General features: G+C 70.4%; 109 protein-coding genes, 4 tRNA genes and 1 pseudogene (1 of these 114 running past the window's edge). 42 read left to right on the top strand and 72 right to left on the bottom strand.

The window, feature by feature from the left end:
- The 11 genes from rpoB to ACNNMR_RS26560 all read right to left on the bottom strand — a co-directional run.
- Positions 1-3227 carry the 5' portion of a DNA-directed RNA polymerase subunit beta gene (rpoB, locus tag ACNNMR_RS26610; protein WP_419997200.1) on the bottom strand. 259 nt of this gene lie to the left of the window's left edge, so 3227 of the gene's 3486 nt are visible here — the first part of the coding sequence; it begins with the start codon at positions 3225-3227; its stop codon lies off the left edge, out of view.
- Between the two features lie 575 nt (positions 3228-3802).
- Positions 3803-4189: a 50S ribosomal protein L7/L12 gene (gene rplL, locus ACNNMR_RS26605; protein WP_419997199.1), complete on the bottom strand. Its 387-nt coding sequence runs from the start codon at positions 4187-4189 to the stop codon at positions 3803-3805.
- 97 nt (positions 4190-4286) lie between these two features.
- Positions 4287-4817 carry a 50S ribosomal protein L10 gene (rplJ, locus tag ACNNMR_RS26600; protein WP_419997198.1) on the bottom strand — a complete coding sequence of 177 codons (531 nt, stop codon included), beginning with the start codon at positions 4815-4817 and terminating at the stop codon, positions 4287-4289.
- A 266-nt stretch (positions 4818-5083) separates the two neighbouring features.
- A complete protein-coding gene (locus ACNNMR_RS26595) occupies positions 5084-5998 on the bottom strand; it encodes a hypothetical protein (RefSeq protein ID WP_419997197.1) in 915 nt (304 codons plus the stop codon).
- A gap of 40 nt (positions 5999-6038) precedes the next feature.
- Positions 6039-6926, bottom strand: a complete 888-nt coding sequence (locus ACNNMR_RS26590; protein WP_419997196.1) for a DUF1396 domain-containing protein — start codon at positions 6924-6926, stop codon at positions 6039-6041.
- Positions 6927-7018: 92 nt separating this feature from the next.
- Positions 7019-7942 (bottom strand): hypothetical protein, encoded by a 924-nt coding sequence (locus tag ACNNMR_RS26585; protein WP_419997195.1) that lies wholly within the window; start codon positions 7940-7942, stop codon positions 7019-7021.
- 132 nt (positions 7943-8074) lie between these two features.
- Positions 8075-8791: a 50S ribosomal protein L1 gene (rplA, locus tag ACNNMR_RS26580; protein WP_419997194.1), complete on the bottom strand. Its 717-nt coding sequence runs from the start codon at positions 8789-8791 to the stop codon at positions 8075-8077.
- A 75-nt stretch (positions 8792-8866) separates the two neighbouring features.
- The gene (gene rplK / locus ACNNMR_RS26575; protein WP_419997193.1) at positions 8867-9301 is read right to left on the bottom strand and encodes a 50S ribosomal protein L11; all 435 of its coding nucleotides are present in this window, start codon (positions 9299-9301) and stop codon (positions 8867-8869) included.
- 161 nt (positions 9302-9462) lie between these two features.
- A complete protein-coding gene (gene nusG / locus ACNNMR_RS26570) occupies positions 9463-10332 on the bottom strand; it encodes a transcription termination/antitermination protein NusG (protein ID WP_419997192.1) in 870 nt (289 codons plus the stop codon).
- A 70-nt stretch (positions 10333-10402) separates the two neighbouring features.
- On the bottom strand, positions 10403-10675 hold the full coding sequence (gene secE, locus ACNNMR_RS26565; RefSeq protein ID WP_419997191.1) for a preprotein translocase subunit SecE: 273 nt from the start codon (positions 10673-10675) through the stop codon (positions 10403-10405).
- Between the two features lie 92 nt (positions 10676-10767).
- Positions 10768-10840: transfer RNA gene (locus tag ACNNMR_RS26560), tRNA-Trp, on the bottom strand.
- A 169-nt stretch (positions 10841-11009) separates the two neighbouring features.
- Here ACNNMR_RS26560 and ACNNMR_RS26555 point away from each other — a divergent pair.
- Positions 11010-12248 carry a pyridoxal phosphate-dependent aminotransferase gene (locus tag ACNNMR_RS26555; protein ID WP_419997190.1) on the top strand — a complete coding sequence of 413 codons (1239 nt, stop codon included), beginning with the start codon at positions 11010-11012 and terminating at the stop codon, positions 12246-12248.
- Positions 12249-12359: 111 nt separating this feature from the next.
- Positions 12360-13379 (top strand): adenosine deaminase, encoded by a 1020-nt coding sequence (locus ACNNMR_RS26550; protein ID WP_419997189.1) that lies wholly within the window; start codon positions 12360-12362, stop codon positions 13377-13379.
- A gap of 37 nt (positions 13380-13416) precedes the next feature.
- Here the strand turns inward: ACNNMR_RS26550 and ACNNMR_RS26545 are convergent, their stop codons facing one another.
- The gene (locus tag ACNNMR_RS26545; protein WP_419997188.1) at positions 13417-14061 is read right to left on the bottom strand and encodes an NAD(P)-dependent oxidoreductase; all 645 of its coding nucleotides are present in this window, start codon (positions 14059-14061) and stop codon (positions 13417-13419) included.
- 131 nt (positions 14062-14192) lie between these two features.
- Between ACNNMR_RS26545 and ACNNMR_RS26540 the strand changes: the two genes are divergently transcribed.
- A complete protein-coding gene (locus tag ACNNMR_RS26540; RefSeq protein WP_419997187.1) occupies positions 14193-14792 on the top strand; it encodes a TetR/AcrR family transcriptional regulator in 600 nt (199 codons plus the stop codon).
- A gap of 15 nt (positions 14793-14807) precedes the next feature.
- On the opposite strand, the gene ACNNMR_RS26535 is transcribed toward ACNNMR_RS26540, so the two are convergent.
- The 8 genes from ACNNMR_RS26535 to ACNNMR_RS26500 form a co-directional block, all read right to left on the bottom strand.
- Positions 14808-15863: a UDP-N-acetylmuramate dehydrogenase gene (locus ACNNMR_RS26535; protein ID WP_419997186.1), complete on the bottom strand. Its 1056-nt coding sequence runs from the start codon at positions 15861-15863 to the stop codon at positions 14808-14810.
- Positions 15864-15942: 79 nt separating this feature from the next.
- Positions 15943-17388, bottom strand: a complete 1446-nt coding sequence (locus ACNNMR_RS26530) for an MFS transporter (protein WP_419997185.1) — start codon at positions 17386-17388, stop codon at positions 15943-15945.
- An 87-nt stretch (positions 17389-17475) separates the two neighbouring features.
- Positions 17476-18030 (bottom strand): TetR/AcrR family transcriptional regulator, encoded by a 555-nt coding sequence (locus tag ACNNMR_RS26525; RefSeq protein WP_419997184.1) that lies wholly within the window; start codon positions 18028-18030, stop codon positions 17476-17478.
- A 79-nt stretch (positions 18031-18109) separates the two neighbouring features.
- Positions 18110-18541 (bottom strand): MaoC family dehydratase, encoded by a 432-nt coding sequence (locus tag ACNNMR_RS26520; RefSeq protein ID WP_419997183.1) that lies wholly within the window; start codon positions 18539-18541, stop codon positions 18110-18112.
- 7 nt (positions 18542-18548) lie between these two features.
- Entirely contained in the window at positions 18549-19001 is a 453-nt protein-coding gene (locus tag ACNNMR_RS26515; RefSeq protein WP_419997182.1) for an FAS1-like dehydratase domain-containing protein, read from the bottom strand.
- A gap of 120 nt (positions 19002-19121) precedes the next feature.
- Positions 19122-19286: a 50S ribosomal protein L33 gene (rpmG, locus tag ACNNMR_RS26510; RefSeq protein WP_165243354.1), complete on the bottom strand. Its 165-nt coding sequence runs from the start codon at positions 19284-19286 to the stop codon at positions 19122-19124.
- Between the two features lie 89 nt (positions 19287-19375).
- A tRNA-Met gene (locus ACNNMR_RS26505) sits at positions 19376-19448 on the bottom strand.
- 47 nt (positions 19449-19495) lie between these two features.
- Positions 19496-19568 (bottom strand) — tRNA-Thr (locus tag ACNNMR_RS26500).
- A 256-nt stretch (positions 19569-19824) separates the two neighbouring features.
- Between ACNNMR_RS26500 and ACNNMR_RS26495 the strand changes: the two genes are divergently transcribed.
- Positions 19825-21150, top strand: coding sequence for a hydrolase (locus ACNNMR_RS26495; RefSeq protein WP_419997181.1), 1326 nt, complete (start codon positions 19825-19827; stop codon positions 21148-21150).
- A 64-nt stretch (positions 21151-21214) separates the two neighbouring features.
- The gene (locus ACNNMR_RS26490) at positions 21215-21877 is read left to right on the top strand and encodes an NAD(P)H-binding protein (RefSeq protein WP_419997180.1); all 663 of its coding nucleotides are present in this window, start codon (positions 21215-21217) and stop codon (positions 21875-21877) included.
- A 34-nt stretch (positions 21878-21911) separates the two neighbouring features.
- Here the strand turns inward: ACNNMR_RS26490 and ACNNMR_RS26485 are convergent, their stop codons facing one another.
- Complete coding sequence (locus ACNNMR_RS26485; RefSeq protein WP_419997179.1) at positions 21912-22352, bottom strand: hemerythrin domain-containing protein; 441 nt, start codon at positions 22350-22352, stop codon at positions 21912-21914.
- A 145-nt stretch (positions 22353-22497) separates the two neighbouring features.
- Here ACNNMR_RS26485 and ACNNMR_RS26480 point away from each other — a divergent pair, with 145 nt between their 5' ends.
- Together ACNNMR_RS26480 and ACNNMR_RS26475 are read left to right on the top strand one after the other, a co-directional pair.
- The gene (locus ACNNMR_RS26480) at positions 22498-22899 is read left to right on the top strand and encodes a MarR family winged helix-turn-helix transcriptional regulator (protein WP_420000480.1); all 402 of its coding nucleotides are present in this window, start codon (positions 22498-22500) and stop codon (positions 22897-22899) included.
- A 124-nt stretch (positions 22900-23023) separates the two neighbouring features.
- Complete coding sequence (locus tag ACNNMR_RS26475) at positions 23024-23509, top strand: hypothetical protein (protein WP_419997178.1); 486 nt, start codon at positions 23024-23026, stop codon at positions 23507-23509.
- Between the two features lie 186 nt (positions 23510-23695).
- Here the strand turns inward: ACNNMR_RS26475 and ACNNMR_RS26470 are convergent, their stop codons facing one another.
- Positions 23696-24388: a TetR/AcrR family transcriptional regulator gene (locus ACNNMR_RS26470; protein ID WP_419997177.1), complete on the bottom strand. Its 693-nt coding sequence runs from the start codon at positions 24386-24388 to the stop codon at positions 23696-23698.
- A 141-nt stretch (positions 24389-24529) separates the two neighbouring features.
- On the opposite strand from ACNNMR_RS26470, the gene ACNNMR_RS26465 reads away from it, so the two are divergent.
- The gene (locus ACNNMR_RS26465; RefSeq protein ID WP_419997176.1) at positions 24530-25516 is read left to right on the top strand and encodes an esterase/lipase family protein; all 987 of its coding nucleotides are present in this window, start codon (positions 24530-24532) and stop codon (positions 25514-25516) included.
- A 66-nt stretch (positions 25517-25582) separates the two neighbouring features.
- Here ACNNMR_RS26465 and ACNNMR_RS26460 read toward each other — a convergent pair whose 3' ends face one another.
- On the bottom strand, positions 25583-26086 hold the full coding sequence (locus ACNNMR_RS26460) for a nucleoside deaminase (protein WP_419997175.1): 504 nt from the start codon (positions 26084-26086) through the stop codon (positions 25583-25585).
- Between the two features lie 227 nt (positions 26087-26313).
- Between ACNNMR_RS26460 and ACNNMR_RS26455 the strand changes: the two genes are divergently transcribed.
- The 5 genes from ACNNMR_RS26455 to ACNNMR_RS26435 all read left to right on the top strand — a co-directional run bounded on the left by ACNNMR_RS26455 (position 26314) and on the right by ACNNMR_RS26435 (position 30448).
- Positions 26314-26910, top strand: coding sequence for a chemotaxis protein CheB (locus ACNNMR_RS26455; RefSeq protein WP_419997174.1), 597 nt, complete (start codon positions 26314-26316; stop codon positions 26908-26910).
- Positions 26910-27836 carry a CheR family methyltransferase gene (locus ACNNMR_RS26450; RefSeq protein ID WP_419997173.1) on the top strand — a complete coding sequence of 309 codons (927 nt, stop codon included), beginning with the start codon at positions 26910-26912 and terminating at the stop codon, positions 27834-27836. The genes ACNNMR_RS26455 and ACNNMR_RS26450 overlap by 1 nt, the downstream gene beginning before the upstream one ends.
- Complete coding sequence (locus ACNNMR_RS26445) at positions 27785-28792, top strand: PAS domain-containing protein (protein ID WP_419997172.1); 1008 nt, start codon at positions 27785-27787, stop codon at positions 28790-28792. Before ACNNMR_RS26450 ends, ACNNMR_RS26445 begins: the two co-directional genes overlap by 52 nt.
- Positions 28793-28802: 10 nt before the next feature.
- On the top strand, positions 28803-29642 hold the full coding sequence (locus ACNNMR_RS26440; protein ID WP_419997171.1) for a GAF and ANTAR domain-containing protein: 840 nt from the start codon (positions 28803-28805) through the stop codon (positions 29640-29642).
- 314 nt (positions 29643-29956) lie between these two features.
- Positions 29957-30448 carry an ANTAR domain-containing protein gene (locus ACNNMR_RS26435; protein ID WP_419997170.1) on the top strand — a complete coding sequence of 164 codons (492 nt, stop codon included), beginning with the start codon at positions 29957-29959 and terminating at the stop codon, positions 30446-30448.
- 54 nt (positions 30449-30502) lie between these two features.
- Here ACNNMR_RS26435 and ACNNMR_RS26430 read toward each other — a convergent pair whose 3' ends face one another.
- Together ACNNMR_RS26430 and ACNNMR_RS26425 are read right to left on the bottom strand one after the other, a co-directional pair.
- Positions 30503-30955 carry a hypothetical protein gene (locus ACNNMR_RS26430; protein ID WP_419997169.1) on the bottom strand — a complete coding sequence of 151 codons (453 nt, stop codon included), beginning with the start codon at positions 30953-30955 and terminating at the stop codon, positions 30503-30505.
- A 236-nt stretch (positions 30956-31191) separates the two neighbouring features.
- The gene (locus ACNNMR_RS26425) at positions 31192-31683 is read right to left on the bottom strand and encodes a YajQ family cyclic di-GMP-binding protein (RefSeq protein WP_419997168.1); all 492 of its coding nucleotides are present in this window, start codon (positions 31681-31683) and stop codon (positions 31192-31194) included.
- 165 nt (positions 31684-31848) lie between these two features.
- Between ACNNMR_RS26425 and ACNNMR_RS26420 the strand changes: the two genes are divergently transcribed.
- The 5 genes from ACNNMR_RS26420 to ACNNMR_RS26400 all read left to right on the top strand — a co-directional run bounded on the left by ACNNMR_RS26420 (position 31849) and on the right by ACNNMR_RS26400 (position 35584).
- Positions 31849-31930: transfer RNA gene (locus ACNNMR_RS26420), tRNA-Tyr, on the top strand.
- A 323-nt stretch (positions 31931-32253) separates the two neighbouring features.
- Entirely contained in the window at positions 32254-32766 is a 513-nt protein-coding gene (locus ACNNMR_RS26415) for a toxin-antitoxin system HicB family antitoxin (protein WP_419997167.1), read from the top strand.
- 106 nt (positions 32767-32872) lie between these two features.
- The gene (locus ACNNMR_RS26410) at positions 32873-33721 is read left to right on the top strand and encodes a DUF4097 family beta strand repeat-containing protein (RefSeq protein ID WP_419997166.1); all 849 of its coding nucleotides are present in this window, start codon (positions 32873-32875) and stop codon (positions 33719-33721) included.
- 73 nt (positions 33722-33794) lie between these two features.
- The gene (locus ACNNMR_RS26405; protein ID WP_419997165.1) at positions 33795-34799 is read left to right on the top strand and encodes an ATP-binding cassette domain-containing protein; all 1005 of its coding nucleotides are present in this window, start codon (positions 33795-33797) and stop codon (positions 34797-34799) included.
- Entirely contained in the window at positions 34796-35584 is a 789-nt protein-coding gene (locus ACNNMR_RS26400) for an ABC transporter permease (RefSeq protein WP_419997164.1), read from the top strand. The genes ACNNMR_RS26405 and ACNNMR_RS26400 overlap by 4 nt, the downstream gene beginning before the upstream one ends.
- Positions 35585-35619: 35 nt before the next feature.
- On the opposite strand, the gene ACNNMR_RS26395 is transcribed toward ACNNMR_RS26400, so the two are convergent.
- Positions 35620-36282: a M23 family metallopeptidase gene (locus ACNNMR_RS26395; RefSeq protein WP_419997163.1), complete on the bottom strand. Its 663-nt coding sequence runs from the start codon at positions 36280-36282 to the stop codon at positions 35620-35622.
- A gap of 173 nt (positions 36283-36455) precedes the next feature.
- Here ACNNMR_RS26395 and ACNNMR_RS26390 point away from each other — a divergent pair, with 173 nt between their 5' ends.
- Entirely contained in the window at positions 36456-37322 is an 867-nt protein-coding gene (locus ACNNMR_RS26390; RefSeq protein ID WP_419997162.1) for an AraC family transcriptional regulator, read from the top strand.
- Positions 37323-37343: 21 nt separating this feature from the next.
- Positions 37344-37563: pseudogene (locus tag ACNNMR_RS26385) on the top strand (aldehyde dehydrogenase family protein); the annotation flags it as partial.
- An 88-nt stretch (positions 37564-37651) separates the two neighbouring features.
- On the opposite strand, the gene ACNNMR_RS26380 reads toward ACNNMR_RS26385, so the two are convergent.
- The 11 genes from ACNNMR_RS26380 to ACNNMR_RS26330 all read right to left on the bottom strand — a co-directional run bounded on the left by ACNNMR_RS26380 (position 37652) and on the right by ACNNMR_RS26330 (position 50324).
- Positions 37652-38866 carry a TolB family protein gene (locus ACNNMR_RS26380; protein ID WP_419997161.1) on the bottom strand — a complete coding sequence of 405 codons (1215 nt, stop codon included), beginning with the start codon at positions 38864-38866 and terminating at the stop codon, positions 37652-37654.
- A 121-nt stretch (positions 38867-38987) separates the two neighbouring features.
- A complete protein-coding gene (locus ACNNMR_RS26375) occupies positions 38988-40388 on the bottom strand; it encodes an endo-1,4-beta-xylanase (RefSeq protein WP_419997160.1) in 1401 nt (466 codons plus the stop codon).
- Positions 40389-40627: 239 nt separating this feature from the next.
- Positions 40628-41359 (bottom strand): aspartate/glutamate racemase family protein, encoded by a 732-nt coding sequence (locus ACNNMR_RS26370; protein ID WP_419997159.1) that lies wholly within the window; start codon positions 41357-41359, stop codon positions 40628-40630.
- Between the two features lie 32 nt (positions 41360-41391).
- Positions 41392-42900, bottom strand: a complete 1509-nt coding sequence (locus tag ACNNMR_RS26365; RefSeq protein ID WP_419997158.1) for an NCS1 family nucleobase:cation symporter-1 — start codon at positions 42898-42900, stop codon at positions 41392-41394.
- 181 nt (positions 42901-43081) lie between these two features.
- Positions 43082-44563, bottom strand: a complete 1482-nt coding sequence (locus tag ACNNMR_RS26360) for a purine-cytosine permease family protein (RefSeq protein WP_419997157.1) — start codon at positions 44561-44563, stop codon at positions 43082-43084.
- 66 nt (positions 44564-44629) lie between these two features.
- Entirely contained in the window at positions 44630-45670 is a 1041-nt protein-coding gene (locus ACNNMR_RS26355; protein WP_419997156.1) for a 2-hydroxyacid dehydrogenase, read from the bottom strand.
- A 41-nt stretch (positions 45671-45711) separates the two neighbouring features.
- Positions 45712-46359: a histidine phosphatase family protein gene (locus tag ACNNMR_RS26350; protein ID WP_419997155.1), complete on the bottom strand. Its 648-nt coding sequence runs from the start codon at positions 46357-46359 to the stop codon at positions 45712-45714.
- The gene (locus ACNNMR_RS26345; protein ID WP_419997154.1) at positions 46356-47837 is read right to left on the bottom strand and encodes an FGGY-family carbohydrate kinase; all 1482 of its coding nucleotides are present in this window, start codon (positions 47835-47837) and stop codon (positions 46356-46358) included. Before ACNNMR_RS26345 ends, ACNNMR_RS26350 begins: the two co-directional genes overlap by 4 nt.
- Positions 47834-49342 carry an FGGY family carbohydrate kinase gene (locus tag ACNNMR_RS26340; RefSeq protein ID WP_419997153.1) on the bottom strand — a complete coding sequence of 503 codons (1509 nt, stop codon included), beginning with the start codon at positions 49340-49342 and terminating at the stop codon, positions 47834-47836. Before ACNNMR_RS26340 ends, ACNNMR_RS26345 begins: the two co-directional genes overlap by 4 nt.
- A gap of 191 nt (positions 49343-49533) precedes the next feature.
- On the bottom strand, positions 49534-49983 hold the full coding sequence (locus ACNNMR_RS26335) for an SRPBCC family protein (RefSeq protein ID WP_419997152.1): 450 nt from the start codon (positions 49981-49983) through the stop codon (positions 49534-49536).
- On the bottom strand, positions 49980-50324 hold the full coding sequence (locus tag ACNNMR_RS26330; RefSeq protein WP_419997151.1) for an ArsR/SmtB family transcription factor: 345 nt from the start codon (positions 50322-50324) through the stop codon (positions 49980-49982). Before ACNNMR_RS26330 ends, ACNNMR_RS26335 begins: the two co-directional genes overlap by 4 nt.
- 123 nt (positions 50325-50447) lie before the next feature.
- Between ACNNMR_RS26330 and ACNNMR_RS26325 the strand changes: the two genes are divergently transcribed.
- From ACNNMR_RS26325 to ACNNMR_RS26310, 4 genes are all read left to right on the top strand, one after another.
- Entirely contained in the window at positions 50448-52010 is a 1563-nt protein-coding gene (locus tag ACNNMR_RS26325; RefSeq protein WP_419997150.1) for an MFS transporter, read from the top strand.
- A 101-nt stretch (positions 52011-52111) separates the two neighbouring features.
- Positions 52112-52900, top strand: coding sequence for a class I SAM-dependent methyltransferase (locus tag ACNNMR_RS26320; RefSeq protein WP_419997149.1), 789 nt, complete (start codon positions 52112-52114; stop codon positions 52898-52900).
- A gap of 22 nt (positions 52901-52922) precedes the next feature.
- Entirely contained in the window at positions 52923-53750 is an 828-nt protein-coding gene (locus ACNNMR_RS26315) for a class I SAM-dependent methyltransferase (protein ID WP_419997148.1), read from the top strand.
- Positions 53710-54516: a DeoR/GlpR family DNA-binding transcription regulator gene (locus ACNNMR_RS26310; RefSeq protein ID WP_419997147.1), complete on the top strand. Its 807-nt coding sequence runs from the start codon at positions 53710-53712 to the stop codon at positions 54514-54516. The genes ACNNMR_RS26315 and ACNNMR_RS26310 overlap by 41 nt, the downstream gene beginning before the upstream one ends.
- Before the next feature lie 93 nt (positions 54517-54609).
- Here ACNNMR_RS26310 and ACNNMR_RS26305 read toward each other — a convergent pair whose 3' ends face one another.
- A complete protein-coding gene (locus tag ACNNMR_RS26305; protein WP_419997146.1) occupies positions 54610-55449 on the bottom strand; it encodes a S1 family peptidase in 840 nt (279 codons plus the stop codon).
- 279 nt (positions 55450-55728) lie between these two features.
- Here ACNNMR_RS26305 and ACNNMR_RS26300 point away from each other — a divergent pair, with 279 nt between their 5' ends.
- On the top strand, positions 55729-56433 hold the full coding sequence (locus ACNNMR_RS26300) for a hypothetical protein (RefSeq protein WP_419997145.1): 705 nt from the start codon (positions 55729-55731) through the stop codon (positions 56431-56433).
- Here the strand turns inward: ACNNMR_RS26300 and ACNNMR_RS26295 are convergent.
- Positions 56372-57469 carry an AI-2E family transporter gene (locus tag ACNNMR_RS26295; RefSeq protein WP_419997144.1) on the bottom strand — a complete coding sequence of 366 codons (1098 nt, stop codon included), beginning with the start codon at positions 57467-57469 and terminating at the stop codon, positions 56372-56374. The two genes, ACNNMR_RS26300 and ACNNMR_RS26295, sit on opposite strands and share 62 nt — an antisense overlap.
- A 172-nt stretch (positions 57470-57641) precedes the next feature.
- On the opposite strand from ACNNMR_RS26295, the gene ACNNMR_RS26290 reads away from it, so the two are divergent.
- Positions 57642-58043, top strand: a complete 402-nt coding sequence (locus ACNNMR_RS26290; protein WP_419997143.1) for a hypothetical protein — start codon at positions 57642-57644, stop codon at positions 58041-58043.
- Positions 58040-59851, top strand: coding sequence for an alkyl/aryl-sulfatase (locus ACNNMR_RS26285; RefSeq protein ID WP_419997142.1), 1812 nt, complete (start codon positions 58040-58042; stop codon positions 59849-59851). Before ACNNMR_RS26290 ends, ACNNMR_RS26285 begins: the two co-directional genes overlap by 4 nt.
- Positions 59852-59855: 4 nt before the next feature.
- Here the strand turns inward: ACNNMR_RS26285 and ACNNMR_RS26280 are convergent, their stop codons facing one another.
- Positions 59856-60794, bottom strand: a complete 939-nt coding sequence (locus tag ACNNMR_RS26280; RefSeq protein WP_419997141.1) for an AraC family transcriptional regulator — start codon at positions 60792-60794, stop codon at positions 59856-59858.
- 89 nt (positions 60795-60883) lie between these two features.
- Here ACNNMR_RS26280 and ACNNMR_RS26275 point away from each other — a divergent pair, with 89 nt between their 5' ends.
- A complete protein-coding gene (locus tag ACNNMR_RS26275) occupies positions 60884-61723 on the top strand; it encodes an NAD(P)H-binding protein (RefSeq protein ID WP_419997140.1) in 840 nt (279 codons plus the stop codon).
- Positions 61723-62238, top strand: coding sequence for a DUF1772 domain-containing protein (locus ACNNMR_RS26270; RefSeq protein ID WP_419997139.1), 516 nt, complete (start codon positions 61723-61725; stop codon positions 62236-62238). The genes ACNNMR_RS26275 and ACNNMR_RS26270 overlap by 1 nt, the downstream gene beginning before the upstream one ends.
- Before the next feature lie 9 nt (positions 62239-62247).
- Here ACNNMR_RS26270 and ACNNMR_RS26265 read toward each other — a convergent pair whose 3' ends face one another.
- From ACNNMR_RS26265 to ACNNMR_RS26250, 4 genes are all read right to left on the bottom strand, one after another.
- Entirely contained in the window at positions 62248-62649 is a 402-nt protein-coding gene (locus tag ACNNMR_RS26265) for a YccF domain-containing protein (protein ID WP_419997138.1), read from the bottom strand.
- 15 nt (positions 62650-62664) lie between these two features.
- Positions 62665-63549: a zinc metalloprotease HtpX gene (htpX, locus tag ACNNMR_RS26260; protein ID WP_419997137.1), complete on the bottom strand. Its 885-nt coding sequence runs from the start codon at positions 63547-63549 to the stop codon at positions 62665-62667.
- A gap of 142 nt (positions 63550-63691) precedes the next feature.
- A complete protein-coding gene (locus ACNNMR_RS26255; RefSeq protein WP_419997136.1) occupies positions 63692-64849 on the bottom strand; it encodes an alpha/beta hydrolase in 1158 nt (385 codons plus the stop codon).
- 49 nt (positions 64850-64898) lie between these two features.
- The gene (locus tag ACNNMR_RS26250; RefSeq protein ID WP_419997135.1) at positions 64899-65735 is read right to left on the bottom strand and encodes a helix-turn-helix transcriptional regulator; all 837 of its coding nucleotides are present in this window, start codon (positions 65733-65735) and stop codon (positions 64899-64901) included.
- A 104-nt stretch (positions 65736-65839) separates the two neighbouring features.
- On the opposite strand from ACNNMR_RS26250, the gene ACNNMR_RS26245 reads away from it, so the two are divergent.
- Positions 65840-67273, top strand: a complete 1434-nt coding sequence (locus tag ACNNMR_RS26245; protein WP_419997134.1) for an MFS transporter — start codon at positions 65840-65842, stop codon at positions 67271-67273.
- On the opposite strand, the gene ACNNMR_RS26240 is transcribed toward ACNNMR_RS26245, so the two are convergent.
- The 10 genes from ACNNMR_RS26240 to ACNNMR_RS26195 are packed head-to-tail and all read right to left on the bottom strand — an operon-like array spanning position 67270 to position 77248.
- Positions 67270-68748 (bottom strand): NADH-quinone oxidoreductase subunit N, encoded by a 1479-nt coding sequence (locus tag ACNNMR_RS26240; protein WP_419997133.1) that lies wholly within the window; start codon positions 68746-68748, stop codon positions 67270-67272. The genes ACNNMR_RS26245 and ACNNMR_RS26240 overlap by 4 nt on opposite strands.
- The gene (locus ACNNMR_RS26235) at positions 68745-70340 is read right to left on the bottom strand and encodes an NADH-quinone oxidoreductase subunit M (RefSeq protein WP_419997132.1); all 1596 of its coding nucleotides are present in this window, start codon (positions 70338-70340) and stop codon (positions 68745-68747) included. The genes ACNNMR_RS26240 and ACNNMR_RS26235 overlap by 4 nt, the downstream gene beginning before the upstream one ends.
- A 7-nt stretch (positions 70341-70347) precedes the next feature.
- Positions 70348-72450, bottom strand: coding sequence for an NADH-quinone oxidoreductase subunit L (locus ACNNMR_RS26230; RefSeq protein WP_419997131.1), 2103 nt, complete (start codon positions 72448-72450; stop codon positions 70348-70350).
- On the bottom strand, positions 72447-72824 hold the full coding sequence (gene nuoK / locus ACNNMR_RS26225; RefSeq protein WP_419997130.1) for an NADH-quinone oxidoreductase subunit NuoK: 378 nt from the start codon (positions 72822-72824) through the stop codon (positions 72447-72449). The genes ACNNMR_RS26230 and nuoK (ACNNMR_RS26225) overlap by 4 nt, the downstream gene beginning before the upstream one ends.
- Positions 72824-73393, bottom strand: a complete 570-nt coding sequence (locus tag ACNNMR_RS26220) for an NADH-quinone oxidoreductase subunit J (protein WP_419997129.1) — start codon at positions 73391-73393, stop codon at positions 72824-72826. The genes nuoK (ACNNMR_RS26225) and ACNNMR_RS26220 overlap by 1 nt, the downstream gene beginning before the upstream one ends.
- A complete protein-coding gene (locus ACNNMR_RS26215) occupies positions 73390-73953 on the bottom strand; it encodes a NuoI/complex I 23 kDa subunit family protein (RefSeq protein ID WP_420000479.1) in 564 nt (187 codons plus the stop codon). The genes ACNNMR_RS26220 and ACNNMR_RS26215 overlap by 4 nt, the downstream gene beginning before the upstream one ends.
- 5 nt (positions 73954-73958) lie before the next feature.
- On the bottom strand, positions 73959-74921 hold the full coding sequence (locus tag ACNNMR_RS26210) for a complex I subunit 1/NuoH family protein (RefSeq protein WP_419997128.1): 963 nt from the start codon (positions 74919-74921) through the stop codon (positions 73959-73961).
- Entirely contained in the window at positions 74914-76275 is a 1362-nt protein-coding gene (locus ACNNMR_RS26205) for an NADH-quinone oxidoreductase subunit C (RefSeq protein WP_419997127.1), read from the bottom strand. Before ACNNMR_RS26205 ends, ACNNMR_RS26210 begins: the two co-directional genes overlap by 8 nt.
- A complete protein-coding gene (locus ACNNMR_RS26200; protein ID WP_419997126.1) occupies positions 76272-76877 on the bottom strand; it encodes an NADH-quinone oxidoreductase subunit B in 606 nt (201 codons plus the stop codon). The genes ACNNMR_RS26205 and ACNNMR_RS26200 overlap by 4 nt, the downstream gene beginning before the upstream one ends.
- On the bottom strand, positions 76868-77248 hold the full coding sequence (locus ACNNMR_RS26195; protein WP_419997125.1) for an NADH-quinone oxidoreductase subunit A: 381 nt from the start codon (positions 77246-77248) through the stop codon (positions 76868-76870). Before ACNNMR_RS26195 ends, ACNNMR_RS26200 begins: the two co-directional genes overlap by 10 nt.
- 213 nt (positions 77249-77461) lie before the next feature.
- Between ACNNMR_RS26195 and ACNNMR_RS26190 the strand changes: the two genes are divergently transcribed.
- The 5 genes from ACNNMR_RS26190 (at position 77462) to ACNNMR_RS26170 (ending at position 84005) form a co-directional block, all read left to right on the top strand.
- Positions 77462-78670, top strand: coding sequence for a sensor histidine kinase (locus ACNNMR_RS26190; protein WP_419997124.1), 1209 nt, complete (start codon positions 77462-77464; stop codon positions 78668-78670).
- A gap of 131 nt (positions 78671-78801) precedes the next feature.
- Entirely contained in the window at positions 78802-80121 is a 1320-nt protein-coding gene (locus ACNNMR_RS26185) for a sensor histidine kinase (protein ID WP_420000478.1), read from the top strand.
- Positions 80122-80200: 79 nt separating this feature from the next.
- Positions 80201-80875, top strand: a complete 675-nt coding sequence (locus ACNNMR_RS26180) for a response regulator (RefSeq protein ID WP_419997123.1) — start codon at positions 80201-80203, stop codon at positions 80873-80875.
- A 165-nt stretch (positions 80876-81040) separates the two neighbouring features.
- Positions 81041-82936 (top strand): 2-oxoacid:acceptor oxidoreductase subunit alpha, encoded by a 1896-nt coding sequence (locus tag ACNNMR_RS26175; protein ID WP_419997122.1) that lies wholly within the window; start codon positions 81041-81043, stop codon positions 82934-82936.
- Positions 82929-84005, top strand: a complete 1077-nt coding sequence (locus ACNNMR_RS26170; RefSeq protein WP_419997121.1) for a 2-oxoacid:ferredoxin oxidoreductase subunit beta — start codon at positions 82929-82931, stop codon at positions 84003-84005. The genes ACNNMR_RS26175 and ACNNMR_RS26170 overlap by 8 nt, the downstream gene beginning before the upstream one ends.
- Positions 84006-84014: 9 nt before the next feature.
- On the opposite strand, the gene ACNNMR_RS26165 is transcribed toward ACNNMR_RS26170, so the two are convergent.
- Positions 84015-84416: a winged helix-turn-helix transcriptional regulator gene (locus tag ACNNMR_RS26165; RefSeq protein ID WP_419997120.1), complete on the bottom strand. Its 402-nt coding sequence runs from the start codon at positions 84414-84416 to the stop codon at positions 84015-84017.
- A 62-nt stretch (positions 84417-84478) separates the two neighbouring features.
- Here ACNNMR_RS26165 and ACNNMR_RS26160 point away from each other — a divergent pair, with 62 nt between their 5' ends.
- From ACNNMR_RS26160 to ACNNMR_RS26150, 3 genes are all read left to right on the top strand, one after another.
- On the top strand, positions 84479-85330 hold the full coding sequence (locus tag ACNNMR_RS26160; protein ID WP_419997119.1) for an SDR family oxidoreductase: 852 nt from the start codon (positions 84479-84481) through the stop codon (positions 85328-85330).
- Between the two features lie 96 nt (positions 85331-85426).
- Positions 85427-86401 (top strand): EamA family transporter RarD, encoded by a 975-nt coding sequence (rarD, locus tag ACNNMR_RS26155; protein WP_419997118.1) that lies wholly within the window; start codon positions 85427-85429, stop codon positions 86399-86401.
- An 81-nt stretch (positions 86402-86482) separates the two neighbouring features.
- Positions 86483-87055 (top strand): flavodoxin family protein, encoded by a 573-nt coding sequence (locus ACNNMR_RS26150; protein ID WP_419997117.1) that lies wholly within the window; start codon positions 86483-86485, stop codon positions 87053-87055.
- Positions 87056-87118: 63 nt separating this feature from the next.
- On the opposite strand, the gene ACNNMR_RS26145 is transcribed toward ACNNMR_RS26150, so the two are convergent.
- Both ACNNMR_RS26145 and ACNNMR_RS26140 read right to left on the bottom strand, forming a co-directional pair.
- A complete protein-coding gene (locus ACNNMR_RS26145; protein WP_419997116.1) occupies positions 87119-88252 on the bottom strand; it encodes a LolA family protein in 1134 nt (377 codons plus the stop codon).
- Between the two features lie 220 nt (positions 88253-88472).
- Entirely contained in the window at positions 88473-89483 is a 1011-nt protein-coding gene (locus ACNNMR_RS26140; RefSeq protein ID WP_419997115.1) for a polyprenyl synthetase family protein, read from the bottom strand.
- A gap of 202 nt (positions 89484-89685) precedes the next feature.
- Between ACNNMR_RS26140 and fahA the strand changes: the two genes are divergently transcribed.
- The 3 genes from fahA to ACNNMR_RS26125 are packed head-to-tail and all read left to right on the top strand — an operon-like array spanning position 89686 to position 92112.
- The gene (gene fahA / locus ACNNMR_RS26135) at positions 89686-90894 is read left to right on the top strand and encodes a fumarylacetoacetase (RefSeq protein ID WP_419997114.1); all 1209 of its coding nucleotides are present in this window, start codon (positions 89686-89688) and stop codon (positions 90892-90894) included.
- Positions 90891-91577: a GPP34 family phosphoprotein gene (locus ACNNMR_RS26130; protein WP_419997113.1), complete on the top strand. Its 687-nt coding sequence runs from the start codon at positions 90891-90893 to the stop codon at positions 91575-91577. The genes fahA and ACNNMR_RS26130 overlap by 4 nt, the downstream gene beginning before the upstream one ends.
- 46 nt (positions 91578-91623) lie before the next feature.
- Complete coding sequence (locus ACNNMR_RS26125; protein WP_419997112.1) at positions 91624-92112, top strand: hypothetical protein; 489 nt, start codon at positions 91624-91626, stop codon at positions 92110-92112.
- Positions 92113-92122: 10 nt separating this feature from the next.
- On the opposite strand, the gene ACNNMR_RS26120 is transcribed toward ACNNMR_RS26125, so the two are convergent.
- Positions 92123-93082, bottom strand: a complete 960-nt coding sequence (locus tag ACNNMR_RS26120; RefSeq protein WP_419997111.1) for a LysR family transcriptional regulator — start codon at positions 93080-93082, stop codon at positions 92123-92125.
- A gap of 145 nt (positions 93083-93227) precedes the next feature.
- On the opposite strand from ACNNMR_RS26120, the gene ACNNMR_RS26115 reads away from it, so the two are divergent.
- Positions 93228-95423 (top strand): M4 family metallopeptidase, encoded by a 2196-nt coding sequence (locus ACNNMR_RS26115; protein ID WP_419997110.1) that lies wholly within the window; start codon positions 93228-93230, stop codon positions 95421-95423.
- 55 nt (positions 95424-95478) lie between these two features.
- Here the strand turns inward: ACNNMR_RS26115 and nuoN are convergent, their stop codons facing one another.
- The 14 genes from nuoN to ACNNMR_RS26045 form a co-directional block, all read right to left on the bottom strand.
- Positions 95479-97131: an NADH-quinone oxidoreductase subunit NuoN gene (nuoN, locus tag ACNNMR_RS26110; RefSeq protein ID WP_419997109.1), complete on the bottom strand. Its 1653-nt coding sequence runs from the start codon at positions 97129-97131 to the stop codon at positions 95479-95481.
- Positions 97128-98729: an NADH-quinone oxidoreductase subunit M gene (locus ACNNMR_RS26105; protein WP_419997108.1), complete on the bottom strand. Its 1602-nt coding sequence runs from the start codon at positions 98727-98729 to the stop codon at positions 97128-97130. The genes nuoN and ACNNMR_RS26105 overlap by 4 nt, the downstream gene beginning before the upstream one ends.
- 1 nt (position 98730) lies before the next feature.
- The gene (gene nuoL / locus ACNNMR_RS26100; protein ID WP_419997107.1) at positions 98731-100635 is read right to left on the bottom strand and encodes an NADH-quinone oxidoreductase subunit L; all 1905 of its coding nucleotides are present in this window, start codon (positions 100633-100635) and stop codon (positions 98731-98733) included.
- 12 nt (positions 100636-100647) lie between these two features.
- Complete coding sequence (nuoK, locus tag ACNNMR_RS26095) at positions 100648-100947, bottom strand: NADH-quinone oxidoreductase subunit NuoK (protein ID WP_165238802.1); 300 nt, start codon at positions 100945-100947, stop codon at positions 100648-100650.
- Positions 100948-101841 (bottom strand): NADH-quinone oxidoreductase subunit J, encoded by an 894-nt coding sequence (locus ACNNMR_RS26090; protein WP_419997106.1) that lies wholly within the window; start codon positions 101839-101841, stop codon positions 100948-100950.
- Positions 101838-102452 (bottom strand): NADH-quinone oxidoreductase subunit NuoI, encoded by a 615-nt coding sequence (gene nuoI / locus ACNNMR_RS26085; protein WP_419997105.1) that lies wholly within the window; start codon positions 102450-102452, stop codon positions 101838-101840. Before nuoI ends, ACNNMR_RS26090 begins: the two co-directional genes overlap by 4 nt.
- Entirely contained in the window at positions 102427-103806 is a 1380-nt protein-coding gene (gene nuoH, locus ACNNMR_RS26080; RefSeq protein ID WP_419997104.1) for an NADH-quinone oxidoreductase subunit NuoH, read from the bottom strand. Before nuoH ends, nuoI begins: the two co-directional genes overlap by 26 nt.
- Positions 103803-106310 carry an NADH-quinone oxidoreductase subunit G gene (locus ACNNMR_RS26075; protein ID WP_419997103.1) on the bottom strand — a complete coding sequence of 836 codons (2508 nt, stop codon included), beginning with the start codon at positions 106308-106310 and terminating at the stop codon, positions 103803-103805. Before ACNNMR_RS26075 ends, nuoH begins: the two co-directional genes overlap by 4 nt.
- 64 nt (positions 106311-106374) lie before the next feature.
- Positions 106375-107730, bottom strand: coding sequence for an NADH-quinone oxidoreductase subunit NuoF (nuoF, locus tag ACNNMR_RS26070; protein WP_419997102.1), 1356 nt, complete (start codon positions 107728-107730; stop codon positions 106375-106377).
- Positions 107730-108437 carry an NADH-quinone oxidoreductase subunit NuoE gene (gene nuoE, locus ACNNMR_RS26065; RefSeq protein ID WP_420000477.1) on the bottom strand — a complete coding sequence of 236 codons (708 nt, stop codon included), beginning with the start codon at positions 108435-108437 and terminating at the stop codon, positions 107730-107732. Before nuoE ends, nuoF begins: the two co-directional genes overlap by 1 nt.
- 20 nt (positions 108438-108457) lie before the next feature.
- Entirely contained in the window at positions 108458-109795 is a 1338-nt protein-coding gene (locus ACNNMR_RS26060; RefSeq protein ID WP_419997101.1) for an NADH-quinone oxidoreductase subunit D, read from the bottom strand.
- Positions 109795-110532, bottom strand: coding sequence for an NADH-quinone oxidoreductase subunit C (locus ACNNMR_RS26055; protein WP_419997100.1), 738 nt, complete (start codon positions 110530-110532; stop codon positions 109795-109797). Before ACNNMR_RS26055 ends, ACNNMR_RS26060 begins: the two co-directional genes overlap by 1 nt.
- Positions 110529-111083, bottom strand: a complete 555-nt coding sequence (locus ACNNMR_RS26050) for a NuoB/complex I 20 kDa subunit family protein (protein WP_419997099.1) — start codon at positions 111081-111083, stop codon at positions 110529-110531. The genes ACNNMR_RS26055 and ACNNMR_RS26050 overlap by 4 nt, the downstream gene beginning before the upstream one ends.
- 9 nt (positions 111084-111092) lie before the next feature.
- Entirely contained in the window at positions 111093-111452 is a 360-nt protein-coding gene (locus ACNNMR_RS26045) for an NADH-quinone oxidoreductase subunit A (RefSeq protein ID WP_165238819.1), read from the bottom strand.
- Between the last annotated feature and the right edge of the window lie 336 nt (positions 111453-111788).

The raw sequence follows: 111788 nt of genomic DNA, 5'->3' as shown, positions 1-111788 counted from the left end.
ATCGTCAGCAGCTCCTGGAGGGCGTACGCGGCGCCGTATGCCTCCAGCGCCCACACCTCCATCTCGCCGAACCGCTGGCCACCGAACTGAGCCTTACCACCCAGCGGCTGCTGGGTGATCATGGAGTACGGACCCGTGGAACGGGCGTGCAGCTTGTCGTCCACCAGGTGGTGCAGCTTGAGGATGTACATGTAGCCGATCGAGATCGGCTCCGGGAACGGCTCGCCGGAGCGGCCGTCGAACAGGCTCGCCTTGCCGGTCTCCTTGACCATCCGCTCGCCGTCCCGGTTCGGGATCGTCGACTCGAAGAGTCCGGAGATCTCGTCCTCGCGGGCGCCGTCGAAGACCGGGGTCGCGACATTGGTGCCCGCGGCGACCTCGTCGGCGCCGATGGCCTGCAGCCGGCGCATCCAGTCCTCGCTGCCCTCGACCTTCCAGCCCTGGGAGGCCAGCCAGCCGAGGTGGATCTCCAGCACCTGTCCCGGGTTCATTCGGGAAGGCACACCCAGCGGGTTCAGGATGATGTCGACCGGGGTGCCGTCCTCCAGGAACGGCATGTCCTCGACCGGCAGGATCTTGGAGATGACGCCCTTGTTGCCGTGGCGGCCTGCGAGCTTGTCACCGTCGGTGATCTTGCGCTTCTGGGCCACGTAGACGCGGACCAGCTGGTTCACGCCCGGCGGCAGCTCGTCGCCCTCTTCGCGGTCGAAGACGCGGACGCCGATGACCTTGCCGGTCTCGCCGTGCGGCACCTTCAGGGAGGTGTCGCGGACCTCGCGGGCCTTCTCACCGAAGATCGCGCGGAGCAGGCGCTCCTCCGGGGTCAGCTCGGTCTCACCCTTGGGCGTGACCTTGCCGACGAGGATGTCGCCGGCCTCGACCTCGGCACCGATCCGGATGATGCCGCGCTCGTCGAGGTCCGAGAGGACCTCCTCGGAGACGTTCGGGATGTCCCGGGTGATCTCCTCCGGGCCGAGCTTGGTGTCACGGGCGTCGACCTCGTGCTCCTCGATGTGGATCGAGGAGAGGACGTCGTCCTGTACGAGGCGCTGCGACAGGATGATCGCGTCCTCGTAGTTGTGACCCTCCCACGGCATGAACGCCACGAGCAGGTTCTTGCCCAGCGCCATCTCGCCCTCTTCGGTCGAGGGGCCGTCGGCGAGGACCTGGTCCTTGATGACGCGCGCACCCTCGTCCACGAGCACCTTCTGGTTGAAGGAGGTGCCCTGGTTGGAGCGGGAGAACTTGGCTACCCGGTAGGTGGTGTAGGTGCCGTCGTCGTTGGCCACCGTGACGTAGTCGGCGGAGACCTCCTGGACGACACCGTCCTTCTCGGCCTTGATGACGTCGCCGGCGTCGACCGCGCAGCGGTACTCCATGCCGGTGCCGACCAGCGGCGACTCGCTCTTAATGAGCGGCACGGCCTGCCGCATCATGTTGGAGCCCATCAGCGCGCGGTTGGCGTCGTCGTGCTCCAGGAACGGGATCATGGCGGTCGCGACCGACACCATCTGGCGCGGCGAGACGTCCATGTAGTCGACCTCGGTGCCGGGCACGTAGTCGACCTCGCCGCCGCGGCGGCGGACGAGGACGCGGGCCTCGGCGAAGTGCTGGTCCTCGGTGAGAGGGGCGTTCGCCTGCGCGATGACGAAGCGGTCCTCCTCGTCAGCGGTGAGGTAGTCCACGTCGTCGCTGACGACACCGTCGGAGTCGACCTTGCGGTACGGCGTCTCGATGAAGCCGAAGGCGTTGACCCGGCCGTACGAGGCGAGCGAACCGATCAGACCAATGTTCGGGCCTTCGGGCGTCTCAATCGGGCACATGCGGCCGTAGTGCGACGGGTGCACGTCTCGCACCTCGAAGCCCGCCCGCTCACGGCTCAGACCACCCGGGCCGAGGGCGTTCAGACGACGCTTGTGCGTCAGCCCCGACAGCGGGTTCGTCTGGTCCATGAACTGGGACAGCTGGGACGTACCGAAGAACTCCTTGATCGACGCCACCACGGGGCGGATGTTGATCAGGGTCTGCGGCGTGATCGCCTCGACGTCCTGGGTGGTCATGCGCTCACGCACGACGCGCTCCATACGGGCGAGACCCGTACGGACCTGGTTCTGGATCAGCTCGCCGACATTGCGGATACGGCGGTTGCCGAAGTGGTCGATGTCGTCGGTCTCGACGACCACGGACTGGCCGTTCTCACCGACGGTCTCGGTCTCACCGGCGTGCAGCTTCACCAGGTACTTGATCGAGGCGATGATGTCCTCGACCGTCAGCACCCCGGCGTCCAGGCCGGCGGTGGAACCCAGCTTCTTGTTGACCTTGTAGCGGCCGACCTTCGCGAGGTCGTAGCGCTTGGGGTTGAAGTAAAGGTTCTCGAGCAGCGTCTGCGCGGCCTCACGGGTCGGCGGCTCGCCCGGACGCAGCTTGCGGTAGATGTCGAGCAGCGCATCGTCCTGGCCCTGGGTGTGGTCCTTCTCCAGGGTGGCGCGCATGGACTCGTACTCGCCGAACTCCTCGAGGATCTGCTCGGTGGTCCAGCCGAGCGCCTTGAGCAGGACGGTGACGGACTGCTTGCGCTTGCGGTCGATGCGGACACCGACCATGTCGCGCTTGTCGATCTCCATCTCCAGCCAGGCACCCCGGGACGGGATGACCTTGACCGAGAAGATGTCCTTGTCGGACGTCTTGTCGATGGAGGAGTCGAAGTAAACACCCGGCGAGCGGACCAGCTGCGAGACCACGACACGCTCGGTGCCGTTGATCACGAAGGTGCCCTTGTTGGTCATGAGCGGGAAGTCGCCCATGAAGACCGTCTGGGACTTGATCTCGCCGGTCTCGTTGTTGGTGAACTCGGCCGTGACGAAGAGCGGAGCCGCGTACGTGAAGTCGCGCTCCTTGCACTCGTCGATGGAGTTCTTCGGGGGCTCGAAACGGTGATCGCGGAAGGTCAGCGACATCGACCCGGAGAAGTCCTCGATCGGGGAGATCTCCTCAAAGATCTCCTCCAGACCGGACTTCCTGGGGACGTCCTGTCCACTGTCCAGGGCCGCCTCGACGCGAGCCTTCCAGTCCTCGTTACCGAGGAGCCAGTCAAAGCTCTCGGTCTGCAGGGCAAGGAGGTTCGGAACCTCGAGGGGCTCCTTGATCTTCGCAAAAGAGATACGCAGCGGGGCGGTGCTGGCGCCGTTGTTCGTGTTTCCAGTCGAGGCGGTGCGCGAGGCGGCCAAGAGGGGGTCCTTCCGAGGGCTCGGACTCACTACGCGCGTACCGGTCCCCCGGGCCGTGCACACCGGACATCAGCCCTGGTCAGGGCGGACGCGACGGCAATGCATGACCTTGGGTATGCCCCTGGTGACGGGCAGGAGGCAGCTAACAGGCAGCGCAAAGGGTCAGTGTAGCCACTCGCCACACTGATGTCCAGAGCGGATTCTCGAGATCGGCTTCAGCAGAGCCAACCTCTCCCCTCTTCTGCTCTTACGGGCCCCTCTGCGGCCACTGCTCGTCGCCGCCGGGGCGGCCTGTTGGTACAAGGCCTTCCCACTCATCCACCGATCCATGCCTCGGATCCGGACCGATGTGACGACCTGAGAATTGCGCGCTGCGTGCGGTTCGTCAAGGCCCCCCACTCCGACCAGGGTCTCCCGGAACGGCGAAGATCACCATACCTGTCAGGCCACACGGGGCAAGGAGCCCTGCTCGGCCGCGTTGCAGGAACGCCGAAGGGCGACCACCCGGCTGGGTGATCGCCCTGTGACGCTGTGCCCTCATAAGAGGGCTCAGAAAGTGCTCAGGAGAGCTGAGGTCACTTGACCTCGACGGAGGCGCCGGCGCCCTCGAGGGACTCCTTGGCCTTCTCCGCGGCGTCCTTGGCAACCTTCTCGAGGACCGGCTTCGGGGTGCCGTCGACGAGGTCCTTGGCCTCCTTCAGACCCAGGGAGGTCAGCTCACGCACGACCTTAATGACCTGGATCTTCTTGTCGCCGGCGCCGGTGAGGATGACGTCGAACTCGTCCTGCTCCTCGGCGGCCTCGGCGGGGGCGCCACCGGCCGGGCCGGCAACGGCGACGGCGGCCGGGGCGGCGGCCTCGACGTCGAACTTGTCCTCGAAGGCCTTCACGAACTCGGAGAGCTCGATGAGGGTCATCTCCTCGAACTGCGCGAGCAGGTCTTCCTGGCTGAGCTTCGCCATGATGGGCGTCCTTCCATTAAGTCGGCTGGGGTGCCGGATGTGTGGTTCGGCGGGCATGGCTTACAGGCCCGCTGGGTTGAGCGCGGAGTAGAGGGGATTACTCCCCGGCACCGCCCTGCTCGACCTTGCTGCGAAGCGCGTCCGCGGTGCGGACCATCTTCGTGAGCGGGGCCTGGAAGGTCGCCGCGGCCTTGGCCATGGACGCCTTCATGCCACCTGCCAGCTTGGCCAGCAGCACCTCGCGGGACTCGAGGTCCGCAAGCTTCTTGATCTCGTCGGCGGACAGCGCCTTGCCGTCAAGGACACCGCCCTTGATGACGAGCGCGGGGTTGTCCTTGGCGAAGTCACGAAGACCCTTGGCCGCCGTGACCGGGTCACCGGTCACAAAGGCGACAGCCGTCGAGCCCACGAGGTGCTCTTCCAGCTCGTTGACCCCGGCCTCCTTGGCCGCGATCTTGGTCAGCGTGTTCTTCACCACACGGTACTGAGCGTTCTCACCGAGCGAACGGCGCAGATCCTTGAGCTGCGCAACGGTGAGCCCGGTGTAAGCGGTCACAACAGCCGCGTTGGAGTTACGGAACTTCTCCGTCATCTCCTCGACTGCGTCGACCTTGTCGGGCGTCGCCATGAGCCTCGGCCTCCTTCCGGTGATGAGGACCGCTCGGAAGGGGCCGGACAAACGAAACGCCCCGGGCGCAGGCGCACGGGGCTGAGCCGACATAAATGCCGGAAGTCTCTTCCACAGTCACCTGCGCGGGCCGTCCGCAATCAAGCGGATCCTTCGGCTGCCTCACCCGGGAGGGCAGGGGCAGCAACCAGCGGTCTTTGGCTTCTGTGGAAGAGTACGTGACGTCCTGGCGTACGGGCAAATCCGTCACTTACGGCTGCCGCGAGCTACTGCTGCTGCAGCTCCGTGAAGTCCACGGTCTGCCCGGCCGGCGGCTCCTCGGCCGACACCTTGGTGCCGTAATCCGAGTAGTACGCCTCCATCCGGTACGGGCCGTTCTTGGTGTCGCCGGACTCCAGGCGCTTGATCATCAGATCCTTGCCGTCCACCCAGATGTCGACCTTCTGCGTGGTCACGCCTGCGGTCTTCAGCTGCTGCTCGATGGCCTTCAGCTGCTCCTCGGTGAGCTCCTTGGAGGACTTGCGGGTCATGTCGGCGACGTCGACGGTGCCCGCGTAATGCGTCGTCTTCACGCCCCTGACCGTCTCGGTGCCGACCTTCTTGACGTCCTTGGACGTCAGCAGCAGCTTCACCGCCTGGCCGGGGGTGGAGTTCTGCATCTGGTCCTTCATGTAGTCCCCGGAGGGGCCCATGAACTTCGACAGGTCGTCGTATCCGTAGCGGATCCACTTCTTGCCGGGGAACTGGGTCTGGAAGGGGCCCTGGACGTTCGCGTAATAGGCGTCCGGGAGATAGCGGGCCGGCAGCACGCCGTCCGTGTCGATCATCTTGGTCGCCTGCGCCATGCTGCCGCCGGTGTACGTCACCGTGGCAGTGCCCGTGGTGCCGTCCGACCAGTCCAGGGCGCCGGCGTTCTTGGTCGAGAGGGCGCTGCCCATGGTCATCGTTGACGTGAACCTGGAGGAGTTCGCGCCCGCGGTCTTCTCGTCCACCGTCTTCAGCGCGGCGATCGGGCTGAGCTTCTGGGTGCTCTCGCCGATGCCCTTGCCGCTGCCGCCGCCGCTGCCCCGGTCCTTCTTGCCCGCGCCGCCGCCGTCGTCGCTGCAGGCCGCCGCCCCGGTGAGCACCGCGGCCACGGCCAGCGCGACACCTGCACGTCTTACGGTCCGCCCCACTGTCATCCCCGTCCCCTTCCCCGTTGTCTTCCCTGTCCGCACCGGCTCAGCCCTCGTTGCCCATCTCCTGGCTGAGGTCCATGACCTCGGAGGCGGGCGGGGCCGTCACGGTCACCGGCTTGTTGAGCTCGCCCATGGTGACCGTGACGTCCATCGGGCCCTTGTCGGTCTTGCTGGTGGTGCGGAACTGCTTGGTGTGGTCGTTCTCGTCGATCCACATGTCCATGGTGAGCTTGTCGACGCCGAGCTCGCGGTACTCCTTGAGCTTCTCCTCGCGCCGCTCCCGCGTCTGCGCGTCCGCGTCCTTCATGCCGGCCTTGAGGCGGGCGAGGTCGATGGTGCCGGAGTAGTGCGTGGTGGGCACCCCGTCGATCTTTTCCTCACCGACCTTCTTCAGGCCCTCGGCCTCGAGCATGTCCTCGACGTCCTCGGTCGGGTTCGCGCCGGCGGGCGAGCCGGACATGAGCGAGCCGCCCTTCCCGCCCGCCTTCGACATGTCGACCTTCAGCCAGCTCTTGCCGTCCATGCCCTCGGCGGCCTCCTCGCCGCCGTTCATGTACATGGCGCGGCCGACCAGCCGCATCTCGAAGGTGCCGGACTGCGGCCCGCCGGTGAGCTGCATCTTCATCCGCATGGCCTCGGGCTTGCGGGTCATCGCGGCGGTGCCGGTGAACTTGCCCTCGCCGGGCGCGGTGCCGCGCATGGTGAAGGTGAGCGAGTCGATCTTCTGCTGCTTCTGGACCGCCTTCTTGATGGCGACGGCCGGCGTCACCTCGGCGGGCTTGCCGCCGCCTCCGCCTCCGCCTTTGGACTCGGAGCCGGCGGCGCCGTCCTTCTTGCCGTCGTCGTCGGAGCCGCAGGCGACGGCGCCTCCGCCGAGCAGCGCGGCGGAGAGCAGCACCGCGGATGTACGGGCGCGCATGGTGTGACGCATGATCCCCCCAGGGAACGCGTGAGCGAATGAGCGAGACAGTATCCCACGCCGCCGCACACGCCCCTGGGCCTCACGTCACGTAAGGAGGCGGCTCAGCCCTGCTGCTGGGCCTTCTTCAGCATCTCCATCAGGTCGACGGTGTCGCTCGCGGCCGGGGCCTGGGCGTCCACCTTCGCGCCCCAGTCGGAGAAGCGCATCTGGATCGCGGTCGGGCCCTGGTTGGTCTTGTACGACTGCTTGAGCTGGACCGGGTAGTTGTCGCCGTCCACCCAGACGTCGACGTTGTACTTGTCGACGCCCTGCTTCGCCATCGCCTCGACGAGCTGCTTGCGCTCGGCCTTGCTGAGGTATTCGGCGCTGCCGTTCTTCGCCGTGGCCTCCTTCACCGACACCGTGCCGGTGTAGTGGGTGGCCTCGACGCCGGCGACCTTGCCGGTGCCGACCTTCTTGATGTTGGGCGAGTCCAGGAACATGGCCATCTGCTTGGCCGGGTCCTGGTTCTTGCCCTGCTCGTCGAGGCCGCCGGTGATCGCGTCGGAGATCGACTTGTCGCCGGACTGCTCGGCGACCGCCTTCGGGTCGATCTTGATCCAGTGCTTGCCGTCCATCTGCTTGGCCGCGGCGGCGCCACCGTTGACGTACATGACGTCGTCGGCCATCACCATCCGGACCTGCTTGGGAGCGTCCGGGCCCCCGCCCATGGCGGAGCCGTCGAGCGTCATGTCCATCTCGAGCGGATCCCAGCTCATCGCGCCGGAGGACTTCACCGCGCCGCCGCCCGTACCGGCGCCGGCGGGCATCTTCATGGTCATCTCGAACTTGGCCGACTTCGCCTCGCTCGTCTTCTCCGTGGCGGCCTTGATCGCGGCAGCGGGGGCCATCTTGGGCGCCTCCGCCTTGTCGCCCGCGGCCTTGCCCTCGTCGCTCTTGTCGTCGCCACCGCAACCGGCGACGGCGGCCAGGGTGAGCGCTGCCGCGCCGAGCGCCGCACCGCCGCGTATGAGCTTCTTCTGCATGATGTCCCTTTCCCCCGCTCGGTTACGGAACGGAACGGCCCACCGTAGTGCACGCGGCCGGTACGACGAACGGCCGGGCCCGGCAGCCTCCGTAGCGGAGGTTGCCGGGCCCGGCCGTTCGAAAGCTGGTCGTCAGACCGCCGCGTCCTCGGTGAGGAGGTTGCGGGTGCGGTTGGCGTCCACCGGAATGCCGGGGCCCATCGTGGTGGTGATGGTGGCCTTCTTGATGTACCGGCCCTTCGCCGCGGACGGCTTCAGACGGTTGATCTCCTCCAGCGCTGCCGCGTAGTTCTCCACCAGCTTGGTCTCGTCGAAGGAGACCTTGCCGATGATGAAGTGCAGGTTGGAGTGCTTGTCGGTGCGGAACTCGATCTTGCCGCCCTTGATCTCGGTCACGGCCTTGGCCACGTCCGGGGTCACGGTGCCGGTCTTCGGGTTCGGCATCAGACCACGCGGACCGAGCACGCGGCCGAGGCGGCCGACCTTGCCCATGAGGTCCGGCGTGGCGACGACGGCGTCGAAGTCCAGGCGGCCCTTTCCAACCTCGTCGATGAGCTCGTCGGCGCCGACGATGTCGGCGCCCGCGGCCTCCGCGGCCGCTGCACGGTCGCCGGTCGCGAAGACCAGGACCCGGGCGGTCTTGCCGGTGCCGTGCGGGAGGTTCACGGTGCCGCGGACCATCTGGTCGGCCTTGCGCGGGTCGATGCCCAGGCGGAAGGCGACCTCGACGGTGCCGTCGAACTTCGAGGTGGAGGTTTCCTTGGCGAGGCGGATGGCCTCGAGGGGGCCGTACTGCCGCTCCCGGTCGATCTTTGCGTCGCCGGCGCGGAGGCTCTTGCTGCGCTTCACTGCAGTCTCCTGTGTCGTATGGAGTCGTGGTTGCGGGCCAGCGCGTGGCCCTCCCACGGGGGTGTGGCTAGGGGGTCAGCTCTCGACCGTGATGCCCATGGAGCGGGCGGTGCCAGCGATGATCTTCGACGCGGCGTCGATGTCGTTGGCGTTCAGGTCGGGCATCTTGGTCTCGGCGATCTCCTTGACCTGGGCAGCCGTGATCTTGGCGACCTTGGTCTTGTGCGGCTCGCCGGAGCCCTTGTCCACACCAGCGGCCTTGAGGATCATCTTCGAGGCCGGCGGAGTCTTGGTGATGAAGGTGAAGGAACGGTCCTCGTAGACCGTGATCTCCACCGGGATCACCCAGCCACGCTGCGACTCGGTCGCGGCGTTGTAGGCCTTGCAGAACTCCATGATGTTGACGCCGTGCTGACCCAGCGCGGGGCCGACCGGCGGCGCCGGGTTGGCCGCACCGGCCTGGATCTGGAGCTTGATAAGCCCCGTGACCTTCTTCTTCTTGGGAGGCATGCTCTCTCCGGGTCCTTGAATAGAGAGGGTTTCGGCCTCGATCCGTCATCCGGATGGAGGCATACCGCACCACGATAGCTGTTCATGGCGCGAGTCCTGAAACCGCGCAGGTCAGGAGGGCTTCAGCAGCCCGCCTGACCTGGTCGGAAGTACGTATTCGATCAGTTCTTCTGGATCTGGTCGAAGCTCAGCTCGACCGGAGTCTCGCGGCCGAAGATCTCGACGAGGCCCTTGACCTTCTTCGAGTCGGCGTTGATCTCGTTGATCGTGGCCTGCAGGGTGGCGAACGGGCCGTCCGTGACCGTGACCGAGTCGCCGACCTCGAAGTCCAGCACCTGGACCTCGACCTTGCGGGCGGGCGCCGGCTTGCCCTCGGCCTCGGCCTGCTCGCGGGCGGCCTTCTCCTCGGCCTCCGGCGCGAGCATCTTGACGATCTCGTCCAGGGTCAGCGGGTACGGGTCGTAGGCATTGCCGACGAAGCCGGTGACGCCCGGGGTGTTACGGACGACGCCCCACGACTCGTTGGTGAGGTCCATGCGGACGAGGACGTAACCCGGGAGCTTGTTCTGCCGGACGTTCTTGCGCTCGCCGTTCTTGATGACGGCGATCTCTTCCTCGGGGACCTCGGCCTGGTAGATGAAGTCCTCGACGTTGAGCGAGACGGCCCGCTGCTCGAGGTTGGCCTTCACGCGCTTCTCGTAGCCCGCGTAGGTGTGGATCACGTACCAGTCGCCGGGCAGGCCGCGCAGCTCGTCGCGGAGCGCCGCGATCGGGTCGACCTGCTCCTGGACGGCCTCCTCGGCCTCGATCTCGGCCTCGACCGCCTCGTCCTCGGCATCGTCGACGTCATTGCCGCCGTCGGCCTCGACCTCGAGCGCGGCCTCCTCGGCAGGCTCGCCGGCCTCGAGGTCGGCAGCCTCGGCCTGGTCCGGCTCCTCGGCGTCCGCCGCCTCGACGATGTCGAGCTCGTCCTCGGGGGACTCGACCGCTTCGGCCGGCTCGATCGCCTCGTTCAGGTTCGCGTCAGACACGGTGGCTGCTTCTTCCTGCGCTTCTCAAATATGGGGTTCGTACGTACGGGGCAAACCGGTCGGAACCGGCTCAGCCGAAGACGTACTTCATGACTTCGGTGAAACCCCAGTCAATCACGGTCACGATGCCGATGACGATGACAACGAAGATGATCACCACGGTGGTGTAGGTGCTCAGCTGGTGCCTGGTCGGCCAGACGACCTTCCGCAGCTCCGCGATGATCTGGCGGTAGAAGAGCCCGAGGCGGCCGAGCGGGCCCTTCTTGCCGCGCTTGCCACGGCGGGCCTGCTTGTCGCCGTCAGGGCGCTCAGGCGTTGCGGTGGAGCCGATGGCTTCCGTCACTCGTCCTCACCTGAAATCCCGGGTCGTGGCCGTGCCGCGCCCGGTACGAGCCGCACGGCGCATCGCTTCATCATCTGCATCTACGTGTGTAGCAGGGCCGGAGGGACTTGAACCCCCAACCGCTGGTTTTGGAGACCAGTGCTCTACCAATTGAGCTACGACCCTTTGAGCTCCCCAACCTACCGCATCCCGCCGTACGTGCAGTTGAGCACGCAAGCGAGCCCTGGCGATGAGGGCACGAGGGAAGAGTGTACGTGTTGCACGGGCCCGCGTCGAACGGGATCCCCGGTAACTGGTGTGCCACTCCATACGGGGGTCTGAAACGATGGACCCCATGACCGCTGCAACTCCACCCGCACAGTCCCCGACCGAGCGCAGGGTGTCGGCCCGCGTCGGTTCCATCTCCGAGTCCGCGACGCTGGCCGTCGACGCCAAGGCGAAGGCGCTCAAGGCGGCCGGCCGCCCGGTGATCGGCTTCGGCGCCGGCGAGCCCGACTTCCCGACGCCCGACTACATCGTCGACGCCGCGATCGAGGCCTGCCGCAACCCGAAGTTCCACCGCTACACGCCCGCCGGCGGCCTGCCCGAGCTCAAGGCCGCGCTCGTGGCGAAGACGAAGCGCGACTCCGGGTATGAGGTCGAGGCCGCGAACGTCCTCGTCACCAACGGCGGCAAGCAGGCGATCTACCAGGCCTTCGCCGCGATCCTCGACCCGGGCGACGAGGTCATCGTCCCGACGCCGTACTGGACCACCTACCCGGAGTCGATCCGGCTGGCGGGCGGCGTGCCGGTCGATGTCGTCGCGGACGAGACCACCGGCTACCGGGTCACGGTCGAGCAGCTCGAGGCGGCCCGTACGCCCAACACGAAGGTCCTGCTCTTCGTCTCCCCCTCGAACCCGACCGGCGCCGTCTACTCCCGCGCCCAGGTCGAGGAGATCGGCCGCTGGGCGGCCGAGCACGGGCTGTGGGTGCTGACGGACGAGATCTATGAGCACCTCGTGTACGGGGACGCCGAGTTCGCGTCGCTGCCGGTGGTCGTGCCCGAGCTGCGCGACAAGTGCATCGTGGTGAACGGCGTGGCCAAGACGTACGCGATGACCGGCTGGCGGGTCGGCTGGGTGATCGGGCCGAAGGACGTCATCAAGGCGGCCACGAACCTGCAGTCGCACGCCACCTCGAACGTCTCCAACGTGGCGCAGGCCGCGGCGATCGCCGCCGTGTCCGGCGACCTGTCGGCGGTGGCGGAGATGCGGGCGGCCTTCGACCGGCGGCGCAAGACGATCGTGCGGATGCTGAACGAGATCGACGGCTTTGTGTGCCCGGTGCCGGAGGGCGCGTTCTACGCGTACCCGTCGGTCAAGGGCGTGCTCGGCAAGGAGATCCGCGGCCGGCGTCCGGCCAGCTCCGTGGAGCTCGCCGAGATCATCCTTGAGGAGGCCGAGGTCGCGGTCGTCCCGGGCGAGGCCTTCGGCACGCCTGGCTACCTGCGGCTTTCGTACGCGCTGGGCGACGAGGACCTGGTCGAGGGCGTCAGCCGGATCCAGAAGCTGCTGGCGGAGGCGAAGGACTGACCTCGCACTGCCGCCACCTGTGACGGGGGCTTGCTCCGGATCTTCATTCGGGCAAGCCCCCGTTCAGGTAACCGCTACCACCGTGCGCGGCTGTTGCGGCAGGATCAGTAGATGGCTCGCGATGTCCATCTGCTCCCGAAAGCCCATCTCCACCTCCACTTCACCGGCTCCATGCGGCCCAGCACCCTGCTGGAGCTCGCCGACAGATACGGCGTCCACCTCCCCGAGGCCCTCAAGGGCGGCGAGCCGCCCAGGCTGCGGGCCACCGACGAGCGCGGCTGGTTCCGCTTCCAGCGGCTGTACGACATCGCCCGCTCCTGCCTCCGCTCCCCCGAGGACATCCACCGGCTGCTGCTGGAGACCGCGCAGGAGGACGCCGCCGACGGCTCCGGCTGGCTGGAGATCCAGGTCGACCCGACCTCGTACGCGCCCCGGCTCGGCGGCCTCATCCCGGCCCTGGAGACGATCCTCGACTCCGCCGACGACGCCGCCCGCGCCACCGGCGTCGGCATCCGCGTCCTGGTCGCCGCCAACCGCACCAAGCACCCGCTGGACGCCCGCACCCTGGCGCGGCTCGCGGTGCGCTATGCCGAGCGCGGCGTGGTGGGCTTCGGCCTCTCCAATGACGAGCGCCGCGGCTTCGCCCGCGACTTCGACCGGGCCTTTCACATCGCCCGCGAGGGCGGCCTGATCTCGGCTCCGCACGGCGGCGAGCTCACCGGCCCGGCGAGCGTGCGCGACTGCCTGGACGACCTGGACGCGGCCCGTATCGGCCACGGCATCCGCTCCGCGGAGTCCCCCGCGCTGCTGCGCCGGCTCGCGGACGAGGGGGTGACCTGCGAGGTCTGCCCGGCGTCGAATGTGGCCCTGGGCGTGTACGACAAGCCGGAGGACGTCCCGCTGCGCACCCTGTGGGACGCGGGCGTCCCCATGGCCCTGAGCGCCGACGACCCGCTGCTCTTCGGCGCCCGCCTGGCCGCCCAGTACGACATCGCCCGCGAGCACCACGCCTTCACCGACGCGGAGCTGGCGGAGCTGGCGCGGCAGTCGGTGCGGGGGTCGGTGGCGCCGGAGGACGTACGGGGACGGCTGCTGGCGGGGATCGAGGAGTGGCTGGCGGCGGACGCCTGACCAGCCTCAGCCCGTACCGGCCGCCGCCCGTACCGGCTCAGCGCGCGGCGCCCAGCCCCACCACCTGCTTCACCGTCGCCGGGTCGTCGATGAACGCCAGCATCGCGCAGGCCAGATCGGCCCGCCCGAGGGTGCCCGCGTTCGGCACGTTGGCGGCCACGAGGTGCCGGTAGCGGCCGGTGAAGGGCTGGTTCCCGAGATTGCCGGGCCGGACCGCCGTCCAGTCCAGTGCGCTGGCCGCCATCACCTGCTCCATGGCGCCTACATCCGCGTACACCTTGGCGAACAGCCGCCGGATCAGCGGATAGGCGATGCGGCGCCCCACGAAGGACTCGCCCTCCGGGGTGGGGCCCACCGGGAGGGCGCTGATGGTGATCAGGCGGCGTACGTCGGTGAGCTCCATGGCCCGCACGATGGCGCGGGTGCCGGACTCGGCGATGCCGGTGTTGCGGGGCGAGGTCGGGCCCAGCCCGGAGAGCACGGCGGTGGCGCCCTGAATCAGCGGGACCAGGGCCTCGGTGTCGGCCAGATCCGGGACGACGGCCACCGTCAGGCCGCTGCCGTGGGCGGTGAGCTTGTCCGGGTTGCGGACCACGGCGGTGACCTGGTGGCCGACGTCCAGCGCCTGCTGGACGACGAGTCCGCCCGTGCGGCCGGTGGCACCGAAGACGGTCAGCTTCATGGGTCTCTCCTGCCATACGGTGGGATGGATACGGGGGTGGGTGAGTGCTCACTCACCACAGTACCGGCTAGGGTGAGTAAGTACTCACCCACGAGTAGGATCCGCAGCTACACCCCGAGGAGTAACCGTCCGTGAAGCCGCGCCCCGCCTCCGAGCGCCTGCTCGACGCCGCCGAGAAGCTCATGCGCACCACCGGTCTGGGCAGCGCGACGACCAAGGCGATCGCGCGGGAGGCGGGCTGCTCGGAGGCCGCGCTCTACAAGCACTTCGCCAATAAGGAAGAGCTGTTCGTACGGGTGCTGACCGAGCGGCTGCCCACCAAGGTCGGGCCGCTGCTGAACGAGCTCGCCGAGGACCCGGGCGACCGGACGGTCCTCGAGTGCCTGACCGAGCTCGCCGACCAGGCGGCGCGCTTCTACGCGGACGCGATGCCGATGGCCGGCTCCCTCTTCGCCGAGCCGGCGCTGCTCGCCCGCCACCGCGCGGGGCTGCGCGAGCTGGGCATCGGCCCGCACATGGTCCTGGAGGTGCTCGCCCGCTACTTCGAGAACGAGCGCGCCCGCGGCCGGGTCCGGCCCGACGCGGACGCCCGCGCGGCCGCGGCGCTGCTGCTGGGGGCGTGCTTCCAGCGGGCGTTCTTCCTGCACTTCTCCGGGGAGGAGACGGTGCAGCCGGTCGATGACTTCGCGGCGGCGGTGGCGGCGACGACGTGGGAGGCGGTCAGGCCCTGAAGCGGGCCCGCGGCCTCACAGGCTCACGCCCACCGTCACCGGCTCGTTCACCAGCGTCACCCCGAAGGCCTCCCGCACCCCGTCCCGCACCTCGCGGGCGAGGGCGAGGAGGTCTTCCGTCGTGGCGGAGCCGCGGTTGGTGAGGGCCAGGGTGTGCTTCGTGGAGATGCGGGCCGGGCCCGTTCCGTAGCCCTTGGTGAAGCCGGCCTTGTCGATCAGCCAGGCCGCGGAGGTCTTCACGCGGCCGTCGGGGGCGGGGAAGGCGGGCGGCGCCACCTCCGGGCCGAGGCGGTCGTGGACGCGGGCGAGGAAGGCCTCGTACTGCGCCTGCTCCAGGATCGGGTTGGTGAAGAAGGAGCCCGCCGACCAGGTGTCATGGTCGTCCGGGTCCAGGACCATGCCCTTCCCCGCGCGCAGCCCGAGCACCGTCCTACGGGCCTCGGCGAGGCCCGCCCGCTCGCCCTGCTGGACGCCGAGCGTCCTGGCGGTCTCGGCGTACGCGATGGGCGCCGAGCGGCCGCCCGCGTCCTCCAGGCGGAAGCGGACGCGCAGGACGACATAGCGGCCGGGGTCGGCCTTGAAGCGGCTGTGGCGGTACGAGAAGCCGCAGTCGGCGTTCGGGACGGCGACCCGCTCGCCGGTCTCGCGGTCGTACGCGATCACCTCGGTGATGGTCGAGGAGACCTCCTGGCCGTACGCGCCGACGTTCTGGATCGGCGTCGCGCCCGCGGAGCCGGGGATCCCGGCGAGGCACTCGATGCCCGCGAGGCCCGCGTCCACGGTACGGGCGACGGCGTCGGACCAGTTCTCGCCGGCGGCGAGCTCCAGGTCGGTGCCGTCGAGCTCGAAGCCGCTGGTGGCGATGCGCAGGGCGGTGCCCTCGAAGCCCTTGTCGGAGATGACGAGGTTGGAGCCGCCGCCGATGATCAGCAGCGGCTCGCCGTCGGCGTCGGCCTTGCGGACGATGTCGATGACCTCGTCATCGGTCGTCGCCGTGACCAGCCGGGCGGCGGGGCCGCCGAGCCGGAAGGTGGTGAGGGGGGCCAGGGGGGCATCGTTCTGTACCTGCACCCTGACACCCTACGGGGCCGCACAACGGCGGGGCGGGTGTGGCCGCAGCCACACCCGCCCCGCCGTGTCGTACCGGCGCTCACACCAGCTCGGTCTCCTTCACCTCGGCGGAGGAGGCCACCAGCTCCGACTCCTTGGCGACCCGTCCGCGCCCCGGGATCAGCAGGGCGGCAGCCGTGCCGATCGTCAGGGCCGCGACGCCCGCCCACAGGGCCGGCTGCAGGCCGTCCACGAAGGTCTGGCCCGTCTCGTAGCCGCCGCGGGAGGCGAAGACCGCGGCCAGGATGGCCACGCCGAGGGCGCCGCCCAGCTCGCGGAACGCGTTGTTGGCGCCGGAGGCGATGCCCTGTTCCGCGGGGCGGACGCTGGACATGACGACGTTGGCCGCGGGGGCGAAGTACATCGCCATGCCGACGCCGCTGACGATGAAGGGCACGAGGTACGCGCCGTACGAGAAGTCCGCCGAGATCTGGGTGGCGATCCAGGCAAGCCCGATGGCCTGCAGCGCCAGGCCGATGGCGACGACCGGGCGGCCGCCGATGCGGTCGGACAGGGCGCCCGCGATCGGAGCGACGATCAGCGCCATGCCGGTCCAGGGGAGCATCCGGACGCCCGCCTCGGTCGGGGAGTAGCCGCCGACGCCCTGCAGGAACTGGCTCAGCAGGAAGATCGAGCCGAACATGCCGACGAACATCAGGAGGCTGGCCGCGTTGATCGAGGAGAAGGCACGGCTGCGGAAGAGCCGCATCGGCAGCATCGGGGCCTTGGCGCGCAGCTCGTACGCGATGAAGGCGAGCAGCAGCACCGGGCCGGCGATCAGGCCGGTGAGGACGGGGCCCGCGGTCCAGCCGTCGGGGTTGCCGCGGACCAGGCCATAGACGATGCCGAAGAGGGACGCGCTGATCAGGGCGGTGCCGGGGAGGTCGAGGCGGTTGTTGCTGCCGCGGGACTCCGGCAGGCGGAAGTGGATCAGGGGCAGGAGGGCGAGGCCGATCGGGACGTTCAGCCAGAAGATCCACTCCCAGGCGATGTGCTCGGTGAGCGCGCCGCCCACCAGCGGGCCTGTCGCCACGGCGATGCCCTGCACCGCGCCCCAGATGCCGAGCGCGGCGCCGCGGCGGGCCGCGGGCACGGCGGCGGTGAGGAGGGTGAGGCTGAGCGGCATCAGCAGGGCGGCGCCGACGCCTTGGGCGGCGCGGGCCGCGACGAGGGCGTCGATGCCGTCGGACAGCGCGGCCCCGGCGGAGGCCGCGGTGAAGATGGCGATGCCGATGCCGAACATGCGGCGGCGGCCGAAGCGGTCGCCGAGCGCGGCGCCGGTCATGAGGAGGACGGCGAAGGTGAGCGTGTACGCGCTGACCGTCCACTCCAGGTCCTCGAGGCCGCCGCCGAAGTCCTTGCGGATGGCGGGCAGGGCCGTGGTGACGACGAGGTTGTCCAGGGCGCCCATGAAGCTGGCGAGGCTGGTGATGATGAGGGCCCAGGCCGCTGCGCGGCGGGGTGGTGTGGCTGTTTCCTTTGACATGGTGTCCCCCTTGCTCGGATTGCTTAGTTATTGATTACTAACTTTCGCGGGCACACGTGTGCGCACCCCAACTGACCGACGCTTGGCTTACTTCGGCTGCACCTGCTCGTAGAAGCCGGTCCACACCCGGTGCTCGGGCTGGAAGCCCATCGACACCAGGACGTTGACGAGCATCCCGTACGCGAGGAACTGGGTCGTCTCCTCGACATCCGCCCCCATGGCCAGGTGGGCGACGTCGTACATCTCCATCCACTCGGCCCGCAGGGCCTCGCCGAACTCGTGGTCGCCGGCGCTCTCCGCGTCCGCGACCGCGACGTACATCTGCATCTGCATGAGCAGCATCTCGGGGTCGTCCGCGATGAGCGCCTGGTACGCCTCGCCCATCGACTTGGTGGCCTCCTCGCCGTGGAGCCCTTCGGAGGCCTTGCGGAACACCCCGGTGACGTCCTGGCAGCAACGCCGGGCGGCCTCCAGGAAGATCGCCTGCTTTCCGGGGAAGAGGCGGAAGAGATACGGCTGGGAGACGCCGACCCGCTTGGCGATCGCCTCGGTCGAGGTGCCGTGGTACCCACCCCGGGAGAACTCGGTGACCGCCGCGCGGATGACGCTCTCGCGTCGCTCTTCTGCACTCATCCTTGCCATGTGGACTAAGTTATTGGCCACTCACTAACTTGTCAACCCGTCGGCCGACTCCCGGTTTTCGGCCGGGAGTCGGTGCAGGTCAGGCCAGCTTTACGGTCGCCCGGGCCATGCCGAGCACCTTCTGCCCCGCGCTCATGGCGGTGAGGTCGACGCGGACCGTACGGGCCTCGTCATCGCGGACGGCCACCTTGCCGGAGACCTCGATGAGGGCGCCGGTGTCGTCATTCGGCACGACGACGGGCTTGGTGAAGCGGACGCCGTAGTCGATCACCGCGCCCGGGTCGCCGACCCAGTCGGTCACGACCCGGATCGCCTCGGCCATGGTGAACATGCCGTGCGCGATCACGTCCGGCAGGCCCACCTCCTTGGCGAACTTCTCGTTCCAGTGGATCGGGTTGAAGTCGCCGGAGGCGCCCGCGTACTGGACGAGGGTGGCGCGGGTGACCGGGAAGGACTGGGCCGGGAGTTCGGTGCCGGTCTCGACGGCGTCGTAAGAGATCTTCGCGGTCATCGCTGCCTCAGGCCCCCTCGGCGGCGCGCGCCACCAGCTTGATCATGGTCGTGACCACGTGCTCGCCGGACTCGTCGTGGACCTCGCCGCGGACATCGAGGATGTCATTGCCCGCCAGGGACTTGATCGACTCGATGGTGGAGGTGACCGCGAGGCGGTCGCCGGCGCGGACCGGGCGGGTGTACGCGAACTTCTGGTCGCCGTGCACCACCCGGCTGTAGTCCAGGCCGAGCTGCGGATCCTCGATCACCTGGCCCGCGGCGCGGAAGGCGATGGCGAAGACGAAGGTGGGCGGGGCGATGACGTCGGGGTGGCCGAGGGCCTTCGCCGCGTCCGGGTCGGTGTACGCGGGGTTGGCGTCGCCGACGGCCTCGGCGAACTCGCGGATCTTCTCCCGGCCGACCTCGTACGGGGCGATGGGCGGGTAGGTCCGCCCCACGAAGGACTGGTCGAGCGGCATCGGCTCGGCACCTCCTGCGGTGTGGTGGCTGTCGCCACCCAGTGTGCACAAAGGGTGAGGGGCCGCACCCACTGGGTGCGGCCCCTCACCGTTGCTTTTTTCGTACGCCGAATCCCCGCGTCAGCGGGTCTCGCGGTGCGCCGTGTGGTCGTTGCAGCGAGGGCAGTACTTCTTCATCTCAAGACGGTCCGGGTTGTTACGCCGGTTCTTCTTGGTGATGTAGTTCCGCTCCTTGCACTCCACGCAGGCCAGCGTGATCTTCGGGCGGACGTCTGTGGCAGCCACGTTGAGTGCTCCTTGACGAACGGATGGGACAAACGCATAAAGAGTAGCCGATCGGAGGACCGGGCCTGCAATCGGCTACCGAGAGTGAGTAGCGGTGACCGGACTTGAACCGGTGACACAGCGATTATGAGCCGCTTGCTCTACCGACTGAGCTACACCGCTGCAGATGCTCGCGTCCTCCAGAGTACCTGGCGGTACGCGCACATCAGAGCCCCAATGCGGAATCGAACCGCAGACCTTCTCCTTACCATGGAGACGCTCTACCGACTGAGCTATTGGGGCGAGCGATGAAGACATTACACGCTCAGCGGCGGAAGGTGAAATCCGTATCGATGGGGCGACGGGCCGCCTTGGGGGGTCGCGGGTAGGGGTCGCGGGAGCCTCGCCCGGTCCCGCTGGATGCCCCGGTGGAAGCTCCGGTACGACTATTCACCGGCGCCGCGCATCTTCCGCGAAGCGGACATTACGGCACTCTAGGCTCGGTCGTCTCAACGTCTGAGTGAGCGATCTCTCATGCCGCCCCAGCACCGGGAGCCCCATGGCCGACAGCCAGCCGCAGCAGCCGTCCTCGTCCGGGTCGTCGGGGGCGTCCCCCTCCCCCGGTCCTGGTGCCGGTCCCGGTGCCGGTCCCGCCGAGTCCGGGACGCTGGTGCTCACCGGGGCGCGGCTGGCCGATGGGCGGATGGTGGACGTACGCCTCGGGGGTGGGCGGATCCAGGCCGTGGGCACCGCCGGGAGCCTGGGGGCTCCGGTCGCCTCGGGCGGGGCGCGGGTGGATCTGACCGGTTATCTGCTGCTGCCCGCGCCCGCGGAGCCGCACGCCCATGGCGACACCGCGCTCACGGCGGGCGCGGCGAGCGCGGCGGGGCCCGCGGGGGACACCGCGACGGAGGTGCAGCGGCGGTGCACCGAGGCGGCGTTGCTGCAGCTCGGGCACGGGGCCACGGCCCTGCGCACGCATGTGCGGGTCGGGGGTGTGACCGGTCTGCGGGCGCTCGAAGGCGTGCTGCGGGCGCGCGAGTCACTGCGGGGGCTGACGGACGTGACGGCCGTCGCCCTCCCCCGGCTGCTCACTGGTATTGGCGGAGCGGACGGGCTGGCGGCGCTACGGGAGGCGGTGAAGATGGGCGCTGAGGCGATCGGCGGCTGCCCTGATCTGGATCCGGATCCCGCGGGCTATGTGGAGGCCGTGCTGGAGCTGGCGGGTGAGCACGGGTGCGCCGTTGATCTGCATACGGACGGGGCGGAGCCGGCGCGGCTCGGGCGGCTGGCGGCGATGGCCGGCGGGCTGCGCGGGGCGGGCGGCGCCGGGGTCACCGTCGGGCCGTGCGGCGGGCTGGGGCGGTTGCCGGAGCGGGTGGCGGGGCTGGTCGGCGAGCAGCTGGCGGCGGCCGGGGTCGCGGTCGTCTGCCTGCCGCAGGGCGGGTGCGGAGCGCTGGAGCAGGCGCGGTCGCGGGCCGGGCGGTGCGCGCCGGTGCGGCTGCTGCGGGCGGCAGGTGTGCGGGTGGCCGCGGGCAGCGGGGCGCTGCGGGACGCGGCGAATCCGGTGGGGCGCGGGGATCCCTTCGAGGCCGCGTATCTCCTGGCCACGCTGGGTGAGGCGGCGCCGGAGGAGGCGTACGACGCGGTGAGCGGGCAAGCGCGGGCGGCGGTGGGGCTGCCGGCGGTGCGGGTGGAGGCGGGTTTCCCCGGGGAGCTGGTGGCGGTGCGGGGCGAGGACGTCGCCGGGGTGCTGTCGCTGGCGTACAGCCGCATCGTGGTGCACCAGGGGCGGGTGGTGGCGCGGACGAGCGCGGTGCGCGAGTACTGCGACACGGCGGGCGCGAGCGAGCTGGAACTGCCGCGGCAGGGGCAGCGGGGGTGACCGCGTCGCGGGGTTATCCACAGGCTGCGGCGGGTCGGGGCTGGTGGGGCGTACGGTCGGGATCATGCGGATTGTCATTGCAGGAGGACACGGACAGATTGCGCTGCGGCTGAGCCGGCTGCTGGCCGCGCGCGGGGACGAGATCGCCGGCATGATCCGGCGCCCGGAGCAGGCCGGCGACCTGCTGGCGGCCGGGGCCGAGCCGGTGGTGTGCGACCTGGAGTCGGCCTCGGTCGACGACGTCGCCCGGCACCTGGAGTCGGCGGACGCGGCCGTCTTCGCGGCCGGCGCGGGCCCCGGCAGCGGGGAGGCGCGCAAGGAGACCGTGGACCGGGCGGCGGCCGTGCTCTTCGCCGACGCGGCGGAGCAGGCCGGGGTGCGGCGGTTCATCGTGGTCTCCGCGATGGACACGGATGGCGAGCCGCCGGAGGGCACCGACCCGGTGTTCGCGTCGTATCTGCGCGCGAAGGGCGCCGCGGATGACGACGTACGGGCCCGCAAGGACCTGGACTGGACGATCCTGCGGCCCGGGCGGCTGACGAATGACGCGGGGACGGGTCTGGTCACGCTCGCCGAGCACACCGGGAGGGGGCTGGTGACTCGGGACGATGTGGCGGCGGTGCTGGCGGAGTTGCTGGCCGAGCCGGGGACGGCGGGGAAGACGCTGGATCTGATCGGCGGGGATACGGAGGTGGTGGCGGCGGTGCGGGCGGTCGCCGGCGACTAAGCGCGGGCGGCTGCCGTCAGGCGCGGAGGGCCGTTCAGGCTGCTCGTAGTGCGGGGAGTAGTTCCTGTTCCTCGTACGCGAAATGGGCCTCCAAGTCCGCCTCCAGCGTGGCCAGTTCCTGCTGGAGGTGGGCGGGTGAGGGCTGGGGGGCCGCCGGGTGATCCGCGAGGGTGCGGAGGCGGGAGAGGTTGGCGGCGATGGTGCGGTGTTCGGTGCGGAGGCGGGTCAGGACCTGGGTGAGGTGGGGGAAGCGGGTGTCGAGTTCGGCGAAGGCGCCGTCTTCCTTGGCGTGGTGTTCGCCCAGGGCCGTGCAGAAGGAGAGGCAGTGGCGAGCGAGTTCCGCGCCGGGGGCCGTCGCGGGGCGCGCTTCCCCGGCGCGCAGAGCCGTCAGGTCGGCGCGGAGGGAGGCGTGCGCCTGCTCGAGGATGTCCGCCATGGCTGCCAGGCGGTGGGTGGGACCGCTTTCCGTGGGCATGCGGGGGCCTCTCGGTAGCATCGCTGCGTCCATGCATGACTTTGCTTTGCAAGCAAAATAGCTTTGATGGCAAAGCTATGGAGGGAGGGTCCGGGTGTCAAGCGGTTCCAGCGTCGACGACGCCGTCCGTACGCTGCTGCTGCTCATGCCGCGCCTGGTCGGCCGGGCCAAGCGCACGCCGCCGCCGGAGGAGCTGCGCTCCTTCGCGCTCGCGCCGCGGCATCTATCGCTGCTCGCCTACCTCCTCTTCGACGGGCCGCTGCCGGTGAACGAGCTCGCCGCGCGCCTTGAGGTCGCGCCGACCACGGTGAGCCTCATGGTCAGCGACCTGCACGGGAAGGGGATGCTGGAGCGGGAGGAGGACCCCGCGGACCGGCGCCGGAAGATCGTCAGCATCGCGGAGGTGCATCGCCCGGCGATCGACGGGTGGCTGGGGCGGGGGGCGGCCGCCTGGCGGGCGGTGCTTGAGCCGCTGACGGCGGCGGAGCGGGAGCTTGTGGTGAGCACGCTTGCGGCCTATGAGCGGGCCGCGATGGGTGAGGGCTGAAGTCCCTTACCCCTACTGGGGTTTGACGGGCGGGTTGGCTCCCTGGTGTGACGCGGGTGAGGCGGTTCGGGTCCTAGCTTTCGGGCGTCCGGAAACCGGGATCGCACTGCCTTGAGGAGACCTCATGTCCGTACGTACCGTCGCCATGCTGCCCGTCCACGGCGTACTCGCCTTCCCCGCCCAGCTCACCGCGCTCGCGCTCGCCAGCCTGGGCGGCGCGCGCGCCGGGGCTCGGCTCCAGGAACGGGTGGAAGGGCTGCTTCCCGGTTCGCCATCGGGTCCGGCAACGCCATCGGGCCCCGCACCATCGACGCGGGCGACCGCTGTCGCCGGGCGGGCCGTGCGGGCGCTGCCGGGGGCCGCGGTTGCCTTTGTGCTGGCGGCTCCGGCGGTGGGACTGGCGGTGGTGCGCGGGCTCTGTTACCCGCTCGCCGAGGCGGGCAATGACGTCAGCGACTCCTGGGGCGGGCCCACCATGGCCGGCGCCTGGGCGGTGCACTTCGCCGTCGGGGTGGCGACGGTGGCTGCGGTCACGGGCGTGCTGGCGCTGCTGCGCCTACGGCGACTGCGAGGGGCGAGGGCCAACGGCGCGGGACTCTCCGCCTCGTGACGCGGGCCTCTCCGCCTCCTGACCCGGGCCCGGAACCTGGACCCCGGAGCCGCTTCACCACGGCGGGCGGCGGGTCCGGCTCACCACAGCAGGCGCTCCAAGCGCGCCCGGAGCATCAGTTCGCGTGGGGAGCCCGGAGGGAGGGCGTCCGCTGCTGCCTGGATCAGGCGGAAGGGTCCCCGCACCCTAAGGCTTCTCACCCTCCCCGCCCGAGGGTTGCGGCAGGGTTGCACTCCCCTCGACCGGCCGCAGCAGGCCCACCAGCAAGTGCACCAGCTCCGCCGTGATCTCCCCCGCCGTCGCCTCCACATAGCCGGCCGACCAGTCGTAGAGCAGCCCGTTGACCGCGGCAATAAAGGCATACCCCGCGATCCGGTAGTCCCGATCCGGCACCTCCCCCCGCGCGACCGCCGCCGCGGCCTCCGCCCGGATGAGCTCCACCCATCGCGTACGGGTCTCGATCCGCTGCCGCTCCAGCGCCGGGCCCGCGCCGACGACCTCGGCGAACAGCACCCGTATTCGGCGCGGGTCGGTGGCGGCCGACTCGGCGTACGCGCGGAAGGCCACCGCCGCGCGGGCCCGTACATCGCCCTCGGGCGCGGTGCCGAGCGCGGCGAGGACCGCGGCCTCGGCGCGGGCGTTGCCCTCGCGGTGGAGGACCGCCAGCACCTCTTCGAGATTGCCGAACTCCTCGTAGAACTGCCGGGTGGAGAGATCCGCCTTCGCGCACAGCGCGGCCACGCTGGTGCCGCGATAGCCGGGCCCGCCGCCGAACAGCTCCAGACCTGCCGCGAGCAGCCGCTGCCGCCGCTCCGCCCGGCGGTCGGCCGCGGGCCGGCCGGCGTATCCGCGGGTGGGCCGCTTCCCGGGTCCTGGCAAGAGCCCCTCCTTCGTCAACTGCCGCTGCGCTACGGCCGATTCTCACCTGCGCGGGGTATTGCGGCGCACCTCCCCCGTCGTTACCGTCGGGTAACGCATTTCTGAACACGACCGTTTTCACATTCTCCGACGGAGGTACGCATGACGCCACCAGCCGCTTTAACCCGCCGCCGCGGCCTCCGCCGCCGGCTCGTCGTCACCGTCGCCGCCCTCCTCGCCACCGCGGGCGTGCTCACCGCCGCCACCGGCAGCGCGCAAGCCGGCGAGACGGCCGCCGCCCCGCGCCAGTACCCGGTCGGCGACCTGGGCACCGCCGTCAGCAACTTCTTCGCCAGCCCCAACGCCGTCGCCGGCGCCAACGACTGGAACTGCAAGCCCTCCGCCACCCACCCGGACCCGGTCGTCCTGGTGCACGCCACCTTCGTCAACCAGGGCGCCAACTGGGCCCAGATCGCCCCGACCCTCGCCAACGAGGGCCACTGCGTCTTCGCCTTCAACTACGGCATGAACCCCGTCCTCTCCCTCGGCCGCATCGGCGGCATGACGGGCGTGGCGGGCTCGGCCCGTACGATGAGCGCCTTCGTCGACAAGGTGCTGGCGAAGACGGGCGCCAAGAAGGTCGACCTCGTCGGCCACTCGCAGGGCGGCATGATGCCGAACTACTACATCAAGCGACTGGGCGGCGCCGCGAAGGTCGACAAGTTCGTGGCGATGGCGCCGAGCAACCACGGCACGACGCTGAACGGCCTGGTCAACCTGGGCGAGGCGATCCACGTCCTGGGCCTGGTCAACGGCTTCTTCGACCTCATGGGGCTGCAGGGGCTCAAGGACCAGGAGGCCGGCTCCGACTTCCAGAAGGCGCTCTGGGCGGACGGCGACACGGCCCCCGGGGTGCGCTACGCGGTGATCCAGACCAAGAACGACAAGGTCGTCACCCCGTACACGAATGCCTTCCTCAAGGGCGGCAATGCGGAGAACATCCTGCTCCAGGACCAGTGCCCGGAGAACCCGGTCGGGCACGTAGGCCTGGCCTTCGACGGGCCGACCGTGCAGAACGTGGTCAATGAGCTGGGCGCGGACGTGCCTGGCTTCCAGCCGAAGTGCGAGAAGTACGGGATCGGCTTCTGAATCACGCCCGTAAAACCACTGAAGGGCCGGCTGCCCGAAGCAGCCGGCCCTTCAGCAGAGCGGCGATCAGTAGTCGATACGGTCCGACTTCGCCAGCCACGCGTCGAACGGGGCGGTGCGGTTCGGCAGGTCGAGCTGCTCGACGTCCGCCGGCCACAGCTCCTTCGGCTTCTTCTCGAAGAGGTCGTAGAACTTGCGGTCGTCGAAACCGGCCACCGCGGCATCGTGCCGGTCGGCGGAGAAGACGATCCGGTCCACCCGCGCCCACAGGGCGGAGGACAGACACATCGGACAGGGCTCACACGAGGTGATCAGGACGCAGCCCTCGAGCGAGAAGGTGTTCAGCTTCTGGCAGGCGGCGCGCATCGCGCTCACCTCGGCGTGCGCCGTGGGGTCCAGGCTCGCAGTGACCAGGTTGTTGCCGGTCGCGACAACCTCGCCGTCCTTGGCCACCAGGGCGCCGAAGGGCCCGCCGCCGTTGGCAACGCTCTCGGTGGCGAGCGCGATGGCCTGGTTCATCCAGGTGCGCTCAAGGTCCTGGATGCCGGTCTCCTGGGCGTGCACAGTCATGGTTACTCCAGTTAACAGGGAAGAAGGCCAGCGCGCATTCGCCCCTTGCTTCGTTGCAGTGGTACGAGGAGTACACAGGCAAACGGCGGGTGTCAGCACGGGGTGGAAGACATGAAATGGCCCGGGGGCCGGGACCGGGGATTTGTAGAGTCCTACAAGAGAAGATCGTTTGAGCCAGAGCTCCTACGCTGCGCTACTGGCCAGGCGCGGTCCGCTACCCTCGCCCTGTGTCGGCAGCACCGCACCCAGACGAGTACGCCGTAGTCGCCGTCGCCTCCTCCGCCGGCGGCATCCACGGCCTCGGCATGCTGCTCGGCGGCCTCCACGCGGAGCTCCCCGTACCCGTCCTGGTCGTCCAGCACCTCGACCCACGCCACCGCACCGTCCTCGCGGACATCCTCGACCGCCGCACCGGCCTGCACGTCAAGCTCGCCGAGGCGGGCGAGAGCGTCCGGCCAGGGCAGGTGTACGTGGCGCCGCCCGACCGGCATCTGCTCGTCGGCCCCGACGGCGACCTGGCGCTCTCCAACAGCGAGCTCGTCCACTTTCTGCGCCCCTCCGCCGACCTGCTCTTCGAGTCCGTGGCAGGCGCGTACGGGGCCCGGGCCATCGCCTGCGTGCTGACCGGGACCGGCAGGGACGGGGCAATGGGGGTGGACGCCGTCAAATCCCGCGGGGGCACGGTGATCGTGCAGGATCCGGAGACGGCAGAATTCAAGGGCATGCCGGAGGCGGCTGTGGGTACGGGGTCAGCGGACTTCGTACTCCCGCTGGAGGAGATCGCCCGTGTGATCAGCGGGCTCGTTGAGACCAAGAGGCAGTGATGGCGGAACAGCAGCAGGACGTGGAGAGCGACGAGGCGCTGGAGGAGCTGCTGACGTTCATCCGCGACGCACGCGGGTTCGACTTCACCGGCTACAAGCGCTCCTCCCTGGGGCGACGCATCCGCAAGCGGATGGGCGACGCGCGGGTTGATTCGTACGCGGACTACCGCGACCTGCTGGAGACCAACGCGGATGAATTCAACGCCCTGTTCAACACCATCCTGATCAATGTCACCTCGTTCTTCCGCGACTCCGAGGCCTGGACCCTCCTGCAGCGCGAGGTGCTGCCCGAGCTGATCTCGGACGCGGGCGGGGAGGACGAGATCCGGGTATGGAGCGCGGGCTGCTCCAGCGGCGAGGAGGCGTACTCGCTGGCCATCATCTTCGCCGAGTCGCTGGGCATCGACGAGTGCCTGAACCGGGTGAAGATCTATGGGACGGACGTCGACGAGGAGGCGCTGCGCGACGCCCGCAGCGGCCTGTACACCGCCAAGGACCTGGAGACGCTGCCCGGAGAGCTGCGGGACAAGTACTTCGAGCAGAACGGCACCCGGTTCAGCTTCCGGTCCGACCTGCGCCGCCGGGTCATCTTCGGCCGCCACGACATCACCCGGGACGCCCCGATCTCGCGGCTGAACCTGCTGGTGTGCCGTAACACGCTGATGTATTTCAACGTCGAGGCGCAGACGCAAATCGTCGACCGCTTCCACTTCGCGCTGCGGGAGAGCGGCCACCTGTTCCTCGGCAAGGCCGAGATGCTGCTCAACGACGCCGACCGGTTCGACGTGGTGAGCATGCGGCAGCGGATTTTCCGGCGCCGCGCGGGCAGCGCAGGGCCGCCGTACCACTCCGCGCCGCTGAAGATCAGGCCGGCATGGGGCCCGAGATCCACACTGCGACCCGCACCAGGCAGCTGCGCGATCTGATCCTCGACGCGGCGCCGGGTGCCACCCTCGGCATCGACGGCGCCGGGCAGGTGGTGCTGATCAACAACCACGCCCGGGTGGAGTTCGGGCTCACCGCGAACGACATCGGCCGCCCCTTCCAGGACCTGGAGATCTCGTACCGCCCGGTCGAGCTGCGCTCGCTCATGGAGCAGGCGATGCACGAGCGCCGCACGCTGCGGGTGAACGGGGCCGAGCGGCGCGTCGGCGAGGACGTGCAGTACTACGACATCGTGGTGCAGCCGCTGATCGGCCCCAGCGGGCAGCCCGAGGCCACTAACATCACCTTCAGCGATGTCACCGTAACCACCAAGCTGAAGTCCGAGGTCAAGCGCGTGCGCGAGGACCTGGAGACGGCGTACGAAGAACTCCAGTCGACCAACGAGGAGCTGGAGACCACCAACGAGGAACTCCAGTCCTCCATCGAGGAGCTGGAGACCACGAACGAGGAACTCCAGTCCACCAACGAGGAGCTGGAGACCACGAACGAAGAACTCCAGTCCGGCAACGAGGAACTGGAGACGATGAACGATGAAATGCGCACCCGTACAGACGAACTCGACGAGGCCAAGGCGTTCCTGGAGGGCGTGATGTCCTCCATCGCGGCCGGCGTGGTGGTGCTGGACGCCGAGCTGCGGGTCAAGAGCTGGAACCGCGGCGCCGTCGAGCTGTGGGGCCTGCGCGCCGACGAGGTCCTCGACCAGCCTTTCTACGGGCTGGACTTCGGGCTCCCGGTGGCCCAGCTGCAGTCCGTCGTCCAGCAGTGCCTGGACACCGGCAAGCGCTCGGGTCCGGTCTCCATCCCCGCGGTCAACCGGATCGGCCGCAGCATCAGCGCCGGGGTGCTGTGCTCCCCGTTCAACGGGCACAACGGCGGCGTGGTCCTTCTGATGGAAGAGGCCGATCGGCCCAGTCCTGACGGGTCCGGACCGGCGTAGGGCAGGGCCCGTGAGTGGGCCCGGAAGGCATGAGGACGCGGCGCTGACCGCGATGCGGCGCGCTTCCGCGGCGCGCGCCCGCGCGGCCCGCGACCTGCGCGCCGCCGAGCGCAACGAACGCATCGACGACGGCCGGCTCGACACCAGCGTGTACGCGGAGACGGCGGCGGCCCACCGGCGCAGCGCCGCCTGCCACTTGGCGGCCGCCCGGCTGCATCTGTCCTTCGCGGGCAAGCTGCTGGACAGCTCGGGCGGCGCTGCGGTGCGGCCGCACTTCATGGCCGAGGTGGCCGACCTGTTCGGCACCTCGAGCGCGGCGCTGACGCTGATCGGCACCGACCTCAGCCAGCTGTCGTTCGCCGCCTCGGACCCCCGGGCCAGAGCCGCCCAGGACCTCGAGTACATCCTCGGCGACGGCCCCGTCAAGGCCGTCACCGGCAGCGGCACCACGACGTCGGCCGCCGGCTCCGAGCTGGAGGTCCGCTGGCCGGGATACGGCGCGGGGCTGGCCGCGCTGGGCGTCCACGAGGTGGTTGCCGTACCGCTGCGGTCCGCGGGCCACTGCCTGGGGGCGCTGTCCGTGTACGACCCGCTGACGCCCGCCGGGCGCTATGACGAGGTGGCCGCGGCGCTCACCAATCTGCTGCTGGGCGCGGATGCCGATCCGGAGCTGTACGGCGGGCTGGATCACCAGGACGTGGTGCACCAGGCCACCGGCATGGTGGCCGAGCAGCAGGGCTGCACGGTCAATGACGCACTCTCGATAATCAAGGCGCGGGCCTTCGCGGACGGGGAGAGCGTCCGGCTCGTCGCCGAGCGGATCGTGCACGGCAAAATGAGACTCGGCTGAGGAGTACGCATGACCACGCCCGACCACCAGCGGCTGGCCCGGGCCTTCGTGGAGCTGGCGCGTGCCGCGCAGTCGGCGGAATTCCTCACCCCGGATGCGGCCGACTACGACGCCACCCGCCTCCTGGACGCACTCGCCAGGGTCGCCGTGGAGAACCTCGGCGCTGCCGCGGCGTACGTCGTGATCGGGAACCGGGACTCCGAGCCCGTGGCCGTACCGCCTCCCGGCCCGGCGGATCTCTCCGGGCTGATCCCCGAGCCGCCCGCCGGGCCGGGCCGGGCCGGGAGTGCTGCCTTACGGGACGCGCCACCGGCATGCACACGGCGACCTCGCCGGCCGCCCGGATGCGCTGGCCGCGGTATGCCGCGCGGGCGCAGGAGCTGGGCTATGGCGATTTCACCGCGCTGCCGCTGCGGTCCGGCGAGGGGCGCGACCAGGTGCTCGGCGCGCTGGTGCTGCTGGCCGGGGCCCGGCGGCCGCTGTCCGCGGGGGCGGCGGAGGTCGGGGAGTCGCTGGCGGAGGCCGCGGCGATCGCGCTGCTGCGCGAGCGGACGGTGGCGGAGGGGCGGGTGCTGGCGGGGCAGCTGCAGCACGCACTCAGCAGCCGGGTCGTCATCGAGCAGGCGAAGGGGATCCTGGCGGCGCGCCTGTCGATCACGGTCGAGGAGGCGTTCGCGCAGCTCCGTACACATGCGCGGTCCGCTCGGCGGCGGATGGCGGATGTGGCGCGCGAGGTGGTGGGCGGGGCGGAGCTGCCGCGGGCGGAGGGGGCGGAGCCTCGGCCTACGGCCCCTGTGAGCGAGTGAGTGTGCCCTGCGGTGGGCGGCACGGCAGGGCACACTCGGTAACTGGGACGGGCACTACCAGGGCATGCGGGAGCCCAGGCGGACGTGGCCGTCGGGGGTGCGGTTGAGCGTCAGGGTGCTGGCGGCGCCGTTGCCGAGCGGATCGCCGGCGCCGGGCTCGGCGTCGGAGAGCTGCCATTCCCGCTCGCCGCCGGTGGCGCTGTCGCCGGAGACGGGGAGCCAGGCGGGCGGTCCGGCCAGCTCCGGTACGGCATAGTCGCTCGCCGCCACGGTCACGCCGCCGTCGTCCGCGCTGATCAGCAGCCAGTACCGGGGAGCCGCGCTGCGGCCCGCGACGTACTGGGCGGCGATCCTGGCGGTGTCGCTGAGGGCCTTGACCAGCACCGCGGATGCGGGGGTGCTGCCGAGCACGGCGCTGGTGATCTGCGAGGCCAGGTGGTGGCTCCCCGCCTCCCGCCGCAGCTCGACGGCCACCGACAGGAGCGGCGACGACCAGCGCGGCGTCATGCTGTGCTCGTTGATCCGGCGAGGCAGTCCCCTGAGCCGCGCGTGCTCCATCGCCAAACCCTTATCCCCGGCACCGAGCGCCGACGAACGGCGCACCGAAACAGCACGCGGGAGGAGGGCTCTTCCCGTACCTCCGCGCCTCCCGCGCTCAACCACCTGGCCGGGGTCCGGGGCCGGGATTGTGCTGCGCTACGACCGTACGCCCGTGCGGCGGCGGCGGTCCAGTTAGCCTTCGGTCACCGATAGTTGACGAACTGGACCGCGAAATCCAGATCCTTCCCCTTGATCAGCGCGATGACGGCCTGCAGATCATCCCGCTTCTTGGAGCTGACGCGCAGCTCGTCACCCTGGACCTGAGCCTTCACGCCCTTCGGCCCCTCATCCCGGATGATCTTCGCGAGCTTCTTGGCGTCCTCCTGAGAGATGCCTTCCTTGATCGACGCGCCGAGCTTGTACTCCTTGCCGGAGGCCTGCGGCTCCCCCGCCTCGACGGCCTTCAGCGAGATGCCGCGCTTGACCAGCTTGGACTGAAAGATGTCCAGCACGGCCTTGACCCGCTCCTCGGCATTGGCCCGCATCTCGATCCCGTCCTCCCCGGACCAGCGGATCGATGCGTCGACGCCCTTGAAGTCGTAGCGCTGCGAGATCTCCTTGGCGGCCTGATTGAGGGCGTTGTCGACCTCCTGCCGCTCGACCTTCGAGACGATGTCGAAACTGGAGTCGGCCATGGTTTTCGGGCTCCTCACACGTAGATCCGGCTGCGATGGCCCCTGGCGGGGCCAGGGGCCAGCCTAGTCAAGGTGTCGGTGATCACGACGGCCACAACCGAGTGGCGGACCACCCCCCGCCATCAGGTATGGTTTACGTCGTCGCCACGACAGCGACAAACCCTTGGCGGTGTGCCCGAGTGGCCAAAGGGAGCAGACTGTAAATCTGCCGGCTTCGCCTTCCTAGGTTCGAATCCTAGCGCCGCCACGCCATGAGGAACCCCCTCTGAACTGCGGAAACGCAGTGCGGAGGGGGTTTCTGGTTTTTACCTCCATGCCACCAGGGACTTGGGGAGGGTGGCGAAGTGTCTCCCATCGTCGGGCGCGCGCGTGACCTCTGATGTCGCCGTACGAGCTGACAGTCACACGCGAGGGCACTCCGATGTCACCGTGGTGCCACGTGGCGCCACTCTGCCCCAGCAGGTCTCCCGAGTGAATCTTCGCAGCTCAGAGACGTTTCGGGCGACGTGGCGTCACCGGTGACGCCATCCGCACTTGCGCATGGCGCCATTGTGGTGCCATCATGGCGTCATGGACCTCACGCCCTATGTCGACAACCTGCACCGCGAGCTCGCGGTGGCCGCCGAAGCCGGCGGGGAAGATGCTCGCGAGCTGGCCGGGCGGCTGACTGCTCCCTTGGAGTCGGCTACGCGGCTGACCATGCTCAACGTGCTCTCCGCCGCGATGGCCGAGATCACTCGCGAGCTGGCGCCCGGGTCGGTCGATGTGCGGCTGCGTGGGCTCGATCCCGAGTTTGTTGTGACGCCGGCGGAGGGGGGCGGCGCGTACGAAGAGGCGGCCGCGCCCGTCGAGCCGGTCAAGGCGCCTGCCGAGGCCGACGAGGGGGGCACCGCCCGGGTCAATCTTCGGCTGCCGGCGCACCTCAAGGCGCGTGCCGAGGAGGCCGCCGCCCGCGAGGGGCTGTCGGTCAATGCCTGGCTGGTACGGGCCGTGTCCGGCGCCGTCGACGGTGGCGCGCGGCAGCCCCGTACGCCGGAGATGAGCCAGGCCATCGGACAGAGCTTTACGGGGTGGGTGCGCTAAGCCGGCGCCCGAGCGCACTAACACCCCGCGACCACCACTTCATTCACCCACCACACCACGTCCCACCAGCGGGGACGTCTCACAGACCCAGAAGGACGGGACAGCCATGCCTGCTTTCGAGACCCCGGAACCCATCTCCGTCACGGCCCACGTCGAGGCCGGCTCCATCCAGTTCGCCGCGAGCGAGCGGCGCGACGCCGTCGTCGAGGTACGGGCGCGTAATCCGAAGAAGGACCTCGACGTGCGGACGGCCGACCAGACCGAGGTCACGTACGCGAGCGGCGTGCTGACCATCCGGACGCCCAAGCCCAAGATCGGCATCGTCGGCCGCGTCGGCACCGTCGACGTGACCGTCGAACTGCCCGCGGGCTCCGGCGTCGACGTCAGCGGCGCCTGGATCCAGGTCCTCGGCGAGGGCCGGCTCGGCGAGGCCAAGGTGAAGGTCTCGTCCGGCGACGTCCGCCTCGACACCACCGGGCCGCTGCAGCTCAAGGCCGCGCACGGCTCGATCACCGTGGACCGGGTCGAGGGCCGGGCCGAGATCACCACCAGCTCCGGCAGCATGCGCGTCGGCCTCATCGACGGCCCCGCCGTCCTCAAGAACTCGCACGGCTCCACCACCGTCGACGCCGTCACCGGCGAGCTCCAGGTCAACGGCGCCAACGGCGACATCGAGATCCGCCGCGCCGAGGACTCGGTCAGCGCCGTCACCGCCCACGGCACCCTGCGCGTGAACGACGTCGTCCGCGGCACCATCCAGCTGGAGACCAGCTACGGCGCCATCGACCTCGGCGTCCGCGCGGGCACGGCCGCCTGGCTCGACGTCAACGCCGGCCACGGGCAGGTGCGCAACGCGCTCACCGCCTCCGAGGCCCCGGAGAAGTCCGAGGACTCGGTCGCCGTCCGCGCCCGCACCAAGCACGGCAACATCGACATCCGGCGCGCCCGGGTCTGAGCTCACTGCCATCGAACTGCCCCCGAACTGCCCGCTCCCCCACCCCACTTCAGCCTTCGACTTGGAGGGCCCCATGCCTTCATCTGTCATGCCCACATCCAATACGCCCACGTCCCGTACGCCCGCCATCTCGGCCATCGACCTGCGCAAGTCGTACGGCGACAAGACCGTCCTCGACGGCATCGACCTCAACATCCCGGCCGGTTCCGTCTTCGCCCTCCTCGGGCCCAACGGCGCCGGCAAGACCACCGCCGTAAAAATCCTCTCCACCCTCATCGCCGCCGACGGCGGCCAGGCCCAGGTCGCCGGCCACGACATCGCCACCGCACCCGACGGCGTACGGGCCGCGATCGGCGTCACCGGCCAGTTCTCCGCCGTCGACGGCCTGATCACCGGCGAGGAGAACATGCTCCTCATGGCCGACCTGCACCACCTCCCCAAGCGGGAGGGCAGGCGCACCGCCGCCGAGCTGCTGGAGCGCTTCGACCTGGTCGAGGCCGCCAAGAAGCCCGCGCAGTCCTACTCCGGCGGCATGAAGCGGCGCCTCGACATCGCCATGACGCTGGTGGGCAACCCGCGGATCATCTTCCTGGACGAGCCGACCACCGGCCTCGACCCGCGCTCCCGGAACAACATGTGGCGCATCATCCGCGAGCTGGTCTCCGACGGGGTGACCGTCTTCCTGACCACCCAGTACCTGGAGGAGGCGGACGAGCTCGCGGACCGTATCGCCGTGCTCAACGACGGGAAGATCGCCGCCGAGGGTACGGCGGAAGAGCTCAAGCGGCTGATCCCCGGCGGTCACATCCGGCTGCGGTTCACCGATCCGGCGGCGTACGCCTCCGCCTCCACGACCCTCCGCGAGGTCACCCGCGACGACGAGGCCCTCACCCTGCAGCTCCCCAGCGACGGCAGCCAGCGCGAGCTCCGCTCCATCCTCGACTGGCTCGACTCGGCCGGCATCGAGGCCGACGAGCTCACCGTCCACACCCCGGACCTCGATGACGTCTTCTTCGCCCTTACCGGGCCACTTACCGGGCCCGGCGTCCCCAACCAGCCCAAGGAGACCGTCCGATGAGCTCCCTCACCCTCGCCGCCCGCGACTCCGGCACCATGCTGCGCCGCAATCTCCTGCACGCCCGGCGCTACCCGTCGCTCACCCTCAACCTGCTGCTGACCCCGGTCATGCTGCTGCTCCTCTTCGTCTACATCTTCGGCGACGCGATGAGCGGCGGCCTGGGCGGCAGCGCCGACCGCGCCGACTACATCGCCTACATCGTCCCCGGCATCCTCATGATGACCATCGGCGGCACCGTCGTCGGCACCGCCGTGTCGATCGCCAACGACATGTCCGAGGGCATCGTCGCCCGCTTCCGTACGATGTCGATCCACCGCGGCTCGATTCTGATCGGTCATGTCATCGGCAGCGTCGTGCAGTCCATCGCCAGCGTCGTGCTCGTCGGCGCCGTCGGGGTGGCGATCGGCTTCCGGTCCACGGACGCGACCGCGCTGGAGTGGCTGGCCGCGTTCGGGCTGATCGCGCTGGTGGCGCTCGCCCTGACCTGGATCTCCGTAGGCATGGGCATGGTCAGCCCCAACGCCGAGGCGGCCAGCAACAACGCGATGCCGCTGATCCTGCTGCCGATGGTCTCGTCCGCCTTCGTGCCGGCCGCTTCCATGCCGGGCTGGTTCCAGCCGATCGCCGAATACCAGCCCTTCACCCCGGCCATCGAGACCCTCCGCGGGCTGCTTCTCGGTACGGAGATCGGGCACAACGGCTGGCTGGCGGTCGGCTGGGCGCTGGCCCTGACCGTGCTGGGCTACTACTGGTCGAAGGCCACCTTCAACCGCGACCCGAAGTAACCCGCGGCTGCGGCATACGAGGGGAGGCGCAGACTCTAGAGCCAGTGCATCGGTACGCCCGGCGCCCGGGTGTTCGTGCCCAGGAAGACCCCGTGGCCTACGAGGTAGGCCACGGGGTCGATGTCGGTGCCGTAGCCCGGGGCGTCGCGGACCTCGAAGTGCAGGTGCGGGCCGGTGGCGTTGCCGGTGGCGCCGGAGAGGCCGAGGCTGGTGCCGGGGCCGACGCGGTCGCCGGTGGAGACGTCGATCCGCGACAGGTGGGCGTACAGCACGTACTTGCCGTCGTCCATCAGGACCTTGATGTGATGGCCGTACGAGCCCCAGGTCGACACCTCGGACACCCGGCCGGGACCGACGGACTGGACCGGAGTCCCCGTCGGGACCGCCAGGTCGACGCCGGTGTGATGCCCGGCGATCCACAGGTTGCCCGGCTGCCCGTAGCGGGCGCTGATCTCGCCGCGCAGCACCGGCTTCGCCCAGGGCGACTTCGGCCGCGGGTCGTACGCCCGGTCGTCGCCCGGCACGTCCTGGCCGGCCACGCCCACGGGGGGCGCGGGCACGGCATGGGCCGCCTGGGCGGCGGGCAGCACGGCGAGGGCGGCGGACGACACGGCGAGCGCGGCGATGAGCGCGGCGGCGCCGCGGCACGCGATCGACTCTTTTACGGAGCTGACTGAACTCAGGGAACGGAAGGCCACTGACCGGACGCTAGATCGTCCGACCCGCACACCCACCGCGGCACACGGAAGCTCACACGAACGCTGCACGCGAAGGCCCACCACCGCACCCGACCGAAACGGGCACAGGATGTCGGGTCCGGCGTGATACGCCCCCCTTAGCGTGGTGATCGTAAGCAAGGAAGGAGACCGGCGTGCTGGAGCGGCTCAACGAGGCCATGGAGCACATCGAGCGGCACCTCGACGGCTCCGTCGACGTCGGCGAGCTGGCCCGGATCGCGGCCACCTCGGAGTACCACCTGCGGCGGATGTTCTCGGCGCTCGCCGGGATGCCGCTGTCGGAGTACATCCGCCGGCGGCGGCTGACCGTCGCGGGGGCGGAGGTGATCGGCTGGGACGGGACGCTGCTGGATGTCGCGGTGCGGTACGGATACGGGTCCGGCGAGGCGTTCGCGCGGGCGTTCCGGGCGGTGCACGGCGTGGGGCCCGGCGAGGCGCGGCGTACGGGCGCGGCGCTCAGCTCGCAGCCGCGGATGACCTTCCGCCTGGTCGTCGAAGGGAGCAGCAGCATGCGGTACCGCGTCGCGGAGAAGCCGGATTTCACGGTCGTCGGGCGGAAGGCCCGGCTGCCGCTCGTCCATCTGGGACCGAACCAGAAGATGATCGAGTTCATCCGGGGCATCGAGGACGACACCAAGCAGCGGCTGGAGCAGCTGTCGGACGGCGAGCCGCACGGCATCCTCGCCGTCTGCGACGACCTCGACCCGAGCCGCGCCGAGGGCACCGACTTCGACTATTACTACGGCGTCATCACCTCCGCCCCGGCCCCGGAGGGCCTGGCCGAGCTCCCCGTACCCGCAGGCAGCTGGGCGGTCTTCACCACCTCGGGCCCGGTACCGGAGACGATCCAGCACCTGTGGCGCGACGTCTTCACCGAGTGGTTCCCGTCGAACCCGTACCGCAGCCGGCCGGGCCCCGAGATCCTGCGTACGCGGATGTCGGCGGACGGCAGTACTGCCGACGCCGAGCTGTGGCTGCCCGTCGAGCGAGACGCGGGCTGACCCTCCCGCAACCCCCGCGCAACCTCCCCCGCCCTAGCCGGCCGGCTGATCATGGAGTACGCCACCGAGCACCTGAAGCCCGTCACCCTCGAACTCGGCGGCAAGAGCCCGAACATCTTCTTCGACGACGTGTCGAGAGCCGACGACGACTTCTACGACAGACGCGGCCGTGAATCGCACCGAAAAGATCGTCCAAGGCCACCCCCTCGCCCCCGCCACAATGATCGGCGCGCCATCGGCCGCGAGGAGGGCGCCGACGAAGAACCTGCTGGTCAGCTACTCCCCCAAGAAGCTCGGCTTCTTCTGGCCGAGCTTCTTGGGGGCATTCACTAACCGAGCCTGAGCAGGAAGCCGTCCCCGACGCCGTTGGTGTCCCCGGTTACCAGGTCCGGCGCGGTCGAGAAGAAGGCGACCCGGCTCCCGTCGCGGGTGAACGCGACGGGGGCCGCATAGCCCTCGGCCTGCGGTCCGCCCGCGAGGGTGCGGGTGACGAGCTGGGTACGGCCCGTCGCCAGGTCGCGGACGTGCACGTTGTTCCCCGCCTCGGTCTCGGTCTGGTACGCCAGCCGGCCGCCGTCGGCGCTGAGGACGCCGCCCCCGAGACCGCCCTTGCCCTCGTGGGTGACCCAACGGGTCTTCCCCGTGCGGCTGTCGAAGAGGTAGAGCTCCCAGGTGTACGTGGGCGCCTCCGGGACGGTCTGCTCGTCGAAGGAGGAGTACGAGACGAGGCTGCCGTCCGCGGAGAGCGAGACGCCCGCCGGGCTGCCGTTGGTGGGCTCCCCGGAAGGTGTGGCGTTCACCAGCTTCTGCTCGCCGGTGCGGAGATCCGCGAGCCACAGCTCGTGGCGGCCGCCGCGCGGGTGCCGCTGCACGTAGGCGAGGTGGCTGCCGTCGGCGCTGAGTGTGATCCCTGAGACGTACCAGTCCGCGGGGATGTGGTCGCTGATCTTCTTGACCTCGCCGGTGCGGCGGTCGGCGACGTAGGCCAGACCCTTGCCGTCGTACGCGATGTACCGGCCGTCGGCGGACATCTCCACGTTCTCGAGGACCCCCGCTGAGCCGCCGTCAGGGGCGGCGCTGACCCGCTCGGTGCGGCCGGTCTTCCGGTCATGGACGTAGACGTCCCGGGCGTGCTCGGGCGGGGCCGGCCAGTCGGTGAGGTTCGTGGCTGCCGACATGAAGGCGACGTACCGGCCGTCGGCGCTGATCTGCGCGTAGCGGCTCTCGCCGTTCACCTGCGCCCCGTCCGAGGCCACGCTCACGCGCTCGACGGTGCCACGGCGCAGGTCCCGTACGAACACATCGGACGTGCCGTTCGTGTCGCCCGGGACCACCTGGGCGTCCTCCGAGCTGAAGACGGCATAGCGGCCGCCGGCGCTGAGCTCGTCGACGCTGGTCGACTGATGGAGCTGGGCGCCCGTCGACGACAGCGTGATCCGCTCGGTCTGCGGCAGCGGCGCCGCCGACGCCTCGGTCACGGACAGCGTCACGGCCAGCGCGGCCGCGAGCATGCCGACGGACGCCCCTCGCATGGTTCTGAACACGGTTCTTCCCCCCGTTGCGTAACTCCCCCAGCCCCCGCTGAGGGCTTTCAGAGAGGAGAGCGCACCGCGTATCACCGCGTCAATCCCACTAATTGACTACAACCCCGGCGGCCCGTGTGAGTCAGGTGCGGGTCCAGCGCTGGTTGCTGCTGTTCGAGCAGGCGTAGATCTGGAGTTTGGCGCCGTTGGCGGTGCCGGTGGCGTCCAGGCAGCGGCCGGACTGGACGCCGACGATGGATCCGTCCGAGTTGAGGCGCCATTTCTGGTTGTCGCCGCCCCAGCAGCTGTAGATCTGGACCTTGACGCCGTTGCCCGTACCGGCGGCGTCAAGGCACTTGTTGCCGTAGACCCTGAGCTCGCCGGCGGCGGTGGGCGACCACTGCTGGTTGGTGCCGCTGTGGCAGTCCCACAGCTGGAGCTGGGTGCCGTCGGTGGTACTGGCGTTGGGCACGTCCAGACAGCGTCCTGAAGCGACGCCCTTGATCTGTCCGGAGTCCCCGGGCGGCGTGGTGGAGCCGCCGTTGAGCGCGTTGAGGACGGCGGTGTAGGCGGCCTTCTTGCTGCCGTCGCCGTTGAACAGCAGCGGCGTCTGCTCGGCCCGCCAGGAGTCGGAGTCGCGCACCCCCCAGACGGTGATGCCGAGGCAGCGCGCGACGGCCAGGCAGTCGTTGGTCACGGCGGCGTACGTCGAGGCCGGGGCCCGCTGGATGTCGAGTTCGGTGATGGCCACGTCGACGCCGAGGGCGGCGAAGTTCTGCAGGGTGGTGCGGAAGTTGCTGTCGTACGGGCTGCCGTCGTTGAAGTGCGCCTGGAAGCCGACGCAGTCGATCGGCACGCCGCGCTGCTTGAAGTCCTTGACCATGTTGTACATGGCCTGGGTCTTTGCCCAGTTCCAGTTCTCGACGTTGTAGTCGTTGTAGCAGAGCTTGGCGGCCGGGTCGGCGGCGCGGGCGGTGCGGAAGGCGACCTCGATCCAGTCGTTGCCGGTGCGCTGCAGGTTGGAGTCGCGGCGGGCTCCCGAACTGCCGTCGGCGAACGCCTCGTTCACGACGTCCCATTGGTCGATCTTGCCCTTGTAGTGGCCCATCACGCCGTTGATGTGCCCGATCATCGCCTGCCGCAGGTCGCTGCCGCTGAGGCTCTGCATCCAGCCCGGCTGCTGGGAGTGCCAGGCCAGGGTGTGGCCGCGCACCTTCTTGCCGTTCTGCACCGCCCAGTTGTAGACGCGGTCGCCGGCCGTGAAGTTGAACTGCCCCCGCTGGGGCTCGGTGGCGTCGATCTTCATCTCGTTCTCGGCGGTCACCGAGTTGAACTCGCGATTCGCGATCGACGTGTACGCCGAGTCACCCAGCTTGCCCGAGGCGATGGCGGTACCGAAGTAGCGCCCGCTCTGCGCCGCCGCGGCGCCGAGCGTGCTCTCGGCGGCGTGTGCGGGGGGCGGCGCGACCAGTGCGGAGACCGCGGCGAGGACGCCGACGACGAGCGATAACAGCAGGGGTCTGTGAAGGGCATACGAGCGCATGGCTGAGCCTCCGGTTCGATATGTCGAACTATGGCGGTTTCTCAGGCACGGATGATTGGGGCTTTGACGATGCCTCGTCAAGAGTCTCCGCAGAAGAATTTTCGGAGCTACGCCTGAAAATTTTCGGAACTCGACGGGTTAGAAGACCTGTTTACGGACAGATCGGCAACAAGCCTTGACCAACTAGCCCGGGATTCCTAGCTTGTGGCGTCAAAGCATCCGGAAATTATTCGAAAATTTTAGAGGGCCAGCCCTGCCGGCGGCCAGGCCGCGAAGTGCTTCGGCCGCGGCGGGGCGTACGTCCGTACCTTCGAGGTCGTCAGGCCCATCCTGACCAGGGACTCCGCGATCGTGACCGCGGCGGCGACCCCGTCCACGACGGGGACGCCGGTGCGGTCGACGACCGTCTCGGTGAGGCCTGACATGCCGCCGCAGCCGAGGCAGATGACCTCGGCGCGGTCCTGCTGCACGGCGCGCGCCGCCTCCTCGGCGATGGCCTCGACCGCGGCGGCTGGGTCGCGTTCGAGCTCCAGGACGGGCAGCCCGCTCGCCCGTACGGACGCGCACCGGTCGGCCAGCCCCGCCAGCGCCAGGCGGTCCTCGATCAGGGGGACGGCCCGATCGAGGGTCGTCACCACCGAGTAGCTGCGGCCGAGGAATTGTGCTGTGGAGGCGGCCGCCTCGGTGATGTCGACGACTGGGACGTCGAGGAGCTCCTGCAGGCCCTCGCGGCCGTGTTCGCCGTAGCCCGCCTGGATCACCGCGTCGTACGGGCCCGGGTACGCCCGCACCGTCTCCATCACCGCGATCGCGGCCAGGTGGCTCTCGTAGTTGCCCTCGACCGAGTCGGCGCCGAAGGCCGGGGTGAGCGGGATGATCTCGGTGCCGGGCGAGGCGGTGGCCCGCGCCTGTTCGCCGATGGTCTTCGTCATCGACTCGGTGGTGTTGACGTTGACGACGAGGATGCGCATTGCAGGAGTACCTGTTTCGTTGTTGTTCGTAGTCAGTGGGCGGACTTCACGCTCGGCACGGCGATGTGCTCGCCGTCCACGTCCTCGGCGGCGGTCGTGCTCCGGCCCGGCAGGACCAGGTAGAGCACCCCGGCGAGGATGGCGCCGATGAACCAGGAGAAGCCCGCCATGTCCTTGAAGTACGGGACGAGGGCGATGACGACGGCGATGGACGCGGCGGGCGCGAGCGCGCCGACCGCGCGCGGGTTCACGCCCTTCTTGTACGCGTACGACGCCGACGCGTCCTCGCTGTACAGGTCGGGGACGTGCACCTTGGTCTTGCGCAGCAGCCAGTAGTCGGCCATCACGATGCCGAAGGCCGGGCCGAGGAGGGCGCCGAGGCCGCCGAGGAAGTAGTCGACGACGACCGGGCTGTTGTAGAGGTTCCAGGGGAGGATGATCAGGCCGATGACGGCGCTGACGACCGCGGCCTTCCTGAAGTCCAGCTTCTTCGGGAAGAGGTTGACCAGCGAGTAGACCGGCGCCACGAAGTTCGCCATCAGGTTGACCGCGATGGTCAGGAGGATGAGGGCGAAGGAAGCCAGGGCCAGCAGCGGCGTGTTCGGGATCTGCTGCACGATGTCGGCCGGGTCGGTGATCACCTTGCCGTCGAGCTTGAACTGGGCGCCGGAGAGCGCGACCACGATGACCGCGAAGAAGAGCATGTTCACCGGGATGCCGATGAGGTTGCCCATCAGGATCGACCGGTTGCTCTTCGCGGACCGGGTGAAGTCGCAGAAGTTCAGCACGAAGGTGCCGTAGATGACGACCCACAGCGCGGCGGCCTCGAGGATGTGCACGATGCGGGCGCCGCCGGTGTACGGGTCGCCCGCGTCCATCGCGATCGACCAGTCGGCGCGGGAGAGCATCCAGACGGCGAGGGCCACGAAGGTGATCAGGACGGCGGGCGCGGCGATGGCGACGTACTTGCGGATCACGTCCATGCCGTACGAAACGATCAGCACCTGCACGATCCACAGCGCGATGAAGGACACCCAGCCGAGGCCGTTGAGGCCGAGGATGGAGGTGTCCTGCCAGGAGGCGAGGGACGGCGCGAGGTCCACCAGCAGCGCGGAGAGGACCTGCGCGGCCAGGTAGGTCTGGATGCCGAACCAGGCGATCGCGACGCCGCCGCGGATGACCGCGGGTATCTGGGCGCCGCGGACGCCGAAGGCGATGCGGCTCATCACCGGGAAGGGCACGCCGGTCTTCGAGCCCATGTAGCCGGAGAGGCTGAGCAGCGCGAAGAGGAAGACGGAGGCGAGGACGAAGGCCGCCAGGATGTCCCAGACGCCCATGCCGAGGGCGAAGAGGCCGATGGCGAAGGCGTAGTTGCCGAGGCTGTGCACGTCGTTGGCCCACAGCGTGAAGACGTTGTAGCCGCTCCAGTTACGGCCGGCCTTCTTGGTCGGGGCGAGGTCGGGGCTGTAGAGGCGGGGGCTGGGCTGCGGCTGCGGCGCCCCGTCGGCCGTCGTACGCGCCGAATCCTGCGCTGTGGTCATCGTCGACCACCTTCCTGATGTGATTCCGGTATCCGAAATCTGTCTTCCGAGGAGGGGTGACGGGGACGCTACGGGCTTACATGGGTGGGGGTCAATAGTTTTGGTATCCCAAAGGGGTGTGGCGTGGGATACGGAAACGCCCCACCGGCGGGCGCCGGTGGGGCGTGAGGGCTTGCTCGCCTCAGACCTGGGCGGGCTCCCGGTCCGCGAGGGCGCCTGCGGGCGCCTCCGGCTCGTTCTCGCGCGGCGTCGGCAGTACGGCGAAGACCACCGCGGCGACCACGATCGTGCAGGCCCAGCCGAGCCCGTGCTCGCCCAGCCAGGTGGTCGCGAGCGGGCCCGTGAACCAGCTGACCTTCGTCAGCGCGAGGCCCACCGCGAGCGCCACGGCCCACGCCGTGAGCGCCTGCCAGCAGAAGCCGCCCTTGTACCAGTACCGGCTGCTCGGGCTGATGTTCAGCAGACTGTCGCCGTCGTAGCGGACGGGCTTCTTGCGGCGGCGCAGCATGTCGATCCCGTACACGCCGATCCAGGCCGAGAACGAGACCGCGAGGAGGGTCAGGAAGGTGATGAACTGCCCGACGAAGTCCTTCGCCACCAGCATCATGAACAGGCCGCCGACCAGGCTGATCGCAGCATTGATGCTCACCGCCAGCGCGCGCGGCAGCTTCACGCCCATGGTCTGCGCGGTGAAGCCGGCCGAGTACATCGACAGGCTGTTGATCATCACCATGCCGAGCAGGGCGGTGAGGAGGTACGGGATCGCCAGCCACATCGGCAGGGTGTCGCCGAGGAAGGACATCGGGTCGGTGTTCTGGTTGGCCAGCTCGGGGTGCGAGACGGCCATGACGCCGCCCATGACCACCATGGGGACGAGGACCAGGGCGGCGCCGCCGATGGTCGTGCCCACGATGCGGCCGCCGCGGGCGGAGTGCGGCAGGTAGCGGGCGAAGTCCGGGCCGGTGGGGACCCAGCTGATGCCGCCGGCGGCGATGGTGCCGATGCCGGCGACCATGAGGGCCGCGCTGCCCGGGCTCTGCGAGAAGATCTTGCTCCAGTCCATCTCGGCGATGAGGTAGGCGAGGACGAGGAGGCTGAAGGCGCTGAAGACGTAGGTGGCGTACTTGTTGCAGATGTTCAGCCACTTCCGGCCGAGGCCGGAGAGCAGGTACGTGGCGGCGACGAAGGCCAGCAGCGTGATCACGATCAGCACGTTGTTGGACTCGATGTCGAAGAGCAGCTTCAGCACGGTCAGTACGGCGTAGGCGCCGCTGACCGCGTTGATCGTCTCCCAGCCGAAGCGGGCGACCCACAGGATCATGCCGGGGAAGTAGTTGCCGCGGACGCCGAAGGCCGCCCTGGAGAGCATCGCGCCGGGCGCGCCGCCCCACTTGCCGGAGACCGACAGCACGCCGACCATCCCGTACGAGACGACGGACGCGATCGCGGCGACGGCCAGGACCTGCCAGAAGTTCAGCCCGTTCGCGATCACCAGGGAGGCGCCCATGGTCAGCAGCAGGACGCTGATGTTGGCGGCGACCCAGGTCGGGAAGAGCTCGCGGACGCGGCCGCGGCGCTCGCGATCCGGGACGGGTTCGATCCCGCGGCTTTCTACGGTCTCCTCCGCGGGAGCCTCGTTCGCGGGGGCGGCTGCTTTGGTCATGGCAAAAACTCTACGCGCGTTGCGTCAGCGCTGACCATGGTGTTCTGGACCACACATTTTGTTGAACTACGAAACGAGAGCCTCCGGGTTCGCGCAGTGCGCCAGCGGCTCGCCGCGCAGGAAACGGCCCACCTCACCTGCGACGATGCGCGCCGCCTTGTGGGCCACCTCGCGGCTGCCGCCGGCGATGTGCGGGGTGAGGACCACGCCGGGGGTGGCGAGGAGGGGGGAGTCCGCGGCGGGGGGCTCCTCGTCGAAGACGTCGAAGCCGGCGGCACGGAGGTGGCCGGTGGCGAGGGCCTCCTGCGCGGCGGCGTAATCCATGAGGGAGCCGCGGGCGCAGTTGACGAGGACGGAGCCCTTCGGCATGAGCGCCAGCTCCTTGCGGCCGATCATGCCGCGGGTTTCATCGGTGACGCGGGCGTGGAGGGAGACGATCCGGGAGCGGGACAGCAGCTCGTCCAGCGACACCTGCTCAGCACCTGCTGAGGCGAGGGCGGCCGGGTCGGCGTACGGGTCGTGGACGAGGATCGTCGCGCCCATGGCCGCCAGGACCTTTGCCACGCGGCTGCCCACGGCTCCGTATCCGACGAGGCCGACGGTCGAGCCCTCGATCTCGATGCCGCAGCGGTCGTAGTCGAAGTAGTCGCCGCGCCAGATGCCGCGCTTGAGGTCGGTGTGGACGTCGGCCACGCCGCGGGCGGCGGCGAGGATCAGCGCGAGGGTGTGTTCGGCGGTGGCGGTGGCGTTGCGGCCGGGGGCGTAGGTGACGGCTACGCCGTGGCGGGTGGCGGCTTCGAGGTTGGCGTTGACCGGGCCGCCGCGGCTGATGCAGAAGAGCTCGAGGTCGGGGCAGTTCTCGAGGATGCGCTCGGTGAGCGGGGCGAGGTGGGTGACGCCGATGCGGGCGCCCTGGAGGGCTTCGATCATCTGATCCTCGGTGCCGGACGCCTCGTTGACCTCGGCGACCGGGCCGAAGGGGGTGTGGGGCCAGGGGAGCTGCAGTTCGCGGACGTCGACTTCGTCGCCGGTGGCTCGGACCACCTCCTCCGTGAACAGGCGCGGGAGGACGAAGTGGTCGCCGGCGGCGAGGATGCGGGTGGGCATGGCGGGGTCCTTCGGGGTGGCGGGGGCGGGCGGCGTGGCGGTCATCGCGGGGTGAGGACGGGTGGCGTGCAGGGGGCGTTCAGGGTGAGCAGGGCGGCTGCCCGGCCGCTGCGGTCCGTGCGGTCTGCGCGGAGGCGCAGCTCCGTGCGGGCGCCGTTGTGGAGTTCGGGGAAGACGCGGCGGTACGAGTCCAGGGGGATGGCCAGCAGGCGGCAGAGGACCAGCCTGATCAGCGTGGAGTGGGCGACCACCAGGATCCGGCCGTCGGGCAGCTCCCTCGCGAGGTCGGTCAGTGCGGCGGCGCCCCGGGTGGCGGCTGTGGCCGGGTCTTCGCCGCCGGGGAGGTGGTTCGCCACCGGGTCGTCGAGGAAGGCGGTCAGCTGCTCGGGGAAGGTCTTGCTCATCTCCGCGCGGGTGAGGCCGTCGCCGCGGCCGAAGTCCACCTCCAGCAGGCGCTCCTCGATACGCGGCCGCAGTCCGAGGGCGCGGGCCGCCGGCTCCGCGGTGAGCCGGGCGCGGGACAGCGGTGAGCTCACCACCGCGTCGATCGCCTCGGTGCCCGCCCAGTGGGCGAGGTCTGCTGCCTGGGCGTGGCCGCGGTCGGTGAGGGCGACGTCGGTGCGGCCGGCGTAGCGGTTCTCCGCGTGCCAGATGGTTTCGCCGTGGCGGACCAGGATGAAGTCGGTCACTGCTGGGCCTTTCGCCGGGCGTGGCCGGCCACGTCTGTGGCCAGCCAGCCCCGGTGGTTCAGCTCGTCCACGAGCGCCAGGTACGCGGGGACGAAGCGGGTGGTGCGGGTGGGATCGGGGGTCAGCTCCTGGCGGATGCGTACGCGCGCGGCGGCCGCCTCCTCCAACTGGGTGCCGTCATGCGTCGCGGCCAGGACCGCCATGCCTACGGCCGCCTCCGCCGAGGCCGGGAGCCGCACCGGGCGGCCCAGGACGTCGGCGCGGAGCTGGTTCCAGTACGCGTTGCGGGCGCCGCCGCCCGTGAGGGTGAGGGGGCCGTTCACCGGGGCGCCCAGGTGGTCCAGGTAGTCGAAGCAGAGGCGTTCCAGGCAGGCGACGCCCAGGAGGTGGGCGTGGAAGCGCTCCGCCTCTCCGGCGGGATCGCCGAGCATGAAGGGCTCGGCCGTCGGGGCGCGGAAAGGGAAGCGCTCGCCGCCCGTGCCGACGAGGGGGTAGGCGAGGGCGTCGTGGTTCGTACGGACGCGCGCCGCCGCCTCCGTCAGCGCCACCAGGTCCGCGTCCGGGAACTCCCTGCTGATCACCCCCGCCCCGCTGCTCGACGCGCCCCCCGGCAGCCACCTGCCGCCCGGGCCGCGGTGGCAGTACACGACGCCTGCCGGGTCCCGTACGAGATGCGGGCTCGCGCCCTTCAGCACCAGCGTCGTGCCGAGGACCGAGTTCCAGGCGCCGGGGGTCAGCGCGCCCGCGCCGATCTGCGCGGCGCAGCCGTCCGTCATGCCCGCGACGATCGCCACGCCCTCGGGGACGCCGGTGATACGGGCCGCCTCGGCGCCCACCGTCCCGAGCACCGTGCCGGGGCGTACCACCTCCGGCAGCAGCGTCCCGGGGACGTCCAGCGCCTCGAACTCCTTCTCCGGCCAGCGCTCCTCGATCAGGTCGTAGCCCGTCTTGAGCGCATGGCTGGCGTCCGTCGGCAGCTGGTGGCCCGCCAGCCGCCAGGTGATCAGATCGACCTGATGCAGCAGCCTCGCGCCCTGTGTGCGGGCGGCCGAGGCGTGCTCCAGCAGCCACAGCAGCTTGGGCAGGGCCCAGGATGGCTGCATGCTGCGGTAGCCGAGCCGTTCGAAGACCTCGGCCGCCGCTTCGTTGGCGCGGGTGGCCTCGGTGGCGGCGCGGCCGTCGTCGTACATCAGGCCCGGAGTGAGCGGGGTGCCCCGCGCGTCCGCCAGCAGGATCGTGCCCGACGTGCCGTCCAGGGCGAGCGCGGTCACCTCCCTCGGGCCCAGGACGGTGAGCGCCTCGCGGCAGGCCTCGGCCAGGGCGGTCCACCACTGGTCCGGGTCCTGCTCGTGCCGGCGGCCGTCGCGGCGGCTGTGCAGCGGCCTGGATGCGGCCGCGAGGACGGCGCCTTGGGCGTCGACGGCGACGGCGCGGGCGCTCTGGGTGCCCAGGTCGAGGCCGAGGGTTACGGGGGTCATCGGTCCTTCTCGTGCGTGGTCGGGTACGGCTGCCAGCCGGCCCCGCGGGCCAGCTCGCGCCAGGTCAGGAAGGAGTCATAGCGCTCGGAGTACAGCGCCGTCCGGGCCGGATCCGGGTCCCAGCGGCCGCCCATCCGCACATACCTGTCCGCCGCCCGGTGCATGCTCGACTCGGCGCCGGTGAGGACCAGGCCCGTCAGGTACGCGCCCTTCACGCCCAGTTCGGTGTCCGTCGAGCGGGACGTCGGGATGCCGGTGGCGTCCGCGATCAGCCGGCACCATGCGTCGCTGTTGGCGCCGCCGCCGCAGAGCCGGAGTTCGTCGATCTCGGTGCGGGCGGCGGTCAGTGAGTCGCGCAGGGCGAGGGAGAGGCCCTCCAGTACGGAGCGGGCGATGTCGGCTCTGGTGTGTTCCAGCGACAGGCCCCAGAAGGTGCCGCGGGCGCGCGGGTCGAGGAAGGGTGCGCGCTCCCCCGCGGGCGAGAGGTACGGCAGGAAGGCGAGGCCGCGGGCCCCCGGCTCCGCCTCCATCGCCAGCGCGACCAACTCCTGCGCGCCTCGCAGGCCCAGGGTGTCCGCGGTCCAGCCCAGCACCTCCGTACCGGACAGGGTGGGAAAGGCGCGCAGGACGCGCTCCCGGCCCCGGTAGGCGATGTTGATGCCGCTCGGCTCGCCGCTCGTGTCGACCGCCGTGCGGACCACCTCGACGCACAGGGTGGTGCCCAGGATGGCGCAGGCCTGGCCGGGGTTGACCACGCCGATGCCGCGGGCGGTGGCGGCGATGTCGTACGGGGCCATGACCACCGGGAGCCCGGCCGGGACGCCCAGCCGCTCGGCCGCCTCAGCCGTGATCTCGGCCGTGCGCTGTGCGTCGCCGACCACGCGGGGCAGCAGGCGGCGGGCCGGCTCCAGGCCGAAGAGGGCGATGATGCCCTCGTCGTAGTCGCCCGTGGCGTGGTCGATGAAGGGGGCGGAGGCGTCCGACTCGTCTATCACCGCCTGGCCGGTCAGGCGCAGGAAGAGCCAGCCCGCGGCGGTCAGCGCCGCGCTGGAGCGGGCCAGGCGCTGCGGGTCGTGGCGGGCGAACCAGGTCAGGATCGCGTTCGGCAGCCCGGCGAAGGTCAGCGAGCCATTGCGGCGGAAGGCGTCCTGCAGCAGGCCGCCCCGCTCCCACTCCCCCACGACATCGGCTGCCCGGCCGTCGGACCACAGCACGGCCGGGCCCGTCGGGCGGCCCGCGGAGTCGACGAGCCAGCAGCCGTCGCCCTGCGCGGTGAAGGTGATCAGCCACACCGGCGCCGCGCCCTTCGTACGGAGCTCGGCCACCGCCTCGCGGACGGTGCGCGCGACCGCGTCCCACACGTCGTCCATGTCCTGCTCGGCCCAGCCCGGGTGCGGCCGGTGGACCTGGGTGGCGACACGGGCCACGGCGATCTCGCGGCCCTGGTCGTCGTAGACCACGGACTTGATCATCGAGGTGCCGACGTCGATGGAGAGTACGGACATGGGGCGATCGAACTCCGGGCGGGAGGGTCCGGTCAACGATCCCGCGGCATCTCTCGCGCGGCGGGTGGGGTGCGATGTGAAGACATCTCACCCTGGCTGTCCATCCTGCGCCCTGAACTCCGCATTCGCCCCTGACCTGGGGAGAGCAGGAAGCCAAACGTGTGAAGTGGACGTTAACTTCACACCGCGTATTACGGCAGCTCCGCCAGCGCCGCCTCCAGCGCCGGGAACACCCGCGACGTCCAGCCGCCGCCCATGATCTGCCGCGCCCGCTGCGCCATCTCGTCGTCCGGGTCGAAGCCGCTCTGGGAGAGGAAGAGCCGCGTGCCGTGGCCCTCCGGCTCCAGCCGCCAGCTGATCGTGAAGTCCGCCGGGCTGCCCTCGGGGGCGGCGTCCTGCCAGCGGACCGTGATGCTCTTCTCCGGCTCGTAGCCGAGGACTTCGGCGTCGATCGTGCCGGAGAAGCCCGTGCCCGGCATCGGCATCGCCTGCATGCGATAGCGGTGGCCGATCTCCAGGCGGAAGTCGCCGGGCATCATCCAGCGGGCGATCAGCTCGGGTTCGGTGAGGGCGCGCCAGACCTTGGCGGGCGGGTGCGGGAAGAACTGGTCTACGTGCAGCTCGGTGGTGTCGGTGGTCATCGTTCCTCTTCTGGTACGTCATCGGGGAGGGTGTCCAGGACGTCGCCCAGCGCGCGCAGCTTGCCGCGCCAGAAGCGCTCGTACGGGCCGAGCCAGTCCTGGATGTCCTGCAACGGCTCGGCGCGCAGCTGGTATATGCGCTGCCTGCCGGACCGCTCCTCGCTCACCAGACCGGCCTCGCGGAGCACCCTGAGCTGCTCGGAGAAGCTGGGCCTGCGCATGTCGAAGCGGTCGGCGAGCCGCTGCACGGGCTGCGGCCCGCCGTCGCGCAGCAGCCGCAGCACCTCGCGGCGCACGGGGCTGGCGAGGGCGGCGAAGACGCGGTCGGTGTCCTGGGCCATGGCCCGTACGATACGTAGGAAATTTCCTACGCGTCAAGCGCGGTCAATCCGGTCAATCCCGGTCAGGGCCGCCGGCGGCGCTAGTCTTCGAGCGTCCGTGGACAACTCCGAACGGAGGCCGTCATGGCGACTCCCGCCGACGCCGCAGCCGCAGCCCCCGGCAGCCTGCGGCTCTCCGAGGCGCCCGGCCGGTGGGTGCTCGCGGCCGTGGTCATCGGCTCCGGGATGACCTTCCTGGACTCCACCGTCGTCAATGTGGCGCTGCCCGCGATCGGCGACGATTTCGACGCCTCGCTCGGCGCCCTGCAGTGGACGGTGAACGGCTACACCCTCACCCTCGCCGCGCTCATCCTGCTCGGCGGCTCGCTCGGCGACCGGTACGGGCGGCGGCGGTTGTTCGTCATCGGCACGGTGTGGTTCGCGGCGGCGTCGCTGCTGTGCGGTCTGGCGCCGAACACCGGCGCGCTGATCGCCGCCCGCGCCCTGCAGGGCATCGGCGGCGCGCTGCTCACGCCCGGCTCGCTCGCCCTCATCCAGGCGTCCTTCGCGCCCGAGGACCGGGCCCGCGCCATCGGCGTCTGGTCCGGGCTCGGCGGCATCGCCGGGGCGCTCGGGCCGCTGCTCGGCGGCTGGCTGGTGGAGGCGGTGAGCTGGCGGTGGGTGTTCTTCATCAATGTGCCGATGGCGGCGGCGGTGCTGCTGATCGCGGCCCGGCATGTGCCCGAGAGCCGGGGCGACGGCCAGGACGGGCGCTTCGACCTGGCCGGCGCGCTGCTCGGCGCGCTCGCCCTCGCCGGCCTCACATACTCCCTGATCGCGGCGTCCGAATCCGGTACGGGCCCGGCGGTGGTGGCGGTGAGCGCGGTGGTGGGGGCGGCTGCGCTGGCGGCGTTTGTGATCGTGGAGCGGCGTAGTACGCATCCGATGCTGCCGCCCTCGATCTTCGCGTCCCGGCAGTTCACCGCGGCCAACATCGTGACCTTCGCCGTGTACGCGGCGATCGGCGGCGTGTTCTTCCTGCTGGTGCTGCATCTGCAGGTGACGGCGGGCTTCTCGCCGCTGGCCGCGGGGTCTGCGCTGCTGCCCGTCACCATCATCATGCTGCTGCTGTCGGAGCGGTCCGGGAAGCTGGCCGAGCGCATCGGGCCGCGGCTGCCGATGACGCTCGGCCCGGCGATCTCGGCGTGCGGGCTGCTGCTGATGCTGCGGATCGGGGAGGACGCCTCGTATCCGCTCGATGTGCTGCCCGCGGTCAGCGTCTTCGGGCTGGGCCTTGCTACGGCCGTGGCGCCGCTCACGGCTACGGTCCTGGGTGCCGCGGACGACCGGCACGCGGGCCTGGCCTCGGGCGTCAACAACGCGGTGGCGCGGGCGGCCGGCCTGCTCGCGGTGGCGGCGCTGCCGCTGGCGGCGGGGCTGTCCGGGGAGGACTACCGCAACCCGGCGGCCTTCGGCGACGGTTTCCGGGTCGCGGTGGTGATCTGCGCGGTGCTGCTCGGCGCGGGCGCCCTGCTGTCCTGGTTCACCATCAGCGATGACGTGCTCCGCACCCCGTCGGCGGAGCCCGCCCCCACCCCGCCGGCCAAGCACCACTGCGCGGTCGGCGCGCCGCCGCTGCAGTGCCGCGGACAGGACGCGGCGGAGCCGCCGCCGGGTGGGGCGGTACGGGACGTGCCGAAAGGCTGAAGCACGGGTTCCGTTTGCACCGCCGAGCAAACCATTGCGCACCCGGCAAACGGCTCGTAACCATGCGGGAATTGCCACGACCGCGGCCGGGGGGATCACGCATGGCCAAGGAATACCTCTTCGACACAGCTTCCGAGCACGGCGCCGGCCACATGGACCACATGTCGGCGATCTGCGACCCGCCCACAGTGCAGTGCCTGCAGGAGACCGGCGTCGAGGCAGGGTGGCGCTGCCTCGACCTCGGGGCCGGCGGCGGGTCCATCACCCGCTGGCTGGCCGAGCGGGTGGGCCCGCGGGGCCGGGTGGTGGCGGTGGACCTGGTGACCGAGTTCCTCGACGGACTGCCGGGCGTCGAGGTGCACCGGCACGACATCAACGACGGGCTGCCCGACGAAGGCCCGTACGACCTGATCCACGCCCGGCATCTGCTGATCCATCTGCCGCGGCGGGAAGAGGTCCTCAAGGAGCTCGTCGCCGCACTGGCGCCCGGCGGCTGGCTGGTGACGGGCGACGTGTCCGCACGCAAGAACGCGGTACTCGCCGCGCCCAGCCATGCCGACCGGGAGCTGTTCGAGCGGATGCAGTACCTCTCGCACGAGGTCGTCGCCCCGCTCGGCAACATGCGCTTCGCCTGGGCGCATGAGGCATACGGCCAGATGGCCGCCGCGGGCCTGGCCGACGTACGGGCGCGGGAGTACTCGCAGACCATGTCCGGCGGCACCCCCGGCTGCCTGCTCAGCCTCAACCTCAATCTCCAGGCCGAGGCGCCGCTGAAGCAGGCCGGCGCCACCGACGCCGAACTCCGCCGCTACCGCGAGCTGATGACGGAGCCGGGCTTCGAAGCGTGGTTCTACCAGTACGTCTGCACATCCGGCCGCAAGCCGGCCTGAGACCAGCACGGGGGATGCACACATGACGCAGGAGTACATCTACGACACCGGCAGCGAGCTGGGCACCCAGCAGGTCAACTACCTCGCCGACCTGCTGGACGGGCCGACGACCCGCTTCCTGGAGGAGACCGGGGTGGGGCCCGGGTGGCGCTGCCTGGATGTGGGGGCGGGGTTCGGGTCCATCACCCGGTGGCTGGCCGAGCGGGTGGGGTCCGAGGGGCGGACGGTGGCGGTGGATCTCGCCACGGATCACCTGGCCGCGATTCCCGGGGTCGAGGCGTACCGGCACGACATCAACGACGGGCTGCCGGATGCGGGCGACGGTCCGTACGACCTGATCCACGCCCGGCTCGTGCTGCTGCATCTGCCGCGGCGCGAGGAGATCCTGAAGATGCTGGTCGGGGCGCTGGCGCCCGGTGGCTGGCTGGTGCTCGGGGACTTCAGCGGGCGGGAGTTCACCGCACTGGAGGCGCCGTCCGAGGCCGACCGCGACCTGTGGCACCGGTTCTTCCACAGCGCGCACCACGTCGCGGCGCCGAAGGCCGGGCTCAGCACGACGTGGGCGCATGAGGCGTACGGGCAGATGGCCGCCGCGGGGCTGACCGAGCTGCATGCGGTCGAGCACTCCGAGACCAGCAGGGGCGGCACCACGGGCTGCCTGCTGTACGCCAACTACATCGCCCAGATCGGGCCGCTGCTGCGCGAGGCCGGGACGTCGGCGGAGGAGCTGGCGCGCCTCACCGAGCTGATGGCGGAGCCGCGGTTCGTGACCTGGCACTACCAGTGCGTTTTCACGCGGGGCCGTAAGAATGGCTCCCGTGGCCAAGAGAAACAGCCGGGACGCCAATAACCCGCCGGACCGGCAGCTCCGCATCCGCGAGCGGGTCGCGGCCGAGGGCTTCGTCCGTACGGCCGACCTCGCCGAGGAGCACGGCGTCAGCGTCATGACCGTGCACCGCGACCTGGACGTGCTCCAGGCGCAGGGCTGGCTGCGCAAGGTCCGCGGCGGCGCCTCCTCGCTGCCCTCGCTGCTCTTCCACGGGGACATCGGCGAGCGCATGGCGGCGATGGGCCCGGTCAAGCACCGGCTGGCCCGGGCCGCGCTGCGGCAGCTCACCCCGGGGCAGACGGTGATGCTCGACGAATCCACGACCGGCCTGGCGCTCGCCCAGCAGCTCACCGAGCGCAGCCCGCTGACCGTGATCACCAACTTCCTTCCGGTGATCAAGCTGCTGGCGGGCGAGCCCGGCATCACGCTGCTGGCGCTGGGCGGCACGTACTACCCGGCGTACGACGCCTTCCTCGGGCCGCACACCGCGGAGTCGGTGAGCTCCTTCGGCGCGGATGTGCTCTTCATGTCGACCACGGCGGTCACCGGGGACACCTGCTTCCATCAGTCGCCGGAGACGGTGCAGGTCAAGCGGGCGCTGATGGGGCGGGCGGCGCGGCGGGTGCTTTTGGTGGACCACACGAAGTTCGAGCGGCGCGGGATCTACGCCCTGGCGCCGCTGACGGACTTCGACGCGGTGCTCGTGGATGACGGGGTGCCGCCGGCGACGCTGCGGCGGATCCGGGATCTGGGGGTGCCGGTGACCGTGGTCCGTGCCCGCGGGTAAGTGGTCCGTACCCGCGCGTAATACGTCGCAGATGCGAAACCCCCGGCCGTCGCGATCGGCCGGGGGCTCGCGGAGTCGTTCAGGGTGCCGCGGTCAGAGCAGCTTCACGCCGTACGCCTCGACCGCCTCCGGAACCGGCTGGAAGAAGGTTTCGCCGCCGGAGGTGCAGTCGCCGCTGCCGCCGGACGTCAGGCCGAGGGCCTTGTCGCCTTCGTAGAGCGGGCCGCCGGAGTCGCCGGGCTCGGCGCACACGTCGGTCTGGATCAGACCGTTGACGACGTCGCCGTTGCCGTAGTTGACCGTGGCGTCGAGGGCCTTGACCGTGCCGTCGTGGGTGCCCGTGGTCGAGCCGGTGCGGGTCACCTTCTGGCCGACCGTGGCGTCGGCCGGGGTGAAGCCGCCGGTCTGCTCGACGTCGCCGGTGACCTCGACGAGGGAGTAGTCATTGTCCGGGAAGCTGGAGTCGGTGGTGGGGCCGAGCTTCTGCGAGCCGCCCTGGTCGGCGGTCCACTCCGTCCCCGGCTCACCGCAGTGACCTGCGGTGATGAAGTACTTCTTGCCGTCCTTCTCGGCGTTGAAGCCGAGGGAGCAGCGCGACCCGCCGCCGTAGATGGCGTCGCCGGCCGCGACGTACTTGCGGAAGGTGCCTTCGGTGCGGTTGATCTCGACGGCCTCGCCGAAGTCGGCGGTGGCCTTCTTGATCTTTGCGAGCTCCTTGCCCGTCACCGACTTGTCGACGGTGACCAGAAGCTTGCCTTGCTTGGTCTTGCCCCAGGCGGTACCGCCTATGTCCGCGGCCTTGACCGCAGACCCGGCCTCAGCTGCCTTTTGGGCAACGCTGGGTGCTGCCTGTGCGTTCGGCAGCACGAAGATGGCGGCTGCCGCCAAAGCGGATGCGATGGCAATGTGGGGGGTTACTTGCTTGAGCCTCAACTCAGGGCCTCCTCAGGCTCTTTGACGCTCGGGAAACGCCGCGCCTATGGGGGGCAACGCCGTGTCCCTGACAAGGCACCGAGTATTGCCGTCAAGCAAATGGCACACAAGGGCGCCTGGCGAAAAGTCTTGTGTTGATTGGGTAGTTGAGGCGAATATTCCGCTTACCGGCAGGGGTAACCGCTTGCTCAATCCGGCGCGTAATCGCCGCGTCTCGCCGCGTCACCCGAATGGCCCATGCCGATGGCCGACCCGCCCCCGGGGTCGGAGCCTGGGGAGATGAGTGAACCTGCCGAAGAGGGCGCCAAGGAGAGTGGCAGCCCTCTTGAGGGCTGGCCGGAGCTGCTGCTGACGGCGATCATCGCGCTGGCGGCGGTCGGCACGGCCTGGGCGGGGTTCCAGAGCGCCAAGTGGAGCGGCGTGCAGGCGAATTCGTACGCCGAGGCCGGGGCGGCCCGTACCGAATCCACCCGCAAGTCCACGCAGGCGGGCCAGCAGACCACGGTGGACGTCGTCACCTTCACCGACTGGCTGGCCGCGGTGCAGGACGATGTCCGCGCCGACCCGTCGAAGATGCCGAAGGGCAACTACCGGCCCGATACCAAGGTGCTGTCCGGGATCCTCTTCAACCGGTTCCGCGACGAGTTCAAGCCGGCGGTACGGGCCTGGCTGGACACCAAGCCGCTGCTCACCAAGAACGCCCCGCCCACCCCGTTCGCCATGCCCGAGTACAAGCTCGCCGCCGGGACCGAGGCGGACCGGCTCCTGAAGGAGGCCGAGCAGAAGTCGGCGACCGCGCGGCAGGCGAACCAGCGCTCCGACAACTACGTCCTCACCGCCGTGCTGCTGGCGCTGGTGCTTTTCTTCGCCGCGCTCACCGGCCGGGCCCGCAAGGGGACCAGCCGCCTGGTGCTCTACGGGCTCACGGTGGTGGCGCTGCTGGTCGCGGTGATCCTCCTGGCGTCGTTCCCCGTGGAGATCTGACCCCGCCGGCCGCGCGCAGCTCCGCGAGTACGGCGAACGCGGCCGCGGCGAGCGGCACCGACAGCAGCGTGCCGAGCAGGCCGCCGAGGGTGGCGCCTGCCGTGATCGCCAGCATGACAAGGGCGGGATGCATCGCGACGGCGCGGCTCTGGACCGTCGGCTGGAGCACGCTGCCCTCGATGACCTGCACGGCGAGCACCACGCCGAGGGCGGCAAGGGCCTTGCCGAGCCCGCCGTCGGCGAAGGCGACCAGCACGGCGACCGTGCCCGTCAGGAAGGCGCCGACGTACGGCACGTACGCCCCGATGAACACCAAGGCGCCCAGCGCCAGCGCATTCGGCACCCCCAGCAACAGGAGCCCCACGGCGATGAAGGCCGCGTCGATGGCGGCGATGACCGTGGTGCCGCGCATGAAGGCGCCGATCGCCCCGTACGCCTGCCGGGCCATCCGTACGACGAGGTCGCCGTGCCGGTCGGGCGCGAGGGTCCGCACCGCGGCCACCCCGCGGCCGCGGTCGCGGAGCATGAAGAAGGCGAGGGTGAGGGTGAGCACCGCGCCGGCCACGAGCTGCGCGGCGAGGCCGAGGCCTGACAGCACCCCCTTGGCGACCGCGCCCTTCGCGTGCTTGCCCAGGTCGCTGAGGCCGTCCGCGGCGCCGTGCACCACCGTGGCCACGGGCCCGTCGCCCTTGACCCGCGCCGCCGCCTGCCCGAGCGCGTCGGCGATGTCCCCGGAGGCGTCGGACAGCAGCGTCACCAGCACCCACACCGCGCCGCCCACGACGACGACCAGCACCGCCGAGGTCAGCCCGGCGGCGGCCGCGGCCGGCAGGCCGAACCTGAGCAGCAGCCGGTCGAACGGTTCGAGCAGCGCCGTGACCAGCAGGGCGAGCAGCACCGGCACGACGACGGCGTGCAGCACCACGCCCAGCGCGATGACCAGCGCCGCCACGCCGCCGACCAGCAGCACGACCGCGCTCCACGCGGCCGCCGAGCGGGCTCCCGGGGGCAGCGGAAGGGGCGGTGGCTGGGGCATGGCGGGCTGGTCCCTTCTGATGCGATTCGCCCCGAACAGTAACGGAAAGGGGCGGCCGCACCGGGGACGTCACCATCACCCGCATGGCCTACCTAAATGGCCGCCATCACCCGCCGATCCGACCCTGGTGCAAGCGGCCGGATACGCCGGCCGCTTCGGAGAGGAAACCCTCATGAAGCGTCCCCTCACCACCGGTGCCGTCTGCCTCGCCACGACCCTGCTGCTGTCCGGCTGGACCTACGCCGACGCCAAGGACGACCTGTGCGACAGCATGTCCGAGCTCCGCAAGGACAGCACCGCGCTGTCGGACCTCGACACGTACTCCAGCAAGTCGGACGCCAGGGACGCCTACGACGACGTGCAGGACGACTGGGAGGACGTCAGGGACGACCTCGGCGAGCTTGACGGCAACGCGCGCGAGAGCCTGGAGAAGGCCGCCGACGACCTCCGGAAGGCCTACGACGACCTCCCCGACGGCGCCTCCGTCCGCGAGATAATCAGCGCCCTGCGGCCCGAGGCGCAGCGCCTCGGCCAGGAGCTCCGGGACGCCGCCTCCGACCTCAAGTGCTCGTGACGGCTGCCGACCTGACGGACCGTACGGACTTCGAGGACGCCGACCGCGGCTTCCTCGCCGGGCCGCTGGAACGGCAGATCACCACCGAGGACGGCCGCGTCGCCTGGGACTTCGACGACACCGCCTTCCTCGACGGCGACTGCCCCGACACGGTCAACCCCAGCCTGTGGCGGCAGTCCCAGCTGGTGGCCCGCGCCGGGCTCTACGAGGTCACCGAGGGCGTCTACCAGGTCCGCGGCTACGACCTGTCCAACATGTCGCTGATCGAGGGCGACCGCGGCGTCATCGTCGTGGACCCGCTGATCTCGCAGGAGAACGCGGCCGCCGCGCTGGCCCTCTACCGCTCACAGCGCGGCGACAAGCCGGTCACGGGCGTGATCATCACGCACTCGCACATCGACCACTTCGGCGGCATCCGCGGCGTGCTCTCCGACGATGAGGGCGAAGTCCCCATCCTCGCCCCCGAGCACTACCTCCAGGAGTCCGTCGCCGAGAACGTCTACGCCGGCACCGCCATGCTCCGCCGCGGCTTCTATTACGGCGGCATGAACCTCGACCGCGGCCCGACCGGCCTCGTCGGCATGGGCCTCGGCTTCACCGCCTCCACCGGCACCCCAGGCCTCCTCCCCGCCACCCTGGACATCACGCACACCGGGCAGGAGGAGACCGTGGACGGCGTCCGCCTCGTCTTCCAGCTGACGCCCGGCACCGAGGCCCCGTCGGAGATGAACTTCCTCATCCCCGGCCGGCGGGCGCTGTGCATGGCCGAGAACGCCTGCCACAACCTGCACAACATCCTGACCCTCCGCGGCGCCCTGGTCCGCGACGCCCGGGTCTGGTCGCGCTACCTCAACGAGTCCATCCAGCTCGCCGACGGCAAGGCCGACGTGGTCTTCGCCTCGCACCACTGGCCCACCTGGGGCGCCGAGCGGTGGCGCACCTTCCTCGCCGAGCAGCGCGACCTCTACGCGTACCTCCACGACCAGACGCTGCGGCTCGCCAACCAGGGCTGCACCGGACCCGAGATCGCCGAGATCGTCGAGCTCCCGCCCGGCCTCGACAAGGTCTGGCACACGCACGGCTATTACGGCTCCGTCAGCCACAACGTCAAGGCGGTCTACCAGCGTTATCTCGGCTGGTACGACGGCCACCCGGCCTCGCTCTGGGAGCACCCGCCCACCGAGACCGCCAAGCGCTACGCCGACTGCATGGGCGGCGTCGACGCCATGGTGGCCAAGGCCCGCGACTACGCCGACGCCGGCGACCTGCGCTTCGCCGCCCAGCTGCTCCGGCACGCCGTCTTCGCCGACCCCGGCAGCACCGACGCGAAGGAGCTGCAGGCGCAGGTCTTCGAGCGGCTCGCGTACGGCGCGGAGTGCGCGACCTGGCGCAACTGCTATCTCGTCGGCGCCCAGGAGCTCCGCGGCGGCGTCCAGCACACCGAGCTCGGCGCCGGCGCGATGCTCGCCGCCCTCACCGTGGAGCAGCTCTTCGACTCGGTCGCGATCCGGGTCGACGGGCCGAAGGCATGGGACCACCACCTCACCCTGGACTGGCACTTCACCGACCTGGGCGAGCGCTACCGGATGACCTTGCGCAATGGCGCGCTGACCCACGCCCGCCTCGACGGACAGCCCGCGGACCGTCCCGCGGACGTCTCCCTCACCCTCACCAAGCCGCAGCTGCTCGATCTCCTGGCGGGCAAGGGCCTGGAGGGCGCCGAGCTCACCGGCGACGCCGGTGTCGTACAAACCCTGACATCCGTCCTCGACGAACCCGACCCCGACTTCGCGATCGTCACCCCGTGAAGGGCTAGCCCACGGCCGCCAGTTGATGGTCCTTCGGGCTTACGCCATGCGCCCGCTTGAAGGCCGTGCTCAGCGCGAACGGCGTGCCGTACCCGACCTTCCTGGCCACCGAGCCCACCGTCGCCTCCGGCTCGCGCAGCAGGTCGGCCGCGAGGGCGAGGCGCCAGCCCGTCAGGTACGACATGGGCGGCTCGCCGACGAGTTCGGCGAAGCGGCGGGCGAGGGCGGCGCGGGAGACGCCGGTCTGGGCGGCCAGGTCGGCGACCGTCCAGGAGTGCGCCGGGTTGTGGTGCAGCAGCTTCAGCGCGCGGCCGACGACCGGGTCGGACTGGGCGCGGTACCAGGCGGGCGCCTCGGCCTCCGGGCGCCCGAACCAGGCCCGCAGCGCCGCCACCGTCAGCAGGTCGAGCAGCCGGTCGAGGATCAGCTCCTGGCCCGGGTCGTCCTTGGCCATCTCCTCGGACAGATACGGCAGCAGCGGGCACCGCCAGTCGTCCGCGCGCAGCACCAGCAGCCTGGGCAGCGCCTTGAGCAGCCGCGCGCCGACCTCGCCGGTGTGCTCGTACGAGCCGACGAGCATCATCGCCGCGCCGTCCGGGTTGGTGCCCCAGGTGCGCACGCCCAGGCTCATCTCCTCCTCGAGATGCCCGCCGTCCGGGGTCTCGCAGTGGCCGCCGGGGTGGATGACGGCCTGCGCCTCGACGTCCGGGGCGGAGGCGAAGACGTACGGGTCGGGGCCGCGCATGACCGCGACCTCCCCTTCGCCGACCCGCACCGGCTCCTGCCCCTCGTACACCACCCAGGATTCGCCGCGCGCCTGGGCGACGACGCTCAGCGGCGCCCGGTCCTGGATCCGGATCGACCAGGGCGGGTCGAGGACAGCGCGCATCATGAAGGCGCCCTGGGCGCGCGGGGAGTTGAGGAGGCCGGCGAGCGAGTCCATGGGCCGAGCGTAACTCGCTGAGACGCTGACGTATGCAGATGAGTCTTTGAACGATGGTTCGTCTCGGCGCGCGCCGCTTCACTTAAGGCATGACAAACAACGAGCACACCACCACCAAGAACGTCACCCTGGTCATCGGCGGCACCGGCAAGACCGGCCGCCGAGTGGCGGAGCGGCTCGCCCGGCGCGGCATGCCGGTGCGCGCGGTCTCCCGTAACAGCGAAATCCCCTTCGACTGGCACCGCCAGGAGACCTGGGGCCCGGCCCTGGAGGGCGTGCGGGCCGCGTATCTCACCTACGCACCCGATCTCGCCGATCCGGCCGCGGCCCCGGCGATACGGGCCTTCAGCAAGGCCGCGGTCGCCGCCGGAGTCGAGCGGCTGGTGCTGCTGTCCGGGCGCGGCGAGGAGGAGACACACCCCAGCGAGGAGGCAGTGCAGGCCTCGGGCGCGGAATGGACGGTCATCAGATGCAGCTGGTTCATGCAGAACTTCAGCGAGGACTTCCTGCTGGAGCCGGTGCTCGGCGGCGAGCTGGTGCTGCCGGCCGGTGAGGTGCCGGAGCCGTTCGTGGATCTGGAGGACGTCGCCGACGTGGCCGTCGCGGCGCTGGCCGAGGACGGGCATGCCGGGCGGACGTACGAGCTGAGCGGGCCGCGGCTGCTGACGCTGCACGACGCGGCGGCGGAGATCGCCGCGGTGAGCGGGCGGGACGTGCGGTACGTTCCGGTGACGCCGGAGCAGTTCGCGAAGGTGGCGGGCGAGCATCTGCCGCCGGAGATCGTGGAGCTGTTCACCGACCTGTTCGCGCGCATCCTCGACGGGCGCAACGCGCACCTGGTCGACGGCGTCCAGCAGGCCCTCGGCCGCGCGCCGCGGGACTTCACCGACTACGCCCGCGACGCGGCGTCCGAGGGAGCGTGGAAGTAATGACCGGTCTGCGCACGACGTCCCTGGTGCTGGCGCTGATCACCACCGCGCTGAGCGCCGGACTCTTCTTCGTCTGGTCGTACTCGGTGATGCCGGGCCTGAAGCGGTCCTCGGACCGGACCTTCGTCGAGTTCCTGCAGCACACCAACAAGGCGATGCTGAACGGCTGGTTCGCGCTCACCTTCGGGGGCGCGGTGGTCTTCATGCTGCTGGCAGGCGCGCTGCTCCTCGGCGCGGACAGCGGTATTCGCTCGGCGGTGCTGCCGTGGGTGATCGCCGCCCTGGTGCTGTACATCGTCCAGATGGGCATCACCTTCGGCGTCAACGTGCCGCTCAACGACGACATCGACAAGGCCGGCGCGGTCGACAAGATCGCCGACCTCGCCGCGGTCCGCGAGCACTTCGAGGCGAAGTGGGTCCGCTGGAACAACGTCCGCTCGGTCGTGTCCGTCGCCTCCTTCAGCAGCCTCACCTGGGCGCTGCTGCAGTACGGCCGGCACACCGGAAAGTCCTGATCCCCTCCCCTACCAGCGGGCCGCCTGTGCGAACGGGCGGTCCGTTGGCACGATTTCGCGGCCCAGGGGCATCAGGGAGACCGGGATGAGCTTGAAGCTGGCGATGCCGAGCGGGATGCCGATGATCGTCACGCACATGGCGATGCCGGTGGCGATGTGCCCGAGCGCCAGCCACCAGCCGGCGAGGATGATCCACAGGACGTTGCCGATGACGGAGGGCGCACCGGCGCCCGGCTTCTCGACCGTCGTGCGGCCGAAGGGCCACAGGGCGTATCCGGCGATCCGGAAGGCGGCTATGCCGAAGGGGATCCCGATGATGGTGATGCAGAGGATCAGCCCGGCGAACACGTACCCGATGGCCATCCACAGGCCGGCGAACACGAGCCAGATGAGATTCAGCAGCGTCTTCATAACACCAAGCTTCCCTTACGCGCTCCAGCCGCCCTGCTGCGTCTGCCCCTGCCCGGCCATCCGCTCCAGCCGGGCGATCCGCTCCGCCATCGGCGGGTGGGTCGAGAAGAGCTTGGCGCCCGCGCCGCCGCGGAACGGGTTCGCGATGAACATGTGGCTCGCCGTCTCCAGTCGCGGCTCCGGCGGCAGCGGCAGCTGCTTGGTGCCGGCTTCGAGCTTGCGCAGGGCGTTGGCCAGGGCCTGCGGGTCGCCGGTGAGGCGGGCGCCGGTCTCGTCGGCGGAATACTCGCGGGAGCGGCTGATCGCCAGCTTGATGATGGAGGCGGCGATCGGGCCGAGCAGCATGATCATGATCATCCCGAGCGGCCCGGGGCCCTCGCGGTCGTTGCCGCCGCCCATCGGGACCAGCCAGGCGAAGTTCGCCAGGAACATCACCACGGACGCGAGCGCGCCCGCCACCGACGAGATCAGGATGTCGCGGTTGTAGACGTGCATCAGCTCATGGCCGAGCACGCCGCGCAGCTCCCGCTCGTCGAGGATCTGCAGAATGCCCTCCGTGCAGCACACGGCCGCATTGCGCGGGTCGCGGCCGGTCGCGAAGGCGTTCGGCGCCGCGGTCGGCGAGATGTACAGCCGCGGCATCGGCTGCCGCGCCTCGGTGGAGAGCTCGCGGACGATCCGGTACAGCTGCGGGGCCTCGATCTCGCTCACCGGGCGGGCCCGCATGGCGCGCAGGGCGAGCTTGTCGCTGTTCCAGTACGCGTAGGCGTTCGTGCCGATCGCGATGAAGAGCGCGATGATCAGGCCCGTACGTCCGAAGGCGCTGCCGATGAGGAGGATGAGGGCCGACATTCCGCCGAGCAGCGCGGCGGTTTTCAGTCCGTTGTGCGAGCGGTGCACGGTCCGTCCTCCAAGCGACACATCCGAGGAACTGTTTCCACCTCCCAGTGGACCCTCCCTGTCTGAGCAACGCCACGCGGGGGGCACTAGTTCCCTTGTCGGTAACGTCCGGAATTAGGCCGTACGGGTGACCATCTCTTGCTCACGTCCTTGCGTTCGAGCAGGTCACGCGGGTGTAGTCGCCGAGCGCGATGTGGGCCATGTTGCGCAGGCTGGCGGTGTCCCCGGCGAAATACCCGGTGTGTCCCCGGGCACCATCCGCGCCGAAGACTCGCGCGCCGAAGCCGCGCCCGGCCGGGTCCGGGCCGTGCCCGAAGCCCGCGAACTCGACGAACGGCAGCTCCCCCACCCAGTCGTCGCCGCCCCGCGCCGCCCACACCCGGTCCGCGTCGAGGTCTGCGGCGGTGGGCGTACGCATGCCGGGGCTGCCGAGCGCGGTGAGGTTCGAAAGCCGCCGGTCGGCGGGCAGGTCCTGGGCGGCGAGACCGCAGACGATCGTGCCGTACGAATGGCAGAAGACGGATACGCGCGGCCGCTCCGGCAGCGAGGTGATGAACGCCCGCAGCCGCTCGGCGCCGCGCTCGGCGAGGGCGCCGGTGAGTGCGCCGATGCCGATCCGGGCCGGGGTCTGGTAGTCCGCCCAGGCGATGACGGCGACCTTGGCGCGCGGGTCCTGCCCGCGGATGGCGTCGTAGAGATTGCGGGCCATGCCGGCGGGGGCGGTGACGGCGCCGACGGTGCGCTCGAAGTTGAGCAGGCCGTTGTCGGCGCCGGGGACGACGATCTCGATCCGGTCCGCCGTGTCCAGGTCGCCGATGACCTCGATGGCGCGGCCGTCGCCGGAGGGGTCGAAGCCGAGGATGTGGCGGCGCTCGTTCAGCAGCGACTCGTAGCGGTGCACCTTGCGGCGGCCGTTACGGGCACCCCAGGCGCTGGCGTCGGCGGTCTTGAGCCACCGCCGCTCGGCGGCCATGGCCTGGCGCAGCGCGACGCGGTTGGCGCGGTAGCGGATCTCGGCGGGGGCCCCGTTGAGGTTGCCGACCACCAGCGGATAGCGGTCGGCAAGATGCCGCTGAGAGGCGGCGGTGAGACCCGCGAAATACCTGGTCACGGCGGTCGGCGGGGTGCTTGCCGCGGCGGCCGGGCCGTGCACGAGCCGGTCCCAGGCGGCGGTCTCCGCGGTGCGCGGGTCGGCGGGCCGCTCGTTCGGACGTATCAGCCAGCCACTGGTGGCAAGGACACCAATGACGACAAGAAGAACGGCCATGATCCGCCCGTGCCGTCCCTCGTGATCGTTCACGCTTTTCACCGTAGGAGGAACGGCGGCGAGGTGCTCGCTGGGACGTCCTTCAGAGGTCTGCCATCCGGGTCAGGCGCCGGGAGGTGGTCTCGTCGGCCGGGGTCATCACGGTCAGCCGGTGGCCCGTCTCCGGGACGTGGGTGGAGACGAAGTTCAGCTGGAGGTGGCCGACCAGGGGGCTGTCGAGGCGCTTGGTTTCGTACTGCTGAGGCAGCACGTCGTGCCGGGCCCACAGGCGGGCGAACTCCGCCGAGCGCTCCCTGAGGTCATCGACCTTTCCGGCCGCGGCGGCGGCGCCGACGTCGGTACCGACCTCGGCGCGCATTCTTGCGACCATCCGGGCGGCGACCAGGTCGCCGTCGACGTAGCGGCTGCGCCAGTCGGGGTCGGTGAAGAACTGCACCGCGCAATTGCGCTCGGCGGGCGGGACGAGGTCCAGGTCGGTGAAGAGGAAGCGGTAGGCGCGGTTGTACGCCACCAGGTCGAACAGCGGCGTCTGCAGGCAGGCGGGGAACGGATCGAGCTGATCCAGGACGGGCTGAAAGGCCGCGACGAGTCCCGGATCGCCTGCTGCGGGCGCGGTCTGAGGTGGGCTTGCGCCGGCAAGGCGGAGCAGGTGCTGCTTCTCGATGTCGTCGAGTTGCAGGGCGCGGGCGACCGCCTTCAGGACCTGGTTGCTGACGTTGATCGGCCGGCCCTGTTCGAGCCAGGTGTACCAGGTGACGCCGACCCCGGCGAGGACGGCGACCTCTTCGCGCCGCAGCCCAGGGGTACGCCGCCGTCCGGTGGCCGGGAGGCCGGCCTGCTTCGGGGTGACGCGCTCGCGCCTGCTGCGGAGGAAGTCCCCGAGCTCGCGCCGGACCGCGGCCGGCCTGGCCTCTGTCATGTCATCCACCCTCCCGCACGGGGATCCCGGCATCCAGGTGGTGGTCAGTACCCCCATAAATGGGCTCCTGGTGCCAGGATAGGCGGCCGCTCAGGGTCGACGACATGACAACAACTTCTGCACCGGGCCTGGCGACGGAATCCAGTGCGCCAGGACTGGGAACCGGCCGACTCCTGACGGCACTGTCGGCGCTGCTGCTGTCGGTGGTCAGCTTCGCGGCCGCGGGCATCGCCGTACCCGAGATCGGCGCCTCTCTGGGCGCCTCCGCCTCCCAGCAGTCGCTGGTGGTGTCCGTATACGCACTGGGATTCGCGGTGCCGATGGTCCTGGGCGGCAGGCTCGGGGATCTGTACGGGCGCCGCCGGCTCTTCCTGCTCGGCATGGCCGGGTTCACCCTGTTCTCCCTGATGGCGACGCTGGCCCCGGGCATCGATGTGCTGATTGCCGCGCGCGCCCTCACCGGGATCTCCGCGGCGGCCATGGTGCCCCAGGTGCTGGCGACGATCACGGCGACCACTCAGGGGCCCGAGCGGGCCCGCGCCGTCGCGCTGTTCGGTGCGACCGCGGGCGGGGCCACGGCGATCGGCCAGGTGCTCGGCGGCGTACTGCTGTCCGTCTCCCTGTTCGGAGCGCCCTGGCGCACGGTGTTCGCGATGAGCGTGGCCATGGGGGTGCTCGCGTTCGGCGCCGCGCTGCGCTGGCTGCCCGACACCAGTGCGCCCGGCCACCGGTCGCTCGACCTGAGCGGGACGGCGCTGCTCGGGCTCGCGCTGCTGGCGCTGATGCTTCCGGTCTCCCAGGGCGAGGCGCTGGGCTGGCCGGTGTGGTGCTGGGTGCTGCTGGGGGCGGCGCCGGTGTTCTTCGCGGCGTTCTGGCGGCGGCAGGTGGTGCTGCACCGCGGCGACCGGGTGCCGCTCGTGCCGCCGCCCCTGTTCCGGCTCCGCTCGTACCGGATCGGTCTGGTGATGGCGCTGCTGCTCCAGTCCGCGTTCGGCGGGTTCACGTTCCTCTACGCGCTCTCCACGCAGACCGGTCTTGGCTGGTCGCCGATGCGCGCGGCCGTCGTGCTGGTGCCGTTCTCCCTGTGCTTCCTCGCCGTGTCGGTCTGGTCGGGGAAGCTCGCGCCCCGCTTCGGGTTCCGCAGGCTCCTCGTCATCGGCGGACTGATCCAGGCCGCGCTGCTGGGCGGCACGGCCGGCTCGGTGTTCCTCCAGGGTTCCGGGCTGAACCCGTGGTCGCTCGCCGCCCTCCTCATCGGCGTCGGCGTCGGGCAGGCCTTCATGTTCGGGCCGCTCGTAGGAGCGATGGTCGCCGACGTCCCGCCGGCATCCGCGGGCGCGGCATCAGGCGTGCTGCAGACCACGCAGCAGGCCGCCATGGGCCTCGGCGTCGCCGTCGCCGGAGGCCTGCTCGGTGCGGCCCTGTCCGGTTCCCCGACCGGTGGGGACTACACGAGCGCGCTGGCGGTCTGCATGCTCGTCCAGGCGGCGTGCGCCATTGTGTTCGCTCTGTTCGCGCTCGCCCTGCCCCGGCGCTAGAGGAGCACCTCGCCCGCCCAGCGCAGCACCAGTTGCGGGGCGCCGGAGAGGGCGACGGCGAGGGCGGCGGCCAGGCCGACGACGCTTGCGAGCGAGGCAGGGAAGCGGACGGGGGTCTTGGCTTCCTCGCCGGGCGCGGTGAACAGCAGGGCCGTCCAGCGCAGGTAGTAGACGAGGCCGATGACGACGTTGAGCGCCATCACCACCGCCAGCCAGCCGAGCCCGGCGTCGACGGCCGAGCGGAAGACGGTGACCTTGGCGAAGAGGCCGATGATGCCGGGCGGCAGTCCGGCGAGGTTGACCAGGAAGAAGGCCATCGCGAGCGCGGCCGCGGGGCGGGAGCGGGTCAGCCCGCGCTGGTCCTCGATGCGGGTGCCGTGCGTGGCGGCGACGACGGCGAAGGCGCCGAGGTTCACCACCGCGTACATGAGCGCGTACGCGAGCGTGGAGCCGACCGCGCGGCCGGGCTCCGCCACGTATCCCGCGGCCGCGATGGGCACCAGCAGATAGCCGGCCTGCGCCACCGACGACCAGGCCAGCAGTCGTACGGCGCTGTGCTCGGCATCCGCCCGCTGCCGCAGCGCGGCCACATTGCCCGCCGTCATGGTGAGCGCGGCGAGGACCGCCACCGCCGGGCCCCACACCTCCGTATAGCCGGGGAAGGCGAGGACCGTGACCAGGATCAGGCCCGTAAAGCCGACGGCCTTTCCGATGACGGAGAGGTACGCGGCGATCGGCACCGGGGCGCCGACATACGTGTCCGGGACCCAGAAGTGGAAGGGCACGGCCGCGGTCTTGAAGGCGAAGCCGACCAGGGTGAGTGCGACGCCTGCCGTGGCGAGGGTGTCGAGCTGGGCGGGCGCCTTGTCCAGGCCGTCCGCGATGCGGGAGAAGTGCAGCGAGCCGGAGGCGGCGTAGACGAAGCCGACGCCCAGGAGCATCACGGCGGTGGCGGTGACCGAGGAGAGGAAGAACTTGAGCGCGGCCTCGGCCGACAGCCGGTCGTCGCGGCGCAGCCCGACCAGCGCGAAGGCGGGCAGCGACGCCACCTCGAGGGCGATGACCAGGGTGGCCAGGTCGCGGGCGGCGGGGAGGAGGGCGGCGCCGGCGGCGGAGGAGAGCAGCAGGAACCAGTACTCGCCGGCGGGCAGCTTGGTGTCCCGTACGACGGAGAGGGAGAGCAGCGCGGTGAGGAGGGCGCCGCCGAGGACGAGGAACTGGACGACGAGGGTGAAGCGGTCGGCGGTGTAACTGCAGGCCTTCGCGCCCTCGTTGAGGCAGAAGGTGGTGCGGTCGCCGTCGAGGAGGGGGATGAGGGCCGCCGCGGCGAGGGCGAGGCCTGCGGTGGCGGCCCAGCCGAGGAGGTCCTTGCGCGTGGTGAACAGGTCGCCGACCAGGACCGCGAGGGCGGCGAGGGCGGCGATGGTGGGCGGCGCGATGGCCACCCAGTCGACGGACTGGACGAGCGAGGTCATGCCCGGCCTCCGGTCAGCAGCTTCTGTACGGCGGGGTTGGTCAGGCCGAGCAGCGCGGCGGGCCAGAGGCCGCCGATGAGGGTGAGGGCTACGAGGGGGGACCAGGCGGCGTATTCGTAGCCGCGGACGTCGGGGAGGTGCGGGGGCTGGGGCTCGGCTTGCTCGGCTTGGGGGCGCTCCCCCATGCACACGCGCCGTACGACGACGAGGAGATACGCGGCCGTGAGCAGCGTCCCGAAGCCCGCGATCGCCATGCAGACGAGGAAGGCGGGGCGGCTCAGCCCCTCCGCGGGGCGGAAGGCGCCGAACATCGCCAGCATCTCGCCCCAGAAGCCCGCGAGTCCGGGAAGGCCGAGGGAGGCGACGGCGCCGAAGGCGAGGAGGGTGCCGAGGCGGGGGGCGCGGCCGTAGAGGGCGGCGCCCTTGCCCTGCGCCGCCAGGGTGTCGAGGTCGACGGTGCCGGTGCGGTCCTTCAGTGCGCCGACCAGGAAGAAGAGCAGGCCGGTGATGAGGCCGTGGGCGATGTTGGCGAAGAGGGCGCCGTTGACGCCGGTGGGGGTCATCGAGGCGATGCCGAGGAGGACAAAGCCCATGTGGCCGACGGAGGAGTACGCGATGAGGCGCTTCAGGTCGCCCTTCGCGCCGTCGCGGGCGAGAGCGAGGCAGGCGAGGGATCCGTAGACGATGCCGGCGGCGGCGAAGGCGGCGAGATACGGGGCGAAGGTGCGGAAGCCGTCGGGGGCGGCGGGGAGCAGGATCCGTACGAACCCGTAGGTGCCCATCTTGAGGAGCACGCCCGCGAGGAGGACCGAGCCGACGGTCGGGGCGGCGGTGTGGGCGTCGGGGAGCCAGCTGTGGAGCGGCCACATCGGGGTCTTTACGGCGAGGCCGATGCCGATGGCGAGGACGGCGATGAGCTGGGTGGTGTGGGTGAGTTTAGCGCCGTTGTCAGTGGCGAGTGCCACCATGTCGAACGTGCCGCCCTTGATGCCGATGAGGAGGAGGCCGAGCAGCATCACGACGGAGCCGAGCAGCGTGTAGAGGATGAACTTCCAGGCGGCAGGGCCGCGTTGGTCACCGCCCCAGCGGGCGATGAGGAAGTACATCGGGATGAGGACCATCTCGAAGGCGAGGAAGAAGAGGAGCAGATCCAGGACGGCGAAGGTGGCGAGCATGCCGCCCTCGAGGACGAGCAGCAGCGCGACGAACGCCCGGGGTGACGGCCCGGACGGCATGTTGAAGTAGCTGTAGATCGCGCAGAGGAAGGTCAGCAGCGCGGTCAGCACGAGAAGGGGGAGCGAGACGCCGTCGATGCCCAGGTGGATCCGGATACCGAGGGCCGGGATCCAGCTGAGGTCGGTGGTGCCCTGCATGGTCGAAGCGTCGTCGCGGTCGAAGCCGATCGCGAGGACGACGGACAGCACGAAGACGACACCGGTGACGGTCACGCCGTGCCGCAGCACCGCCTGGTCGGGTCCCCCTTTTTCGGAGCCCTTGAGGCCGGGCGGCGCGGGCAGCAGGGCGGCGGCCGCGCCGAGAAGGGGGAGCACGACGATGGCGGCGAGGGTCCACTGCATGGCGGTGTGGCTCATATCCGGCTCAGCCTCCCGAGGTTCCGGTCGTCGCGAGCAGGACCGCGGCGACGGCTAGGACGAGGGAGCCGGCGAGCAGCGCACTCAAGTAGGTCTGCACATTCCCGGTCTGCAGGCGGCGGACGGCGGCGCCGAGCAGCCGGGGGGTGGTGCCGGCCGCGCGCACGTACGTGTCGACGACCTCGCGGTCGAGGAAGCGTACGAGCCGCGCGGCGGCGGCCATGGGGCGTACGAACAGGGCGGAATAGACGGCGTCGAGGTGGAAGCCCTGGCCGGCGGCGCGGTAGAGGGCGGGGCCGAGCAGTATCCGGCCCGGGTCCATCGGGCGGCCTGCCGGGGTGGTGCCGGGTGCCGCGGCGACGTCTCCGTACGCGGGGGCGTGGCTGGCGATGGCCTCTTCCTCGGACAGCGCGGGCTCGGCCCCGGGGTGCGCGGCGACGGCGCCGAGCGGGGTCGCGGCGGCGAGCGCGCTGGTCTGCCGCCAGGCGGCGTACATGACGAGCACGCCGACGAGGGCGAGCCCGGTGCCGAGGACGGTGGTGGCGAGCGTCGGGGCGAGCGAGTGCCCGTCGAGCCAGTCGGGGAGCTTGCCGACGGTGAGGCCGAAGGCGGCGGTGGGGATGAAGAGGACCCAGAGGACGGCGTTCATGACGGCGGGGGTTTTGGCGGGGTGGTGGCCAGGTGGGGGTGGCTCGACCGCTGCTGTTGCGAGTGCCGGCGCCTTGGGCCCCGGGGCGAGCTTCGCCGCGGCGGCCGGCAACGGGTGGCCGCCGGCGAGGAGCCACAGCCTCGTCGCGTACGCGGCCGTGAGCAGCGCGGTCAGCAGGCCCGCGACCAGCACGATCCAGCCCGCGACGGCCGGGACACCGGCCATCGCGTCGCCGGTGGCGGCGTGCTCGGCCGCGCCCAGCACCGCCTCCTTGCTCCAGAACCCGCTGAACGGCGGAATGGCGGCCAGGGCGAGCAGCGCCACGGCGAGGGTCCAGTACGCATCGGGCGCCCGCCGCCGCAGCCCGTCCATGCGCGCCATCGCGGCGAGCGAATTCGTGCCGGCGGCATGGATGATCACGCCCGCACACAGGAAGAGCAGCGCCTTGAAGGCCCCATGCGAGAGGAGGTGGAAGATCGCGGCATCCCGCGACCCGACGGCCAGCGCGCCCGTCATATAGCCGAGTTGCCCGACCGTCGAGTACGCCAGCACCCGCTTGATGTCATCCTGCGCCAGCGCGGCAAGCGCCGACCCGACCATGGTGACGGCGGCCATCACCGCAAGCACGACCAGCGCCGCCGTGGAGGCGGCGAAGACGGGCAGCAGCCGCGCGACCAGATACACCCCCGCGGCGACCATCGTCGCGGCGTGGATCAGCGCGGACACCGGCGTGGGACCGGCCATCGCATCCGGCAGCCACGTATGCAGCGGGAACTGCGCCGACTTCCCCGCGACACCGGCGAGCAGCAGCAGCGCGATCAGCGTCGGATGCGCGAGCCCCTCGCCCGACGCGGCCGCGGTGAGGACGCCGTTGATACGGAACGTCCCCGCCTGGTCGGCCAGCATGAAGATGCCGAAGAGGAAGGGGACATCGCCCAGCTTCGTCACCAGGAAGGCCTTGATGGAGGCGGCCCGCGCCTCCGGCGTCTCCCAGTAGTGGCCGACGAGGAAGTACGAGCAGATGCCCATGATCTCCCAGCCGACCAGCAGCACGATGAGGTCGCCGGAGTAGACGACCAGGAACATCGCGGCGGTGAAGAGCGAGACCAGGGCGGAGTAGGAGGCGTAACGCGGGTCGTCGCGCAGATAGCCGGTGGAGTACAGCTGCACGCACAGCGCCACCACCCCGACCAGCACCCCGGTCAGCACGGCCATGCCGTCGAGGTGCAGCGCGAGCGAGATCGGCACGGACCCGGTGGGGGTCAGCTCCGTAGCCGCGTCGACCGGCGCGCCCCCGCCCTGCCGCACGGCGACGACCACCGCGAGCACCGCGGCCACCGCCGTCGGCAGCACGGCGAGCGGCCGGGCCAACTCCGGGACCGTACGCCCGAGGAGCAGCGCCGCGACCGCGGCGAGGAAGGGCAGCAGCGGGACGAGGACGGCGAGGGTGGTGGTGTTCACGCGGCGGCCGCCTCCTGTTCCTCGCCTGCGGGCTGGTCGTTCGGTACGGAATCGGGGTCGGACTCGGCTCTCTCCGCCGTATCGCGCAGCTTGTCGACGGCCGATGAGCCCCGGGTCCGGTAGACGAGCAGCACGATGGCGAGCCCGATGCCGATCTCCGCCGCCGCGACGGCGATGACGAACAGGGCGAGGGACTGCCCGGCGTGCAGGGTGTCGCGCAGCCAGACGTCGAAGGCGACGAGGTTGAGGTTGACGGCGGCGAGCATCAGCTCGACCGACATCAGCACCAGGATCACGTTGCGCCGGGCCAGCACCCCGTACAGGCCGGTACAGAAGAGCAGGACCGCGAGGACGGCCGGGTAGGCGAGGTGCATCAGCTCTTGGTCCCTTCGTCGCCTGCGTCGGCCCCGTTGCCCGCGTCGGCCTCGCCCTTACGGCGCGACAGCACGATCGCGCCCACCAGCGCCGCGAGCAGCAGCACCGACAGCGCCTCGAAGGGCAGCACCCAGTACCGGAAGAGCGCCTCGCCCATGACGGCGGTGCTGCCCCGCGACGTGTCCAGGTCGATGTACTGCGCCCGGAAGGCGTCCACGACCACCCACACCAGCGTCACCGCCGAGGCGCCCGCCACCGCCACCGCGACCCAGCGATTGCCGGAGTCGGCATCCGGCGACCGCCCGATCGGCGCCCGCGTCAGCATCAGCCCGAAGAGCAGCAGCACGACCACGGACCCGACATAGATCAGCACCTGCACCCACGCGATGAACTCGGCGGTGAGCAGCAGATATTCGACGGCAAGCCCGCCGAGCGCGACGACCAGCCAGAGCGCGGCATGCACCAGCTGCTTGCTGGAGACGGTGAGCAGGGCGGCGCCGAGCACCACGATCCCGACGAGCACGAAGGCGATCTCGACGCCGGTGGGCGAGAGGAAGTCGCGGGTCACGCGTCGCCTCCCGGTTGCTGCTGCTCAGCGTCGTCGGCGGCCTTCTCGGCCGCCTTCTCCGCGGCTTTACGGGCCGCGCCCAGCTCCTTCGGCTCCTCCGCCGCCTCGTCCAGCGCGGGCGGCGCGGGCACCGTCCACATCCAGTCCCGCAGCTTGTCCCGCTCGTGGGTCAGTTCGAGGATGTCGGTCTCCGCGTACTCGAACTCCGGCGACCAGAAGAGCGCGTCGAAGGGGCACACCTCGATGCAGATCCCGCAGTACATGCACAGCGCGAAGTCGATGGCGAAGCGATCCAGCACATTGCGCGACCGCTCCCGCCCGCCGGGGACGGCCGGCGGCACGGTCTCCTTGTGCGAGTCGATGTAGATGCACCAGTCCGGGCACTCGCGCGCGCAGAGCATGCAGACGGTGCAGTTCTCCTCGAAGAGCGCGATCACGCCGCGGCTGCGGGGCGGGAGGTGCGGCTGCGCGTCGGGGTAGTGGGCGGTGTGGGACCGCTTCGTCATCGTACGAAGAGTGACGGCGAGGCCCTTGGCGAGCCCGCGCCCGGGCACGTTCACAGCCATCAGTTGATCGCCACCTTCACGATGCCGGTGAGCGCGATCTGCGCGAGAGCGAGGGGGATGAGCACGGTCCAGGCGAAGCGCTGCAGCTGGTCCTCGCGCAGCCGCGGATACGTGACGCGCAGCCAGATCACGCCGAAGGCGAGGATCCCGGTCTTGAGCAGCGTCCACAGCCAGCCGAGCTGATCCGCGAACGGGCCGTGCCAGCCGCCGAGGAACAACACGGTGGTCAGGGCGCAGAGGACGACGATCCCCGCGTACTCGGCGAGCAGGAAGAGCGCGAACCGCAGCCCGCTGTATTCGGTGTACGCGCCGAAGATGATCTCCGAGTCGGCGACGGGCGCGTCGAAGGGCGGCCGCTGCAGCTCGGCGAGCCCGGCGGTGAAGAAGACGAGCCCGCCGATGATCTGCCACGGAATCCACCACCAGTGGAATCCATCGACGATCCCGACCAGAGACACGGTCCCGGCGGCCATCGCGACGGACGCCGCGGCGAGCAGCATCGGCAGCTCGTACGCGAGCAGCTGCGCGGCGGTCCGCAACCCGCCGAGCAGCGAAAACTTATTGGCCGAGGCCCACCCGCCCATGAGGGTGCCGAGGACGCCGGCGCCCATGACGGCGAGCACGAAGAAGATGCCCGCTTCGAGGTCCTGTCCGACGCCGCCGTCGCGGTGGACGGGGATGGCGACGAGGACGATGAAGTACGGAAGCAGCGCGATGGCAGGCGCCAGCTGAAAGATCCGCCGATCGGCGGCCGCCGGCACCACATCTTCCTTCTGCGCAAACTTCACCCCGTCCGCGACGAGCTGCGCCCACCCGTGGAAACCACCCGCGTACATGGGGCCGACGCGGCCCTGCATGTGCGCCATGACCTTGTGCTCTGTCTGGCCGACGACGAGCGGCAGGATGAGAAAGGCAGCGAGGAGCAGGACCAGCCGCAGGACGACATCGAGGACGTCAGCCATTGCTGCCTCCTCGGGGTGGGGTGTCCGGGTCGGGGTTGGTGCCCGGGCCAGGGCTGGTCTCGGGCGCGGGCGCGGTGTCCGGCTCGGGCGCGGTGTCCGGCTCGGAAGCGGCGTCGCCCGCGGCGCGGTCGGGATCGCCGTCCTGGGCGGGGGCGGGGTCGGTAGTCGGCTCGGCGACGCCGGTGGCGGCATCTGCGCCGCTGGCGGTCGCCGCTCGTTTCTCGTCCGCCGCACTCTCCCGCGCCGGAGGCGCGGAGCTCTGCGGAGCGGCGGACGCCTCGGCCTCGCCCTCCCCCGCGGGCGTCTCCGGCGCGGGCCGGTGCCAGGGGGCGTCCGCGCTGCGGCCTGCGGCGGGGCGGCGCTGCGAGGCGCTGCCGTCGCCCGCCGAGCGAGAGCGGCGGGGGCCGGAAGGGCGCGCGGGCGGCGACGCCTTCTCCGCGCCCTGCGCGGGCTCCGGTGTCGGTGTCTCCTCCGCACCCGCCGCGGATGCGCGCTGCGACGTGCTGCCCTCGCCCGCCGAGCGTGACCTGCGGGGCCGGGGCGTCCCCTTCGCCTCTCCGCCCGTCGCAGACGGCTTGCCCGCCGCCGGCGCCTCGCCCGTCGCCGCTGCCTCGCCCGCCGCCGGCGTCTGGCTCGCTGAGCCCGCCGATGCCGTGCGCGTGCGGCGCGGGCCGCGGGGGCCGTCTGCTGTTCTCCTCGCGCGCGCCGGGCGGGACGGGGCGTCTGGGAGGGTGCCCTTCAGGGGGCCCCATTCGTTCGGGTCCGGTACGCCCGGCGGGAGCATCTGGCGGCGCTTTGGACCGCCGTGGTCCGACTCGCCTGGTTCCTTGGCGCCTGGCCAGGCCTTGGCTACGCGGGCGGCCAGGACGAAGTCCTTCCTCAGCGGGTGGCCCTCGAAGCCGTCCGGGAGGAGGAGCGGGTCCAGTTGCGGGTGGTCCGTGAAGTCGACGCCGAACATCTCGTGCGTCTCGCGCTCATGCCACGCCGCCCCCGCGTACACACCCGTCGCCGACGGCAGCACCGCCGCGTCATGCGGCACGCTCGTACGCACCATCAGCCGCCGCGGCGGCGTCCCGACGGCGACCACATGCGCCGACACCCGGAAGCCCTCGCCCGGCTCGTCCACCGCGCTCAGCCAGTCGAAGAAGCTGCACCCGAGCTCATCCCGAGCCACCCGCAGCGCCTCCACCCACGATGCCGCCGGCACGTCGACGGTCAGCAGCTCGTACGCCTCGGCCGCCACGGCCCCGTCCCCGAACAGCTCCCCCGCCGCCCGCGGCAGCCAACCGACCGGCACCGCAGGCGCGGCCGGAGCCGCCTCGTCCGTACCCTCCTCAGGGAGCGACTCGCTCATCGCCCGCCCTCCGCACCCGGCTCGGGCGGCGCCACCAGCCCGCTCGTCAGCGCCGCCGCCGAAGCCCGCCCCGCGCCGGAGGCGTACCGCTCCCCCAGCGACTCCCGGGCGATCTTCTCCTGCAGCTTCAGAATCCCCTGCAGCAGCGCCTCAGGCCGCGGCGGGCACCCCGGCACGTACACATCCACCGGGATGATCTGGTCCACGCCCTTGGTCACGGAATACGAGTCCCAGTACGGCCCGCCGCAGTTGGAGCACGCGCCGAAGGAAATCACGTACTTCGGCTCCGGCATCTGCTCGTACAGCCGCTTCACCGCAGGCGCCATCTTGTCCGTGACCGTCCCGGACACGACCATCAGGTCCGCCTGCCGCGGCCCGGGCGCGAAGGGAATCACCCCGAGCCGGATGAAGTCATGCCGCGCCATCGACGCCGCGATGAACTCGATCGCGCAGCACGCGAGGCCGAAGTTGAAGACCCACAGGCTGTAGCGGCGGCCCCAGTTGAGGACGACCTTCATCGGCTCCGGCGCCAGCCGGGCCAGGCCGCCGAGGGGCGGCTTCGACGTCACAGGCGTCATCGGGGTCACCGGCACTACGTCCATTCCAGGACGCCCTTCTTCCACGCGTAGAGGATCCCGACCGCGAGGAAGCCGAGGAAAATGAACATCTCGACCAGCGTCACGCCCCCGTACCCGGCCTTGGCGTACACCGTCGCCCACGGGAAGAGGAAGATCGCGTCGACCGCGAAGATCACGTACAGGAAGGCGTAGACGTAATACCGCACCTGCGTGTGCGCCCAGCCCTCGCCGACCGGGTCCACCCCGCACTCGTACGTCAGCAGCTTCTCCGGCGTCGGCACATACGGCCGCAGCAACCGCCCCGCCCCGAAGGCGACCCCGACAAAGAGCAGGCCGAGCAGGGCGACGAGTCCCACGACCGAATAGCCGTGAAAGTAATCCGCCGCGACCGGCACGCTCCGCCTCGCTCTCTTGTGAAATAGGGGTCTGACCGCTCTTCTGTACGGGCAGGAGTGTAGGCCCTGGCCCGGCAAGTGTGAGCGTCGCGGGGCGGGCCGTTCTGCGCGATCGTCCGCGCGACCGTCGCCGCGATGGTAGGGATATCCCTACTTCGCCCCACCCATCCACCCCATGGCGCCGCGCCACCGTCCCCGGGCACTCTTAGGACCATGACCGACAGCAGCCCCGCCGCCGACCAGCTTTCCGCGCCCCGGGCACCCCTCGACCGGCGTACGTGGCAGGAGATCGCTTATCTCCTCGGCAATCTGCCGATGGCGATCTTCGCCTTCACTTATGTCGTCTCCTGGCTCTTCCTGGGTGCCGGCCTCGCGATCACCGTGATCGGCCTGCCCCTGCTCGCCGCCGGGCTGGCGGGGAGCCGGGTGCTGGGCAGCTGGGAGCGCAAGCGGGCGCGGGCGCTGCTGGGCGTACGGATCGATGAGCCGTCGCCGCTGCGGGCGCATCTGCGCGGGCCCGGCTTCTTCACGTGGCTGTGGGGGGCGCTGAAGGATCCGGTGGCCTGGCGGGCGACGCTCTTTCACGGCATCCGGCTGCCCTGGGGCGTCTTCACGTTCACCTTCACGCTGATCTCCCTGTTCATCCTCTGGCCGGTGCTGCCGTGGACCACCCGCGCGCTGACGAATGTCGACCGCGCCATGGTCCGCGGCCTGCTGCCGCCCTCCGACGACCTGGAGGCGCGGATCCTGCAGCTGGAGTCGGACCGCGGGGTCGTCGTCGACACCGCCGCCGCCGACCTGCGCAAGATCGAGCGGGATCTGCACGACGGCGCCCAGGCCCGGCTCGTGGCGCTGGCCATGGGCCTTGGCCTGGCAAAGGAGAAGCTGCTGGAGGACCCCGAGACGGCGGCGCTGATGGTCGACGAGGCGCACGGCGAGGTGAAGCTGGCGCTGCAGGAGCTGCGCGACCTGGCCCGCGGCATCCACCCGGCGGTGCTCACCGACCGCGGCCTGGACGCCGCGCTGTCGTCGGTGTCGTCGCGCTGCACGGTCCCGGTGAAGGTGAACGTGGACCTGCCCGCCCGCCCGGCACCCGCCATCGAGGGCATCGCCTACTTCACGGTCTCCGAGCTGCTGCAGAACGTGTCCAAGCACAGCGGCGCGAAGTTCGCGGCGGTGGATGTGTGGCGTACCGAAAACCGGCTGCTGATGCAGGTGACCGACGACGGCCAGGGCGGCGCCCGGCTCGACGGCGGCACCGGCATGGCGGGCCTGGCGGAGCGCCTCGGCTCGGTCGACGGCCTCTTCGTCATCGACTCGCCGCCCGGCGGCCCGACGGTCATCACCGCCGAGCTGCCCTGGCGCGACCGGCAGGAGCAGGACCAGCTGCCGCGCGAGCAGCAGCACCAGCTCCCGCGCTAGCGGCAGCCGTGCGAGGTGGGGTTTTCCCCCGTACGGAAACGCCGACGTGCTCCATGGGCAGGGACCGCGGTCCGCAGGACCCTTGAAGTGAAGTGACCAGCAGACCGCCTGCCGGGGTGAGGGAAATGACGATGACGACCGGATACGAGACGGAGTACCGCCGCCCCCGGCTGCCCGCCGGGCTGCGCGCCCCGTTCGAGGCGCGGACCTACCGCGAGTTCCTCTACCTGATGCTCAACCTGCCGATGGCGGTCCTCTTCTTCGTCTACGCGGTCACCATGCTGGCGCTGGGCGTGGGCCTGCTGATCACCTTCCTCGGCATCCCGGTACTCGCCGCCATGCTGGCCGGCTGCCGCGGCTTCGGCGCGCTGGAGCGCGGCCGGGCGCGGGCGCTGCTGCGAGTGGACGTCGCCGAGCCGGAGCCGGTGCGGGCGGCCGGCGGCCGGGGCGGGCTGATGGCCTGGACCGGGGCGCTGTTCAAGTCGGGCACCAGCTGGCGGCATCTGCTGTACGCGTTTGTGCACTTTCCCTGGGCGGCCTTCTCCTTCAGCGTCGCGCTGGCCGTGATGGTCTGGTCGTGGCAGCTGATCACGTACCCGCTGTGGCAGTGGGTCTTCCCGACCTACCTCAACCAGGACGGCCTGCAGATCTACGGCGACGGCGAGGGCAGCGGCTGGTATCTGCACACCCCGCTCGACCTGGCGCTGGCCTTTGTGGTGGGCGCGCTGTTCATGCTGGCGATGCCGTGGGTGGTGCGCGGCCTCGCGTACGTGGACCGGGCCCTGGTCGTCGGCCTGCTCGGCCCGTCGAAGCTGGCCACTCGGGTGTGGGAGCTGGAGTCGGACCGCGGCGTGGTCGTGGACACGGCGGCCGAGGACCTGCGCAAGATCGAGCGGGATCTGCACGACGGCGCGCAGGCGCGGCTGGTGTCCCTGGCGATGGATCTGGGCCTGGCGAAGGAGAAGCTCACCGAGGACCCCGAGACGGCGGCGCGGATGGTGGACGAGGCGCACGGCGAGGTGAAGCTGGCGCTGCAGGAGCTGCGCGACCTGGCCCGGGGCATCCACCCGGCGATCCTGACCGACCGCGGCCTCGGCCCGGCGCTGAGCGCGGTGGCGGCGCGGTCGCGGGTGCCGGTGCAGGTGACGGTGGACCTGGCGGAGCGGCCCGCGGCGGCGATCGAGGGCATCGCGTACTTCACCGTCTCCGAGCTGCTGCAGAACGTCTCGAAGCACAGCGGTGCGACCGCGGCGTGGGTGGACGTGTGGCGCACCCCCGACCGGCTGCTGCTGCAGATCCGCGACGACGGCCGCGGCGGCGCCAACCTCGCCTCCGGCTCGGGCCTCTCCGGCCTGGCGGAGCGGCTCGGCTCGGTGGACGGGCTGCTGGTCATCGACTCGCCGGTGGGCGGGCCCACAACCGTCACGGCGGAGCTGCCCTGGCGCGACTAGGAAACCCACCCGGCAGGCACGAACCATGGGATGCTGGCACCCGTAAACAGAACACCGCGGGGCGGGGGGCCAAGCCACCATGGAGGCGCAGAAGGTGCGCGTAGTCATTGCCGAGGACAGCGTGCTGCTGAGAGAGGGTCTGACCCGTCTCCTCACCGACAAGGGGTACGAGGTCGTGGCCGGCGTCGGGGACGGGGACGCGCTGGTCAAGACCGTCGGTGACCTGGCGCAGGAGAAGCAGGCGCCCGACGTCGTCGTCGCCGACGTCCGGATGCCCCCGTCGCACACCGACGAGGGGGTCCGCGCCGCCATCTCCATCCGCCGCGACCATCCCGGCGTCGGGGTGCTGGTGCTCTCCCAGTACGTGGAGGAGCAGTACGCCACCGAACTCATCGCCGGCTCCAGCCGCGGCGTCGGCTACCTCCTCAAAGACCGGGTAGCCGAAGTACGTGAGTTCGTCGACGCCGTGCAGCGGGTCGCGGAGGGCGGCACCGCCCTCGACCCCGAGGTGGTCGCGCAGCTGCTCGGCCGCAGCCGCAAGCAGGACGTGCTCGCGAACCTCACCCCGCGCGAGCGCGAGGTGCTCGGCCTCATGGCGGAGGGGCGTACGAATTCGGCCATCGCCCGCCAGCTGGTGGTCAGCGACGGCGCGGTGGAGAAGCATGTCAGCAACATCTTCCTCAAGCTCGGCCTGGCGCAGAGTGACGGGGATCACCGCAGGGTGCTGGCGGTCCTCACGTACCTCAACTCGTAGCTGGTCCTAGAACCAATTGCGTAGCACACCGGGGGGTTAAGAAAAGGTGATGAACGCGGGCACAACCGGACGTCTCAGCCGTGTCCGTATCCCGGGACAGTCAAGGAAGGCCACCCTTACCCACGTACGATGGTGTGCGGGCTCAATTGAGGGAGGTCCGGAACAGTGACCACATCGGCCATCGGGGAGCAGCGCGGCGCCGGCAAAGAGGTGAAGCGCCTGGACCGGGTGATCATCCGGTTCGCGGGTGACTCCGGTGACGGCATGCAGCTGACGGGAGACCGCTTCACTTCTGAGACGGCGTCTTTCGGAAACGACCTGTCGACACTGCCGAACTTCCCCGCCGAGATCCGGGCGCCCGCAGGCACCTTGCCGGGTGTCTCGTCCTTCCAGCTGCATTTCGCGGACCACGACATCCTCACGCCCGGCGATGCGCCGAACGTGCTGGTCGCGATGAACCCGGCGGCCCTGAAGGCGAATCTGCCGGATGTGCCGCGCGGCGCGGAGATCATCGTCAACACGGACGAGTTCACCAAGCGCGCGCTGTCCAAGGTCGGGTACGAGGCCTCCCCGCTGGAGGACGGCTCGCTGGACGGCTACAGCGTGCATCCGGTGCCGCTGGGGACGCTGACGGTGGAGGCGCTCAAGGAGTTCGGCCTGTCCCGTAAGGACGCGGACCGGTCGAAGAACATGTTCGCGCTGGGCCTGCTGTCGTGGATGTATCACCGGCCCACCGAGGGCACGGAGAACTTCCTGCGGACGAAGTTCGCGAAGAAGCCGGACATCGCCGAGGCGAACATCGCCGCCTACCGCGCGGGCTGGAACTTCGGCGAGACCACCGAGGACTTCGCCGTCTCGTACGAGGTGGCCCCGGCCGCGAAGGCCTTCCCGCCGGGCACGTACCGCTCGATCTCCGGGAACCTGGCCCTGTCGTACGGGCTGATCGCCGCGGGCCGGCAGGCCGATCTGCCGCTGTTCCTCGGCTCGTATCCGATCACGCCGGCGTCGGACATCCTGCACGAGCTGTCCAAGCACAAGAACTTCGGCGTACGCACCTTCCAGGCCGAGGACGAGATCGCCGGCATCGGGGCGGCGCTGGGCGCGGCCTTCGGCGGCTCGCTGGGTGTCACCACCACGTCAGGTCCCGGCATCGCGCTGAAGGCCGAGACCGTCGGCCTCGCGGTCTCGCTGGAGCTGCCGCTGCTGGTCATCGACATCCAGCGCGGCGGGCCCTCCACCGGGCTGCCGACCAAGACCGAGCAGGCAGACCTGCTGCAGGCGATGTTCGGCCGGAACGGCGAGGCGCCGGTCCCGGTGATCGCCCCGGCGACACCCGCGGACTGCTTCACCGCCGCCCTGGACGCGGCCCGGATCGCGCTGACCTACCGCACGCCGGTGCTGCTGCTCTCCGACGGCTATCTCGCCAATGGCTCGGAGCCGTGGCGGGTGCCGGAGACCGATGAACTGCCGGATCTACGCGTGCAGTTCGCCACCCAGCCCAACCACACTCTCGATGACGGCAGCGAGACCTTCTGGCCGTACAAGCGGGACTCCGAGACTCTCGCGCGGCCGTGGGCGGTCCCAGGCACCCCGGGCCTTGAGCACCGCATCGGCGGCATCGAGAAGGCCGACGGGTCCGGCAATATCTCGTACGACCCGGCCAACCACGAATTCATGGTCCGCACCCGGCAGGCCAAGATCGACGGCATCGAGGTCCCGGACGTCGAGGTCGACGACCCGGACGGCGACGCGAGCCTCCTCGTCCTGGGCTGGGGCTCCACGTACGGGCCGATCACCGCCGCGGTCCGCCGCGTCCGCGGCGCCGGCGAGAAGGTCGCGCAGGCCCATCTGCGCAACATCAACCCCTTCCCCGCCAACCTCGGCGAGGTCCTGTCCCGCTACGACAAGGTCGTCATCCCCGAGATGAACCTGGGGCAGCTCGCCATGCTCATCCGCGCCAAGTACCTCGTAGACGCCCAGTCCTACACACAGGTCCGCGGACTGCCCTTCAAGGCAGAGCAGCTCGCCACCGCTCTGAAGGAGGCCATCGGAAATGGCTGACACTGCTACGGAGGCGCCGGTGATCGACGCGCTTTCCCTGGTGCCGAAGTCCGACACCCCGCAGAAGATGAAGGACTTCAAGACGGATCAGGAAGTCCGCTGGTGCCCCGGCTGTGGCGACTATGCCGTCCTCGCCGCCGTCCAGGGCTTCATGCCTTCGCTCGGTCTTGCGAAGGAGAACGTCGTCTTCGTCTCGGGCATCGGCTGCTCCTCCCGCTTCCCGTACTACATGAACACCTACGGGATGCACTCCATCCACGGCCGCGCCCCGGCCATCGCCACCGGCCTCGCCGCTTCCCGCCGCGACCTGTCCGTCTGGGTCGTGACGGGTGACGGCGACGCGCTGTCCATCGGCGGCAACCATCTGATCCACGCGCTGCGCCGCAATGTGAACCTGAAGATCCTGCTGTTCAACAACCGGATCTACGGGCTCACCAAGGGCCAGTACTCCCCCACCTCCGAGGTCGGCAAGATCACCAAGTCGACGCCGATGGGCTCCCTCGACGCCCCCTTCAACCCGGTGTCCCTGGCCATCGGCGCCGAGGCCTCCTTCGTGGCCCGTACGGTCGACTCCGACCGCAAGCACCTGACCGAGGTGCTGCGCCAGGCCGCCGCCCACCCCGGCACCGCACTGGTGGAGATCTACCAGAACTGCAACATCTTCAACGACGGCGCCTTCGAGGTCCTCAAGGACAAGCAGCAGGCGGAAGAGGCCGTGATCCGCCTGGAGCACGGCGAGCAGATCCGCTTCGGCACCGACCGGGCCAAGGGCGTCGTCAGGGATGCGCAGACAGGCGACCTGAAGATCGTCGACGTGACCGAGGACAACCAGTCCCAGATCCTCGTCCACGACGCCCACTCCGCGTCCCCCACCACCGCCTTCGCGCTGTCACGGCTCGCCGACCCGGACACCCTGCACCACACCCCGATCGGCGTCCTGCGCTCGGTCGACCGCCCCGTCTACGACACCGACATGGCCGACCAGCTCGAAGCCGCCGTCGAACAGAAGGGCAAGGGCGACCTCGCCGCGCTCCTCGCCGGGGGCGACACCTGGACGGTCGTCGGCTGAGCCGACACCTCAGTCCTTACGGGCCCGGGCAGCGTCATACGCTGCCCGGGCCTTTTCCACGTCCGCCACGGCGTCATTCGTCCACTCCGCCAGCGGCTGCACCAGCCGCGCGGCCTTCTCGCCCAGCGGGGTCAGCGAATACTCCACATGCGGCGGGATGACGGGCTTCGCCTCGCGGAGCACCATGCCGTCGCGCTCCAGGGTCTGCAGCGTCTGGGCGAGCATCTTCTCGCTCACCCCGCCGATCCGCCGCCGCAGCGCACTGAACCGCATCGTGCCCGCCCGCAGCGCCAGCAGCACCAGCACGCCCCAGCGGCTGACGACGTGCTCCAGGATGTTCCGCGCGGGGCAGTCCGCGCTGATCACGTCGGGGAAGGACGGCAGCCGCAGGTCTTCAGCACTTACGCTCATGCTTGTACCTTACTTCAAAGTGGGTACTTACGGATGGTTAGTGCACGGGTTACGTTGAAGGCATGAGCATCGTGATCACCGGAGCAACCGGACAGCTGGGCCGCCTCGTCATCGACGAGCTGCTGGCCACCACCCCCGCCGCCGACCTCGCCGCCGTCGTCCGCGACCCGGCCAAGGCGGCCGACCTCGCCGCCCGCGGCGTCGAGGTCCGTACCGCCGACTACGACGACCCGGCCTCCCTCAAGGACGCCTTCCGGGCCGGCGACCGGGTGCTGCTGATCTCGGGCAGCGAGGTGGGCAAGCGCGTCCCGCAGCACACCGCGGTCATCGACGCGGCGAAGGCGGCCGGGGTCGCCTTCCTCGCGTACACCTCGATCCTCGGCGGGCCCGCCGCGACCTTCTCGCTCGCCGAGGAGCACCTCGCGACCGAGAAGCTGGTGACCGGCTCCGGGCTGCCGTACAGCCTGCTGCGCAACGGCTGGTACCACGAGAACTACACCGCCAACCTCGGCCAGGTCCTCACCGCGGGCGCCGTCTTCTCCGCCGCCGGCGACGGCCGCATCGCCAGCGCCTCGCGCGCCGACTTCGCCGCCGCGGCGGCCGCGGTCATGAGCGGCGAGGGCCACGAGAACTCCACGTACGAGCTGAGCGGCGACACCGCCTGGTCCCTCGCCGAGTACGCGGCCGAGATCTCCCGCCAGACCGGCAAGGACATCGCGTACACGCGCCTCTCCCCCGCCGACTACGAGGCGGCGCTGCTGGGCGCCGGCCTCCCCGCCCCCTTCGCCGCCATCCTGGCCGAGGTCGACACCGGCATCGCCCGCGGCGAGCTGGCCGCCACCCCCGGCGACCTCTCCCGCCTGACCGGCCGCCCGACCGGCACGATCGCCGACGCCATCGCCGCGGCCCTGTAAGGAGCCACGGGTTGGAACGGATATGACAGCGGCCTCCCGGTCCCGCTACGGTCGTGACGTTTGGGCACGGTGGTAGCGGACGGGAGGCGGTCGCCAATGCAGTCGACGCCGCAGGAGAGCCGCACCGGCCTCCTCTACGGCTTTGCGGCGTACGGAATCTGGGGCCTGGTCCCGCTCTACTGGCCACTGCTGAAGCCCGCCGGCGCCACCGAGATCCTCGCCAACCGCATGGTGTGGTCGATGCCCGCCTGCATCCTCCTGCTGCTGGTGCTGCGCCGCTGGTCCTGGATCCGCCCGCTGCTGCGGCAGCCCAAGCGCCTCGCCCTCACCCTCGTCGCCGCGGCGACGATCTGCACCAACTGGGGCGTCTACATCTGGGCGGTCAACTCCGGTCACGTCGTCGAGGCGTCCCTCGGCTACTTCATCAACCCCCTGGTCTCCATAGCCTTCGGCGTCCTCCTGCTGCGCGAGCGGATGCGCCCGCTGCAGTGGACGGCCGTCGGCGTCGGCGCCGCATCCGTGGTGGTGCTGACCATCGGTTACGGGCAGCTGCCCTGGATCTCGCTCACCCTCGCCTTCTCCTTCGGGACGTACGGGCTGGTGAAGAAGCGGGTCGAGCTGCAGGGGCCGGAGTCGTTCGCGGCGGAGACGACGATCCAGTTCCTGCCGGCGCTGGGCTTCCTGCTCTATCTCGCCGGCCGGGGCGAGTCGACCTTCACCACCGAGGGCGTGGGGCATGCGCTGCTGCTGATGAGCGCGGGCGTGGTGACCGCGGTGCCGCTGGTCTGCTTTGGCGCGGCGGCGGTGCGGCTGCCGCTGTCGACGATCGGGCTGATGCAGTACCTGACGCCGACGCTGCAGTTCCTCCTGGGCGTCGCGTACTTCCACGAGCAGATGCCGCCGGAGCGGTGGGCGGGCTTCGCGCTGGTGTGGCTGGCGCTGTGCCTGCTGAGTTACGACGCGCTGCGCACCGCGCGAAAGGGCCGTACGGCCCTCCGGCACGCGGAGTCCGTCAGCTCCGGCGGCACACCTGCCGCTCCCCAGGCGGAGCGGACCTCGGGCCCGGCCTGACGAGGCCCGCTTGCGACTTCCTTGCACACGCGCTTTAATTGCGTACGCAAGGACACTGTCCGCACGCTCCCAGGGGTCGCCGTGCAGCACCAGAACTTCCTCTTCGTCCTCGGCAGCAGCCGCCCCGGCGGCAACACCGAGGCCTTGGCCCGCGCAGCCGCCGAGCACCTTCCGCCGACGGCAGAGCAGCGCTGGCTGCGCCTCGCAGAGCTGTCGCTGCCCCGCTTCGACGACATCCGGCACGAGGGCGATGGCGTCTACCCGGAGCCGACGGGTGACCTGCGTACGCTCCTGGACGCCACTCTCGCCGCGACCGACCTGGTGATCGCCTCGCCGCTGTACTGGTACTCCGTCTCGGCCGACACCAAGACCTACCTGGACCACTGGTCGGGGTGGATGCGGGTGCCGGGGGCCGACTTCAGGGCGCGGATGGCGGGGAAGCGGCTATGGGGCGTGACGGCCCTCGCCGACGACGAGCCGGCGCATGCGGATCCGCTGGTGGGGACGCTGCGCGAGATCGCGGACTACCTGCGGATGGACTGGGGCGGGGTGCTGCTGGGGAACGGGTCCCGGCCCGGGGACATCGCCAGGGACCGCGCGGCGCAGGAGGCGGCGAGGAGCTTCTTCGCGGGCGCCGCGGTCGCGGCGGCCTGAAACGGCGGCGCCGCCCACCCGCGGTGCGGGTGGGCGGCGCCTGCGCGTCAGCGGCTGCTGCCGTCAGTTGTTGGCCGCGTCGACCAGCGCGTCCTTGGTCACGGCGCCGACGTAGATCTTGCCGTCGTCGCCGATCAGGACATTGATCAGGTCGGTGGAGAAGACCCGGCCGCCGTCGACCTTCTCGGTGAAGCTGTCGAGGAGGCTCTGGCCCTCGCCCTCGGCCGACCCGGAGAACTTGTCCCCGGCGTCGATCTTGGCGATCGAGGTCCAGCCGCTGCCCTCGACCTCGACGTTCTTCATCATCCGGTCGAAGTCCTTGCGGTCCTTCTCGCCGGCGCCGCCCTCGTCCTGCTTGCTCAGGTCCTTCTCGGTGACCTTGGCGTCCTTGGGCGGGGTGAAGTCGAACTGCTTGGCGTCGGGCTTGTCGAAGTCCACCTGCGTGAACCCGGCGTCGATCGCCTTCTTGCCGCTGTCCGAGGTCAGCGTGACCTTCAGCGGGGCGCCGTTGTCGGCGTCCACCGCGATCCGGATGTCCTTGACCGTGGACTCGGACTGCTTGGGCGCGACCTTGAGGACGTACGCCTCCTGGCCCGCCACATTCGCGGTGCCGTCGGTGGTGACCGAGGTGGTCTTGTCGGCCTTCTTCAGCGCCTCCTGGGCGAACTCGCGGGGCGTCAGGTCCTGCAGGTCCTTCGGCAGCGCGTGCTCGTCCCCACCCTTCTTCTCGGAGTAGTTGGTGCCGTGGAAGGCCGTGTTCTTCTGGCTGTCGTACGCCCAGACGTCCTTGCCGTTGTGCACCGCCGTGTAGTCGCCCTGGTCGCGGTCCATGGTGACCCGCTGCCGGTTCGGGCCGTCCGCCGCGACCTGCAGCGTCGTATCGCCGGTGAGCATCTCCAGGGCCTGGCCGCCCTCGGTGCCGCCGCCCATGCCGCCGGGCAGCGACGGGAGGCCGAGGTCGGTCTTGATCTTCACGGTGCCGGAGACGGTCTGCGTCTTGGACTCGAGCACCTTGGTGACGAGGTCCTCCGCGGAGATCTTGTCCAGATCCGGGCCGTCCTCGGACTGCGCGAGGGCCGGTACGAGGCCGATGGTCGCGGCGGCGATACCGGCGACGCCGAGCGGCACCACGTACCGCGCCGCTCTGCGGCGGCGTATACCCCCCGGCTGCTCGGGCTCCGGTTGGATCTGTGCCATGTGATCTACCTCCGGGTCTTCACGTGCACGTCACGTCGCGCTCATTCCGCCCCATGGGTGACATTGTCACCCGTTCCGCCTCCCGGGGCTTGTCATCCATCCCACCAAATGGGACAGCGGAAGACGTCACCCCACGGAAGCAATCCGAGCTACGCCCGGGGGATGACCGCGCTACGACTCCAGGGGGCCTCTGCGGGGAGGGCGTATCAGGGTCGGAGCGCTACCCGGCGCGGTGCACCACGGCGTCGCACAGCTCCTCGAGCGCGGCTCGTGCGGAGCACGAAGGGAGGCCGCTCAGCATGGCCCGGGCCTCCTCCGCGTAGCGGACCGTGTCGCGGCGGGACTGTTCCAGCGCCGGGTGGACCCGCAGGCGCGCCAGCGCCTCCGCGTGCCGGACGTCGTCCGTGAGGTCGCCGTCGAGCAGCTCGCACAGCTCGCGGTCCTCACGCGCGCCCCCGCGCTCCGCCGCCGCCCTGACATGCAGAACCGGCAGCGTCGGGATACCCTCCCGCAGATCAGTCCCCGGGGTCTTCCCCGACTCGTGCTCATCGCTGGCGATATCCAGGATGTCGTCGGCGAGCTGGAAAGCGATGCCGATCCGCTCCCCGTACTGCGTCAGCACATCGACCGTACGCTCGTCCGCCCCCGACATCAGCGCCCCGAAGCGCCCGGACACGGCGATCAGCGACCCCGTCTTGCCCGCCAGCACCTCGAGATAGTGATCGATCGGATCCCGCCCGCCGAGCGGCCCCGCGGTCTCCAGGATCTGCCCCGTCACCAGCCGCTCGAACGCCTGCGCCTGGATCCGGACCATCTCGGGCCCGAGATCGGCGAGCAGATTCGACGCCCGCGAGAAGAGGAAGTCGCCCGTCAGCACGGCCACCGAGTTGTCCCAGCGGGTGTTGGCACTCGCCACACCGCGCCGCACCACGGCCTCGTCCATGACGTCATCGTGGTACAGCGTCGCAAGGTGCGTGAGCTCGACGACCACCGCCGCCGGGACGACACCCGGCGCATGCGGGTCGCCGAACTGCGACGACAGCATCACCAGCAGCGGGCGGAACCTTTTCCCACCGGCCCTGACCAGGTGCTGCGCGGCCTCGGTGATGAACGGCACGTCGCTCTTCGTGGCCTCGAGCAGGCCCTCCTCGACAGCCGCCAACCCGGCCTGGACATCGGTCTCCAGGCCCTGATCCCGCACGCTGAGCCCGAAGGGCGCGACCACGGTCACGAGGGCTCCTCCCGTCTGCGATCGCTGTACGCGGTGGATTGTCGATGTGTCGGCAGGTGCAGCACCTGACAACCTTGCACCACGCTCGAAGCGTAGCCGGTAACGTAACGATCACATCGTGCAGGGGAGGGTCCAGGCCAGCGTCCGGATACCGGGATTAGCCCCTTTACCCAGCGGGCAGTCGCGCGCCTAAGGTATGGCCATGCCTGACCAGAGCGCATTCGAGCCGCCGGCCGATCACCCCTTCGGCCCGAGCAACCTCCCGTACGGCGTCTTCTCCACCGCCGCCGACGCCACCCGGCGGGTCGGCGTCCGGTACGGCGACCACGTACTTGACGCGGGCGCGGCCGCCGCCGCCCTCGGCTCGCCGCACGCCGGCCTGCTGGCACAGCCGGTCCTCAACCCGCTGATGGCCGCGGGCCGCCCGGCCTGGGACGCGGTGCGGGCCGAGCTCACCGCCTGGCTGACCGAGCCGGCGCACCGCGAGGCCGTCGCGCCGCTGCTCACGCCCGTATCCGAGGTTCGGCTGCACCTGCCCTTCGAGGTCGCCGACTATGTCGACTTCTACGCGAGCGAGCACCACGCGAGCAACGTCGGCCGCATCTTCCGCCCGGACGCCCCCGAGCCGCTCACGCCCAACTGGAAGCACCTGCCGATCGGCTACCACGGCCGCTCAGGCACGGTCGTCGTCTCCGGCACCGATGTCGTACGGCCCCGGGGCCAGCGCAAGGCGCCCGCCGACCCGGCGCCGGTCTTCGGCCCCTCGGTGCGCCTCGACTTCGAGGCGGAGGTCGCCTTCGTCGCCGGCGTCCCGGCGCCGATGGGCTCGCCGGTGCCCCTGTCCGACTTCCGGGAGCACGTCTTCGGCCTGACCCTCCTCAACGACTGGTCGGCGCGGGACCTCCAGGCGTGGGAGTACGTGCCGCTGGGCCCGTTCCTCGGCAAGTCCTTCGCGACCTCCGTGTCCCCCTGGGTGACGCCCCTTGCCGCGCTGGAAGCTGCCTGGACACCGGCCCCCGAGCGCACCCACGAGCTGCAGGACTATCTGTCGGACGCGGGCCGCGCGGACGGGCTCGACCTGCGGCTGGAGGTCCGTATCAACGGAGAGGTGGTCTCCCGGCCGCCGTTCTCCGCGATGTACTGGACCGCCGCCCAGCAGCTCGCCCACATGACCGTCAACGGCGCCTCGCTGCGCACCGGCGACCTCTTCGCCTCCGGCACCGTCAGCGGCCCCGAGCCGGACCAGCTCGGCTGCCTGCTGGAGCAGACGGCGGGCAAGGGCCCGTATCTCCAGGACGGCGACGAGGTCGCGATCAGCGCCTGGGCCCCGGGGCCCGACGGCACCCGGATCGGCCTCGGCGAGGTCAGCGGCCGGATCACCCCCGCCCCTGCCCCCTCCCCCGCCGCATGACCGCCGCCCGCCCCGAAGGCCTCACCCTCCCCGAGGAATTGCTGCTGCTCGCGCTGGAGCCGAGCCGCGGCACCACCGTCGGCCCGCGGCGGCAGCTGCGTTACGGGCTGGCCGCCGCCGCGCTCGCCGAGCTGGAGCTGGCGGGGCGGGTCGCCGAGCGGCGCAGCATGCTCAGCGGCAGCCTGGCCGCCGTCGTGGACTCCCGGCCGCTCGGCAACCAGCTGCTTGACGCCGCGCTGTCCTCCCTCACCGCCGACGGCACCCCGGCGCCGCGCTGGGTGCGCCAGGCGGGCCTGGACGTGGAGGACATGAGCTTCACGCTGCTGCAGCGGCGTGGCGCCGTACGGCGCGACATGAGCCGCGCCCTCGGCATCTTCCCCATCACCCGGCACCGCCCCGGCACCACCGACCTGGCCACCCCGGCGCGCGCCCGCTTCCGCGCCGCGCTCGACGACGGCCTGTCCGACCCGCGCGACATCGCCCTCACCGCCATCGCCGCCGCCGCGGGGCTCGACGCCTACCTGCGCCCGGGCGGCCCGCTCAGCCGCGAGCGCCGCGACATGGGCCGGCTGGCCCGCGAGACGTGGTACGCGGACGCGGTCGTCCGCGCCGTGAAGCAGGACAAACGGTCGTATTCCGGGGGCGGTTGGGGCTCGCAGCCGGTGTCGGGGGACGCAGACTGACTGCTAGGGTCGCCAGGCTCAAGCAACCTACTGAGGGGGAAAGTACGTGCGTACGTCAGCACGGATTGCCGGGGTCGCGGCGGCCGCGGTCGCGGCACTGCTGCTCGGCGGCTGCAGCAGCGGCAGCGACGACGGCGGCGACGACAAGGCCAAGGACACGCCGAAGGCCGAGGAGACCAAGGCGCCCGACGGCGGCGGCGCCGAGAAGGTCGGCGCGGACCAGCTGGAGGGAGGCTGGACCACCGACGCCAACCATGCCGACGACGGCCTGCGGATCCTCGCGGTCGACAAGGGCACAGCGATGCTCACCGGCAAGTCCACCTGCACCGGCAAGGTGTCGGACGCCGGCCTCGCCCTGAAGTGCAACGACGGCAACAAGGACTTCACCACCGGGCAGGTGCAGTCGCTGGAGGGCAAGACCCTGGTGATCAAGTGGGCCTCCGGCAAGGAGGACACCTTCACCAAGACGCCGAACGAGATGCCGACGGACATGGGCGACCTCCCCGACGACCCGGGTGACCTGCCCACGGGCTGACCCGAAGGCGCTAGTCCAGCACCGGATGCGCCTCCCGGTGCGCGTCCCACCAGGCGCGGTGGTGCGGGTTGTTGTCGACACCCTTGAGATACGCCCGCGCCGCCGCCCCGTACAACTGCCGCGCCAGCTGCGCCGACACCGCCGAGCGGCGCCACGCCAGCCTTATCCGGCCGGTGACCGGGGCCCCGGCCAGCGGCCTGACCACGGTGCCGGGGGCGGGCGGGGCCGTCGGCTGGGTGAGGGCGACCGCGCGGCCCGCGGCGACCAGGCCCAGGTAGAGGGTGCGGTCCCCGATCCGGTAGCGCAGTGAGGGCGTGAAGCCCGCCTCCCGGCAGGCGTCGGCGAAGGCCTCGCGGCCGCCGTCGTCGTCCTCGACCATCGTCATCCACTGCTCGCCCGCCAGGTCCGCCAGCTCGACGGCGGGCCGCCCGGCCAGCGGGTGGTCCGCCGCCAGCCGTACGCAGAAGGGCTCGCGGGCGACGAGGGTGCGGGCGGCGGTGCCCGCGGGGAGCGGGGCCTCGTAGTCGTTGACCTCGCCGTAGACGATCGCGTCGTAGTGGCCCGCGCCCAGCATCCGGGTCAGGGCCGTCACCGAGTCCTCCAGGTCCACCGCGAACTCCCGCCCGTCCAGAGCGAGGTCGAGCTGGTCGAAGAGGTGGTCGAGCAGGCACAGGAAGATGCTGCCGAGCCGCAGCGGCCGGTCCCCCACCGTGGCCCGCGCCCCCGCGGCGAGGGCGTCCATCTCGCCCAGCACCCGGCGCGCCTTGTCGAGTACGAACTGGCCCAGCGGCGTGGGCTCCACGCCGCGCCTGCCGCGGACGAACAGCTCGCCGCCCGCGACCCGTTCGATGCGGCGCAACTGCGCCGACAGCGCGGGCTGCGACACCCCCAGGAGGGCCGCAGCGCGCATCAGACTTCCCGCCTCCGCGATCCGGCAGACCGCTTGCAGGTGCCTCAACTCCAGCTGCATTGCAGCAGAGTACGAAGGTGCCTCGATGGTCGCCATAACTCGGGTCTTATGGCATCTGAGATGGCCGAAACCGTCATGTCCACATCCATACTCCGATTCGCACCTGCCCGACTTCCCCACCGGAACACCGCGATCGGAGCAGACGGTGAAACCAAACAGATTCATGGCGAGCCTGGGCGCATTCACCCTGGCGGCAGGCCTCGCCGGCGCGCTGGGCACCGCCACCGCGGATGCCAAGGAACCGCCGCCCGGGCCACCCACGGGCAAGGCGGCCGCCGTGGCGGCGTCCGACCGGGCCGCCTTCAGCGGGCTCGACGGACTGCGGCACGGACCGGACGAGGACCTCGTCCGCACGTCGTCGCTGCCCTGGGCCAACGGCCTGTACTTCAGCTCGTACGAGACGACCTACCGCGGCCTGCCGGTCGAGGGCGCCGACGCGGTCGTGGTCGCGGACGGCAAGGGCCGGGTCCGGGATGTCGCCGCGGCCAAGGCCCCGTTCATCGACGTCTCCACGAAGGCGAAGATCGCCGCGGCGGCCGCGGAGCGCACCGCCCGCGGGCAGCTGGACAAGGTGGAGAAGGCCACCACGCCCAAGCTCACCGTCCTCGTCAAAGATGGCAAGACCGACCTGCTGACCTGGCGTACGACCGTCACCGGCAGCACCAAGGCCGGGAACCCGAGCGTGCTGGAGACCTACGTCGACGCCAGGACCGGCAAGGTCGCCGAGGCGCGCCAGAAGGTCAAGGAAGCCACCGGCCACGGCCACCACAACGGCAACGTCTCCATCGACACCAGCGGCTCCGGCTCCTCGTACAGCATGACCGACCCGACCCGCACCGGACTGCGGTGCGGCGGCCAGAACGGCTCCGCCTACACCGACGCCGACAACGTGTGGGGCAACGGCGCCGGCACCGACCTCGTGACCGGCTGCGTGGACGTGATGTACGCGGCCCAGCGCGAGTTCGACATGCTGAACCAGTGGCTGGGGCGCAACGGCCAGGACGGGCAGGGCGGCATGGTCCCGGCCCGGGTCGGGCTGAACGACGTCAACGCCTACTACGACGGCACCAAGACCAACTACGGCCGCAACCAGGCGAATACGAAGCTGGCCACGCCGATCGACGTGGTGGCGCACGAGTACGGCCACAACATCTTCGACCGCACCCCGGGCAGCGCCGGCTCCGGCTGGGAGAACGGCGGGCTCAACGAGTCCACCGGCGACATCTTCGGCGCCCTCACCGAGGCGTTCGCCAACAACCCCAACGACGTCCCCGACTACCTCGTCGGCGAGATGGTCAACCTGGTCGGCCAGGGCCCGATCCGCAACATGTACAACCCCTCGGCGCTCGGCGACCCCAACTGCTACCCGCAGCTGGGCTCCGGCACCGAGGTGCACGCCGCCGCAGGCCCGCAGAACCACTGGTTCTATCTGCTGGCCGAGGGCTCGAACCCCGGCGGCGGCAAGCCCAACAGCCCGATCTGCAGCGGCGGCCCCTCGTCGGTGACCGGCATCGGCATCCAGAAGGCCGGGAAGATCTTCATGGGCGGGCTGATGATGAAGACCTCGTCCTGGAACCACGCGGCCGCGCGCAGGGCCACCGTGTCGGTGGCGAAGAACACGTACGGCGCCGCCGAGTGCAACACGGTCAAGGCCGCCTGGAGCGCCATCGGCCTCCCCGCCCAGTCCGGCGAGGTCGACTGCGGCGGCACCACCCAGCCCGACTTCTCGATGTCGCTGAACCCGACCTCGGGCACCGTCCAGCCCGGCAACTCGGCGACGTCGACGGTCGGCACCACGACGACGCACGGCGCCGCGCAGACGGTGGCGCTGTCCGCGACCGGGCAGCCGAGCGGCGTGACGGTGTCGTTCTCACCGGCGTCGGTGACGTCGGGGGCCTCGTCCACCATGACGGTGGCGGTCGCCGCGAGTGCGGCCAACGGCACGTATCCGATCACGGTCAAGGGCACCGGCACGACGGCCTCGCACACCGTCACGTACAACCTGACGGTGGGCACCGGCGGACCGACCGGCTGCAGCAGCTCCGAGACTACGTACCAGGGCACCCTCGCCGACGGCCAGTCCGAGGTGCAGCCCAACGGCTCGTACTACTACTCCGGCACCTCGGGACGGCACATCGGCTGCCTGCGCGGGCCTGCCGGCACCGACTTCGACCTGTATCTGCAGAAGTGGAACGGATTCGGCTGGGCGACGGTGAAGCAGTCGACGAGCCCTGACGAGAACGAGGACACCGACTACAGCGGCACCGCCGGCTACTACCGCTACATCGTCGAGTCCTACGACGGCTCCGGCGCCTACACGCTGGGGGTGACCAACCCGTAGAAACGCGACGGCGCCCGCACCCGGCCGAGCCGGGTGCGGGCGCCGTCCTTTCCGGTCAGCGCACGAAGACGCCCGCGTCCCCCGCCAGATCGAGGAAGTACTGCGGCGCAAGCCCCAGCACCAGCGTCACCGCCACGCCCACCGCGATCGCCGTCGTCGTCAGCGCGCTGGGGACGGCCACCGACGGGCCCTCCGGCTTCGGGTCGCTGAAGAACATCAGGACGATCACGCGGACGTAGAAGAACGCCGCGATGGCCGACGAGATCACGCCGATGACGACCAGCGGCGTCGCCCCGCCCTCCGCCGCCGCCTTGAAGACGGCGAACTTGCCGGCGAAGCCGGAGGTCAGCGGAATGCCGGCGAAGGCCAGCAGGAACACCGCGAAGACCGCCGCGACCAGCGGCGAACGCCGGCCGAGCCCCGCCCACTTGGACAGGTGCGTGGCCTCGCCGCCCGCGTCGCGGACGAGCGTGACCACCGCGAAGGCGCCCAGGGTGACGAAGGAGTACGCCGCCAGGTAGAAGAGCACCGACGAGATGCCGTCCGGCGTCGCGGCCGTCACACCCGCGAGGATGAAGCCCGCGTGCGCGACGGACGAGTAGGCGAGGAGCCGCTTCACGTCTGTCTGGGTCACGGCCAGGATCGCGCCGATCACCATCGTGGCGATCGCCACGCCCCACATCACCGGCCGCCAGTCCCAGCGCAGGCCCGGCAGGACCACGTACAGCAGGCGGAGCAGCGCGCCGAAGGCCGCGACCTTCGTGGCCGCCGCCATGAAGCCCGTGACCGGGGTCGGGGCGCCCTGGTAGACGTCCGGGGTCCACATGTGGAACGGGACGGCGCCGACCTTGAACAGCAGGCCCATCAGGAGCATCGCGCCGCCGATGAGCAGCAGCGCGTCATTGCCCATGGTCTGGGCGAGCGCCGGGTCGGACGCCTGCCGGGTGCCCTCGACGACCTCGGCGATCCCGGCGTACGAGACGGTGCCCGCGTAGCCGTACAGGAGCGCGACGCCGAAGAGGAAGAAGGCCGAGGAGAAGGCTCCCAGGAGGAAGTACTTCACGGCCGCTTCCTGCGACATGAGCCGCTTGCGGCGGGCCAGGGCGCAGAGGACGTACAGCGGGAGGGAGAAGACCTCCAGGGCGATGAAGAGGGTCAGCAGGTCGTTCGCCGCGGGGAAGATCAGCATGCCGCCGACGGCGAAGGCGAGGAGGGGGAAGACCTCCGTGGTGGTGAAGCCCGCCTTGACCGCGGCCTGTTCGGCCGGGCCGCCGGGGACCGCCGAGCCCTGCGCGGAGAAGGAGTCGACGTGCTTGCCGTGCTCCTGCGGGTCGAGCCGGCGCTCGGCGAAGGTGAAGACGGCGACGATCCCGACCAGCAGGATGGTGCCCTGCAGGAACAGCGCCGGGCCGTCGACCGCGATGGCGCCCATCGCGGCGACCTGCGCCTCCTCCTTCGCGTGCCCGCTCGACGCCAGGGCGATCACCGCGGCGAAGGCGGCGGCGAAGCCGAGGAGGGCGATGCCGATCTGCACGGCATAGCGGGACTTGCGCGGCACGAAGGCCTCGGCCAGCACGCCGATGATGGCCGCGCCGATCACGATGAGCGTCGGGGCGAGCTGGGCGTACTCGATGTGCGGGGCGTCGATCTTCCCCGCCGGTTCGGCCGCCGTCGTCCACAGGCTGTGGACAGTGGACACGGTGCTCACTTGTCGCCTCCGATTGCGTCGTGCTCAGGCTTCGGATCCTTCTTGCCCACATCGGAGAGGGTGTGGCCGACCGCCGGGTTGACGATCTCCGTGAGCGGCTTCGGATAGACGCCGAGACCGATGAGCAGGGCAATGAGGGGTGCGACCACCAGAACCTCGCGCAGCCGGAGGTCCGGCAGCTTGTCGAGGCCCGCCTTGACCGGTCCGGTCATCGTCCGCTGGTACAGGACGAGTACGTACAGGGCGGCCAGCACGATGCCGGTCGTGGCGATGATGCCGACCACCGGATAGCGGCTGAACGTGCCCACCAGGACCAGGAATTCGCTGACGAACGGGGCAAGACCCGGCAGCGACAGGGTGGCCAGACCGCCGATCAGGAAGGTCCCTGCCAGCACCGGCGCGACCTTCTGCACGCCCCCGTAATCCGCGATCAGGCGCGAGCCGCGGCGGGAGATGAGGAAGCCGATCACCAGCATCAGCGCGGCGGTGGAGATGCCGTGGTTGACCATGTAGAGCGTGGCGCCCGACTGGCCCTGCGAGGTCATCGCGAAGATGCCCATGACGATGAAGCCGAAGTGGGAGATCGACGCGAAGGCGATCAGCCGCTTGATGTCCCGCTGGCCGACGGCGAGCAGCGCCCCGTACACGATGCTGATCAGCGCCAGCACCATGATGGTCGGGGTCGCCCAGGCGCTGGCCTCCGGGAAGAGGCCGAGGCAGAAGCGGAGCATCGCGAAGGTGCCGACCTTGTCGACCACGGCGGTGATGAGCACCGCGATCGGGGCGGTGGACTCGCCCATGGCGTTGGGCAGCCAGGTGTGCAGCGGCCACAGCGGCGCCTTCACGGCAAATGCAAAGAAGAAGCCGAGGAAGAGCCAGCGCTCGGTGGCGGTGCCCATCTCCAGGTCGCCGTTGGCGCGGGCCTGGAGGATCTCCTGGAGGGAGAAGGTGCCCGAGCCGAGCTGGTCGCTGGTGACCGCGTACAGGCCGATGACCGCGGCCAGCATGATGAGGCCGCCGGCGAGGTTGTAGAGCAGGAACTTCACGGCCGCGTACGAGCGCTGCCGGCCTGCCTCCTCTTCGCCGTGCTCGTGGGCCCGGTCGCCGAAGCCGCCGATGAGGAAGTACATCGGGATGAGCATGGCTTCGAAGAAGATGTAGAAGAGGAAGACGTCGGTGGCCAGGAAGCTGATGATCACCATCGCTTCGACCAGCAGGATCAGGGCGAAGAAGCCCTGTGTCGGCCGCCACCGGGACGTGGTCTTCGCGGCGAGAGGGTCGGCGTCGTGCCAGCCCGCCGCGATGATGAACGGGATCAGCAGCGCGGTCAGGCCGACCAGGGCCACAGCGATGCCGTCGACCCCGAGCTCGTACCGGACCCCGAAGTCCTTGATCCAGGCGTGCGATTCGGTGAGCTGATAGCGGGCGCCGTCCGGGTCGAAGCGGAGGACGACGATGGCCGCGAGGACCAGCGTGCCCGCGGACACCAGCAGCGCCAGCCACTTGGCGACCGTCCGCTTCTCGGCGGGTACGGCCGCCGTGGCCACCGCGCCGAGGGCGGGCAGCGCGGCGGTGGCCGTCAGGAGTGGAAAGGACATTTCAGACCGCCCTCATGAACAAGGTGGCGGCGATCAATACCGCGACACCGCCGAACATCGAGACCGCATAGGAGCGGACGAAGCCGTTCTGCACCTTCCGCATCCGCCCGGAGAGGCCTCCGACGGTGGCGGCGGTGCCGTTGACCACGCCGTCCACCACCTTGTGGTCGAGGTAGACCAGGCTGCGGGTGAGGTGCTCGCCGCCGCGGACGAGGACGACGTGGTTGACGTCGTCCTGGAGCAGGTCGCGGCGGGCGGCCCAGGTGAGCACATTGCCGCGCGGGGCGACGGCGGGGACCGGGCGGCGGCCGTACTTGACGTACGCGATGCCGACGCCGATGACCATCGCGGCGACCGTGAAGCCGGTGATCAGCCCGACGCTCAGGCCGTCCGGCAGATGCCCGTGCTCATGGCCGGTGACCGGCTCCAGCCAGCCGACGAAGCGGTCGCCCAGGTTGAAGATGAAGCCGGCGCCTACGGACCCGAAGGCCAGCAGGATCATCGGGATCGTCATGGACTTGGGGGACTCGTGCGGATGTGGCATCTCACCCGACTCGGGGTCCGGCTCCCAGCGCTTCTCGCCGAAGAAGGTCATCAGCATCATGCGCGTCATGTAGAAGGCCGTGAGCGCCGCGCCCAGCAGCGTGGCTCCGCCGATGATCCAGCCTTCCGTGCCGCCCTTGGCGAAGGCGGCCTCGATGATGTGGTCCTTCGAGTAGAAGCCGGACAGGAACGGGAAGCCGATGATGGCCAGATAGCCGAGCCCGAAGGTCACGAAGGTGATCGGCATGTACTTGCGGAGACCGCCGTAACGCCGCATGTCGACCTCGTCGTTCATGCCGTGCATGACCGATCCGGCGCCGAGGAACAGCCCGGCCTTGAAGAAGCCGTGGGTGACCAGGTGCATGATCGCGAAGACGTAGCCGATGGGGCCGAGCCCGGCGGCCAGCACCATGTAGCCGATCTGCGACATCGTCGAGCCGGCGAGGCCCTTCTTGATGTCGTCCTTCGCGCAACCGACGATCGCACCGAAGAGGAGCGTGACGGCGCCGACCACGATCACCGCGGTCTGCGCGTCCGGTGCCCCGTTGAAGATCGCGCCGGACCGGACGATCAGGTAGACACCCGCCGTCACCATCGTCGCCGCGTGGATCAGGGCCGAGACCGGGGTCGGGCCCTCCATCGCGTCGCCGAGCCACGACTGCAGCGGCACCTGGGCGGACTTGCCGCAGGCCGCGAGCAGCAGCATCAGGCCGATGGCCGTCAGCTTGCCCTCGCCGGTCTCTGCGGCGCTGTCCAGCACCGGGCCGAAGGCGAAGGTGCCGAAGGTGGTGAACATCAGCATGATCGCGATCGACAGGCCGAAGTCGCCGACGCGGTTGACGATGAACGCCTTCTTCGCCGCCGTCGCCGCGCTCGGCTTGTGCTGCCAGAAGCCGATCAGCAGGTACGAGGCGAGGCCGACGCCCTCCCAGCCGACGTACAGCAGCAGGTAGTTGTCGGCGAGGACCAGCAGCAGCATGGCCGCGAGGAACAGGTTCAGATAGCCGAAGAAGCGGCGGCGGCGCTCGTCGTGCTCCATGTACCCGACCGAGTACAGGTGGATGAGCGAGCCGACGCCGGTGATCAGCAGCACAAACGTCATCGACAGCTGATCGAGCTGGAAGGCGACGTCCGCCTGGAAGCCTTCGACCGGCACCCAGCTGAACAGGTGGCTGTGCAGCGCCCGGTGCTCGCCCTCCTTGCCGAGCATGTCGGCGAAGAGCACGAGCCCGAGGGCGAATGAGAGGAAGGCGAGACCGGTGCCGAGCCAGTGGCCCGTACGGTCAAGCCGGCGCCCGCCGCAGAGCAGCACCGCCGCGCCCAGCAGCGGCGCCGCGACGAGCAATCCGATGAGTGACTCCACTGGTGCGTCCCCTTACAGCTTCATCAGGCTGGCGTCGTCGACCGAGGCCGAGTGGCGGGAGCGGTAGACCGTCACGATGATCGCGAGTCCCACGACCACCTCGGCGGCGGCGACGACCATCGTGAAGAAGGCGATGATCTGGCCGTCGAGGTTGCCGTGCATCCGCGAGAAGGTGACGAACGCCAGGTTGCAGGCGTTCAGCATCAGCTCGACGCACATGAAGACCACGATCGCGTTCCGCCGGATCAGCACCCCTGCCGCGCCGATGGTGAAGAGCAGCGCGGAGAGGAAGAGGTAGTTGACCGGGTTCATCTACTTGGTCACCTCCTTCTGCTCCTGCTCGGCCGTCTCGGCCTTCTTGTCATCGGCCGCGGCCCGCTGGTGGTCCTGCTGCGCCTGCCCCGGGAGCGTCTTGCGCCCCTGGTACGTGGCGGTGCGGTTCTCCAGCGCGGCAAGGTCGTTGACCGCGTCCTGGGAGACGTCGCGGATCTGGCCGCGGTCCCGCAGCGTCTTGATGACGGTGAGGTCCGAGGTGTTGCCGTCGGGCAGCAGGCCCGCGATGTCGACCGCGTTGTGCCGGGCATAGACGCCGGGGGCGGGCAGCGGCGGCAGGTGCTTGCCCTCGCTGACCCGCTTGGCGGCCTGCTCGCGCTGGCTGAGCGGCTTCTCGGTCTTCTCCTTGTGGGTGAGCACCATCCCGGCGACGGCCGCGGTGATCAGCAGCGCGCCGGTGAGCTCGAAGGCGAAGACGTACTTGGTGAAGATGAGCTCGGCCAGGCCGTGGACATTGCCGCCCTTGTTGGCGGCGCCCAGGCCGTTGAAGTCCTTCAGACCCGCATTGCCGATGCCGGCCATCAGCAGGATGCCGAAGCCGATCCCGCAGGCGGCGGCCCACCAGCGCTGGCCCTTGATGGTCTCCGTCAGCGAGTCGGTGGCGGTGATGCCCACCAGCATCAGTACGAAGAGGAAGAGCATCATGACCGCGCCGGTGTAGACGACGATCTGGACGACGCCCAGGAAGTACGCCCCGTTCGCCAGGTAGAAGACGGCGAGGATCACCATCGTGCCGGCGAGGCAGAGCGCGGAGTGCACGGAGCGGCGCATCATGACGGTGCCGAGCGCGCCCGCGACCGCGAAGATCGCCAGCACCCAGAACTGGGCGGCTTCGCCGGAGGAGGTCTGGTAGGCGGCGAGTGTCGCGCTCATGCCGAGGCCTCCTCGGTCTCCTCAGCCGCCGGCTCGCCCTTGCTGACCGCCACCTGCTGCTCGGTTCCCGGCGCGGCCTCGGTGACAAGCCCGCTGTAGTAGTCCTTCTCGGTCATCCCGGGGAAGATCGCGTGCGGCGAGTCGACCATGCCTTCGGTGAGGCCGACGAGCAGCTCGTCCTTGGTGTAGATGAGCGACTCGCGGCTGCGGTCGGCCAGTTCGTACTCGTTCGTCATGGTCAGCGCCCGGGTAGGGCATGCCTCGACGCACAGCCCGCACAGGATGCAGCGCAGGTAGTTGATCTGGTACGTACGGCCGTAGCGCTCACCGGGCGAGTAGCGCTCCTCCTCGGTGTTGTCCGCGCCTTCGACATAGATCGCGTCGGCGGGACACGCCCAGGCGCACAGCTCGCAGCCGATGCACTTCTCCAGGCCGTCCGGGTGCCGGTTGAGCTGATGCCGGCCGTGGAAGCGGGGCGCCGTCGGCTTCTTGTACTCCGGGTACTGCTCGGTCAGCCGCTTCTTGAACATGGCCTTGAAGGTCACGCCGAAGCCGGCGACGGGGTTGAGCCTCTTGGGCTTGTCGTCAGACACCCTCGGCCTCCTTTCCATCGGTGTTCTCAGCGCCGGAGCCGACCAGCTCGCGCTCCTGCTTATGGCGCGACGGACGACGCGGTACGGGCGGCAGCGCCTGCCCCGGCAGCGGCGGTACGGGGAAGCCGCCGGCGACCGGGTCGAAGGCGGGCTCCGGCTTCTCCTCCTCCTTCTCGCCGCGGCGGAAGAAGTCGATGACGAAGGAGATGAGCAGCAGCGCGATGACCGCCCCGGCGACGTACATCACGATGTCGGCGAAGTCGTAGTTCTCGTTGCGCAGCGCCCGGACCGTGGCGACGAGCATCAGCCACACCATCGAGATCGGGATGAGGACCTTCCACCCCAGCTTCATGAACTGGTCGTAGCGCACCCGGGGCAGCGCGGCCCTGATCCAGACGAATCCGAAGATCAGCACCACCGTCTTGGCGAGGAACCACAGCAGCGGCCACCAGCCCTCGTTGGCGCCCGCCCACACGGTGGAGAGGGGCGCGGGCGCCCGCCAGCCGCCGAGGAACATCGTCACCGCGATCATCGAGACGGTGACCAGGTGGACGTACTCGGAGAGCATGAAGAGCGCGAACTTGATCGACGAGTACTCGGTGTTGAAGCCGCCGACCAGGTCGCCCTCGGACTCCGGCATGTCGAACGGCGGCCGGTGCGACTCGCCGACCATCGCGATCAGGTAGATCAGGAAGGAGACCGGGAGCAGCACCGCGTACCAGCGGTCCTCCTGGCCCTCGACGATGGTGGAGGTGGAGAGCGAGCCGCTGTACATGAACACGGCGGCGAAGCTCAGCCCCATCGCGATCTCGTACGAGATCACCTGCGCGGTGGCGCGGACGCCGCCGAGCAGCGGGTACGTGGACCCGGACGCCCAGCCGGCGAGCACCACGCCGTACGCGGCGATGGACGCGGTGGCGAGCACGTACAGCATCGACACCGGCAGGTCGGTGAGCTGCATCGTGGTGCGCTCGCCGAAGATCGAGACCTGGTTGTCGGCCGGGCCGAAGGGGATGACGGCGATGGCCATGAAGGCGGGGACGGCGGCGACGATGGGCGCGAGCACATAGACGAACTTGTGCGCGCCCTTGACGACGATGTCCTCCTTCAGCATCAGCTTGATGCCGTCGGCGAGGGACTGCAGCAGCCCCCAGGGGCCGTGCCGGTTGGGGCCGATGCGCAGCTGCATCCAGCCGAGCACCTTGCGCTCGGCCACGATGCAGACGAGGACGGTCACCATGAGCAGGGCGAAGCAGAAGACCGCCTTGAGGGCGATCAGCCACCACGGGTCGCGCCCGAACATGGAGAGGTCCTCGGCGGCGATGACGCCATTCGACGTCGATGTCGCGGCGAGTGTCGCCAGTGTCGTCACGGCTGCACCTCCGTGGTGCTGAGGGGTGCGGCCGCAGCCGCGATCTTGACCACATCGCCGGGTACGGCGCCCGTGTCGGAGGCGACGCCGCCGCCCGCCGACTGCAGCGGCAGCCAGACGACCTGGTCGGGCATCTCAGGGGTCACCTGGACGGGGAACTGCACCCGTCCGGCCGGACCCGACACTGTCAGCGTGTCCCCGTCCGTGACTCCCGACCGTTCCGCCGTGGCCGGGGACAGCCGCGCCAGCGCCGCGTGCCGGGTGCCGGCCAGGGCCTCGTCGCCGTCCTGCAGCCGCCCCTGGTCGAGCAGCAGCCGGTGGCCCGCCAGCACGGCCTCGCCGCTGCCCGGCTCGGGGAGCGGGCGCGGGATCTCGGCCGGCACGGCGGAGTGGCCGCCGGTCCAGGTGCCGAGGCGGCCGTATTCGGCGCGGATCGTACGGACGTCGGGCAGGCCGAGGTGGATGTCCATCTCGTCGGCGAGCATGTTCAGCACCCGCGCGTCCACGGGCGCCGTCCGCCGGGTCATCTGGTCCACCTTGAGCGCGGCCTCGAACGGCCGGGCCCGGCCCTCCCAGTTGAGGAAGGTGCCCGACTTCTCGGCGACCGCCGCGACCGGGAAGACCACGTCGGCCCGCTCGGTGACCTCGCTCGGCCGCTGCTCGATGCTGACCAGGAAGCCGGCCGCGTCCAGCGCCCTGCGCGCCTGCGCCGGGTCCGGCAGGTCGGCGACCTCGACGCCGGCGACGACCAGCGCGCCCAGCTCGCCGCTCTCGGCGGCGGCCAGGATCTGCTCGGTGTCGCGGCCCGCGCGCGAGGGGAGTTCGCCGAGGCCCCAGGCCGCGGCGGTCTGCGCGCGCGCCTGCGGGTCGGTCGCCGGGCGGCCGCCGGGCAGCAGCCCGGGCAGCGCGCCCGCCTCGATCGCGCCGCGCTCGCCGGCCCGGCGCGGGATCCACGCGAGCGTGGCCCCGGTGGCCTCGGCGGCGCGGGCGGCGGCGGTGAGCCCGCCGGGCACGGCCGCAAGCCGCTCGCCGACGACGATGACCGCGCCTTCGGTACGGATCGCCTCCGACGCCGCCTTGCCGTCGTCGCCGAGTCCGGCGCCGGTGACCAGCGCGTCCAGCCAGCCCGGCTCGGTGCCGGGTCCGGCGGGGAGCAGGGTGCCGCCCGCCTTCTCCAGGCCGCGGGTGGCGTGGGTGGCGAGGGCGTAGACCTTCTGGCCGTGCTTCTTCCAGGCCTTGCGCAGCTTCAGGAAGACGCCGGGCGCCTCCTCCTCGGCCTCAAAGCCAACCAGCAGCACGGCCGGGGCGGCTTCGAGCTTCTTGTACGTAAGACCGCCGCCGTCGAGGTCGCGGCCGCGCCCGGCGACCTTCGCCGCCAGGAACTCGGCCTCCTCGGCGGAGTGCACCCGCGCGCGGAAGTCGATGTCGTTGGTGGCGAGAGCGACGCGGGCGAACTTCGCGTACGCGTAGGAGTCCTCAGCGGTCAGCCGGCCGCCGGTGAGGACGCCGGCGCGGCCCTTGGCGGACGCCAGGCCTTCGGCCGCCACGGCCAGGGCCTCCGGCCAGCTCGCCTCGCGCAGGTCGCCGGTCTCGGCGTCCCGTACCAGCGGCGTGGTCAGCCGGGTGGGCAGCTGTGCGTAGCGGAAGCCGAAGCGGCCCTTGTCGCACATCCACTCTTCGTTGACCTCGGGGTCGTTCTGCGCGAGGCGCCGCAGCACCTTGCCGCGCCGGTGGTCGGTGCGGGTCGCGCAGCCGCCCGCGCAGTGCTCGCAGACGCTCGGCGACGACGTCAGGTCGAAGGGCCGCGAGCGGAAGCGATACGCCTTCGAGGTGAGCGCGCCGACCGGGCAGATCTGGATGGTGTTGCCCGAGAAGTACGACTCGAAGGGGTCGCCCTCACCGGTGCCGACCTGCTGCAGCGCGCCGCGCTCCAGCAGCTCGATCATCGGGTCGCCGGCGATCTGGTTCGAGAAGCGGGTGCAGCGGGCGCAGAGCACGCAGCGCTCGCGGTCCAGCAGCACCTGCTCGCTGATCGGCACCGGCTTCTCGAAGGTCCGCTTCTTGCCCTCGAAGCGGCTGTCGGCCTGGCCGTGCGACATCGCCTGGTTCTGCAGCGGGCATTCGCCGCCCTTGTCGCAGACCGGGCAGTCGAGGGGGTGATTGATGAGCAGCAGCTCCATCACGCCCTTCTGCGCCTTCTCCGCGACCGGCGAGCTGAGCTGGGTCTTGACGACCATGCCGTCGGTGCAGGTGATGGTGCAGGAGGCCATCGGCTTGCGCTGGCCCTCCACCTCCACGATGCACTGCCGGCAGGCGCCGGCGGGGTCGAGCAGGGGGTGGTCGCAGAACCTGGGGATCTCGATCCCGAGCTGTTCGGCGGCGCGGATCACCAATGTCCCCTTGGGGACGGAGATCTCGACTCCGTCGATGGTCAGGGTCACAAGATCCTCGGGCGGGATCGCCGCCTCCCCGCCTCCGGCGGGGGCGGACGTGGTGACGGTCATGCGTCCACCTCCTGGGGTGAAGTGAGGGAGCGGGCGAGGACGCCCGCAGCGGATGAGCTGACGGTCACGCCGTCACCCCCTGAGCAGCGCTCTCGTCGGCCCACAGGGTCGACCTCGCCGGGTCGAAGGGGCAGCCCTTCCCGGTGATGTGCTGCTCGTACTCCTCGCGGAAGTACTTGAAGGACGAGGCGATCGGGGCCGCGGCGCCGTCGCCGAGGGCGCAGAAGGACTTGCCGTTGATGTTGTCGGCGATGTCCGCGATCTTGTCGAGGTCGTCCATCTCGCCCTTGCCCGCCTCGATGTCACGCAGCAGCTGGACCAGCCAGTACGTGCCTTCGCGGCAGGGGGTGCACTTGCCGCAGGACTCATGCGCGTAGAACTCGGTCCAGCGCGTCACCGCCCGTACGACGCAGGTGGTCTCGTCGAAGCACTGCAGCGCCTTGGTGCCGAGCATGGAGCCGGCGGCGCCGACGCCCTCGTAGTCGAGCGCGACGTCGAGGTGCTCCTCGGTGAACATCGGGGTCGAAGACCCGCCCGGCGTCCAGAACTTCAGCCGGTGCCCTGGCCGCATCCCGCCGCCCATGTCGAGCAGCTGCCGCAGCGTGATGCCGAGCGGCCCCTCGTACTGGCCCGGGCGGGCGACATGGCCGCTGAGCGAGTACAGCGTGAAGCCCGGGGACTTCTCGCTGCCCATGCTGCGGAACCACTCCTTGCCCTTGTGCATGATCGCGGGCACGGAGGCGATGGACTCGACGTTGTTCACGACGGTCGGGCAGGCGTAGAGCCCCTCGACCGCCGGGAACGGCGGCCGCAGCCGCGGCTGCCCGCGCCGCCCCTCCAGCGAGTCGAGCAGCGCGGTCTCCTCACCGCAGATGTACGCGCCCGCGCCCGCGTGCACCGTGATGTCCAGGTCGATGCCGGGCCCGAGCGCGTCCTTGCCGAGCAGCCCGGCCGCGTACGCCTCCCGGACCGCCTCGTGCAGCCGGCGCAGCACGGGGACGACCTCGCCGCGCAGGTAGATGAAGGCGTGGGTGGAGCGGATCGCGTGGCAGGCGATGGCCATGCCCTCGATCAGCGAGTGCGGGTTGGCGAAGAGGAGCGGGATGTCCTTGCAGGTGCCGGGCTCGGACTCGTCCGCGTTCACCACGAGGTAGTGCGGCTTGCCGTCGCCCTGCGGGATGAACTGCCACTTCATGCCGGTCGGGAAGCCTGCGCCGCCGCGGCCGCGGAGACCGGAGTCCTTCACGTACGCGATGACGTCGTCCGGGGGCATGGCGAGGGCCTTGCGGAGGCCCTCGTAGCCGTCGTGGCGGCGGTACGCCTCCAGGCTCCAGGGGCGGTCCTCGTCCCAGAAGGCGGAGAGGACCGGGGTGAGCACCTTCTCCGGGCTGGATTCGTTGAGTTCGGTGGTCACGGTCATCACTCCCCCTCCTCGGCGTCACGTGGCGAGACGACCCGGCCCGGCGCCACCTCGCCCTTCGCGAGCTGCAGCCCGGCGAGCGAGGCGGGGCCCGCGGCGCCGGACTCCTCGACCGCGCCTTCGCGCTGGTCGGGGAAGCCGGCGAGGATACGGGCGGTCTCCTTGAAGGTGCACAGCTTGGCGCCGCGGGTGGGGGCCACCTCGCGGCCCGCGCGCAGGTCGTCGACCAGCTGCTTCGCCGACTCGACGGTCTGGTTGTCGAAGAACTCCCAGTTGACCATCACAACGGGCGCGTAATCACAAGCGGCATTGCACTCGATGTGCTCCACCGTGACCTTGCCGTCGTCGGTGGTTTCGTTGTTGCCGATGCCGAGGTGCTCCTGCAGCTCCTCGAAGATGGCGTCGCCGCCCATCACCGCGCAGAGCGTGTTCGTGCAGACGCCGACCTGGTAGTCGCCCGACGGCTTGCGGCGGTACATCGAGTAGAAGGTGGCCACCGCGGTCACCTCCGCCGTGGTCAGGTCGAGCTGGTCCGCGCAGAACTGCATGCCGGTGCGGGTGACATGGCCCTCCTCGGACTGCACCAGGTGCAGCATCGGGAGAAGAGCGGAGCGGCTGTCGGGATAGCGGGCGACGATCTCCTTCGCGTCCGCCGCGAGCCGCTGCCGCACCTCGTCCGGATAGGCGGGGGCCGGCAGCTGCGGCATTCCCAGGCTTACCTCAGCGGTCACCGGTCGACGCCTCCCATCACGGGGTCGATGGACGCCACCGCGACGATCACGTCGGCGACCTGGCCGCCCTCGCACATCGCCGCCATGGCCTGCAGGTTGGTGAAGGAGGGGTCGCGGTAGTGGACCCGGTACGGGCGGGTGCCGCCGTCGCTGACGGCGTGCACGCCGAGCTCGCCCTTGGCGGACTCGACGGCCGTGTAGGCCTGCCCCGGCGGGACCCGGAAGCCCTCGGTCACCAGCTTGAAGTGGTGGATCAGGGCCTCCATCGAGGTGCCCATGATGTTCTTGATGTGGTCCAGCGAGTTGCCGAGCCCATCAGGCCCGAGCGCCAGCTGCGCGGGCCAGGCGATCTTCTTGTCGCCGACCATGACCGGGCCCGGCTCAAGGCGGTCCAGGCACTGCTCGACGATGTTGAGCGACTGCCGCATCTCTTCGAGGCGGATGAGGAAGCGGCCGTACGAATCGCAGGTGTCGGTGGTCGGCACCTCGAAGTCGTACGTCTCATAGCCGCAGTACGGGTCCGACTTGCGCAGGTCGTGCGGCAGCCCGGCGGAGCGCAGGATCGGCCCCGTCGCGCCGAGCGCCATGCAGCCGGTCAGGTCCAGATAGCCGATGTCCTGCATCCGGGCCTTGAAGACCGGGTTGCCGGTGGCCAGCTGGTCGTACTCGACGAGGTTCTTGCGGAGCTTCTTCACCGTCTCGCGGACGGCGTCCACGGCGCCCGGCGGGAGGTCCTGGGAGAGCCCGCCCGGGCGGATGTACGCGTGGTTCATCCGCAGGCCGGTGATCAGCTCGTAGAGATCGAGAATCAGCTCACGATCCCGGAAGCCGTAGATCATCACGGTGGTGGCGCCGAGCTCCATGCCGCCGGTGGCGATCGCCACCAGGTGGGAGGAGAGCCGGTTCAGCTCCATCAGGAGCACGCGGATGATCGTGGCCCGGTCCGGGACGTCGTCCTCGATGCCGAGCAGCTTCTCGACCGCGAGGCAGTACCCGGTCTCGTTGAAGAACGAGGTCAGGTAGTCCATGCGCGTGACGAAGGTGGTGCCCTGCGTCCAGGTCCGGTACTCGAGGTTCTTCTCGATGCCGGTGTGCAGATAGCCGATGCCGCAGCGGGCCTCGGTCACCGTCTCGCCGTCGATCTCCAGGATCAGCCGCAGCACGCCGTGGGTGGACGGGTGCTGCGGGCCCATGTTGACGACGATGCGCTCGTCGTCGGCGCGGGACGCGGCGTCGACGACCTCGTCCCAGTCGCCGCCGGTGACGGTGTAGACCTTGCCCTCGGTGGTCTCGCGGGTGCCGGCGTGGGCTGCGCTTGCTTCAGACGTGCTCATCAGCTGTACGACCTCCGCTGGTCGGGAGCCGGGATCTGGGCGCCCTTGTACTCGACGGGGATGCCGCCGAGCGGGTAGTCCTTGCGCTGCGGGAAGCCCTGCCAGTCGTCGGGCATCATGATCCGGGTCAGCGCCGGGTGGCCGTCGAAGATGAGGCCGAAGAAGTCGTACGTCTCGCGCTCGTGCCAGTCGTTGGTCGGGTAGACGGAGACGACGGACGGGATGTGCGGGTCGGCGTCGGGCGCCGAGACCTCCAGCCTGATGAGCCGGCCGTGGGTGAGCGACCGCAGGTGGTAGACGGCGTGCAGCTCGCGGCCCTTGTCGCCAGGGTAGTGCACGCCGCTGACGCCCGTACACAACTCGAAGCGCAGGGCGGGGTCGTCGCGGAGGGTCTTGGCGACGGCCGGCAGGTACTGGCGGTCGATGTGCAGCGTCATCTCGCCGCGGTCGACGACCGTCTTCTCGATCACGTTCTCGGGTACGAGGCCCTGCTCCTCCAGCGCGCCTTCGAGCTCGTCGGCGACTTCGTCGAAGTAGCCGCCGTACGGGCGGGAGCTCTCGCCGGGCAGCCGGATCGAGCGGACGAGGCCGCCGTAACCGGAGGTGTCGCCGCCGTTGTTGGCGCCGAACATCCCCTGCTGGACCCGGATCTCCTCGCCGGTGTCGCCGCGCTGGCCGGGAAGGTTCTGGGCGCTGAGGTCCTTTTCGGGATTGACCCCGTTGTTCTCGTCGCTCACCGGAGCAGCCCCTTCATCTCGATCGTGGGCAGCGCCTTGCGAGCGGCCTCCTCGGCCTCGCGGGCGGCCTCCTCGCGGTTCACGCCGAGCTTCGAGGTCTGGATCTTCTCGTGCAGCTTGAGAATGGCGTCCATGAGCATCTCGGGGCGCGGCGGGCAGCCGGGCAGGTAGATGTCGACGGGAAGGATGTGGTCGACGCCCTGCACGATCGCGTAGTTGTTGAACATGCCGCCGGACGAGGCGCACACGCCCATGGAAATCACCCACTTGGGGTTCGGCATCTGGTCGTAGACCTGCCGCACGACCGGCGCCATCTTCTGGCTGACCCGGCCCGCGACGATCATCAGATCCGCCTGCCGCGGCGAGCCGCGGAAGACCTCCATGCCGAAACGCGCGAGGTCATAGCGTCCGGCGCCGGTGGTCATCATCTCGATGGCGCAGCAGGCGAGCCCGAAGGTGGCCGGGAAGACTGATGCCTTGCGGGTCCACCCCGCGGCCTGCTCGACGGTGGTCAGCAGGAAGCCGCTGGGAAGTTTTTCTTCGATCCCCATAATGTGCCCCTAGTCCCATTCCAGCCCGCCGCGCCGCCACACATATGCGTAGGCGACGAAGACGGTGAGCACGAAGAGCAGCATCTCCACGAGCCCGAACAGCCCCAGGGCGTCAAAGGAGACGGCCCAGGGATACAGGAAGACGATCTCGATATCGAAGACGATGAAGAGCATCGCCGTCAGGTAGTACTTGATCGGAAAACGCCCGCCGCCGGCCGGCTGCGGGGTGGCCTCGACGCCGCATTCATAGGCCTCGAGCTTTGCCCGGTTGTAGCGCTTTGGGCCGATGATCGCGGCCATGACCACGGAGAAGACCGCGAAAGCCGTTGCGATGGCCCCTAGCACGAGGATGGGTACATAAGCGTTCACCGCTGCCTCGCTCCTCTCAGTCGACACTGACTGCGATGGGCCTGCGGCCCGCCTCAACGAAGATCGCGCATATGTGAGGCAGTTCACAAGCCCGCGTAGGCGCATCTTATGCCTCCCCCTCTGTGATCTGCGACACGGGGTAGCTCAACGCCTTTGTGATCTCTGCCACCTGACGAATGATCATGAGAGTGGATGATCGATGATCATCATGCGCGAAGTGGCACGATGATCACTAGGCGTGACATTTATGCAGGTCAGGCCAGGTCAGCGCGGCGCCTCCGCTATCAAAGGCAAGCCTTACTTGCCAAATTCGCGGTGGACACGGGCGGCTGATAG

The organism is Streptomyces boninensis, assembly GCF_048572725.1.
GTDB lineage: Bacteria > Actinomycetota > Actinomycetes > Streptomycetales > Streptomycetaceae > Streptomyces > Streptomyces boninensis.
This window is presented reverse-complemented; position numbering and strand designations above follow the sequence as displayed.

What these genes read in the sequence shown, in the direction of transcription:
- ACNNMR_RS26275 (WP_419997140.1), top strand. Translation starts at nt 60,884, where the DNA reads ATGACAAACAACGAGCACACCACCACCAAGAACGTCACCCTGGTCATC.
- ACNNMR_RS26185 (WP_420000478.1), top strand. Translation starts at nt 78,802, where the DNA reads ATGACGACCGGATACGAGACGGAGTACCGCCGCCCCCGGCTGCCCGCC.
- ACNNMR_RS26415 (WP_419997167.1), top strand. Translation starts at nt 32,254, where the DNA reads ATGGACCTCACGCCCTATGTCGACAACCTGCACCGCGAGCTCGCGGTG.
- ACNNMR_RS26595 (WP_419997197.1), bottom strand. Translation starts at nt 5,998, where the DNA reads ATGACAGTGGGGCGGACCGTAAGACGTGCAGGTGTCGCGCTGGCCGTG.
- ACNNMR_RS26205 (WP_419997127.1), bottom strand. Translation starts at nt 76,275, where the DNA reads ATGAGCGAGTCGCTCCCTGAGGAGGGTACGGACGAGGCGGCTCCGGCC.
- ACNNMR_RS26210 (WP_419997128.1), bottom strand. Translation starts at nt 74,921, where the DNA reads ATGGCTGACGTCCTCGATGTCGTCCTGCGGCTGGTCCTGCTCCTCGCT.
- ACNNMR_RS26310 (WP_419997147.1), top strand. Translation starts at nt 53,710, where the DNA reads ATGGCTCCCGTGGCCAAGAGAAACAGCCGGGACGCCAATAACCCGCCG.
- ACNNMR_RS26475 (WP_419997178.1), top strand. Translation starts at nt 23,024, where the DNA reads ATGTCCGTACGTACCGTCGCCATGCTGCCCGTCCACGGCGTACTCGCC.
- ACNNMR_RS26360 (WP_419997157.1), bottom strand. Translation starts at nt 44,563, where the DNA reads ATGACCAAAGCAGCCGCCCCCGCGAACGAGGCTCCCGCGGAGGAGACC.
- ACNNMR_RS26325 (WP_419997150.1), top strand. Translation starts at nt 50,448, where the DNA reads ATGGCGACTCCCGCCGACGCCGCAGCCGCAGCCCCCGGCAGCCTGCGG.
- ACNNMR_RS26465 (WP_419997176.1), top strand. Translation starts at nt 24,530, where the DNA reads ATGACGCCACCAGCCGCTTTAACCCGCCGCCGCGGCCTCCGCCGCCGG.
- ACNNMR_RS26290 (WP_419997143.1), top strand. Translation starts at nt 57,642, where the DNA reads ATGAAGCGTCCCCTCACCACCGGTGCCGTCTGCCTCGCCACGACCCTG.
- ACNNMR_RS26335 (WP_419997152.1), bottom strand. Translation starts at nt 49,983, where the DNA reads ATGACCACCGACACCACCGAGCTGCACGTAGACCAGTTCTTCCCGCAC.
- ACNNMR_RS26430 (WP_419997169.1), bottom strand. Translation starts at nt 30,955, where the DNA reads ATGACGCCGCGCTGGTCGTCGCCGCTCCTGTCGGTGGCCGTCGAGCTG.
- nuoF (WP_419997102.1), bottom strand. Translation starts at nt 107,730, where the DNA reads ATGACCGTGACCACCGAACTCAACGAATCCAGCCCGGAGAAGGTGCTC.
- ACNNMR_RS26235 (WP_419997132.1), bottom strand. Translation starts at nt 70,340, where the DNA reads ATGAGCCACACCGCCATGCAGTGGACCCTCGCCGCCATCGTCGTGCTC.
- ACNNMR_RS26200 (WP_419997126.1), bottom strand. Translation starts at nt 76,877, where the DNA reads ATGGACGTAGTGCCGGTGACCCCGATGACGCCTGTGACGTCGAAGCCG.
- ACNNMR_RS26300 (WP_419997145.1), top strand. Translation starts at nt 55,729, where the DNA reads ATGAGTGAACCTGCCGAAGAGGGCGCCAAGGAGAGTGGCAGCCCTCTT.
- rarD (WP_419997118.1), top strand. Translation starts at nt 85,427, where the DNA reads ATGCAGTCGACGCCGCAGGAGAGCCGCACCGGCCTCCTCTACGGCTTT.
- rplK (WP_419997193.1), bottom strand. Translation starts at nt 9,301, where the DNA reads ATGCCTCCCAAGAAGAAGAAGGTCACGGGGCTTATCAAGCTCCAGATC.
- ACNNMR_RS26425 (WP_419997168.1), bottom strand. Translation starts at nt 31,683, where the DNA reads ATGGCCGACTCCAGTTTCGACATCGTCTCGAAGGTCGAGCGGCAGGAG.
- ACNNMR_RS26400 (WP_419997164.1), top strand. Translation starts at nt 34,796, where the DNA reads ATGAGCTCCCTCACCCTCGCCGCCCGCGACTCCGGCACCATGCTGCGC.
- ACNNMR_RS26130 (WP_419997113.1), top strand. Translation starts at nt 90,891, where the DNA reads ATGACCGCCGCCCGCCCCGAAGGCCTCACCCTCCCCGAGGAATTGCTG.
- ACNNMR_RS26555 (WP_419997190.1), top strand. Translation starts at nt 11,010, where the DNA reads ATGACCGCTGCAACTCCACCCGCACAGTCCCCGACCGAGCGCAGGGTG.
- ACNNMR_RS26050 (WP_419997099.1), bottom strand. Translation starts at nt 111,083, where the DNA reads ATGGGGATCGAAGAAAAACTTCCCAGCGGCTTCCTGCTGACCACCGTC.
- ACNNMR_RS26160 (WP_419997119.1), top strand. Translation starts at nt 84,479, where the DNA reads ATGAGCATCGTGATCACCGGAGCAACCGGACAGCTGGGCCGCCTCGTC.
- ACNNMR_RS26060 (WP_419997101.1), bottom strand. Translation starts at nt 109,795, where the DNA reads ATGAGCACGTCTGAAGCAAGCGCAGCCCACGCCGGCACCCGCGAGACC.
- ACNNMR_RS26410 (WP_419997166.1), top strand. Translation starts at nt 32,873, where the DNA reads ATGCCTGCTTTCGAGACCCCGGAACCCATCTCCGTCACGGCCCACGTC.
- ACNNMR_RS26445 (WP_419997172.1), top strand. Translation starts at nt 27,785, where the DNA reads ATGGGGCCCGAGATCCACACTGCGACCCGCACCAGGCAGCTGCGCGAT.
- ACNNMR_RS26270 (WP_419997139.1), top strand. Translation starts at nt 61,723, where the DNA reads ATGACCGGTCTGCGCACGACGTCCCTGGTGCTGGCGCTGATCACCACC.
- ACNNMR_RS26435 (WP_419997170.1), top strand. Translation starts at nt 29,957, where the DNA reads ATGCACACGGCGACCTCGCCGGCCGCCCGGATGCGCTGGCCGCGGTAT.
- ACNNMR_RS26585 (WP_419997195.1), bottom strand. Translation starts at nt 7,942, where the DNA reads ATGCAGAAGAAGCTCATACGCGGCGGTGCGGCGCTCGGCGCGGCAGCG.
- ACNNMR_RS26525 (WP_419997184.1), bottom strand. Translation starts at nt 18,030, where the DNA reads ATGGCAAGGATGAGTGCAGAAGAGCGACGCGAGAGCGTCATCCGCGCG.
- nuoK (WP_419997130.1), bottom strand. Translation starts at nt 72,824, where the DNA reads ATGCACCTCGCCTACCCGGCCGTCCTCGCGGTCCTGCTCTTCTGTACC.
- ACNNMR_RS26545 (WP_419997188.1), bottom strand. Translation starts at nt 14,061, where the DNA reads ATGAAGCTGACCGTCTTCGGTGCCACCGGCCGCACGGGCGGACTCGTC.
- ACNNMR_RS26105 (WP_419997108.1), bottom strand. Translation starts at nt 98,729, where the DNA reads ATGTCCTTTCCACTCCTGACGGCCACCGCCGCGCTGCCCGCCCTCGGC.
- ACNNMR_RS26120 (WP_419997111.1), bottom strand. Translation starts at nt 93,082, where the DNA reads ATGCAGCTGGAGTTGAGGCACCTGCAAGCGGTCTGCCGGATCGCGGAG.
- ACNNMR_RS26280 (WP_419997141.1), bottom strand. Translation starts at nt 60,794, where the DNA reads ATGGACTCGCTCGCCGGCCTCCTCAACTCCCCGCGCGCCCAGGGCGCC.
- nuoI (WP_419997105.1), bottom strand. Translation starts at nt 102,452, where the DNA reads ATGGAAAGGAGGCCGAGGGTGTCTGACGACAAGCCCAAGAGGCTCAAC.
- ACNNMR_RS26190 (WP_419997124.1), top strand. Translation starts at nt 77,462, where the DNA reads ATGACCGACAGCAGCCCCGCCGCCGACCAGCTTTCCGCGCCCCGGGCA.
- ACNNMR_RS26355 (WP_419997156.1), bottom strand. Translation starts at nt 45,670, where the DNA reads ATGCCCACCCGCATCCTCGCCGCCGGCGACCACTTCGTCCTCCCGCGC.
- ACNNMR_RS26495 (WP_419997181.1), top strand. Translation starts at nt 19,825, where the DNA reads ATGGCCGACAGCCAGCCGCAGCAGCCGTCCTCGTCCGGGTCGTCGGGG.
- ACNNMR_RS26165 (WP_419997120.1), bottom strand. Translation starts at nt 84,416, where the DNA reads ATGAGCGTAAGTGCTGAAGACCTGCGGCTGCCGTCCTTCCCCGACGTG.
- nuoE (WP_420000477.1), bottom strand. Translation starts at nt 108,437, where the DNA reads ATGCCGCAGCTGCCGGCCCCCGCCTATCCGGACGAGGTGCGGCAGCGG.
- ACNNMR_RS26375 (WP_419997160.1), bottom strand. Translation starts at nt 40,388, where the DNA reads ATGCGCTCGTATGCCCTTCACAGACCCCTGCTGTTATCGCTCGTCGTC.
- rplL (WP_419997199.1), bottom strand. Translation starts at nt 4,189, where the DNA reads ATGGCGAAGCTCAGCCAGGAAGACCTGCTCGCGCAGTTCGAGGAGATG.
- ACNNMR_RS26170 (WP_419997121.1), top strand. Translation starts at nt 82,929, where the DNA reads ATGGCTGACACTGCTACGGAGGCGCCGGTGATCGACGCGCTTTCCCTG.
- ACNNMR_RS26250 (WP_419997135.1), bottom strand. Translation starts at nt 65,735, where the DNA reads ATGACAGAGGCCAGGCCGGCCGCGGTCCGGCGCGAGCTCGGGGACTTC.
- ACNNMR_RS26330 (WP_419997151.1), bottom strand. Translation starts at nt 50,324, where the DNA reads ATGGCCCAGGACACCGACCGCGTCTTCGCCGCCCTCGCCAGCCCCGTG.
- ACNNMR_RS26320 (WP_419997149.1), top strand. Translation starts at nt 52,112, where the DNA reads ATGGCCAAGGAATACCTCTTCGACACAGCTTCCGAGCACGGCGCCGGC.
- ACNNMR_RS26265 (WP_419997138.1), bottom strand. Translation starts at nt 62,649, where the DNA reads ATGAAGACGCTGCTGAATCTCATCTGGCTCGTGTTCGCCGGCCTGTGG.
- ACNNMR_RS26240 (WP_419997133.1), bottom strand. Translation starts at nt 68,748, where the DNA reads ATGACCTCGCTCGTCCAGTCCGTCGACTGGGTGGCCATCGCGCCGCCC.
- ACNNMR_RS26515 (WP_419997182.1), bottom strand. Translation starts at nt 19,001, where the DNA reads ATGCCGCTCGACCAGTCCTTCGTGGGGCGGACCTACCCGCCCATCGCC.
- ACNNMR_RS26145 (WP_419997116.1), bottom strand. Translation starts at nt 88,252, where the DNA reads ATGGCACAGATCCAACCGGAGCCCGAGCAGCCGGGGGGTATACGCCGC.
- ACNNMR_RS26530 (WP_419997185.1), bottom strand. Translation starts at nt 17,388, where the DNA reads ATGTCAAAGGAAACAGCCACACCACCCCGCCGCGCAGCGGCCTGGGCC.
- ACNNMR_RS26590 (WP_419997196.1), bottom strand. Translation starts at nt 6,926, where the DNA reads ATGCGTCACACCATGCGCGCCCGTACATCCGCGGTGCTGCTCTCCGCC.
- ACNNMR_RS26520 (WP_419997183.1), bottom strand. Translation starts at nt 18,541, where the DNA reads ATGACCGCGAAGATCTCTTACGACGCCGTCGAGACCGGCACCGAACTC.
- ACNNMR_RS26295 (WP_419997144.1), bottom strand. Translation starts at nt 57,469, where the DNA reads ATGCCCCAGCCACCGCCCCTTCCGCTGCCCCCGGGAGCCCGCTCGGCG.
- ACNNMR_RS26450 (WP_419997173.1), top strand. Translation starts at nt 26,910, where the DNA reads ATGGCGGAACAGCAGCAGGACGTGGAGAGCGACGAGGCGCTGGAGGAG.
- ACNNMR_RS26315 (WP_419997148.1), top strand. Translation starts at nt 52,923, where the DNA reads ATGACGCAGGAGTACATCTACGACACCGGCAGCGAGCTGGGCACCCAG.
- ACNNMR_RS26365 (WP_419997158.1), bottom strand. Translation starts at nt 42,900, where the DNA reads ATGACCACAGCGCAGGATTCGGCGCGTACGACGGCCGACGGGGCGCCG.
- ACNNMR_RS26340 (WP_419997153.1), bottom strand. Translation starts at nt 49,342, where the DNA reads ATGTCCGTACTCTCCATCGACGTCGGCACCTCGATGATCAAGTCCGTG.
- nuoK (WP_165238802.1), bottom strand. Translation starts at nt 100,947, where the DNA reads ATGAACCCGGTCAACTACCTCTTCCTCTCCGCGCTGCTCTTCACCATC.
- ACNNMR_RS26485 (WP_419997179.1), bottom strand. Translation starts at nt 22,352, where the DNA reads ATGCCCACGGAAAGCGGTCCCACCCACCGCCTGGCAGCCATGGCGGAC.
- ACNNMR_RS26245 (WP_419997134.1), top strand. Translation starts at nt 65,840, where the DNA reads ATGACAACAACTTCTGCACCGGGCCTGGCGACGGAATCCAGTGCGCCA.
- ACNNMR_RS26405 (WP_419997165.1), top strand. Translation starts at nt 33,795, where the DNA reads ATGCCTTCATCTGTCATGCCCACATCCAATACGCCCACGTCCCGTACG.
- ACNNMR_RS26460 (WP_419997175.1), bottom strand. Translation starts at nt 26,086, where the DNA reads ATGACTGTGCACGCCCAGGAGACCGGCATCCAGGACCTTGAGCGCACC.
- ACNNMR_RS26550 (WP_419997189.1), top strand. Translation starts at nt 12,360, where the DNA reads ATGGCTCGCGATGTCCATCTGCTCCCGAAAGCCCATCTCCACCTCCAC.
- ACNNMR_RS26090 (WP_419997106.1), bottom strand. Translation starts at nt 101,841, where the DNA reads ATGAGCGCGACACTCGCCGCCTACCAGACCTCCTCCGGCGAAGCCGCC.
- ACNNMR_RS26370 (WP_419997159.1), bottom strand. Translation starts at nt 41,359, where the DNA reads ATGCGCATCCTCGTCGTCAACGTCAACACCACCGAGTCGATGACGAAG.
- ACNNMR_RS26180 (WP_419997123.1), top strand. Translation starts at nt 80,201, where the DNA reads ATGGAGGCGCAGAAGGTGCGCGTAGTCATTGCCGAGGACAGCGTGCTG.
- ACNNMR_RS26075 (WP_419997103.1), bottom strand. Translation starts at nt 106,310, where the DNA reads ATGACCGTCACCACGTCCGCCCCCGCCGGAGGCGGGGAGGCGGCGATC.
- fahA (WP_419997114.1), top strand. Translation starts at nt 89,686, where the DNA reads ATGCCTGACCAGAGCGCATTCGAGCCGCCGGCCGATCACCCCTTCGGC.
- ACNNMR_RS26345 (WP_419997154.1), bottom strand. Translation starts at nt 47,837, where the DNA reads ATGACCCCCGTAACCCTCGGCCTCGACCTGGGCACCCAGAGCGCCCGC.
- ACNNMR_RS26490 (WP_419997180.1), top strand. Translation starts at nt 21,215, where the DNA reads ATGCGGATTGTCATTGCAGGAGGACACGGACAGATTGCGCTGCGGCTG.
- rplJ (WP_419997198.1), bottom strand. Translation starts at nt 4,817, where the DNA reads ATGGCGACGCCCGACAAGGTCGACGCAGTCGAGGAGATGACGGAGAAG.
- ACNNMR_RS26480 (WP_420000480.1), top strand. Translation starts at nt 22,498, where the DNA reads ATGCCGCGCCTGGTCGGCCGGGCCAAGCGCACGCCGCCGCCGGAGGAG.